This window comes from Pseudonocardia tropica, assembly GCF_040105315.1.
Lineage (GTDB): Bacteria > Actinomycetota > Actinomycetes > Mycobacteriales > Pseudonocardiaceae > Pseudonocardia > Pseudonocardia alni.
In genome coordinates this window covers 225,879-341,221 of record NZ_JBEDNP010000005.1, presented here as the reverse complement: position 1 = coordinate 341,221, position 115,343 = coordinate 225,879, and the positions used below count along the sequence as shown (strand labels likewise).

102 protein-coding genes, 1 tRNA gene and 1 riboswitch (2 of these 104 cut by a window edge) are annotated in these 115,343 nt (G+C 74.8%); of the genes, 51 read left to right on the top strand and 52 right to left on the bottom strand.

Features of this window, described 5'->3' with window-relative positions; translation table 11 throughout:
• A protein-coding gene (locus WHI96_RS11455; RefSeq protein WP_345647539.1) for a penicillin-binding transpeptidase domain-containing protein crosses the window boundary here: on the bottom strand, positions 1–864 show its beginning. It extends 2,607 nt beyond the left edge of the window; 864 of the gene's 3,471 nt are visible here — the first part of the coding sequence; the start codon lies at positions 862–864; its stop codon lies beyond the left edge, outside the window.
• A 319-nt stretch (positions 865–1,183) separates the two neighbouring features.
• On the opposite strand from WHI96_RS11455, the gene WHI96_RS11450 reads away from it, so the two are divergent.
• On the top strand, positions 1,184–1,801 hold the full coding sequence (locus tag WHI96_RS11450; protein ID WP_345647536.1) for a class I SAM-dependent methyltransferase: 618 nt from the start codon (positions 1,184–1,186) through the stop codon (positions 1,799–1,801).
• Positions 1,802–1,816: 15 nt separating this feature from the next.
• Here WHI96_RS11450 and WHI96_RS11445 read toward each other — a convergent pair whose 3' ends face one another.
• Entirely contained in the window at positions 1,817–2,503 is a 687-nt protein-coding gene (locus WHI96_RS11445; RefSeq protein WP_345647533.1) for a response regulator transcription factor, read from the bottom strand.
• Positions 2,500–4,461 carry a sensor histidine kinase gene (locus WHI96_RS11440; RefSeq protein ID WP_349302376.1) on the bottom strand — a complete coding sequence of 654 codons (1,962 nt, stop codon included), beginning with the start codon at positions 4,459–4,461 and terminating at the stop codon, positions 2,500–2,502. Before WHI96_RS11440 ends, WHI96_RS11445 begins: the two co-directional genes overlap by 4 nt.
• Positions 4,462–4,683: 222 nt before the next feature.
• Here WHI96_RS11440 and WHI96_RS11435 point away from each other — a divergent pair, with 222 nt between their 5' ends.
• Both WHI96_RS11435 and WHI96_RS11430 read left to right on the top strand, forming a co-directional pair.
• Positions 4,684–5,142, top strand: a complete 459-nt coding sequence (locus WHI96_RS11435; RefSeq protein WP_345647527.1) for a hypothetical protein — start codon at positions 4,684–4,686, stop codon at positions 5,140–5,142.
• Positions 5,143–5,171: 29 nt separating this feature from the next.
• Positions 5,172–5,951: a sporulation protein gene (locus WHI96_RS11430; RefSeq protein ID WP_345647524.1), complete on the top strand. Its 780-nt coding sequence runs from the start codon at positions 5,172–5,174 to the stop codon at positions 5,949–5,951.
• Positions 5,952–5,954: 3 nt separating this feature from the next.
• Here the strand turns inward: WHI96_RS11430 and WHI96_RS11425 are convergent, their stop codons facing one another.
• The gene (locus WHI96_RS11425; RefSeq protein WP_345647521.1) at positions 5,955–6,239 is read right to left on the bottom strand and encodes a hypothetical protein; all 285 of its coding nucleotides are present in this window, start codon (positions 6,237–6,239) and stop codon (positions 5,955–5,957) included.
• Between the two features lie 238 nt (positions 6,240–6,477).
• Here WHI96_RS11425 and WHI96_RS11420 point away from each other — a divergent pair, with 238 nt between their 5' ends.
• The 12 genes from WHI96_RS11420 (at position 6,478) to pqqE (ending at position 17,536) form a co-directional block, all read left to right on the top strand.
• Positions 6,478–7,692: a hypothetical protein gene (locus WHI96_RS11420; protein WP_349302375.1), complete on the top strand. Its 1,215-nt coding sequence runs from the start codon at positions 6,478–6,480 to the stop codon at positions 7,690–7,692.
• A 44-nt stretch (positions 7,693–7,736) separates the two neighbouring features.
• Positions 7,737–8,213 (top strand): ribonuclease HI, encoded by a 477-nt coding sequence (rnhA, locus tag WHI96_RS11415; protein WP_345654553.1) that lies wholly within the window; start codon positions 7,737–7,739, stop codon positions 8,211–8,213.
• Positions 8,214–8,237: 24 nt separating this feature from the next.
• Positions 8,238–10,334 (top strand): prolyl oligopeptidase family serine peptidase, encoded by a 2,097-nt coding sequence (locus WHI96_RS11410; protein ID WP_345654550.1) that lies wholly within the window; start codon positions 8,238–8,240, stop codon positions 10,332–10,334.
• 258 nt (positions 10,335–10,592) lie between these two features.
• The gene (locus WHI96_RS11405) at positions 10,593–10,799 is read left to right on the top strand and encodes a rubredoxin (RefSeq protein WP_345654541.1); all 207 of its coding nucleotides are present in this window, start codon (positions 10,593–10,595) and stop codon (positions 10,797–10,799) included.
• Between the two features lie 13 nt (positions 10,800–10,812).
• Positions 10,813–11,580 carry a ribonucleotide-diphosphate reductase subunit beta gene (locus WHI96_RS11400; RefSeq protein ID WP_349302374.1) on the top strand — a complete coding sequence of 256 codons (768 nt, stop codon included), beginning with the start codon at positions 10,813–10,815 and terminating at the stop codon, positions 11,578–11,580.
• A 552-nt stretch (positions 11,581–12,132) separates the two neighbouring features.
• On the top strand, positions 12,133–12,597 hold the full coding sequence (locus WHI96_RS11395) for an MSMEG_3727 family PQQ-associated protein (RefSeq protein ID WP_226356493.1): 465 nt from the start codon (positions 12,133–12,135) through the stop codon (positions 12,595–12,597).
• A 13-nt stretch (positions 12,598–12,610) separates the two neighbouring features.
• Positions 12,611–14,299, top strand: coding sequence for a PQQ-dependent dehydrogenase, methanol/ethanol family (locus tag WHI96_RS11390; RefSeq protein WP_345654533.1), 1,689 nt, complete (start codon positions 12,611–12,613; stop codon positions 14,297–14,299).
• 49 nt (positions 14,300–14,348) lie between these two features.
• Positions 14,349–14,441 (top strand): pyrroloquinoline quinone precursor peptide PqqA, encoded by a 93-nt coding sequence (gene pqqA, locus WHI96_RS11385; protein WP_060712366.1) that lies wholly within the window; start codon positions 14,349–14,351, stop codon positions 14,439–14,441.
• A 67-nt stretch (positions 14,442–14,508) separates the two neighbouring features.
• A complete protein-coding gene (gene pqqB, locus WHI96_RS11380; RefSeq protein ID WP_345654530.1) occupies positions 14,509–15,402 on the top strand; it encodes a pyrroloquinoline quinone biosynthesis protein PqqB in 894 nt (297 codons plus the stop codon).
• A gap of 1 nt (position 15,403) precedes the next feature.
• Positions 15,404–16,111, top strand: coding sequence for a pyrroloquinoline-quinone synthase PqqC (gene pqqC, locus WHI96_RS11375; protein ID WP_345654527.1), 708 nt, complete (start codon positions 15,404–15,406; stop codon positions 16,109–16,111).
• Positions 16,098–16,457, top strand: coding sequence for a pyrroloquinoline quinone biosynthesis peptide chaperone PqqD (gene pqqD, locus WHI96_RS11370; protein ID WP_345654524.1), 360 nt, complete (start codon positions 16,098–16,100; stop codon positions 16,455–16,457). The genes pqqC and pqqD overlap by 14 nt, the downstream gene beginning before the upstream one ends.
• A complete protein-coding gene (pqqE, locus tag WHI96_RS11365) occupies positions 16,454–17,536 on the top strand; it encodes a pyrroloquinoline quinone biosynthesis protein PqqE (protein WP_345654522.1) in 1,083 nt (360 codons plus the stop codon). The genes pqqD and pqqE overlap by 4 nt, the downstream gene beginning before the upstream one ends.
• 28 nt (positions 17,537–17,564) lie before the next feature.
• Here the strand turns inward: pqqE and WHI96_RS11360 are convergent, their stop codons facing one another.
• The gene (locus WHI96_RS11360) at positions 17,565–18,221 is read right to left on the bottom strand and encodes an SMI1/KNR4 family protein (protein WP_345654519.1); all 657 of its coding nucleotides are present in this window, start codon (positions 18,219–18,221) and stop codon (positions 17,565–17,567) included.
• A gap of 118 nt (positions 18,222–18,339) precedes the next feature.
• On the opposite strand from WHI96_RS11360, the gene WHI96_RS11355 reads away from it, so the two are divergent.
• Both WHI96_RS11355 and WHI96_RS11350 read left to right on the top strand, forming a co-directional pair.
• Entirely contained in the window at positions 18,340–18,717 is a 378-nt protein-coding gene (locus WHI96_RS11355) for an FKBP-type peptidyl-prolyl cis-trans isomerase (RefSeq protein ID WP_345654516.1), read from the top strand.
• Entirely contained in the window at positions 18,714–19,217 is a 504-nt protein-coding gene (locus WHI96_RS11350; RefSeq protein WP_345654556.1) for a metallophosphoesterase family protein, read from the top strand. Before WHI96_RS11355 ends, WHI96_RS11350 begins: the two co-directional genes overlap by 4 nt.
• A gap of 6 nt (positions 19,218–19,223) precedes the next feature.
• Here the strand turns inward: WHI96_RS11350 and WHI96_RS11345 are convergent, their stop codons facing one another.
• From WHI96_RS11345 to WHI96_RS11325, 5 genes are all read right to left on the bottom strand, one after another.
• Complete coding sequence (locus WHI96_RS11345) at positions 19,224–19,457, bottom strand: hypothetical protein (protein WP_345654513.1); 234 nt, start codon at positions 19,455–19,457, stop codon at positions 19,224–19,226.
• A 19-nt stretch (positions 19,458–19,476) separates the two neighbouring features.
• On the bottom strand, positions 19,477–20,022 hold the full coding sequence (locus WHI96_RS11340) for a sodium:calcium antiporter (protein ID WP_345654510.1): 546 nt from the start codon (positions 20,020–20,022) through the stop codon (positions 19,477–19,479).
• Positions 19,908–20,573, bottom strand: a complete 666-nt coding sequence (locus WHI96_RS11335; RefSeq protein ID WP_345654507.1) for a calcium:cation antiporter family protein — start codon at positions 20,571–20,573, stop codon at positions 19,908–19,910. The genes WHI96_RS11340 and WHI96_RS11335 overlap by 115 nt, the downstream gene beginning before the upstream one ends.
• A gap of 180 nt (positions 20,574–20,753) precedes the next feature.
• Positions 20,754–21,848: a TerC family protein gene (locus WHI96_RS11330; RefSeq protein WP_345654504.1), complete on the bottom strand. Its 1,095-nt coding sequence runs from the start codon at positions 21,846–21,848 to the stop codon at positions 20,754–20,756.
• A gap of 260 nt (positions 21,849–22,108) precedes the next feature.
• The gene (locus WHI96_RS11325; protein WP_345654501.1) at positions 22,109–23,803 is read right to left on the bottom strand and encodes a metallophosphoesterase; all 1,695 of its coding nucleotides are present in this window, start codon (positions 23,801–23,803) and stop codon (positions 22,109–22,111) included.
• A gap of 276 nt (positions 23,804–24,079) precedes the next feature.
• Between WHI96_RS11325 and WHI96_RS11320 the strand changes: the two genes are divergently transcribed.
• Together WHI96_RS11320 and WHI96_RS11315 are read left to right on the top strand one after the other, a co-directional pair.
• The gene (locus WHI96_RS11320; protein WP_349302373.1) at positions 24,080–27,298 is read left to right on the top strand and encodes an alpha/beta fold hydrolase; all 3,219 of its coding nucleotides are present in this window, start codon (positions 24,080–24,082) and stop codon (positions 27,296–27,298) included.
• A complete protein-coding gene (locus tag WHI96_RS11315) occupies positions 27,295–28,191 on the top strand; it encodes an ABC transporter permease (RefSeq protein ID WP_226365503.1) in 897 nt (298 codons plus the stop codon). Before WHI96_RS11320 ends, WHI96_RS11315 begins: the two co-directional genes overlap by 4 nt.
• 44 nt (positions 28,192–28,235) lie before the next feature.
• Here the strand turns inward: WHI96_RS11315 and WHI96_RS11310 are convergent, their stop codons facing one another.
• From WHI96_RS11310 to uvrB, 4 genes are all read right to left on the bottom strand, one after another.
• Positions 28,236–29,003 carry an acetoin reductase gene (locus WHI96_RS11310; RefSeq protein WP_345652930.1) on the bottom strand — a complete coding sequence of 256 codons (768 nt, stop codon included), beginning with the start codon at positions 29,001–29,003 and terminating at the stop codon, positions 28,236–28,238.
• Positions 29,004–29,202: 199 nt separating this feature from the next.
• Positions 29,203–30,408: a GAF domain-containing protein gene (locus tag WHI96_RS11305; protein ID WP_349302372.1), complete on the bottom strand. Its 1,206-nt coding sequence runs from the start codon at positions 30,406–30,408 to the stop codon at positions 29,203–29,205.
• A 171-nt stretch (positions 30,409–30,579) separates the two neighbouring features.
• Positions 30,580–31,869 carry a glycosyltransferase 87 family protein gene (locus WHI96_RS11300; RefSeq protein ID WP_345652934.1) on the bottom strand — a complete coding sequence of 430 codons (1,290 nt, stop codon included), beginning with the start codon at positions 31,867–31,869 and terminating at the stop codon, positions 30,580–30,582.
• Positions 31,870–31,998: 129 nt separating this feature from the next.
• Positions 31,999–34,239 carry an excinuclease ABC subunit UvrB gene (gene uvrB / locus WHI96_RS11295; protein WP_345652937.1) on the bottom strand — a complete coding sequence of 747 codons (2,241 nt, stop codon included), beginning with the start codon at positions 34,237–34,239 and terminating at the stop codon, positions 31,999–32,001.
• An 81-nt stretch (positions 34,240–34,320) separates the two neighbouring features.
• Between uvrB and WHI96_RS11290 the strand changes: the two genes are divergently transcribed.
• The gene (locus WHI96_RS11290; protein ID WP_345652940.1) at positions 34,321–34,845 is read left to right on the top strand and encodes a ribonuclease FAU-1 family protein; all 525 of its coding nucleotides are present in this window, start codon (positions 34,321–34,323) and stop codon (positions 34,843–34,845) included.
• 85 nt (positions 34,846–34,930) lie between these two features.
• Here WHI96_RS11290 and WHI96_RS11285 read toward each other — a convergent pair whose 3' ends face one another.
• The 5 genes from WHI96_RS11285 to rpsA all read right to left on the bottom strand — a co-directional run bounded on the left by WHI96_RS11285 (position 34,931) and on the right by rpsA (position 40,491).
• Positions 34,931–35,734 (bottom strand): hypothetical protein, encoded by an 804-nt coding sequence (locus WHI96_RS11285; RefSeq protein WP_345652943.1) that lies wholly within the window; start codon positions 35,732–35,734, stop codon positions 34,931–34,933.
• Positions 35,731–36,516, bottom strand: a complete 786-nt coding sequence (locus tag WHI96_RS11280; protein ID WP_345653008.1) for an RNA polymerase sigma factor — start codon at positions 36,514–36,516, stop codon at positions 35,731–35,733. Before WHI96_RS11280 ends, WHI96_RS11285 begins: the two co-directional genes overlap by 4 nt.
• 223 nt (positions 36,517–36,739) lie before the next feature.
• Complete coding sequence (gene coaE, locus WHI96_RS11275; protein ID WP_345652946.1) at positions 36,740–37,915, bottom strand: dephospho-CoA kinase; 1,176 nt, start codon at positions 37,913–37,915, stop codon at positions 36,740–36,742.
• 42 nt (positions 37,916–37,957) lie between these two features.
• Positions 37,958–38,761 (bottom strand): hypothetical protein, encoded by an 804-nt coding sequence (locus WHI96_RS11270; protein ID WP_345652949.1) that lies wholly within the window; start codon positions 38,759–38,761, stop codon positions 37,958–37,960.
• 239 nt (positions 38,762–39,000) lie between these two features.
• Positions 39,001–40,491 (bottom strand): 30S ribosomal protein S1, encoded by a 1,491-nt coding sequence (gene rpsA, locus WHI96_RS11265; protein ID WP_345652952.1) that lies wholly within the window; start codon positions 40,489–40,491, stop codon positions 39,001–39,003.
• Between the two features lie 300 nt (positions 40,492–40,791).
• Here rpsA and WHI96_RS11260 point away from each other — a divergent pair, with 300 nt between their 5' ends.
• On the top strand, positions 40,792–41,640 hold the full coding sequence (locus WHI96_RS11260; RefSeq protein WP_345652955.1) for a class I SAM-dependent methyltransferase: 849 nt from the start codon (positions 40,792–40,794) through the stop codon (positions 41,638–41,640).
• Positions 41,641–41,644: 4 nt separating this feature from the next.
• Here the strand turns inward: WHI96_RS11260 and WHI96_RS11255 are convergent, their stop codons facing one another.
• Positions 41,645–42,238, bottom strand: coding sequence for a carbonic anhydrase (locus WHI96_RS11255; RefSeq protein WP_345652957.1), 594 nt, complete (start codon positions 42,236–42,238; stop codon positions 41,645–41,647).
• A 261-nt stretch (positions 42,239–42,499) separates the two neighbouring features.
• Here WHI96_RS11255 and WHI96_RS11250 point away from each other — a divergent pair, with 261 nt between their 5' ends.
• From WHI96_RS11250 to WHI96_RS11230, 5 genes are all read left to right on the top strand, one after another.
• Positions 42,500–42,928: a PaaI family thioesterase gene (locus WHI96_RS11250; RefSeq protein ID WP_345652960.1), complete on the top strand. Its 429-nt coding sequence runs from the start codon at positions 42,500–42,502 to the stop codon at positions 42,926–42,928.
• 250 nt (positions 42,929–43,178) lie between these two features.
• Positions 43,179–44,483, top strand: a complete 1,305-nt coding sequence (locus WHI96_RS11245; RefSeq protein WP_345652963.1) for a branched-chain amino acid ABC transporter permease — start codon at positions 43,179–43,181, stop codon at positions 44,481–44,483.
• Between the two features lie 10 nt (positions 44,484–44,493).
• Complete coding sequence (locus WHI96_RS11240) at positions 44,494–45,489, top strand: branched-chain amino acid ABC transporter permease (protein ID WP_345652966.1); 996 nt, start codon at positions 44,494–44,496, stop codon at positions 45,487–45,489.
• Positions 45,479–46,474, top strand: a complete 996-nt coding sequence (locus WHI96_RS11235; protein WP_345652969.1) for an ABC transporter ATP-binding protein — start codon at positions 45,479–45,481, stop codon at positions 46,472–46,474. Before WHI96_RS11240 ends, WHI96_RS11235 begins: the two co-directional genes overlap by 11 nt.
• Positions 46,471–47,286: an ABC transporter ATP-binding protein gene (locus WHI96_RS11230; protein WP_345652971.1), complete on the top strand. Its 816-nt coding sequence runs from the start codon at positions 46,471–46,473 to the stop codon at positions 47,284–47,286. The genes WHI96_RS11235 and WHI96_RS11230 overlap by 4 nt, the downstream gene beginning before the upstream one ends.
• 144 nt (positions 47,287–47,430) lie before the next feature.
• Here the strand turns inward: WHI96_RS11230 and WHI96_RS11225 are convergent, their stop codons facing one another.
• From WHI96_RS11225 to WHI96_RS11215, 3 genes are all read right to left on the bottom strand, one after another.
• Positions 47,431–48,759, bottom strand: coding sequence for an ABC transporter substrate-binding protein (locus tag WHI96_RS11225; RefSeq protein ID WP_345652974.1), 1,329 nt, complete (start codon positions 48,757–48,759; stop codon positions 47,431–47,433).
• Between the two features lie 353 nt (positions 48,760–49,112).
• The gene (locus WHI96_RS11220) at positions 49,113–49,745 is read right to left on the bottom strand and encodes an ANTAR domain-containing response regulator (protein ID WP_345652977.1); all 633 of its coding nucleotides are present in this window, start codon (positions 49,743–49,745) and stop codon (positions 49,113–49,115) included.
• Between the two features lie 149 nt (positions 49,746–49,894).
• Complete coding sequence (locus WHI96_RS11215) at positions 49,895–50,635, bottom strand: AfsR/SARP family transcriptional regulator (protein WP_345652980.1); 741 nt, start codon at positions 50,633–50,635, stop codon at positions 49,895–49,897.
• 97 nt (positions 50,636–50,732) lie between these two features.
• On the opposite strand from WHI96_RS11215, the gene WHI96_RS11210 reads away from it, so the two are divergent.
• From WHI96_RS11210 to WHI96_RS11200, 3 genes are all read left to right on the top strand, one after another.
• On the top strand, positions 50,733–50,894 hold the full coding sequence (locus tag WHI96_RS11210) for a hypothetical protein (RefSeq protein WP_345652983.1): 162 nt from the start codon (positions 50,733–50,735) through the stop codon (positions 50,892–50,894).
• 128 nt (positions 50,895–51,022) lie between these two features.
• Positions 51,023–52,924: a thiol-activated cytolysin family protein gene (locus WHI96_RS11205; protein WP_345652986.1), complete on the top strand. Its 1,902-nt coding sequence runs from the start codon at positions 51,023–51,025 to the stop codon at positions 52,922–52,924.
• 122 nt (positions 52,925–53,046) lie between these two features.
• On the top strand, positions 53,047–53,856 hold the full coding sequence (locus WHI96_RS11200) for a S1 family peptidase (RefSeq protein WP_345652989.1): 810 nt from the start codon (positions 53,047–53,049) through the stop codon (positions 53,854–53,856).
• A gap of 259 nt (positions 53,857–54,115) precedes the next feature.
• Here the strand turns inward: WHI96_RS11200 and WHI96_RS11195 are convergent.
• The 4 genes from WHI96_RS11195 to WHI96_RS11180 form a co-directional block, all read right to left on the bottom strand.
• Positions 54,116–54,190 (bottom strand) — tRNA-Leu (locus WHI96_RS11195).
• A gap of 73 nt (positions 54,191–54,263) precedes the next feature.
• Positions 54,264–54,974: a metallophosphoesterase gene (locus tag WHI96_RS11190; protein WP_345652992.1), complete on the bottom strand. Its 711-nt coding sequence runs from the start codon at positions 54,972–54,974 to the stop codon at positions 54,264–54,266.
• Positions 54,971–56,131 (bottom strand): class I SAM-dependent RNA methyltransferase, encoded by a 1,161-nt coding sequence (locus tag WHI96_RS11185; RefSeq protein ID WP_345653010.1) that lies wholly within the window; start codon positions 56,129–56,131, stop codon positions 54,971–54,973. The genes WHI96_RS11190 and WHI96_RS11185 overlap by 4 nt, the downstream gene beginning before the upstream one ends.
• Positions 56,132–56,163: 32 nt before the next feature.
• The gene (locus tag WHI96_RS11180; protein WP_345652995.1) at positions 56,164–58,245 is read right to left on the bottom strand and encodes an APC family permease; all 2,082 of its coding nucleotides are present in this window, start codon (positions 58,243–58,245) and stop codon (positions 56,164–56,166) included.
• A gap of 140 nt (positions 58,246–58,385) precedes the next feature.
• Between WHI96_RS11180 and WHI96_RS11175 the strand changes: the two genes are divergently transcribed.
• The gene (locus tag WHI96_RS11175) at positions 58,386–59,048 is read left to right on the top strand and encodes a potassium channel family protein (protein WP_226356462.1); all 663 of its coding nucleotides are present in this window, start codon (positions 58,386–58,388) and stop codon (positions 59,046–59,048) included.
• The gene (locus WHI96_RS11170) at positions 59,048–59,701 is read left to right on the top strand and encodes a potassium channel family protein (protein ID WP_345653001.1); all 654 of its coding nucleotides are present in this window, start codon (positions 59,048–59,050) and stop codon (positions 59,699–59,701) included. Before WHI96_RS11175 ends, WHI96_RS11170 begins: the two co-directional genes overlap by 1 nt.
• 46 nt (positions 59,702–59,747) lie before the next feature.
• Here the strand turns inward: WHI96_RS11170 and WHI96_RS11165 are convergent, their stop codons facing one another.
• From WHI96_RS11165 to dut, 4 genes are all read right to left on the bottom strand, one after another.
• Positions 59,748–60,527 (bottom strand): DUF3159 domain-containing protein, encoded by a 780-nt coding sequence (locus tag WHI96_RS11165; protein WP_345653004.1) that lies wholly within the window; start codon positions 60,525–60,527, stop codon positions 59,748–59,750.
• A 48-nt stretch (positions 60,528–60,575) separates the two neighbouring features.
• Complete coding sequence (locus tag WHI96_RS11160) at positions 60,576–60,953, bottom strand: OB-fold nucleic acid binding domain-containing protein (RefSeq protein WP_345653007.1); 378 nt, start codon at positions 60,951–60,953, stop codon at positions 60,576–60,578.
• 242 nt (positions 60,954–61,195) lie between these two features.
• Positions 61,196–64,819 (bottom strand): DUF3710 domain-containing protein, encoded by a 3,624-nt coding sequence (locus WHI96_RS11155; RefSeq protein ID WP_349302371.1) that lies wholly within the window; start codon positions 64,817–64,819, stop codon positions 61,196–61,198.
• 24 nt (positions 64,820–64,843) lie between these two features.
• Positions 64,844–65,359 carry a dUTP diphosphatase gene (dut, locus tag WHI96_RS11150; protein WP_345654721.1) on the bottom strand — a complete coding sequence of 172 codons (516 nt, stop codon included), beginning with the start codon at positions 65,357–65,359 and terminating at the stop codon, positions 64,844–64,846.
• A gap of 25 nt (positions 65,360–65,384) precedes the next feature.
• Here dut and WHI96_RS11145 point away from each other — a divergent pair, with 25 nt between their 5' ends.
• Positions 65,385–65,882: a DUF3093 domain-containing protein gene (locus tag WHI96_RS11145; RefSeq protein WP_345654717.1), complete on the top strand. Its 498-nt coding sequence runs from the start codon at positions 65,385–65,387 to the stop codon at positions 65,880–65,882.
• Between the two features lie 71 nt (positions 65,883–65,953).
• Here the strand turns inward: WHI96_RS11145 and WHI96_RS11140 are convergent, their stop codons facing one another.
• Entirely contained in the window at positions 65,954–66,256 is a 303-nt protein-coding gene (locus WHI96_RS11140; protein ID WP_010223990.1) for a DUF4193 domain-containing protein, read from the bottom strand.
• Positions 66,257–66,569: 313 nt separating this feature from the next.
• Here WHI96_RS11140 and WHI96_RS11135 point away from each other — a divergent pair, with 313 nt between their 5' ends.
• Together WHI96_RS11135 and cei are read left to right on the top strand one after the other, a co-directional pair.
• The gene (locus WHI96_RS11135; RefSeq protein WP_345654714.1) at positions 66,570–67,658 is read left to right on the top strand and encodes a phosphotransferase family protein; all 1,089 of its coding nucleotides are present in this window, start codon (positions 66,570–66,572) and stop codon (positions 67,656–67,658) included.
• Entirely contained in the window at positions 67,658–68,287 is a 630-nt protein-coding gene (gene cei, locus WHI96_RS11130) for an envelope integrity protein Cei (RefSeq protein ID WP_345654711.1), read from the top strand. Before WHI96_RS11135 ends, cei begins: the two co-directional genes overlap by 1 nt.
• 18 nt (positions 68,288–68,305) lie before the next feature.
• Here cei and WHI96_RS11125 read toward each other — a convergent pair whose 3' ends face one another.
• Entirely contained in the window at positions 68,306–69,136 is an 831-nt protein-coding gene (locus WHI96_RS11125; protein WP_345654708.1) for an inositol monophosphatase family protein, read from the bottom strand.
• Positions 69,137–69,383: 247 nt separating this feature from the next.
• On the opposite strand from WHI96_RS11125, the gene WHI96_RS11120 reads away from it, so the two are divergent.
• A complete protein-coding gene (locus WHI96_RS11120; RefSeq protein WP_425571738.1) occupies positions 69,384–70,823 on the top strand; it encodes an RNA polymerase sigma factor in 1,440 nt (479 codons plus the stop codon).
• A 56-nt stretch (positions 70,824–70,879) separates the two neighbouring features.
• Here WHI96_RS11120 and WHI96_RS11115 read toward each other — a convergent pair whose 3' ends face one another.
• Entirely contained in the window at positions 70,880–71,272 is a 393-nt protein-coding gene (locus tag WHI96_RS11115) for a DUF7715 family protein (protein WP_345654706.1), read from the bottom strand.
• A 293-nt stretch (positions 71,273–71,565) separates the two neighbouring features.
• On the opposite strand from WHI96_RS11115, the gene WHI96_RS11110 reads away from it, so the two are divergent.
• Positions 71,566–75,054 (top strand): ATP-binding cassette domain-containing protein, encoded by a 3,489-nt coding sequence (locus tag WHI96_RS11110; protein WP_345654703.1) that lies wholly within the window; start codon positions 71,566–71,568, stop codon positions 75,052–75,054.
• Between the two features lie 39 nt (positions 75,055–75,093).
• On the opposite strand, the gene WHI96_RS11105 is transcribed toward WHI96_RS11110, so the two are convergent.
• Positions 75,094–76,023, bottom strand: coding sequence for a cation diffusion facilitator family transporter (locus tag WHI96_RS11105; protein ID WP_345654701.1), 930 nt, complete (start codon positions 76,021–76,023; stop codon positions 75,094–75,096).
• A 55-nt stretch (positions 76,024–76,078) separates the two neighbouring features.
• Positions 76,079–76,996 (bottom strand): hypothetical protein, encoded by a 918-nt coding sequence (locus tag WHI96_RS11100; RefSeq protein WP_349302370.1) that lies wholly within the window; start codon positions 76,994–76,996, stop codon positions 76,079–76,081.
• 262 nt (positions 76,997–77,258) lie between these two features.
• Here WHI96_RS11100 and WHI96_RS11095 point away from each other — a divergent pair, with 262 nt between their 5' ends.
• Positions 77,259–78,752: an APC family permease gene (locus WHI96_RS11095; RefSeq protein ID WP_425571737.1), complete on the top strand. Its 1,494-nt coding sequence runs from the start codon at positions 77,259–77,261 to the stop codon at positions 78,750–78,752.
• 22 nt (positions 78,753–78,774) lie between these two features.
• Here WHI96_RS11095 and WHI96_RS11090 read toward each other — a convergent pair whose 3' ends face one another.
• A complete protein-coding gene (locus WHI96_RS11090) occupies positions 78,775–80,028 on the bottom strand; it encodes an FAD-dependent monooxygenase (RefSeq protein WP_345654692.1) in 1,254 nt (417 codons plus the stop codon).
• 133 nt (positions 80,029–80,161) lie between these two features.
• A complete protein-coding gene (locus WHI96_RS11085; RefSeq protein ID WP_345654689.1) occupies positions 80,162–81,397 on the bottom strand; it encodes an FAD-dependent monooxygenase in 1,236 nt (411 codons plus the stop codon).
• A gap of 218 nt (positions 81,398–81,615) precedes the next feature.
• On the opposite strand from WHI96_RS11085, the gene WHI96_RS11080 reads away from it, so the two are divergent.
• Positions 81,616–83,046: a lipopolysaccharide biosynthesis protein gene (locus WHI96_RS11080; protein WP_345654686.1), complete on the top strand. Its 1,431-nt coding sequence runs from the start codon at positions 81,616–81,618 to the stop codon at positions 83,044–83,046.
• A 1,144-nt stretch (positions 83,047–84,190) separates the two neighbouring features.
• Here the strand turns inward: WHI96_RS11080 and WHI96_RS11075 are convergent.
• The gene (locus WHI96_RS11075) at positions 84,191–85,081 is read right to left on the bottom strand and encodes an ATP-grasp fold amidoligase family protein (protein WP_345654683.1); all 891 of its coding nucleotides are present in this window, start codon (positions 85,079–85,081) and stop codon (positions 84,191–84,193) included.
• A 257-nt stretch (positions 85,082–85,338) separates the two neighbouring features.
• Between WHI96_RS11075 and WHI96_RS11070 the strand changes: the two genes are divergently transcribed.
• From WHI96_RS11070 to WHI96_RS11055, 4 genes are all read left to right on the top strand, one after another.
• Positions 85,339–86,340, top strand: a complete 1,002-nt coding sequence (locus WHI96_RS11070; RefSeq protein ID WP_345654680.1) for a glycosyltransferase family 2 protein — start codon at positions 85,339–85,341, stop codon at positions 86,338–86,340.
• Positions 86,341–86,367: 27 nt separating this feature from the next.
• Positions 86,368–86,721 (top strand): hypothetical protein, encoded by a 354-nt coding sequence (locus WHI96_RS11065; protein ID WP_345654677.1) that lies wholly within the window; start codon positions 86,368–86,370, stop codon positions 86,719–86,721.
• Positions 86,722–86,757: 36 nt separating this feature from the next.
• Entirely contained in the window at positions 86,758–87,969 is a 1,212-nt protein-coding gene (locus tag WHI96_RS11060; RefSeq protein WP_425571739.1) for an MFS transporter, read from the top strand.
• Positions 87,970–88,035: 66 nt separating this feature from the next.
• Positions 88,036–89,439: an MFS transporter gene (locus tag WHI96_RS11055; protein ID WP_345654672.1), complete on the top strand. Its 1,404-nt coding sequence runs from the start codon at positions 88,036–88,038 to the stop codon at positions 89,437–89,439.
• Here the strand turns inward: WHI96_RS11055 and WHI96_RS11050 are convergent.
• The gene (locus WHI96_RS11050; protein WP_345654669.1) at positions 89,369–90,844 is read right to left on the bottom strand and encodes an MFS transporter; all 1,476 of its coding nucleotides are present in this window, start codon (positions 90,842–90,844) and stop codon (positions 89,369–89,371) included. The genes WHI96_RS11055 and WHI96_RS11050 overlap by 71 nt on opposite strands.
• 118 nt (positions 90,845–90,962) lie before the next feature.
• Between WHI96_RS11050 and WHI96_RS11045 the strand changes: the two genes are divergently transcribed.
• On the top strand, positions 90,963–92,519 hold the full coding sequence (locus tag WHI96_RS11045; RefSeq protein ID WP_345654667.1) for an acetolactate synthase large subunit: 1,557 nt from the start codon (positions 90,963–90,965) through the stop codon (positions 92,517–92,519).
• 205 nt (positions 92,520–92,724) lie between these two features.
• Here WHI96_RS11045 and WHI96_RS11040 read toward each other — a convergent pair whose 3' ends face one another.
• Both WHI96_RS11040 and WHI96_RS11035 read right to left on the bottom strand, forming a co-directional pair.
• A complete protein-coding gene (locus WHI96_RS11040) occupies positions 92,725–93,987 on the bottom strand; it encodes a hypothetical protein (RefSeq protein ID WP_349302369.1) in 1,263 nt (420 codons plus the stop codon).
• Positions 93,984–94,616, bottom strand: a complete 633-nt coding sequence (locus WHI96_RS11035; protein WP_345649722.1) for a hypothetical protein — start codon at positions 94,614–94,616, stop codon at positions 93,984–93,986. Before WHI96_RS11035 ends, WHI96_RS11040 begins: the two co-directional genes overlap by 4 nt.
• 114 nt (positions 94,617–94,730) lie before the next feature.
• Here WHI96_RS11035 and WHI96_RS11030 point away from each other — a divergent pair, with 114 nt between their 5' ends.
• A complete protein-coding gene (locus WHI96_RS11030) occupies positions 94,731–96,086 on the top strand; it encodes an MFS transporter (protein WP_345649719.1) in 1,356 nt (451 codons plus the stop codon).
• Positions 96,087–96,216: 130 nt separating this feature from the next.
• Here the strand turns inward: WHI96_RS11030 and cobN are convergent, their stop codons facing one another.
• The 3 genes from cobN to WHI96_RS11015 all read right to left on the bottom strand — a co-directional run bounded on the left by cobN (position 96,217) and on the right by WHI96_RS11015 (position 101,040).
• The gene (gene cobN, locus WHI96_RS11025) at positions 96,217–99,846 is read right to left on the bottom strand and encodes a cobaltochelatase subunit CobN (RefSeq protein WP_345649716.1); all 3,630 of its coding nucleotides are present in this window, start codon (positions 99,844–99,846) and stop codon (positions 96,217–96,219) included.
• Between the two features lie 55 nt (positions 99,847–99,901).
• Positions 99,902–100,007: riboswitch (cobalamin riboswitch) on the bottom strand.
• Positions 100,008–100,030: 23 nt separating this feature from the next.
• Positions 100,031–100,642, bottom strand: a complete 612-nt coding sequence (locus WHI96_RS11020; RefSeq protein WP_345649713.1) for a hypothetical protein — start codon at positions 100,640–100,642, stop codon at positions 100,031–100,033.
• A complete protein-coding gene (locus WHI96_RS11015; protein ID WP_349302368.1) occupies positions 100,639–101,040 on the bottom strand; it encodes an ABC transporter permease family protein in 402 nt (133 codons plus the stop codon). The genes WHI96_RS11020 and WHI96_RS11015 overlap by 4 nt, the downstream gene beginning before the upstream one ends.
• A gap of 106 nt (positions 101,041–101,146) precedes the next feature.
• Between WHI96_RS11015 and WHI96_RS11010 the strand changes: the two genes are divergently transcribed.
• The 6 genes from WHI96_RS11010 to WHI96_RS10985 all read left to right on the top strand — a co-directional run bounded on the left by WHI96_RS11010 (position 101,147) and on the right by WHI96_RS10985 (position 107,332).
• Positions 101,147–102,142: a C40 family peptidase gene (locus WHI96_RS11010; protein WP_345649707.1), complete on the top strand. Its 996-nt coding sequence runs from the start codon at positions 101,147–101,149 to the stop codon at positions 102,140–102,142.
• A 76-nt stretch (positions 102,143–102,218) separates the two neighbouring features.
• Entirely contained in the window at positions 102,219–103,442 is a 1,224-nt protein-coding gene (locus WHI96_RS11005; RefSeq protein ID WP_345649705.1) for a ferredoxin-like domain-containing protein, read from the top strand.
• Positions 103,439–104,080, top strand: coding sequence for a precorrin-8X methylmutase (locus WHI96_RS11000; RefSeq protein ID WP_349302377.1), 642 nt, complete (start codon positions 103,439–103,441; stop codon positions 104,078–104,080). The genes WHI96_RS11005 and WHI96_RS11000 overlap by 4 nt, the downstream gene beginning before the upstream one ends.
• Positions 104,077–105,633, top strand: a complete 1,557-nt coding sequence (locus WHI96_RS10995) for a precorrin-2 C(20)-methyltransferase (protein ID WP_345649699.1) — start codon at positions 104,077–104,079, stop codon at positions 105,631–105,633. The genes WHI96_RS11000 and WHI96_RS10995 overlap by 4 nt, the downstream gene beginning before the upstream one ends.
• A 58-nt stretch (positions 105,634–105,691) precedes the next feature.
• Positions 105,692–106,147: a GNAT family N-acetyltransferase gene (locus WHI96_RS10990; protein WP_345649695.1), complete on the top strand. Its 456-nt coding sequence runs from the start codon at positions 105,692–105,694 to the stop codon at positions 106,145–106,147.
• A 168-nt stretch (positions 106,148–106,315) separates the two neighbouring features.
• A complete protein-coding gene (locus WHI96_RS10985) occupies positions 106,316–107,332 on the top strand; it encodes an alcohol dehydrogenase catalytic domain-containing protein (protein WP_345649693.1) in 1,017 nt (338 codons plus the stop codon).
• 217 nt (positions 107,333–107,549) lie between these two features.
• Here WHI96_RS10985 and WHI96_RS10980 read toward each other — a convergent pair whose 3' ends face one another.
• Positions 107,550–108,305, bottom strand: a complete 756-nt coding sequence (locus WHI96_RS10980; protein ID WP_345649691.1) for a cobalt-precorrin-6A reductase — start codon at positions 108,303–108,305, stop codon at positions 107,550–107,552.
• An 18-nt stretch (positions 108,306–108,323) separates the two neighbouring features.
• Between WHI96_RS10980 and WHI96_RS10975 the strand changes: the two genes are divergently transcribed.
• A complete protein-coding gene (locus WHI96_RS10975; protein ID WP_345649688.1) occupies positions 108,324–108,986 on the top strand; it encodes a haloacid dehalogenase type II in 663 nt (220 codons plus the stop codon).
• 42 nt (positions 108,987–109,028) lie between these two features.
• Here WHI96_RS10975 and WHI96_RS10970 read toward each other — a convergent pair whose 3' ends face one another.
• The 6 genes from WHI96_RS10970 to WHI96_RS10945 all read right to left on the bottom strand — a co-directional run.
• The gene (locus WHI96_RS10970) at positions 109,029–110,201 is read right to left on the bottom strand and encodes an ROK family protein (RefSeq protein WP_345649685.1); all 1,173 of its coding nucleotides are present in this window, start codon (positions 110,199–110,201) and stop codon (positions 109,029–109,031) included.
• A gap of 1 nt (position 110,202) precedes the next feature.
• On the bottom strand, positions 110,203–111,699 hold the full coding sequence (locus WHI96_RS10965) for a sugar ABC transporter permease (protein WP_425571658.1): 1,497 nt from the start codon (positions 111,697–111,699) through the stop codon (positions 110,203–110,205).
• Entirely contained in the window at positions 111,699–112,472 is a 774-nt protein-coding gene (locus tag WHI96_RS10960) for an ATP-binding cassette domain-containing protein (RefSeq protein WP_345649682.1), read from the bottom strand. Before WHI96_RS10960 ends, WHI96_RS10965 begins: the two co-directional genes overlap by 1 nt.
• A gap of 71 nt (positions 112,473–112,543) precedes the next feature.
• Positions 112,544–113,689 carry a sugar ABC transporter substrate-binding protein gene (locus tag WHI96_RS10955; protein ID WP_345649679.1) on the bottom strand — a complete coding sequence of 382 codons (1,146 nt, stop codon included), beginning with the start codon at positions 113,687–113,689 and terminating at the stop codon, positions 112,544–112,546.
• A 260-nt stretch (positions 113,690–113,949) separates the two neighbouring features.
• Entirely contained in the window at positions 113,950–114,678 is a 729-nt protein-coding gene (locus WHI96_RS10950; RefSeq protein WP_345649676.1) for an ABC transporter ATP-binding protein, read from the bottom strand.
• Positions 114,675–115,343: the 3' portion of an ABC transporter permease gene (locus tag WHI96_RS10945; protein WP_345649673.1), read on the bottom strand. Its footprint extends 99 nt past the window's final position; the window shows 669 of its 768 coding nt (coding positions 100–768); the start codon falls outside the window, past its right edge — the gene reads right to left on this strand; the stop codon is at positions 114,675–114,677. Before WHI96_RS10945 ends, WHI96_RS10950 begins: the two co-directional genes overlap by 4 nt.

The following is a 115,343-nucleotide window of genomic DNA, read 5'->3' as shown; positions in this document are numbered from 1 at the left end:
CGGCACGATCGGCCGCCAGGTCGACCGTTCGCGGGCCCGCCAGCCCTGCGGCGGGTGGAACAGCACCGCCAGGTTCGCCAGCAGCACCGCCAGCACGAGCAGGTAGAGCGGCTTGGCGTATTCCGGGGTCGCGATCCGGGCGACCGTCAGGTTCGGCGATCCCTCGACCAGCGGTGCCAGCACCGCCACCAGCAGCAGCCCCTCCAGCAGCAGGGTGGACTCCCAGCGCCGCCCGGTGGAGGCCCGGCGGCGCCGGGTCACCCGGTCCAGCAGGGCCGCCGCCCCGCGGCGGACGACCCGCAGCCGTCCGGCGCGCACCAGCAGCAGCACCGCGCACACCGCGGCGACCACGGCGAACGGCAGGACCAGGGTCTCCACCGCGGTCCGCACCGTGGGTCCCTCGACGATCGCGGACGTCGCGGCGTCCGGGTCGGGCACCACGACCAGCCGCACCACCAGCAGCACGCCGGTGACGGCCAGCGCGGAGGTCGCCCCGAGGACGGCGAGCGCGGCCGGCGCGACCCGGTCCTCGCCGCGGTCCCGGTGCGCCACCCGCAGCAGCCACGACGCCAGGCCGGCGCACAGCGCGACGAGCAGCACCCCGATCAGCGACCAGGCCACGTCCGAGGCGCCGGAGGCCAGGAACCCGGCCGTCACCAGCGCGGGCCCGGCGACGAGCTGGGCGGCCCCGCCCCGCCCACCGGGACCGCGCGGGAGGACCGCACCGGCCGCGGCGACCGCGGGCGCCGACCCGGGCCGCAGCAGCAGCCGGGCCGTGACCCCGGCCGAGACGACCAGCCCGGCCAGCACGACCAGGTTCGCCGCGGCGCGGAGCAGCAGCTGATCCACGAGCCAGGTCAGCACGTGCCGCGGACCCCCGCCCCCGGACGGTCTGCCGGTCCTGCGTCGGAACTGTCGATCACGTTCGATACGTCGGTCCGCGCGACGATCCGTTACCGGCGTCCCGGCCGCCGCCCCAATACTGGGGACGAGCCGCCGTGCCGGCGGCTGCGCCGCGGCCCCCGGACCGGTCCGAGCCGCACGCCGGGCGGCCCCGGGGATCCGGGACCGTCGGCCCGTGCGGCCGGGACACCGCGAACGGCATCCTGGGTGCCCGACCCGCCCTGCCGGAGGACTCCATGAGGCTGCCGCCCGAACCGCCCCACCGGGGCCGGTGGTCCCGGTGACGAACTACGCACGGCTGTACCGCATGGGGCTGACCCCGTGGGAGCGCTACGGGCGGCTCACCGCGGAGGGCACCGGCGCCCGGCTGGACCGGGAGGAGGCGGAGCGGGGCCGCCCGCCCGGGCGAGCGCTCGACCTCGGGTGCGGCCGGGGCCGGGACACCGCCGAGCTGGCCCGGCGGGGCTGGGACGCCGTCGGGATCGACGCCGTGCCGGCCGCGATCGACGCCGCCCGGCGGGACACCGGCGCGACCTACGTCGTGGGCAGCGTGACCGACCTGCCCGGGGCCGGTCTCGGCACGTTCGACCTGTTCCTCGACGTCGGCTGCTTCCAGGGGTTCGGCCCCGACGACCGGCGTGCGACCGGCCGCGGGGTGACCGCGCTGGCCAACCCGGGATCGACGGTACTGATGCTCGCGTTCGGCCCCGGCCGGTTCCGGTCGGTGGTCGGCGGTGTGTCCCGGGCGGAGGTCGAGGAGGCCTTCGACGGCTGGGACGTCGTCGCGGCCGAGCCGGCCGGCACCGCGGGCCTGGGCTGGCCGATGAGCCGCACGGCACCGCACTGGTACCGGCTGCGGCTGCGCGACCGGGAGGGTCGACCGGCCTCGGCGCACTGAACCCGTGCGCGCCGATCAGCGGGCCGCGCCGAGCCCGGCGTCCCGGGCGGTCGCCACGGCGGCCGACCTGCTGCGCACACCGAGCTTCGCGAAGACCACGGAAACGTTGTTCCGTACGGTCTTCTCCGACAGGTGCAGCCTGCGGGCGATCGCGGCGTTGGTCAGGCCCTCGGCGACGAGCCCGAGAACCTCGCGCTCCCGGTCGGTCAGGTCGGGGAACGCCATCCGGGCCGGGTCGGGCGGAGGCTCGGCCCATCGTCGGCGCACTCCGCCCGCGACGCCCCGGCCGACGACCACACCACCCTGCGCGACGTGCCTGATCGCCCGGTCGATCTCGGCGCGGTCGGCGTCCTTCAGCAGGTAGCCGGACGCCCCGGCGCGCAGCGCGGCACCGACGGTCTCGTCCTCATCCAGCATGGTGAGCGCCAGCACCGCCGGTCCCGGTCGTGCGGCGCACAGCGTTCGTGTGGCGTCGATCCCGTCCACACCCGGCATCTGCAGGTCCATCAGCACGACGTCCGGCGCGAGCTCCCGGGCGAGCCGAACGGCCTCGGCTCCGTCGGCGGCCTCTCCCACCGGCTCGATTCCGGCCATCGTGCGCAGCGCGCCGCGCAGGCCCTCGCGGTAGAGCGGGTGGTCGTCGACTATCAGCACACGGACGGGTGTCGGCAGCCCGGACGGCCCAGCGGGCTGCCCGCTCATCGGAGCGGCACCGGTAACGCCGCCTCGACGATGGTCCCCGGACCCTCCCACACCTCCAGGGTGCCGCCGAGCCCGTCGACCCGCCGGCGCAACGAGTGCAGCCCCAGGCCCGGCGAGGCGCCCGCGGCCGCCCGGGTGCCCCGACCGTTGTCGGACACCCGAACCAGCAGGAAGCCCTCGCGCCGGTGCGCGTAGACCCGCACCCGAGTGGCGTCGGCATGCCGGCATGCGTTCGTGACGAGCTCGGCCACCAGCAGGTGGGCCGCGAGCTCGACCTCCGCCGGCAGCGGACCGAGCTCCCCCAACTCGACCTCGACTGCGCACGCGGGTGTGCTGGACCGGGCACCCAGCTCGCGCAGCGCACCCTCCGGCCCCAGCTCGTCGAGCAGCGCGGGCCTCAGGTCCCGGGTGATCGCCCGGACGTCGCGGACCGCGTCCCGCAGCTGCGCACCCAGCCGGTGCAGGACCGCGCGTCCCTCGTCCGGGGACTCGTCGATCAGGTCCCGGACGCTGTCCGCCTGGAGGCTCGCTGCGGCGAGGGCGGTGCCCACCCCGTCGTGCAGCCGGCGGCGCAGCCGGTCCCGCTCCTCCTCCCGGGCCGCGGCCGCCCGTTCGCGCTCCCGGCGGAGCTCGTCGGACAGCGCGAGGGCGTGCACCGCGACCGCGGCCTGGGCCGCGACGTCGGTCAGCGCACGCCGTTCGGACCGGGTCAGCCCGCCTCGCACCGGTACGGCGCGCAACACGCCCACCCGCCGTCCGGCGTGTCGCAGCGCCAGCTCCTGCACCGGACCGTCGGGGGGCGAGCCGTCGGGGAAGATCCGGCCGTCCGCCGTCTCCAGCGACAGGTGCCGCAGGCCCAGCGTCCTGGAGACCTCGGTGAGGATGTCCGGCAGGACCGACGACGCGACCTGGTCGGCGGGCACGGCCGCGCCGAGCCGCATCGCCAGCCGGGTGATCACCCGATGGGGGTCCTCCGGCGAGCCGTGCACCAGCCGGTTCACCACCCGGCGCAGGACGTGGTGCAGCGGCAGCACCAGCATCGCCACGACCGCGGTCCCCACGATCGGGGCGCCGGTGCCCACCCCGATCGCCCCGCCGAGCAGGCCGACGACGCCGGCGTAGGCGACCGCGACCGCCACCGAGAGCCCGCCGTAGACCAGCGACCTCCCGACCACCAGCTGCAGGTCCCACAACCGATGCCTGCTCACGGCGATCATGCAGCAGACGGGCAGCGCACCGACCGCGAGGGCCGCGGCGAGGACACTCGCGGTGGCCATCGCGACAACCTCGCACGCGACCGTCACCGCGACGCCGTACAGCATCCAGGACAGCGCCCGGCGCCCGTCCGGCCCGGCCCGCCGCCACCGCGCCACCAGCCCGGCGGCCGCCAGCACGACCCCCAGCGCCACCAGCGGGGCGGCGACCCCGCCGACCAGGGCGGAGGGACCCGGGGAAAGCGCCAGCGGGTTCGGCCCGATCGCCGCGTCCGTGGCGGGGCCGTCCAGCAGCTCATAGGGGGTGGTCGCCCACCGGGTCGTCGCGACCGCGATCGCGCACACGCCGAACAGGACGACCGGGCGCCACCGCTGCGAGGGCAGGGTCCCGTCGGGCAACAGCAGCGGCACGACGACCAGCAGCGCGAGCAGGCCCGGCACCCACGACCAGGTGTGCGACCAGAACAGCCACCGGTCGGCCGGCAGGCCGTCGACGACCTGCAGGCCGTACACGCCGTACTCGCGGCCGAACAGTGACGCGGCCTGGCTCAGCGCCACGACGAGGAAGACCGGGCCGAGCACACCCGCGGTGCGGCGGGCCACCAGCAGCCCGCCGACGACGCCGTAGGTCACCAAGCCCACGACCTGCATGGGCCAGAACCCGCCCCGGCCACTGCTCGACGGGGCACCCGCCGCGACGTTGACGGCCAGCAGTACGCATCCCGCCCCGCCGACCGCCAGCACGACCGCCGCAACGGTGCAGGCAGCGACCACACGGCCGTCCGGCGCAGGCGCGGTACGGAGCCCGTGCGACGCGAGAGTGGCCATCGAACCAGGCTCGCCCACGGGTGTCCCGTCGTTACGGGACCGGAGGTCCTGGACGGGACGGGACGGACGGATCGGGTGTACGGGGCGGCCCCGAGGTCAGGATCGGGCCGTCCGCCCAGCAGCTCCGGAGGTAACGCCGTGACCGTCCCCGTACCGCCCGCCACCGTCGCGTCCCGCCGCCCGCCCGTGCCCGTCGTCGTCGCGAGTGTCGTCGTCGCGGTGCGGATGGGGTTCGGCGCGTTCGGCCTCGTCTACTTCGGGGTGCTCGCGCCGCCGGAGGTCAACCCGGACGCCGGGAGCCCCGCCGCCACCGCCTTCGCCGCCGTCGGGCTGACCACCGTGATCACCGCCTGGGCGTGCCTGCCCGGTGTGTGGGCCGGCCGGCGCGCGCCGTGGCACCTGCTCACCTGCGTCCTCGCGGCATGGGTCTACTTCAGCTGCTACAAGATCCTCGCCGAGGGCGAGACCGAGTCGATCGCGTTCCTGGTGGTCGACGTGCTGGTGGCCGGGCTGCTCTGCCTGCCCACGTCCCGGCGGCACGTCGCCGCCGGGGACCGGTCCGCCGGATCCGCCCCGTCCCCGGCCGGCACCCGCTAGCTTGCCCCTGACGACGACCAGGGGCGGCGATGGTGTTCAAGAAGCTCAAGGCACGGTTCGGTGGGGGCACGACGGTCGACACGGTGGTGCACACCCCGGTCGCGCAGCCCGGTGGCGTGTTGGACGGCGTGGTCGAGGTCGTCGGCGGCGAGTTCCTGCAGCGGATCAACTTCCTCGCACTGCGCCTGGAGACCGTGGTCGAGGTGGAGTCCGGCGACAACGAGTACCGCTCCACGACGTCGTTCGCCGAGCAGCGGGTGACCGGGGCGTTCGAGCTGCATCCGGGCGAGCGGCGGTCGGTCCCGTTCCGGTTCGGGGTGCCGTGGCAGTCGCCGTTCACCACGGTGCACGGGCGGGACCTGCCCGGGGTCCGGGTGGGCCTGCGCACCGAGCTGGACATCGCCGGTTCGTTGGACAAGGGCGACCTGGACCCGGTGCGGATCGAGCCGACCCGTCCGCAGCAGACCATCCTGGCCGGGTTCGAACGGGCCGGCTGCCGGTTCCTGCGCTCCGACGTGGAGAAGGGCCGGGTCCCCGGTGCCGAGTTCGGCTTCTACCAGGAGATCGAGTTCGCACCGCCGCCCGACCTGGCGCGCGGCCTGAAGGAGGTCGAGGTGTCCTTCCTCGCCGGGCCGCACGCGATGGACCTGCTCCTGGAGGGCGACCGGCGGGGCGGCTTCCTGGACGCCGGCGGCGACCGGATCGTCCGGTTCACCATCCCCTACGACGTGCTGGACGCCCACGACTGGGCGGCCGAGATGCGCGGGCACATGGCGGAGCTGGCCCGGCGGCGCGGCCTGTTCGGCTGACCCTCAGCGTCCGGGCGACGGGACGGGCAGCCCGGCCGCCGCGAACAGCTCCGCCCACCGCGCACGCGGCAGCCGGTCGACGGGGTCGCGGGCACCGGCCCAGGCCTCCGGGACCGCCGACGCCAGCAGCGCGGGCGGGAGCAGGCCCGCGTCGTCGAGCTCGGCCAGCAGCAGCGGCGCCCGGTCCCGGCCGACCCGGGCGGCCGCCGCGTCCCAGCCGGCGGCGGTGAGCGGGCGGTCCCGGTCCAGCAACGCGTTCACGGTGACCTCGTACAGCGCCTGGCTCACTGCCCCAGCGTGGCACGCCGGGCTCCCCCGCCCGGGGCACCGCCCCGCCGGACGGCGCCCGGCACTCGGTGGCCGGTGCGGGACGCGCGACGTGCGGCACCCGAGCGGGCGGGGCCGCCGGACCGCGCGGCACCCGCGCGCCGACCACGCACGGTCAGCGTGACGGAGCGACCGGCCGCCGTGACTGCGCCAAACGGCCGCTGTGCGGGCCGCAACCCTCACCTAGCGTCCGATCGCGATGAGCGCTCCCCACGCCGACGACCGTCCCCCGCACCGTCCCGATCGGCCCGACCGGCCCGGCTCCGGCCCGCCCCCGCCGGACGGACGGCCCCGCAACGGGTACCGGCCCGCGGACCTGCTGGACCGGGCCGCCGTCCCGCCGCCGCGCCGTCCCGGCGACGGCGGTGCCGCCCCGGGGGCGGCCGTCCCCGGCCCCGGCGCGGCGGGTGCCGGACCCGCTCCGGGGCCCGCGGCCGGACCGCACGGCACGGTCCCGGCACCGCGACCGCCCTGGCTGCCGGGCGCCGCCGCCCCGGCCGCCCCGCTCGCTGCCGGGGCCGTCCCGGCCGGGGAGCCGGGCGACGGACCGCCGGCATGGGGCGGGCCGCCACCCGGCGTCGCACGCCCCGCGGCGCCCGGCGCGCCGTGGGCCGGACCGGCGCCGACACCCGGTCCGTGGTCCACCGCGTCGTGGGGCCCAGCCGCACCCGTGCCCCGGGGCGCCGCGACCGCGCCGCCGGCCGGGGGCGGGCACCCGGCGTCGTGGGGTGCGCCCGGGCACACCGCGCCGCAGGCCCGGCCACCGTCCGGTCCGGGTGCCGGGGCGTGGGCGGCGGTCGCCGTTCGGGCCGGCGGCGCCGGGGACCGGATCTCGCGGGCGGTGACCGGGCTGGACGGCGCCCTCGGCCGGGCCCTGCCCGGCGGCGCCGGGCACCGCGGGGCGGCCCTCGCCGTCGGCGCGACACTGCTGCTCGCGGTCGCGGCCGCCGCGGGCGCCGAGTCCCCGGGTGCCGACAACGGCCCGGCGCCGGGCACCGCCGCCCCGGCCGCACAGGAGCCGGTGCCGGCACCCGCCGACCTCGTCGCGGGGACCGCCCCGGCCGACCCGGCGGCGTTCGCCGGGTCCGGATTCCGCTCCCCCAGCGGCAACATCACGTGCCGGATCGACGGCGCCGAGACCCGCTGCGACACCCGTACCCGAGCCTGGTCCCCGCCGGACGACCCGGCGTGCACGTTCCGCTCCGGGACCGGGCTGGTGCTGCGCGCCGCCGGGGCCGGGCCGAGCTGCGGCGGCGAGCGGGTCCGCGCCCGCGGCACCGCCGAGCTCGGCTACGGCACCCACCTGACCCGCGGCGACGTCACCTGCGTGAGCCGCCGGACCGGCGTCGAGTGCCGGGACGCGCGCACCGGGCACGGCTTCGCGACCTCCCGCGAGGCGTACCGGATCTACTGACCCGCGCCGCCGCGGCCGGTCCGCCACAGATAGCGTCACCGGCCGTGACGGCGGTCGTGGAGATCTTCACCGACGGCGCCTGCGTGCCGAACCCCGGCCCGGGCGGCTGGGGCGCGGTGCTGCGCTACGGCGAGCACGAGCGCGAGCTGCACGGCGGGGAACCGTCGACGACCACGAACAACCGGATGGAGCTCACCGCCACCATCCGCGCCCTGGACTGTCTGACCCGGCGTTCGGTGGTGCACCTGCACACCGACAGCACCTACGTGCGCAACGGCATCACCCGGTGGCTGCCGCGCTGGCAGGCCCGCGGCTGGCGGACCGCCGCCGGGGAACCGGTCAAGAACGACGACCTGTGGCGCGAGCTCGACGCCGCCGTCCGCCGGCACGACGTCACCTGGTTCTGGGTGAAGGGGCACGCCGGGCACCCGGAGAACGAGCGGGCCGACCGGCTCGCCGCCCGCGGCTGCGAGGAGGCGGGCGGACGCGCGTCCGGGAAGCGGCCGTCCCGCACGCGGTGACGCCGGAGAGATAGCGTCGGCCGCGTGGCCGACTCGTTCCCCCGCCTGCACGCCCGCACCCGTCGCTTCACCCTCGGGGTCCCCCGGGGGTTCACCGTCGCCCCGGACGGGTCGCGGGCGGTGTTCCTGCGCAGCCGGTCCGGCACCGACCCGGTCACCTGCCTGTGGTCGGTCGACGCCGCGACCGGTGCCGAGCGGCTGCTCGTGGACCCGGCGTCGGTCCCCGGGCTGCCCGGCGAGGAGGACCTGCCCGCCGCGGAGCGGGCCCGGCGCGAGCGGGTCCGGGAGCAGGCGGGCGGCGTCGTCGGGTACACGACCGACGCCGCGGTCACCCGCGCCGTGTTCGCGCTGTCCGGGCGGCCGTTCACCGTCGCGCTGACCGGGGAGCCGGACGTGCGCCCGCTCGACGTCGGCGGGATCGAGGCCGTGGTGGACCCGCGGATCGACCCGAACGGGGCCCGGGTGGCCTTCGTCGCCGAGGGCGCGCTGCACCTGCACGACCTCACGACCGGCACGACGACGGCCGTGCTCACCCCCGACGGCGACGACGTCTCCTGGGGCCTGCCCGACTTCGCCGCGGCCGAGGAGATGGACCGCCACCGCGGGTTCTGGTGGTCCCCCGACGGCGGCGCGCTGCTCGTCGCCCGGGTCGACGAGTCCCCGGTCGCGCGCTGGCACATCGCCGACCCGGCGCACCCCGACCGCGTCCCGGCCACGGTCCGCTACCCCGCCGCCGGCACCCCGAACGCCCGGGTGGGGCTGGTCGTCGTCGCGCTCGACGGCAGCCGCACCCCCGTGACCTGGGACGACGAGACCTACGAGTACCTCGCCACCGCGGGCTGGGACGCGCACGGCCCGCTGCTGTCGGTCCAGCCGCGCGACCAGCGCGAGGTCCGCACCCTGGCCGTCGACCCCGCGACCGGGCGGACCACCACGCTGCACTCCCAGACCGACCCGGTGTGGGTGGAGAACGTGCCGGGCGTCCCGGCGCGCACCGCGTCCGGGGCCCTGGTGCGGGCCGAGGACTCCGGCGGGGCGCGCCGGCTCGTCGTCGGCGACACCTACCTGACCGGCCCGGAGCTGCAGGTGCGCGGGGTCGTCGGCATCGACGGCGAGACCGTCCTGTTCCGCGCCTCGACCGAGCCGACCTCGGTGGCCGTCTGGTCGGTGACCCCCGGGTCCGAGCCGGTCGCGGTGACACCGACGACCGGGGTGCACGCCGTCGCCGCGGCGGGGGGCACCACCGTGCGCGTGTCCCAGGACCTCGCGACGGCGCCGCACGCCGTGCTCGTCACCGCCGCCGGGGCCGAGCACCCGGTCGCCGGGCACGCCGTCGACCCCGGGTTCGACCCGGCCCCGGTGCTGCACTCCTTCGGTGCGCGGGAGCTGCGCACCGCGGTGTTCCTGCCGTCCGGCCACGTGCCCGGCACCCCGCTGCCGGTGCTGCTCGACCCCTACGGCGGCCCGCACTCCCAGCGGGTGCTGCAGGCCCGCAACGCGCACCTGACCAGCCGCTGGTTCGCCGAGCAGGGTTTCGCCGTGCTGGTCACCGACGGTCGTGGCTCCCCCGGCCGCGGCCCGGAGTTCGACCGCGCGATCCACGGCGACCTGGCGGGCCCGGTGCTGGAGGACCAGGTCGCGGCCCTGCACGCGGCCGCGGAGACCTACCCCGACCTGGACCTGGGGCGGGTCGGGATCCGCGGCTGGTCGTTCGGCGGGTACCTGTCCGCGCTGGCGGTGCTGCGCCGGCCCGACGTCTTCCACGCGGGCATCGCCGGCGCGCCGGTCACCGACTGGACGCTCTACGACACCCACTACACCGAGCGCTACCTCGGGATGCCGGGGGGCGAGCCCTACACCCGCTCGTCGATCATCGACGACGCCGCGACCCCGCCGACCGCGGACCGGCCGCACCGCCCGCTGATGGTCGTGCACGGTCTCGCCGACGACAACGTCGTCGCCGCGCACACCCTGCGGCTGTCCTCGGCGCTGCTCGCGGCCGGCCGCGCGCACCAGGTGCTGCCGCTGTCCGGCGTCACCCACATGACACCGCAGGAGGTCGTCGCCGAGAACCTGCTGCTCCTGCAGGTCGGGTTCCTCCGGGACGCGCTCGGCGCCTGAGCGCGAACACGTGTTTCACCGATTCCGACGATCACCGGCACCGACCGGACCTGATCTCCGGGCACCGCGTCGTCGCAGCTGAGGGCGCCGCGCGTCCGGCCGTGACCGGACGCCCTGCCGTCGCCGGTGCCCGCGGCAGGGCCCCGGGCCCGCTTGCGACCCCGCTCACACTGTGGCTCCCTGGGCCGGAGGGACACCTCCGCCGGACCCGGTCACGGGCCGCCGGCGGGCGTGGGCGACGACGCCGTGGGGAGCAGCATGACGATGCCCGACCAGGCCACGCGGTCCCTGTGGATCTGCGAGCCGTGCGGCTTCGTCTACGACCCGGAGGAGGGCGACCCGGACGGCGGCATCGAGCCGGGCACCCCCTTCGAGGAGATCCCCGACGACTGGATGTGCCCGATGTGCGGCGCCGCCAAGTCGGACTTCCGCCCGTTGGAGCCGGGAGAACAGTTCCCGGGGTGAGGACACCGAGACCATGGTCATGATCGCCGGATACGACCACTTCGTCCAGCTGGCCGAGTCGCTGCAGTGGGACGAGACCGACCTCGACCTGGGCCCGGACCGCGACGCGTGGACCCGGCTCGCGCCGGACGAGGCGGCGACCGTGCGCGGGCTGGTCGCCGGGTTCTGCATCGCCGAGGCCTCGGTCGCCGGGCAGCTCGGCTCGTACCAGGCGGCGGCGCTCGACGACACCATGCAGGCCGCGTTCCGCGCCCAGGCCCGCGACGAGGCGCGGCACGCCCGGTTCTTCGACCTGGTCGCCGCGCAGGTGCTGGATGTACCCGGCGACACCCCGGCCGACCGGCTGGACGTGCTGCGGCGCGAGGTGAGCTCGGAGCTCGTCGACCTGTTCGAGCACCGGCTGCCGGCGACCGCCCGCGGGCTCGCCGAGGACCACACCGGACTGACCGGGGCGGTCGGGCTCTACCACATGGTCATCGAGGGTGTGGTGCTGCTGGCCGGGCAGCACGCGATGCTCCAGGCCCTGGACCGGCTGTCCGTCGCGCTGCCGGGCGTGCACCGCGGGACCGAGCTCGTCCTGCGCGACGAGCGCTGGCACATCGGCTTCGGCTCGCGGGTCGTGCAGAGCGCCGAGCTGGGTGGCGAGGAGGCCGACGCGCTTCTCGAGCAGGGCGAGACCGCGGCGAAGGTCTGGGGCGGGCTCATCACCCCCGAGGCCATCGCGCTCGCGGTGAAGCAGCACCGCCGTCGGCTGAAGGCGGCGGGCATCAAGTTCTGGTGACACCCCCACGCCGGTCGTCACCGTTTCGGGAAACATGTGTTTCATTCCTCCGGGCCGGCCGCGTGACCTGCACGGAATGGGGACGGACGGTTCTGCGGGCGAGGACCGCGGGTGTCCACACCGGAGCCCCCGGTGCCGTCCGGGGTGCGGTGCCGCACGTCACGGCGGGGACGGCCGCCCCGGCCCCGGCGACGGTGCTTGTCGCCGCACCGACGTCACCGATGTCCGGTGGCCACGATTTTCCGGGCACCCGCCCGCACTTTCCCACCATTTTCCGGACGCCCCACGGAGCGGCCCGCAGAATTGTTCCGATCATTCCCGGACAATCGTTTCCGGACCGTGGCCCCGACAGCGCTGCGTCGGTCCTGACCTGCGGGAAGATCGTTCGAGCCGAGCCCGGGACCCTCATGGGAGATCATTCCGCATTCGCACTCGCGCGTTCATTATCATCGGCGCAGAATCGGATGGACGCACGGGGTTGACGCTTACCACCGTGCGGTGTGAAGGTGATCACGTACCCACCGACGAATTGCGCTCGGGAGGAAAGTGTCAATGACGACCACCGACAACGAACGCGCCGAACAGCTGGAAGCCGCAGGTCTCGGCGGGCAGAACCGGCTCGCACTCGGCCGGCTGCTCGGCAGCGGGACCATCGGCTACGCCGAGGAGGGACCCGACGGCGTACTCCGCGCGACGATCCGGATCCCCGAGGACGAGATCTGCTACGAGCCCGGGGTCCTCATCCTCCCGCACGGCGGCGACATCGAGCTGACGCTCATCAACGACGACAAGAACACCCACTGCGCGGTGCTGCCCAGCAACGGCGACCCGAAGTTCATCTGGCTGGTGAACCACTCCAAGGGCACCGCCAAGATCAACCTCGACGGGCCGGGAACGTACTACTACGGCTCCGCGAGCGGCAACGACGAGGGCCGCGGTCTCACCGGGTCGATCGTCATCGGGGGCGAGGTACCCGACCACGCCAAGCTCGACCGTCCCCCGCAGCCGCGACCGTAGGAAGGATCCCGAGATGACCGACTACGTCGACGCGGGTGAAGCGATCCCGCACGTGCAGCTCACCAACGTCCGGGGCGAGGCCCCGGCCACGTCCACCGTGGACTACGACCGCATCCGCGGCGCACGCTCCGAGCCGCAGAACTGGCTGACCTACTACGGCACGTACGACGGGCAGCGCTACAGCGAGCTCGACCAGATCAACAAGGACTCGATCCGCCGGTTGTCCCCCGCCTGGGTCTTCCAGGCCGGGGCCGTCGGCATGCAGTCCGGTGCGTCCACCTACTCGTTCGAGGCGTCACCGATCGTCATCGAGGGCGTCATGTACGTCTCCGGTCCCGACGGCCGCGCCTGGGCGATCGACGCGAAGACCGGCGAGGAGCTGTGGCGGTACAAGCACGCCTCGCCCTACGACGTGTCGCTGTGCTGCGGCAACGTCAACCGCGGCCTCGCCGTCGGGCACGGCAAGGTGTACATGTACACCCTCAACGCGCACATCGTCGCGCTCGACGCGACGACCGGGAAGATGGTGTGGGACACCGTCAACGGCGACGTCCGCGCCGGGGAGAGCGGCTCGGTCGCGCCGCTGGTCGTCAAGGACCTGGTGATCGTCGGCAGCGCCGGCGGGGAGTTCGGCGTCCGCGGCCACCTCGACGCGTTCGACGCGGAGACCGGTGAGCGGCGCTGGCGCTGCTACACCGTCCCGAAGCCGGGCGAGCCCGGCTCGGAGACCTGGCCCGACGACGGCGAGGCCTGGCAGCGCGGCGGCGCGAACTGCTGGGTGACGCCCACCTACGACCCGGAGCTGGAGCTGCTGTTCCAGGGCACCGGCAACCCGGCGCCGGACTTCGACGGCGACATCCGCCCCGGCGACAACCTCTACACCGACTCGACGATCGCGGTGGACGTCAACACCGGCGAGATCAGGTGGCACTACCAGTTCACCCCGCACGACCTGTGGGACTACGACTCCACGATGGAGAACGTCCTGTTCGACGCGCCGGACGGGCGCAAGCTGCTCGCCCACGCGGACAAGAACGGCTACTTCTTCGTGCTCGACCGGACCAACGGCGAGCTCGTGCGGGTCTTCCCGTTCGTCGACCGGATCACCTGGGGCGAGATCACGCCCGAGGGCAAGGTGACGCCGAAGATCTACCCCGACGAGGAGGGCGTCCCGGTGCACTTCTGGCCGGGCCCGGCGGGTGGCAAGGAATGGACGCACATGTCCTACAACCCGCAGACCGGGTTGATGTACGTGCCCGTCCAGGAGGTCGGGGCGACCGCCACCCGGCGTCGCCGTGAGTTCAAGGAGTCCATCCCCTACTGGGGCGCCGGCGTCGCCGTCGACATCGAGGACTTCTACGGGTTCGTCGCCGCGATCGACCCGCTCACCGGCGAGGAGAAGTGGCGCTGGAACAACGAGTACCCGATGTGCGCCTCGACGCTGACCACCGCGGGCGGCCTGGTCTTCCAGGGCACCCCGACCGGTGAGTTCGTCGCGCTCGACGCCTCGACCGGGGAGAAGCTCTGGTCGTTCCAGTGCGGTAGCGGGCACCACTCCAGCCCGACCACCTTCGAGGTCGACGGCAGGCAGTTCATCGCCGTGCCGACCGGGTGGGGCGGCTGGGTCGAGGGGTTCCTGCCGGGCCTGCTCGGTGCGGCCGCGGGCGACGCGTTGTTCTGCTTCGCGTTGCCCGAGCAGTAGATCCGGCCGACCCCGGGGACCCGAACGCTGTGAGAAGGGAGGTGATCGCATGGAGTCGACCACCGAGTGGGAGGCGCCGGAGTTCGAGGAGATCGGCTGCGCGCCCGAGGTGACGATGTACATCGCCCGGACCGAGGCGTGAGGTGACCGACGGCCGGGGGCGCGCGAGCAGTGCGCCCCCGGCCGTCGCCGTGGAACAGGGGGGTGCCATGAGGATCCGGATCCTCGGATCGGCGGCGGGCGGCGGCTTCCCGCAGTGGAACTGCGGCTGTCCGGGCTGCCGGGCGGTGCGCGACGGGTCGCGGCCGGCGACGCCGCGCACCCAGTCCTCGATCGCCGTCTCCCCCGACGGACGGCGGTGGTGGCTGGTCAACGCCTCCCCCGACGTCCGCACCCAGCTCGCCGACGCCCCCGCGCTGCACCCGACCGGTGACCGGTCGACCCCGCTGCAGGGTGTGCTGCTCACCGACGCCGAGATCGACCACACCCTGGGGCTGGTGCTGCTGCGCGAGGGCCGCGGGGTGTCGCTGCACGCGACCGCCGCGACCGAGCGGACCCTGCGCGAGGGATCCGGGCTGCTCCCCACCCTGGAGCGGTTCTGCCCGGTGACCTGGACCGAGGTCGTCCCCGGCACCGCCCACGACCTCGGCGGGCTCACCTACCGCGCGTTCGACGCGCCCACCGGCAAGCACGACCGGTTCGGTACCACCGAGGGACTGCCCGGTCGCGTCGTCGGGTACCGGTTCACCGACACCGCGTCCGGCCGGTACGCGGTGTACCTGCCCGGCGTACAGGAGCTGACCCCCGCCGTGCAGGACGAGATCGACGGCGCCGACCTGCTGCTCGTCGACGGCACGACCTGGCACGACGACGAGCTGGTGCGGCTCGGGCTGGCGCGGAAGACCGCGCACGACATGGGGCACCTGCACGTCGGCGGCCGCGGTGGCAGCCTGGAGGTGCTCACCGCCCTCGGTGTGCCCCGGATCGTCTACGTGCACGTCAACAACACCAACCCCGTCCTGCTGGAGGACTCCGCCGAACGCGCCGCGGTCGAGGCCGCCGGGGTCGTCGTCGGGTTCGACGGACTGGAACTGGAGGTCTGACATGACCGCTCCGGACACCGCGCTGGTGCGACGGCTGCGGACGCACGCCGCGCAGTACCACTCGGCGCACCCGTTCCACGTCCGCATGAACGACGGCACCCTCACCCCGGACCAGATCCGCGGCTGGGTCGCGAACCGGTTCGCCTACCAGGAGGCCATCCCGGTCAAGGACGCGGCCATCCTGTCGAACTGCCCCGACGTCGGGGTCCGCCGGCGGTGGATCCGCCGGATCCTTGATCACGACGGGGTCCACGCCGGACCGGAACCGGGCAGCGGGAACTCCGGACAGGGGGGCATCGAGGCGTGGCTGCGGCTCGGCGAGGCGTGCGGGCTGAGCCGGTCGGAGATCACCGACCACCGGCACGTCCGGCCCGGGGTGCGGTTCGCCGTCGACGCCTACGTCGGCTTCGCCCGCACGAGGCCGTGGGTCGAGGCGGTCGCGTCGTCGCTGACCGAGCTGTTCGCCCCGGACCTGATGGCCGAGCGGCTGGCGGCGTTCGAGAAGTACTACACCTGGATCGACCCGGACGGGCTCCAGTACTTCCGCAACCGGCTGTTCCAGGCCCCGCGGGACTCCGAGCACGCGCTGGAGGTCGTCGTCGCGCACTGCCGCACCCCCGCCGAGCAGGACGCCGCCGAGGCCGCGCTGTCGTTCAAGTGCGACGTGCTCTGGGCGATCATGGATGCGATCGACCATGCCTACGCGTGACGGGTCGACCGCCGCCGGCGCCGCGCGGGTGCCGGCGCCGCGGCGCGGCGAACGGGCCCGTACACCCGCGGTCACCGGGGACTCCCGGCCGCGGCTGGGCCGGCACGTGCGGATGCGCCCGGACCGCCCGACCGGCGGCTGGGTGCTGCTCGGGCCGGAGACCGTCGTCGTGCTGAACCGGACCGGGCACGCGGTGCTGCGCCTGTGCGACGGCGAGCGCAGCGTCGACGACATCGTCGCCGCGCTGGTCGCGGACTTCGACGAGGCCGACGCCCTGGTCGTCGGCGACCAGGTGCGCGAGTACCTGGCCCGGCTCGTCGCCCGGAACCTGGTGGCGCTCGGATGAGCGCCCCGCGCCCGTTCGGGCTGCTCGCCGAGCTCACCTACCGCTGCCCGCTGGCGTGCGCCTACTGCTCGAACCCGATCGAGCTGGACCGCTACGACGACGAGCTGTCCACCGCCGACTGGCAGCGCGTGTTCGGCGAGGCCGCCGCCATGGGCGTGCTGCAGTGCCACCTGTCCGGTGGGGAGCCGCTGCTGCGCCGGGACCTGCCCGAGCTGGTCCGCACCGCCTGCGACCTGGGCATGTACACCAACCTCGTGACCAGCGCGATCGGGCTGTCCCGGCCGCGGGCCGAGGGGCCGCGCGCGGCCGGGCTGGACCACGTGCAGGTCAGCGTGCAGGCCGACGAGCCCGCCACCTCCGACCGGATCGCCGGGATCCGCTCGTTCGACAAGAAGCTGGAGGCGTGCCGGCTCGTCCGGGAGCTGGGCTGGCCGCTGACGGTCAACGTGGTGCTGCACCGGCAGAACATCGAGCGGATCGGCGCGATCGTCGACCTCGTGGAGCGCCTCGGCGCCGACCGGGTGGAGCTCGCCAACACCCAGTACTACGGCTGGGCCTGGCGCAACCGGTCGTCGCTGCTCCCGACCCGCGAGCAGCTCGACCGGGCCGAGGAGGTCGTCACCGCCGCCCGGGCGCGGCTGGCCGGGTCGATGGAGGTCGTGCACGTGCTGCCCGACTACTACTCCCGCTACCCCAAGCCGTGCATGGGCGGCTGGGCGCAGCGCCAGCTCACCGTCGCCCCGAACGGCGACGCGCTGCCCTGCCCCGCCGCCCAGACGCTGCCGCTGCCGCGGGCCTCGGTCCGCGACACCGGCCTGGACGAGATCTGGACCTCGGCGCCGCTGTTCACCGCCTACCGCGGCGAGGACTGGATGCAGGAGCCGTGCCGGACCTGCGACCGTCGCGAGATCGACCTGGGCGGGTGCCGCTGCCAGGCGTTCCAGCTCACCGGCGACGCCGCGGCCACCGACCCGGTGTGCCACCTGTCGCCCGAGCACGGGCTCGTCGAGGACGTGGTGTCCGAGGCGAACCGCCCGGGGCGGGTGGACCTGGAGCTTGCGCCCCGGCCGCACCGCTGAGGCCGGAGCGGCAGCGAGCCGCGCCGGGTCAGCGCAGGTGCGTGGCGTCCCAGAAGCGGTAGGGCCGGTCCGAGGGGTCGACGACCGCGTCGTCGACCTCCGGTCCGGCGGCGATCAGCCGGCGCAGGTAGTCCCCCACACCGGTTCCCACCACGCGGCGCTCGTCCTCGTCCGGCCCGGCGACGACGATCTGCCCGACGGCGCCGCCGGGCTCCGGGACGGTGTCGACGACCAGGGCGTTCCCGCCGCCGTCGACGGCCAGCGGCCACCAGCCCGCGTCCCAGTAGTGGGCCAGCACCGGATCGCCGGCGCGCACGGTCACGTGGTCGTGCCCCATGTCGGCGACGACGTCGAGCCAGCCGCGGTACTCCCGCGTCGCCTCGGCCACGGGCACGAAGCGGTAGGTCGCCGGGAACAGGCTCGTCCCGACCTCCGGGTGCGGACCGGGGGCGCGCGGGTGGTCGGCCAGCTGGCCGTCGGCGAGCGCGTACAGGGCCCGCAGCGCGGGCGGGAACCCCCGGCCGAACACCGCCTCGGCCTCGGCGACCGCGCCGGGCTCCGCAGGCGCGCGGAGGTTGGACGAGGCCGGGATCCCGGCCCGTTCCAGCACGTCGAGCCAGCGGGGCCAGTCGGTCGCGACGCCGTCGTCGGGAGCGCCGCCGGAGAGGTCACGGTCACCGGTCACGGTGTGCAGCCTGCCACGACGGGCGGGCCCGGGACGCACCCGCCGGTGGGGTCTGGCAGGGTCGTCGCGCACCCCGGCCCGCCCCCGCGGGCCGTCCCCGTCCGTGAGGAGCACGTCCGTGTCCGCACCGCAGAAGCCCGCCGTCGCGATCGTCGACGGCCCGCTGCCCACCGACCTCGTGACCGAGGACCTGACCGTCGGCGACGGGCCGGAGGCCAAGCCCGGTGACACCGTCGCCGTGCACTACGTCGGGGTCTCGCAGTCCACCGGTCGCGAGTTCGACAACTCCTACGACCGCGGCCAGCCGCTGCAGTTCGGACTCGGCGCCGGCCAGGTCATCTCCGGCTGGGACAACGGCGTCGCCGGGATGAAGGTCGGCGGCCGCCGACGGCTCGTGATCCCGCCGCACCTCGGCTACGGCGCCCGCGGCGCGGGTGGCGTCATCGCCCCGAACGAGACCCTGATCTTCGTCTGCGACCTGGTGGGCGTGCGCTGACCGCGCTCCTGCTGATCTCCGACACCCACCACCCGAGCCGCGGGGCCGCCCACTCCGGTGGGCTCCCCGGGCCGGTGTGGGAGGCCGTCGACGCCGCCGACGTCGTCGTGCACGCCGGTGACTGGTGCTCGGTGGAGCTGCTCGACCGGGTCGGGGGTCGCGCGACCCGGCTGCTCGCGTGCTGGGGCGACAACGACGGCGACGAGCTGCGCGCCCGGCTGCCGGAGACGGCCCTCGCGACGATCGACGGGGTCCGGGTCGCGGTGACCCACGAGACCGGCCCGAAGCAGGGCCGCGAACGCCGGGCGCTCGCCGCGCACGCCGGCACCGACCTGCTGGTGTTCGGGCACTCGCACATCCCGTGGGACTCCGCGGCGGACGGGCTGCGCCTGCTCAACCCGGGGTCGCCGACCGACCGGCGCCGGATGCCGACCCACACCTGGATGACGCTGACCCTGCGCGACGGCCGGATCGACGACGTCGTGCTGCACCACCTCTGACGCCGGTCAGTCGTCGTCATCGTCGTCGGGCTGCTGTTGCTGCCGGCCCGGCGCCTGCTCCTGCGGGGCGGGCGCGCCCGGGGCCTGCCGGTCGTCGTCCACCCGGGTGGCCGACGGCGGGCCGCCCGACGGGGCGTCGTCGTCGTCGCGGGCGCCCCCGCCCGTGCCGAACACGAGCACCAGGCCGACCAGCGCGGCCACGACGACGAGCGCCGCGGCCATCCGGTCCTTCGTGAGCATCGGGTCTCCCTGCGGGTGCTCAGTCGTCGACGGGGACGCCGCCGAAGACGGTGAGGCTGATGACGAAGTAGGCGACGTAGAGCACGAGCAGCACCACGCCGTGCCAGCGGCGGATCCGCCCGGTGCCGAGGAACACCGCCGAGAGCAGGGTGAGCCCCAGCAGCACGGGCAGGTGCCAGACCAGGGCCGTCGGGTCGACCACGATCGCGCCGCCGACCAGCAGGATCACGCCGAGCTTGCCGGTCACCGAGAACACGACGCTGCCGAGCACGTTCGCGACGGCGATCTCGGGCGCGCCGCGCCGGGCCGGCTCGACGGTGATCAGGAGGTCCTCGAGCGACAGCGCGAGCGTCGCGATGGTGACCCCGAAGACCGTCCCGCTGATCGCCCAGGTCTCGAGGATGCCCTCGGTGCCCTGCCCGGCGATGAGCGCGCCGACGACGAGCCCGATCAGCGCGATGACGGCGAACAGGACGGTCCGCCCGGGCGGCTGGGCGCGCGCGGCGAGGAAGCCGTCGTCGACGCGCAGGTCCTCGGGCAGCCGGAACCCGGGGCTGCCGGCCACCGCGTCGGCCCGGGGCGCGCCGCTCGGCGCGACCGTCGCCGTCGTGCTCCCGCCCGCGCCGACCCCGGCCTTCTCCAGCTGCTCGTAGACCTCGGCGTGGCGCCAGACGGGCCGCCGGGCGGAGTACTCGCGGTAGGCGATCCAGCCGACGAAGGCGACGAACAGCAGATCAGCACGACGCCGGTCCCGGCGGTGAGCAGGCCGCCGAGCGCGAGCAGGAACATCACCACCGGGGCGGCGACGTAGAGCGCGAGGTAGTCGCGCGGGACCTCGACCCGGGTCGGCGCGATGATCGCGGCGAGGGCCAGCACGATGCCGGTCAGCGCGATCGTGGTGCCGATGACGGTGCCGAGCGCGACGTCGCTGAGGTCCTCCATGTTCAGCACGACCCCGAACGCGAGGTCGTCGAACTCGATCCCGGTGAAGACGACGGCGATCAGGAACAGCGAGACCGCCCAGCGGCTCGCCACCCCGACCAGGTAGCCGATGAGCTTCTCCGCGCTGTAGACCAGCACGGCGACGCCCAGGACGAACTCGATCACCGGGATCATGCGTCAGCCCCTCGCTACGACGCCAGGATCACCCGATAGTGAACTGGACCACGTGACGAAGCAACACTTGACAGCCTCCGGCTCGGTCGTTTCGCCTGGTCACAGGCACGGCGCGCCGGGCGGGGCCGGGCCGACACGGCCCCGCCCCGATGTCCGATGCGGATCCGAACGGCCGGGGCCTCAGTCGCGCGGGGGGGCGCTCACGCGATGGTCGGCCTGCTCGTCCCGGGCCTCGATCTGCGCGGCCTCCTCCTTGGTGCGGGCCAGTGGCGGCGCGGTGATCCCGCTGCCCTGCTCGGCCAGCTCGGGCTTCATCCGGACCGCGACGAGGCTGACGATCGTGGTGATCGCGAGGACGCCGACGATGACGCCGAGCGAGAGTCCGATCCCGACCTCGGGGACCGGGACCGGCTGCCCGCCGTTGATGAAGGGCAGCTCGTTCTCGTGCAGGGCGTGCAGGGCGAGCTTGACGCCGATGAAGGCGAGCAGCACCGCGAGGCCGTAGGACAGGAAGACCAGCTTGTTGAGCAGCCCGCCGAGCAGGAAGTAGAGCTGGCGCAGACCCATCAGCGCGAACGCGTTCGCGGTGAAGACGAGGTAGGGCTCCTGGGTGAGGCCGAAGATCGCCGGGATCGAGTCCAGCGCGAACATGATGTCGGTGACGCCGATGGCGATCATCACGATCAGCATCGGGGTCAGCCAGCGCTTCCCGTCGATCTTCACGGTGGTCTTGGCCCCGTGGTAGTCGTCGGTGACCGGGAAGGCCTTGCGGACCCACTGCAGGACCCGGCCCTCCTTCCACTCCTCGTCGTCGCCGCCGGCGGCCTGCTTGACCAGCGAGACGGCGGTGTAGACGAGGAACGCGGCGAAGAGGAAGAACACCCAGCTGAAGCGGTCGATGACCGCCGCGCCCGCGGCGATGAAGATGCTCCGCATGATCAGCGCGATCACGATGCCGACCAGCAGCACCCGGTGCTGGTGGAGGACCGGCACCTTGAACGCGGACATGATGATGAGGAAGACGAACAGGTTGTCGACCGACAACGAGTACTCGGTCAGGTAGCCGGCGAAGAACTCACCGGCGTAGGTGCCCCCGGAGAAGAACCAGACCCCGCAGCCGAACGCCACGGCCAGCGCCACGTAGAAGGTGACCCAGCGGGTGACCTCGCCCAGGGTCACGGCGTGCGGCTTGTGGTCGTTGAGCCACAGGTCCGCGCCGATCACCAGCACGAACCCGGCGATGGTGACCAACCAGACCCACAGGGGCACGTTCACGGAGTTCCTCCAGACCAGGGCAGCATCAGACAGCCCGAGGTCTCTCCCGCCACGGCAGCCCGTTCCTGCGGCTGCCGAGCGTGGCCGGTGGTGCCGGGTCCGCTCGCGAACCACGCTCGCGACGACACCGTGCTGACGACACCACCGCGGTAGGGATACTCCCCTGCGGTAGGTGAAGTCTCCCCCCTGGTCCGTTGCATGGCGAGCCGGGGTGACCCAGGGCACCCGGCCGGGGCCGGAAGTCGTCCGTCGTGTCCGGTTCAGCGGCGCGCGCGACGGCTGAGCCGGACCATGTCGATCTCCTCGCCGAGGTCGGTGATGGCGTGTACGACGAGACGCGAGTCGGTGCCGCCGGAACCGGGGACCACGGAGCAGCGCAGGTAGGCGTAGCCGAGGTAGCGGGTCCGCGACCAGGTGACGGTCTCGGCCTGCTTCTGGTCGTCGGGGCCGGCCAGGAAGCTCGTGACCGGCGCCTGCCCGGTCTCGCGGCCCCGGACGCTGTCGGTCTCGCCGGGCTGCCAGCGGTAGCGGGGCCGTCCGCCGGAGCCGACGCAGACGTAGGTGGTGCCGTCGGTCTCCGGGTGGACGGTGGAGCGGTCCGGCGCCGGGCGGGTGGGGCGGCCGTCGCGGATGGGGTCGGTGCGCTCGTACTGGTGGTTGTGGCCCTGCACGCACAGGTCGACCCGGTAGCGGTCGCACAGCGGCGCCAGCGCCCGCCGCACCCCGGCGTCGGAGGCGTGCGAGCCCGAGGTGGCGAACGCGCAGTGGTGGAAGAACAGCACGATCCACTCGATGTCCGGGTCGGCGCGCCAGCCGGCCAGGGTCCGCTCCAGCCAGGTCAGCTGGGTCCCGCCGGAGTAGCCGGCGTTGGTCGGGATCTCGGTGGAGAGGTCGTTGGCGTCCACGCTGACGACCCCGACGGTGCCGTGGGTGAACGCGTACACCGAGGGGCAGCCGCGGGGGCCGGTACCGGGCAGTGCGAGCCGGGCGGCGTGACCGGCGTAGCCGTGCGCGGGCCCGTCGGCCCGGTTCAGGTCGTAGAGCGCCTCCATGTCGTGGTTGCCGGTGGCGAACATCCACGGGGTCGACGCGGCCGAGCGTTCGATCGCGGCGAAGTAGGTGCTCCAGACGGTGGGGTCGAAGCTGTCGTGGGCCTCGTCGTCCTGCGGGGCGCCGTGGCGGACGGGCCTGCCGGCGCCGGAGGGGTCGGCGTAGCAGATGTCGCCGGCGAGCAGGTGGAACGCGGGCGCCTCCGCGGCGACGAGCGCGGTCAGCGCCTCCGCGGGCGCCGGGCTGCGGTGGGTGTCGTCGGGCTTGTAGTGGTTCGGCTCCCCACCGGTGCTCACGCCCTGGTCGGCGAAGGCGGTGAAGGTGAACCGGTGCCGGGTGCCGCGGGGCGCGGCCGTGCGGAAGGTGCTGGTGGCGGTGGTCGTCGTGGTGCCGCCGGGGCCCTCGATGCGGAACCGGTAGACGTAGCGGCTGCCGGGGGTGAGGCCGTCGGCGCGGGCGTGGGCGAACCACTGGCGGGTGCCGCGGATGCTGCCGTCGACCTGCGGGACGAGGCTCTCCAGCGGCCGGACCTGCACCGGGAGGGTGAGCCCGAACCCGGAGTCGGTGCCGACGTCGACGACCAGCCGGCCGGGCGGCGGGGCCGCGGTCAGCTCCCCGGAGAACGACATCGAGCGGGCCGGGTCGGGCCCGTAGGCCAGGTGCCGTCCGACGACGGTGACCGGCGCGGGTGCGGCGGCCGCGGCCACCCCGCGCGCCCAGGGCGACCCGGACGCCGCGAGCGTCGCCAGGACGCCGGCGCCGCCGCGCAGCGCGGTGCGCCGGCTGACGGGGTGGCGTCGCAGGAACGCGGCGAGCCAGTCCTGCTGGTCGGCGATCGTCATGTCGACGGCGAGTGCCCGCGGGACACCGACGCCGGGGGTCTCTCCGGTGGGGTTGACGCTCACACCCGGTGACGGTGCCGGGCCGCGGCTTCCGGTCGGCGTTGCACGGCGGAACGGAGGGTGAACGCCCGGCGTCACCCGGGGGTCGCGCGCCGTTGGTGCGGGGTTCATCCCGCGGTGCCCGGTTCGCCGGTGCCGGTGCCGGTGCCGGTGCCGGTGCCGGTGCCGGTGCCGCAACGGTGCCGGTGCCGGTGCCGCAACGGTGCCGGACGGCGGGCGTGGCGGGGCGCACCCGCCGCCCGGCGACGCGGCCGCGGCGATCTGCGTAGTTTCGATGACGTGCACGTGCTCCCCCGGACCCGGTGGGTCCGTACCCCGATCGTGGCGGCGACGGTCGCCGCCCTGGTGCTGGCGTTCGCCCCGGCCGCGACGGCCGCACCCGGCGTCCCGGTCGCCGCGCCGGCGCCCGCCGCGCCGGCGCCCGCCGCGGCGGCGGCCGACGACGGCGGCGCGGTCGCCGTGACCGAGGAGAAGGTCGCCGTCCCGGCCGGGCCCGGGCAGCCGGGCACGATCGACCTGGACACCTCGCTCCACGTCCCCGCCTCGGCGACCGCGGCCTCCCCCGCGCCCGCGGTACTGGTGGCGCACGGCTTCGGCGGCAGCAAGGCCTCGGTCGACTCCGACGCCCGCGAGCTCGCCGCCCGCGGCTACGTGGTGCAGACCTGGACCGCGCGCGGTTTCGGCGCCTCCGGTGGCTCGATCGGGCTGGACGACCCCGACCGCGAGGTCGCCGACGCGTCGCGGCTGGTGGACCGCCTCGCCGCGCGCGCCGACGTGCAGCGCGACGCCGACGGCGACCCCCGCGTCGGGGTGACCGGTGGGTCCTACGGCGGCGGCCTCGCCCTGCTGCTGGCCGGGTACGACCGGCGGATCGACGCGATCGTGCCGGTGATCACCTGGAACGACCTGGGCCAGGCGCTGTTCCCGAACAACGCCGTCCCGGCCGGTGCGACGCCGCCGGGCACGCCCGCGGCCGGTGCGGGCGCCGGCGACGGGGTGTTCAAGAGCGGCTGGGCCGGGGTGTTCTTCGGCTCCGGTGGCCGGGTGCCCGCGGGCGGGGACTCCCCGGCCGGGGCCGCCGCCGGCTCCTCCGGGGGGCTCGGCGGCTCCGGCGGCGGGGGCGGGTTCGGCTCGTCCACCGGCGGTTCGTCGTCCTCCGACGGCGCGTCCGGCGCGGGCGGCGCGTCCTCCTCCGAGGGTGCCGGCCCGGGGTCGGCCACCGACTCCACCGGAGCCGGGTCCGGCGGCACCGCGGGCGCCTCCGGGCCGGACGGCGCCGGGGGCACCGCGGGACCGGGCACCTCCGCCGGCACCGCCGGTGGCACCGCGACCGGACCGGGGGGCGCCCCGGCGCCGGGCGCGGCCCCCGGCCGGACGCAGGACGCGTCGCGGCCGGCGTCGGACCCGGTCTGCGGACGCTTCGCCCGCGACGTTTGCGCCGCCTACGGCGAGGCCGCCCGCACCGGCCGCGTCTCCCCCGAGCTGACCGAGCTGCTGCGCCGCTCCTCCCCCGCGACCGTCACCGACCGGATCACCGCGCCGACGCTGCTGGTCCAGGGCGAGCAGGACACCCTGTTCGGCCTCGACCAGGCCGACGCGAACGCCCGCCAGATCGCCGCGAACGGCACCCCGGTGTCGGTGCTGTGGTTCGCCGGCGGCCACGACGGCGGCGGCCCCGACTCCGAGGTCCGCGCCCGCATCGCCGACTGGTTCGACCAGCACCTGCGCGGTCTGCCCGCCGCCGACGGGACCACCGGCGGGCTCGCCGAGGCCCCCTTCGCCTACCAGGTCCGCAGCACCGTCCGCACCCGTGGCGACACCCCCACCGGCCGGACCGTGCTGGCCGGGGCCTACCCCGGCCTGACCGCGGGCTCCGGCCCCGCCCCGACGACCGCGCTGCCCCTGGAGGGCGGCGAGCAGACCGTCGTCCACCCGCCGGGCGGGAATCCCTCGGCGCTCACGTCGCTGCCCGGGCTCGGCTCCGCGCTCGGGTCGCTGGGCTCGCTCGGCGGCCTGTCCGGCCTGACGACGCCGGGCCAGTCCGCCCGGTTCCTCACCGCACCCGTCGCCGATGCGATGCAGCCCTCCGGGGCGCCGCGGGTGACGGTGCGCGTCGCGCGGGTCGCCGGACAGCCCGCCCCGGACACCGCGGTGCTGTTCGCCTCGGTCACCACGCTCACCCCGGACGGGCGCAGCACGCTGCTGGGCAACGCCGTCGCACCGCTGCGGATCGCCGTCCCCGCCGACGGCTCCCCGGCCGAGGCGACGGTGACGCTGCCCGGCGTCGTCGCACCGGTGCAGGCCGGCAGCCGCCTGCTGGTGCAGCTGTCGACGACCGACCAGGGCTACGACTCCGGCGCCGACCCGGCCGTGTGGCGGGTCGGGCTCGCCGGGGACACCGCGCTGTCGGTGCCCCAGGTGCCCGGCCGCACCGAGTCGGCGGGGACCGTCCCGCTGTGGCCGGTGCTCGGGATCGCCGCGGTGCTGGCCGCGGCGATCCTGGTGTGGCTGGTGGCGCGGCTGCGGTCGCGCCGGACCGAGCCCTCCGACGACGACGTGCCCGACGACGCTCCGCCGCTGGTCGTCGGTGGGCTGGCGAAGACCTACCGCAACGGGTTCGCCGCGGTGTCCGACGTGTCGTTCACCGTGCCGCGGGGCGCGGTGCTCGGCCTGCTCGGCCCGAACGGCGCGGGCAAGACGACCGTCCTGCGCATGCTCATGGGCCTGATCGCGCCCACCGCCGGGACGATGACGGCGTTCGGCCGGCCCATCCGCCCGGGGGCGACGGTGCTGTCCCGGATCGGCGCGTTCGTCGAGGGCCCCGGGTTCCTGCCGCACCTGTCGGGCGCGGAGAACCTGCGGCTCTACTGGGAGGCCACCGGGCGCCCGCCGGAGCAGGCGCGGATGGAGGAGACGCTGGAGATCGCCGGGCTCGGCGACTCGGTGCACCGCCGCGTCGGCACCTACTCCCAGGGCATGCGGCAGCGCCTCGCGATCGCGCAGGCGATGCTGGGCCTGCCCGAGCTGCTCATCCTCGACGAGCCCACCAACGGGCTCGACCCGCCCCAGATCCACGCGATGCGCGAGCTGCTGCGCCGCTACGCCGCGGGCGGCCGGACCGTGCTCGTGTCCAGCCACCTGCTGTCGGAGGTGGAGCAGACCTGCTCGGAGGTCGTGGTCATGCACCGCGGCACGGTCGTCGCCGCGGGGACGGTCGCCGAGCTGATGGCGGCCGGGGGCGGCTCGTCGTTCACCGTGGACGACACCGGCCGGGCCCGGGCCGTGCTGGCCGCCCTCGACGGCGTCACCGACGTCGTCACCGGAGACCAGCCGGGCGTCGTGCACGCCGATCTCGACGGCACCGCCCGCGCCGACGCCGTCGCCGCGCTGGTGTCCGGCGGGGTCGCGGTCAGCGCGGCCGGGCCGCGCGGGCGGCTGGAGGACGCGTTCCTGGAACTGGTGGGCCCCGAGGGGCGCGACGTCGGAGGTACCTCGTGAGTGACGACCGTCAGCTCTCGACCCGCCGCGGGCACGTCGGCGACCTCGTGACCGGCCGGGCCGCGCCGCCCGCCGTCCCGGGCCGGACCATGCCGCTGCGCACCGAGCTGGTCCGCCAGCTCCAGCGCCGTCGCACCCAGGTCGCGTTCGCGCTGGTGGTGGCGATGCCGATCATCCTGTGGGCGGCGTTCTCCCTCGGCGACGACGAGCCCGGAGCCCGTGGCCCGAGCCTGGTCGACCTGGCGTCGGGCAGCGCCGCGAACTTCGCGGTGTTCACGCTGTTCGCCTCGGCGAGCTTCCTGCTGGTGGTGCTGGTCGCGCTGTTCTTCGGCGACACGGTGGCCTCGGAGGCGTCGTGGTCGTCGCTGCGCTACCTGCTGGCCGTCCCGGTACCGCGGGCGCGGCTGCTGCGGCAGAAGGCCGTCGTCGCGGGGGTGCTGTCGGTGGCGGCGCTGCTGCTGCTCCCGGTCGCGTCGCTGGTGGTGGGGGCGATCGCCTACGGCACCGGGGACCTGGTCTCGCCGATCGGGGAGTCGCTGCCGTTCTGGAGCGCGGCCGGGCGGGTGATGCTCGGCGCGCTGTACGTGACCGTGCAGCTGAGCTGGGTGGCCGGGCTGGCGCTGCTGCTGTCGGTGAGCACCGACGCCCCGCTGGGCGCGGTCGGCGGCGCGGTGATGGCCTCGATCGTCTCCCAGATCATCGACCAGATCGAGGACCTGGGGATCATCCGGGACTTCCTCCCCACCCACTACGGCGACGCCTGGTCGGCGCTGCTCGCGACCGACGTCGACTGGTCGGACATGACCTACGGGACGTTCTCCGCGGTCTGCTACGCCACCGCATTCCTGGGGCTCGCGGCGTGGCGGTTCCGCACCAAGGACATCACCAGCTGACCGTGGTGCCGGGCCGGCCGCGCGGCCCGGCACCCGGTGGGCCCTCAGACCATGACCACCCCGCCGTCGATCATGACGGCCTGGCCGGTCATGTAGTCGGAGTCCGGGCCGGCGAGGTAGGAGACGAAGGCGGCGACGTCGTCGGCGGTCTGCACCCGGCCCAGCGGGATGGCGGCCGCGTACTGCGTGAGCGTCTCGCCCTTCCCCGCGCCGCTGCGGGCGCCCATCTGCTCGTCGATCAGGTCCCACATGTCGGTGCCGACGATCCCCGGGCAGTACGCGTTCACGGTGATCCGGTGCGGCGCCAGCTCCTTGGCCGCGGCCTGGGTGAGGGCACGGACGGCGAACTTGGTCGCCGAGTAGTGCCCGAGGAGGTCGAAGCCCTGGTGCCCGGCGATCGACGCGGCGCTGACGATCTTGCCGCCGGTCCCCCGGTCGATCATCACGCGGGCGGCGGCCTGCAGGCAGTAGACGACGCCGAACACGTTGACGTCGAAGATGGTGCGCAGGTCGTCGGGTGTCACCTCGAGCAGGGGCTTGACCTGGGCGATACCGGCGTTCGCGACCATCACGTCCAGACCGCCGAGCTCCTCGGCGACCTGGCCGACCATCGCGGTGACCGCGTCGGGGTCGGTGACGTCGGCCGGGTAGGCCACCGCGGTCCCGCCCGCCGAGCGGATCTCCTCGGCGACGGCGGTGGCGCCGTGGGCGTCCCGGTCGTTGACGGCGACGGCGTGCCCGTCGCGAGCCAGGCGCAGGGCGATGCCCCGCCCGATCCCGCGTCCGGCTCCGGTGACCACGGCGACACCCATGTGGGCCTCCCAGTTCGCTCGCGCGGGCCGCCGGGGGCGGCGTCCCTGCCGCGGCGGGACGTTCCCGCGACCCCAGTCCAGCCGGTGACGCGGGTCACGGACAGCGTTGCAGGCGGGTTGCAGCGGCGGAGGCGTGGCGGCGTCCCGTCGAGATGCGGCAGCCCGGTCGCGGTGCGGTGCTCGGCGGTGACCGGGCCGCTCAGTCGCGGCGCAGGGCGGCCACGCCCGGCGCGGTCGACTCGCGCACGACCCGGCTGCCCGCCAGCCCGGCCAGGTCCAGCTCGACCTCGGGGGCGATCCGGTAGGGGCGGGCCAGCAGGATCCCGCCCAGATTCCGGCGCAGCCGCGACATCTCGGCGCGGACGGTGACCAGGTGCGCCCGGTCGCCGTAGAGCCCCTGGGACAACGTGGCCGCGTCCAGCCCGCTCGCCCCGGCCCGGGCGAGCAGCACCAGGACCTCGGCGTGCCGGGTCGACAGCGCGTGCACCCAGCGGGTCGTGCCCTCGATCACGGCCTGCGGCGGACGGCCGTCCAGGTCCAGGCGCAGCCGCATCCGCCTGCTCCCGCCGGCCGCCGGGCGCAGCAGCCAGCCGCCGGGCACCGGCTCGGGCAGGCACGGCCCCAGCCCGTGCACGGCGATCAGACGCTCCGGCACCGGCGCGGCGACCCGCTCGACACCGGGCAGCCCGGACGCGGCGGCGACCCAGCCGTGGTCGTCGACGACCAGGCCCGGCCCGGTGTCGCCGGCGAGCATCGGGGCGCCGATGGTGCGCAGCGCGTCGAGCCGGGCCTCGTGTCGCTGCCACAGCCCGGCCTCGGCGAGCCGCACCGCGGTGTCGACGAGCGCGACGGTCGTCGGGTGGATCGTCTCGGCGGGCCCGGACAGGTCGACCACGCCGAGCAGCTCACCGCTGCGCGGGTCGTGCACGGGGGCCGCGGTGCAGGTCCAGCCGTGGTGGCTGCGCACGAAGTGCTCGGCGGAGAAGATCTGCACCGGCCCGCCCTCGGCGAGCGCGGTCCCGATCGCGTTGGTGCCGACCGACTGCTCGGACCACTCCGCGCCCTCGGTGAACCCGAGCGCGTCGGCGCGGCGGCGGACGGCGGTCGAGCCCTCCCGCCACAGCAGGACCCCGTCGGCGTCGCAGACGACCATCACGTGCCGCGCGTCCTCGGCGACCGAGGTCAGCGCGGCACGCAGCGCGGGCAGCACCGGGACCAGCGGCGACGTCGCGCGTCGCTGCTCGACGACGGCGGCGTCCAGCGGGCCGGGCGGCTCGCCGGCGTCGGGGTTCACGCCCTGGGCCCGTACCCGGTCCCAGGAGCGGGTGACCAGCCGGCGTCCGCGGGCCGTGTCGTCGGGGCGGGCGTCGCCGGACAGCACCGCGTCGTGCAGCCGGGACAGCATCCGGGCATGCCGACCGAGGTCGGTCCCCGGGCGGACGGCGCACACGCCTGCCCGGCTCCGGTCGTCGTCGACTGGCTCCACCGGCACCTCCGGCTCACACAGTAGGCGGATGTCCGTGACCCGCGCCATAGTCGAGGGCCGGTCGTGCCCGGGGCCGGCCCCGTCGGAGGGTCAGGAGCCGACGTGCAGCCGTCCGGGTCGCGGGGCCTGCGGACCGCCGGGACGGCCCGGGCCCCGGGTGACGTACCAGCAGCCCAGTCCGAGGGTCAGCGCCGCGGGGATGACGTAACTGGCCCCGAGCAACTGCTCCCAGAGGCTCCACTTCATCTCGACGCCCCACACGTTGGGCATCCAGCGGAACGGCGCGATGTAGAAGATCGCGGCGATCACCGCGCCGACCGCGGCCCACCCGGCGCCGCGGTACCGCAGGGCGTGCGCACCGATCCCGATCAGCGCGGGCACGACCCACACCCAGTGGTGCGACCAGGCGGTCGGGGTCGCCATCAGCACGACGGCGGCCGTCGCCGACATCGCGATCACCGGCTCGGTGCGCCGGATGATCGGCACGGCCAGCGCCAGCAGGACGCCGACGATGCCCAGCCACAGGATGTGGAACCAGGGGTCGGGGACCTCCTGGCGGGCGAGCACGGCCTGCACGGTCTCGTTGGAGAAGAACGTCGAGCCGCTCACCCCGGCGGCCGGGCCGCCGACGAACCAGTACCGCACCGAGGAGTCGAGGTCGACGACGAACCCGAGGCCGGTGGCGAGGATGCCGGTGACGACGGCGACGCCCGCCGCCTTCCAGTCCCGCCGCACCAGGAAGTACAGGACGAACCCGCCCGGGGTCAGCTTGATCGCCGCGGCCAGGCCGAGCAGGAGCCCGCGCGGCCACCAGGTCCGCGGGGCGAGCAGGTCGACCAGCACGAGCAGCATCAGCACGAGGTTGATCTGGCCGAAGGCGAAGGTCTGCGCGACCGGCTCCATGAGCAGCACCGCGGCCAGGACCGGCACGCCCAGCACGAGCGGGGCCCGCCGCCCGCCCGCGGGCCACGCGACGCGGATCGTGAGCGCGATGCAGACCGCCAGCGACAGCACCGAGGCGACGAACTGCGCGGTGAACGCCACGACGTAGGGCACGACGGCCAGCGGGACCATCGTGATCGCCGCGAACGTGGGGTAGATGAACGGCAGCACCGGCCCGTGCAGCGGCGGCGGGAGCGTGCCGTACATGTCGCCGCCGGCCAGCCAGACCTGCACGCCGATCCGGTACACGTCGAGGTCGAGTGCGTAGTCGCGCAGCCGGAACCAGGACCAGTACAGCGCCGCGGCCAGCAGCGGCACCGTGACCACCAGCGTCCACGGGGTGAGCGCCGCCGTCCGCATCCGTCCGACGAGGACCGCGGCGCCCCCGCCGGGTGCGGCGGGCACGTCCGGATCGGGCGGGGTGCGGGTGACGGTCACGCGGGCTCCTCCGTGTGCGGCCGGGCCGGACGGGTACGGGCCGCGCGACGGGCGGCGCCCGGCGGCCGCTTGGGGACGACGGTGGACCACGGTAGCGGGGACGACCCCGCGCCCCGCCGCGGGACCCGCCTACGACACCCCGGCCGCGTCCATCCCCCGCAGCTCCTTCTTGAGGTCGGCGATCTCGTCGCGGAGCCGGGCCGCCAGCTCGAACTGGAGATCCCGTGCGGCGGTGAGCATCTGGTCGTTCATCTGCTGGATGAGGTCGGCCAGCTCGGCACGCGGCATCCCCGCCGTGTCCTTCGACGCCACCCCGGAGCTGCCGCCCGGGGCCGGGGCGCGCCCCTTCTCCCCCGCGGCCCGTTTGCCGCGCGAGGCGTTGCGGCCCGACCCGCCGACCGGGACGGCCTCGGTGTCCTCGGCCTCGCGGTAGACCTGGTCGAGGATGTCGGCGATCTTCTTGCGCAGGGGCTGCGGGTCGATGCCGCGCTCGGTGTTGTAGGCGACCTGCTTGGCGCGGCGCCGGTCGGTCTCGTCGATCGCGTACCGCATCGAGTCGGTGATCCGGTCGGCGTACATGTGCACCTGGCCGGAGACGTTGCGCGCCGCGCGGCCGATGGTCTGGATCAGCGAGGTGCCGGACCGGAGGAAGCCCTCCTTGTCCGCGTCGAGGATCGCCACCAGCGACACCTCGGGCAGGTCGAGGCCCTCGCGGAGCAGGTTGATGCCGACCAGCACGTCGTACTCGCCGGACCGCAGCTGGCGCAGCAGCTCCACCCGGCGCAGGGTGTCGACCTCGGAGTGCAGGTACCGGACCTTGATCCCGAGCTCGAGCAGGTAGTCGGTGAGGTCCTCGGCCATCTTCTTGGTCAGCGTGGTGACCAGGACCCGCTCGTCCTTGCCGGTCCGGTCCCGGATCTCGGCGACCAGGTCGTCGATCTGGCCCTTGGTCGGCTTCACGACGACCTCGGGGTCGACCAGGCCGGTGGGGCGGATGACCTGCTCGACGAACTCGCCGCCGGTGCGGTTGAGCTCGTAGGGGCCCGGGGTCGCGGACAGGTAGACGGTCTGGCCGATCCGGTCGGCGAACTCCTCCCAGGTGAGCGGCCGGTTGTCGACCGCGGAGGGGAGGCGGAAACCGTACTCGACGAGGTTGCGCTTGCGGGACATGTCGCCCTCGTACATGCCGCCGATCTGCGGGACCGTGTTGTGCGACTCGTCGATCACCAGCAGGAAGTCGTCCGGGAAGTAGTCGATCAGGGTGGCCGGCGCGGTGCCGGCGCCGCGGCCGTCGATGTGGCGCGAGTAGTTCTCGATGCCCGAGCAGAACCCGACCTGGCGGATCATCTCGATGTCGTACTGGGTCCGCATCCGCAGCCGCTGGGCCTCCAGCAGCTTGCCCTGGTTCTCCAGCTGCGCGAGGCGCTCCTCCAGCTCCGCCTCGATGGCGCGCACGGCGCGCTCCATCGCCTCCGGGCCCGCGACGTAGTGCGTCGCCGGGAAGACCTTGATCTCGTCGACCTGCTCGACCTCCTCCCCCGTCAGCGGGTTGAGGTAGTAGAGCGCCTCGATCTCGTCGCCGAAGAACTCGATCCGCAGCGCCAGCTCCTGGTACGCGGGGATGATCTCGACGGTGTCACCGCGGACCCGGAACGTGCCCCGGGTGAAGGACATGTCGTTGCGGGTGTACTGCACGTCGACCAGCAGCCGCAGCAGCCGGTCGCGCTCGACCTCCTCGCCGACCCGCAGCGAGACGGACCGGTCGAGGTAGGACTGCGGGGTGCCGAGGCCGTAGATGCACGACACCGAGGCGACCACGACGACGTCCCGCCGGGACAACAGGTTCATCGTCGCCGAGTGCCGCAGCCGCTCGACGTCGTCGTTGATCGAGCTGTCCTTCTCGATGTAGGTGTCGGTCTGCGCGATGTAGGCCTCGGGCTGGTAGTAGTCGTAGTACGAGACGAAGTACTCGACCGCGTTGTTCGGGAGCATCTCCCGCAGCTCGTTCGCCAGCTGCGCGGCCAGGGTCTTGTTCGGTGCCATCACCAGCGTCGGGCGCTGCTGCTGCTCGATCAGCCACGCGGTGGTGGCCGACTTGCCGGTACCGGTGGCGCCCAGCAGGACGACGTCCTCCTCGCCGGCGCGCAGCCGCCGGTCCAGCTCGGCGATCGCGGTCGGCTGGTCACCGGCGGGGACGTGCTCGCTGACCACGCGGAACGGGGCCGTGCTGCGCTCGACCGCGCCCACGGGGCGGTGCTCGGAGTGCGCGCGCGGGGTGTCCGTCGGGGTGGTGCCCGCGTCCGGGTGCGCAGCGTCCTCCCGGGCACGGGAGTCCGCCGCGCTGCCCGGGACCTCGGTCGCGAATGCCATGACACCAGGGTACGAGCGACCCCCGACACTTTCCCGCCGTGCGTCCCCGCCGGGACCGCCGGACCGGCAGGATGGGCGACCGTGCACCCGCCCAAGACGCAGACCTTCGACCCCGAGCGGGGCGTCCAGGTCGACACCAAGGGGACCCACCGCGAGATCGCCACGCTGCGCGAGGAGACCTGGGGGCTGTACCTGTCCCGGCCCGTCGTGGCCCGGCCGAACGCCTGGTGGATCGAGACCTGGGTACTCCCGGAGCTGGGCGTGTGCCTGTCGGACTGGCGGTGGCGGCCGGGGCACGAACGCGACCAGGACGTGTACGTCGACGTCGCCGCGATCACCCGCGAGGGCAGGCGGCTGCACATGACCGACCTCTACCTGGACCTCGTGGTGCGCCGCGGCCGCGGGACCGACGTCATCGACGTCGACGAGTTCGTCGCCGCCGTGGCGCAGGGGCTGGTCGGCACCGACCTGGCCGAGTACGCCCTGGAGCGGTCGCACGCGGTGCTCGACGGGCTGGTCCGCCACGACCACGACCACGTGGCCTGGCTGGCGTCCCTGGGGATCGACCTGGGGCCGCGGGACCGGCCGGAGGACGCCTCGCACTGACCCTCGGCACCGACCGGCGTCGGCGGCCGGGCCGCGCGACGCGGCGGGACGACCGACCGGCCCCGGCGGGGCCGGTCCGGGTGGGTCAGAGCGCGGAGGACTGCGCCGGGCCGAGGCCGACGGCGCTGGTCGAGGTCTCCGGCGTCGTGGTCCCGGTGGTGGTCGTCGGGTCGGGCGACGTGGTGGTCGGCGCGGCCGAGTTGGTCGTCGTCGGGGCCGGGTCGGTGGTCGTCGGGGCCGGGGCGGTGGTCGTCGGCTCCGGGGTGCCCTCGTCGGTCGGCTTCGGCGTCGAGGTCGGCGGCGTCGTCGTCGGCGTCGGCCTCGGCGTCGTGGGCCTGGGCGTCGTCGGCCGCGGCGTCGTGGGCTCGGGCGAGCCCTCGTCGGTCGGTCGCGGCGGGGTCGTGTGCGGCGGCGGGGCCGGCGGACCGTCACCGGTGGGCGGCGGCGGGACCACGGGTGCCGCGGGGGTTCCGGGCGCGGGGGCCGGACCGGGCGCGGGGGCGGCGGGCGAGCCGCCACCACCGGACAGCGCGCCGCCCCGGGTCGCCGCGACGGTCGGGTCGAACGCGGGCGGGAGGCTGCCCTCACCGGTGGCCGCACCACCCGCGTCACCGGCCTCGACCGGCTCCGGGGTCGGGCCGCTCGCCTGCGGTGCGGCGATGGCGAAGGGCGGCCCGACGAAACTCCCGTCGGGCGCGGCCGCGGTCGCGACGGCGGTGATCCCGCCCAGCGACCCGACGGTGAGCACCGCCGCGGCCGCGGCCGAGGTGGCCCGGCGCGCGCCGGCGGCGCGGGAGATCACGTCGTCGACGGCCGGCAGCGGCACCGCCGCGGCCAGGACGTCGTCGAGCCGGTGGAACTCCCGGTCGATGTCGGCGAACCCGTTCATACCCGTCCCCCCTCGATGACGGGTGGGTACCCGCCACGCAGGTCGTGCTGCGGCGCCCCGTCACCCGTCGGCGGTCCCCCGACCGCGCCGGCCGCCGGTCCGATGATCTCCTCCAGCACCTCGGCCATGCCCTCGGTCACGACCTCGCGACCGCGGACCAGCCGGCGCCGCACCTCGTGCTCGGTGACCCGCTCCAGCTCGGCGACCGCGCCGGTCGACAGGCCGGCCATGTGGTGCAGCACCACGGCCCGGCGGTCGACGGGTGCGAGCCGCCCGAGCGCCTCCAGGAGCGCCCCGGTGCGCGGGTCGGTCTCCTCCGGCGACGGCCTGCGACGGCGGCGCAGGATCCGCCCCCGCATCGACGCGCGGATCGCGACCCGCCGGACCCAGCCGACGGCCGCGTCCTCGTGGTCCGGGCCCGCCGGCTCGGCGCGCAGCGCGGCCCAGCGTCGCCAGGCCCGCGAGTAGGCGTCCTGCACCGCGTCGTGCGCGTCGTGCGGGTTGAGCGTGATCGCGTAGAGCTGCGCGACCAGACGCGGGTAGTGCGTCTCGAGGTGTGCCCCGAAGTCCGCACGGAGCTCACCGTGCGGGAGCGTACGGTGCTGCTGGACGACGGCGCCGCTGATCGGCGGGGCCTCGTACTCGGCGTCGGTCCACGCGTCGTGGTCGATCGCGCCCGGCTCGCCCCGCCCCGCCCCGCCGCCGGACTCCTCCGTGTGGGGGAACGCGGGCGCGCGCTCGGGCTCGGCGAACTCGCCGTCCGCCCCGAAACGCTGGGCCACTGTGCTCAACCCCGTGTCCTCTCGTCGCCGTCACCGGACTCTCCGGGCCGGTGCCGATCACCCCGGTGACCGGCCCGGTCGACGGGTACCCGCAGGTACCGCGGCCGATCCGGGCAGGAGCACCCTCTGCCCCGCCTGATCGACCAACGAGCGTGTGGCGTTACAGAAACGGGTCCGGCGCGACCCGATCGTCACGTTCCGCGTGACCTGCGTCCCGACATGCTCAGCCGTTCGGGTCGGATCGCCACTCCGCCGTGCACGCACGGTAGTGACGCGGGTCCGCGTCGTCGGCGTACCGTTCCGCCGCCGCACGCTTGTGCGCGGCGTAGCCCGCACGGGCGGTCGCGTCGGCGCGCAGCCGGTCCCGCAGCTCGACCGCGTGCCGCCAGGCGGGCGATCCGTGCACCCGCACGGCCACCACCGCGGCCCGCCCCGGGTCGGCCGAGCGGTGCACCCGCACCGTGCCCGTGCTCCCCTCCGGCGCGGTGCCCTCGCTCCCCTCCGGCGCGGTGCCCTCGCTCGCCTCCGGTGCGGCGGCGTCGACCGGGAACCCGGCCGCGACCAGGGCGTCGGTGACCGCGCCGGCGTCGGCGGGCGACTCCACCGCGAGCTGCAGGTCGAGCACGTCGCGGGCCGGGAGCCCCGGGACGGCGGTCGACCCGATGTGGTCCACCCCGCGGCCGTGGCCGCCCGCGGCGACCGCGACCCGCTCGGCGAGCCGGCGGGCCTGGACCGCCCAGTCCGGGTCGTGCTCGACGAGCCGGGGCGGCCCGTCCGGGGCCGGGCGGCCCGTACGCAGGTTCTCCTCGAACCCGGCGAGCCGTCCGTCCCACAGCGCGTCCACCCGGCGACGGGTGTCGTCCGGGTCCCCCGAGTTGTCCAGCCAGACGTCGGCGACGGCGCGGCGCTGCTCGTCGGTGGCCTGGGCGGCGATCCGGGCCCGGGCGTCCTGCTCGCTCATCCCGCGCGCGGACACCAGCCTCCGTGCCCGCTCCTCGGCGTCCACCCCGACCACGACGACCAGCGGGAACGCCGGGGCCATGCCGCCCTCGACGAGCAGCGGGATGTCCTGCACGACGACCGCGTCCGCCGGGGCGGCGGCGACGAGCTCGTCGGACCGGGCCCGCACCAGCGGGTGCACGATGCCGTCCAGGGTGCGCCGGGCCCCGGCGTCGGAGAAGACGACGGCGGCGAGGGCGGGCCGGTCGAGGCGGCCGTCGGCATCGAGGACCTCCCGGCCGAACGCTCCGACGATCGCCGCCAGACCCTCGGTGCCCGGCTCGACGACCTCGCGGGCGATCACGTCGGAGTCGACCAGCACCGCCCCGCGTTCGACCAGCCGCGTCGCGACCGTCGACTTGCCCGCACCGATTCCGCCGGTCAGCCCTGTCCGCAGCACGTGATCACCGTAGCGGGCCGCGCCGGGTCGCCCCGGGCACGCTCAGGTGGTGCCGCGTGCGCTGCCCGCGGCGCCGGTGCCGGCCTGCGGGGCGGGCGCCGCCGGCGGGGCGGCGGGCGTCGGCCGCGCGGACGGCGGCTGGGTCGGCGTCAGCGCCGGGATGATGCGCTGCGCCAGGTCGGGCAGGGTCTCGGCCGCGGACCGGGTCTGCCCGGGGGCGGCCACCGGCAGGATGAACGTCAGCGTGTCGACGCCGTAGACCAGGGCGAGGGTGGCCTCGTCCGGCCGCTCGACGAGGACTCCGGGGACCGAGCCAACGGTGATGTCGCGCGATGCGGTGGCCGAGCCGCGCTCGGCGTTGGTGTTGAGCTGCCACTGCCGGGTCGCGGAGGCGGTGTCGCCGTAGCGGCCGATGTTGAGCTGGAACAGCACCGGGCCGGAGTTGCGCACCCCGCCGAAGGCCTGGGCCTGGCCGCCCGCGCGGTAGGTGCAGGCGGTGCGCTCGGTGCGGTTGACCGACGCCTCGGGGACGCCGCGGACCGACTGGACCGACACCGACCCCAGGACCTGCCCGAACAGCGCTCCGGCCTGCTCGGGATCCATCAGCTGCACGCAGTCGGTGGGCAGCGCGATCGGGATCGGTTCCCGCCCGGCCTGGGCGGCGCCGGACTGCTCGGCCGGGAACGTCGGGACCGCGATCCCGGTGTCCCCGGACGCCGTGCCGCATCCGGCGAGGACCGCGGTGAGCAGGACGCCCGCGAGCGCGGACCGCCCGCGACGCCAGGACGTGCGGTCGTGGGACAGGGACTCGCCGGAACGCGTCCGGCGGACGGTACGGCCGGCCATGCACCCCAATCTAGGCCGACCCGGAGATCGAGTCCGGACCGGTGCGCGCGCCGTGACCAACCGCAGCCGAACCGTGATCTGCACCTGGCGTGTCCGCTCTGACACGCCGAGCGACGTGAACGGGCGGCCACCGGGCCCCGTAGGGCGCCCGGGGAACGGGCCGGGCCCCGGTGACCGTGGCGGTCACCGGGGCCCGGTGTGGTGCTGTCGCCGGTCCACGGGGGACCGGCAGGGGGCTGTCAGGCCCCGCCGGAGAGCTTCTCGCGCAGTGCGGCGAGCTGCTCGTCGCTGGCGAGCGAGCCACCCGACTCGGCCTGGCCACCGCCACCGCCGGTCGAACGGTCGTCGTCACCGCCGGAGGAGTAGTTCGCCGGGGCGATGTCGTTGCCGCCCTCCGCCTCGGCCTCGGCGGCCTTGCGGATCTGCGCCATGTGCTGGTCGTAGCGGGCCTGCGCCTCGGCGTACTGCTTCTCCCAGGCCGCGCGGGCCTCGTCGAAGCCTTCCTTCCAGTCGCCGGAGTCGACGTCGAAGCCCTCGGGGTAGATGTAGTTCCCCTGGTCGTCGTACTCGGCGGCCATGCCGTAGCGGGTCGGGTCGAACTCGGTGTCGACCGTCATGCCCTCGTTGGCCTGCTTCAGCGACAGCGAGATGCGCCGGCGGTCGAGGTCGATGTCGATGACCTTGACCATCGCGTCGTCGCCGACCTGGACGACCTGCTCCGGGATCTCGACGTGGCGCTCGGCCAGCTCGGAGATGTGCACCAGGCCCTCGATGCCCTCCTCGACGCGGACGAACGCGCCGAACGGGACGAGCTTGGTGACCTTGCCCGGCACGATCTGGCCGATCGCGTGGGTCCGGGCGTACAGGCGCCACGGGTCCTCCTGGGTCGCCTTCAGCGACAGGGAGACGCGCTCGCGGTCCAGGTCGACGTCGAGGACCTCGACGGTGACCTCCTGGCCGACCTCGACGACCTCGCTCGGGTGGTCGATGTGCTTCCAGGACAGCTCGGAGACGTGCACCAGGCCGTCGACACCACCGAGGTCGACGAACGCACCGAAGTTGACCACCGAGGACACGACGCCCTTGCGGACCTGGCCGCGCTGCAGCTGGTTGAGGAACTCGCTGCGCACCTCGGACTGGGTCTGCTCGAGCCAGGCGCGGCGGGACAGGACCACGTTGTTGCGGTTCTTGTCCAGCTCGATGATCTTGGCCTCGATCTTGCGGCCGACGTAGGGCTGCAGGTCGCGCACGCGGCGCATCTCGACCAGCGAGGCCGGGAGGAAGCCGCGGAGCCCGATGTCCAGGATCAGGCCGCCCTTGACGACCTCGATGACGGTGCCCTCGACCGGCTCGTCGGCCTCCTTGAGGGCCTCGATCGTGCCCCAGGCGCGCTCGTACTGCGCGCGCTTCTTGGACAGGATCAGCCGGCCCTCCTTGTCCTCCTTCTGGAGGACGAGGGCCTCGACGAACTCGCCGACCTCGACGACCTCGGCGGGGTCGACGTCGTGCTTGATCGACAGCTCGCGCGAGGGGATGACGCCCTCGGTCTTGTAGCCGATGTCGAGCAGAACCTCGTCACGGTCGACCTTGACGATGGTGCCCTCGACGATGTCGCCATCGTTGAAGTACTTGATCGTCTGGTCGATGGCGGCGAGGAAGTCCTCCTCCGACCCGATGTCGTTGATAGCGACCTGCGGCGTGGTCGGGGCGGCGGTGGTGTCGGTGGACATGTAGTGAGGTGCTCCGATGGATTTCTCTGGCATGGTCGGCCCGGTCGGCTCTGCTGCAGCAGTGCGCCCCGGTTCTGGTACGTGTAGCTGTGACGTTGTAACAGTCACCCTCTGGCGTCGATTCCCGTGGTCGGGAACATCGGTGCACGGACGTCCGCGAGACCGGCGCTGGAGTGGCGCCGCGCGGTCGGCCGACACGTTGACCACGGTGCGGGAAGAATGCTACGCGGCCCGCGAACCCCCCGGCAATGCGGGTCCGCCATCCGCGGGAACGCACGCGCTTGCGACGATCGGGTGGTCATGAGCAGCCGCGACGAGTACTTCTCCGCCGAGTACGCCGTGGGCACCACGGGTGTCGCCCGGCGCCGCGTCGGCAGCGCCGAGTCCGAGGCGGCCGGGCGCCGCTGGTGGGACGCCGACGCCGACGACTACCTGGCCGAGCACGGCGCCGACATCGGCGACGAGGCGTTCGTCTGGTGCCCGGAGAACCTGCACGAGGACGAGGCGGGGCTGCTCGGCCCACCCGCCGACCTCGTCGGGAAGCGGGTGCTGGAGGTGGGCGCCGGCTCCGCCCCGTGCAGCCGGTGGCTGGCCCGCCGCGGGGCGCACCCGGTCGCGCTCGACGTCTCCGGCGGGATGCTGCGCCACGCGGCCCGGCTGAACACCGCTCTCGGGCTGCCGGTGCCGCTCGTGCAGGCCGGCGCCGAGCACCTGCCGTTCGCCGACGCCACGTTCGACCACGCCTGCTCGGCGTTCGGGGCGATCCCCTTCGTCGCCGACCCGGGGCGGGTCATGCGGGAGGTGCACCGGGTGCTGCGCCCCGGCGGGCGCTGGGTGTTCGCGGTGAACCACCCGATGCGCTGGGTGTTCCCCGACGACCCCGGCGAGCAGGGGCTCACCGTCGTCCAGTCCTACTTCGACCGGACCCCGTACCTGGAGGTCGACGGCGACGGCCGGGCCACCTACGTCGAGCACCACCGCACGCTCGGCGACCGGGTGCGCGACGTCGTCGCCGCCGGACTGGTGCTCGACGACCTGGTCGAGCCGGAGTGGCCGGAGGGCCACGAGCGGGTGTGGGGACAGTGGTCGCCGCTGCGCGGCGCGCTGTTCCCCGGAACCGCCATCCTCGTGACCCACCGGCCCGGCTGAGCCGTCAGACCTCGAGGACCGCGCCGGTCTCGAGGTCGTAGCGGGCGCCGATGATCGTGAGGTGGTCGTTGCAGACCGCCCCCGACAGCGACGGGTCGGACGTCAGCTGCGCGACCACCCGGCGGACGTTGGCGTCGACCGCGCCGGCCACGGCGCCCTCGCCCTCCCCCTCGCACACCGGGACGATGTCGCCGACCAGCGCACCCAGCGTCGACGGCGCCGGCGCGGGCTGTCCGGCGGCGACCGACACGGCCGCCTTCACCGCGCCGCACTGGGAGTGGCCGAGCACCACCAGCAGCGGGATGCCCAGCGCCCCGGCGCCGAAGGCCAGCGTGCCGAGCACGGCGTCGTCGACGACCTGGCCCGCGGTCCGGACGACGAACAGGTCCCCCAGGCCCAGGTCGAACACCAGCTCGGCGGGCACCCGGGAGTCCGAGCAGGACAGGATCATCGCGGCCGGGGTCTGCCCCGCCACGGCGGCGGCACGCTCCTCGGCGGACCGGCGCGGGTCCTCGCGCTCGTCGCGCTGCCAGCGGCCGTTGCCCTCCAGCATCATCTGCCACGCCTGGGCGGCGGTCGGCCTGCTGTCGTTCGCCATAGGGTCTCCCTCGGTCGGCTTCTCACCGACCAAGATCGGCGAACGGGTCCGCACGGGCAAGCATGCACGCCGCCGCACCCCTCCCGTGTGACGAGACCCGCACGGCCGACGCTCCGGAGCGTCCCAGGCCGCTCCGGCCGGCCGGTGTCCAGGTCACGGCGGGCCCGTGTCGGCGGCCGGCGCGGCCCGCGGCGGACACGAACGGTGTGCACCACGCGGCACGACGTCGTCCCGGGCCGCGGCGCGTCGTAGGGTCGGCGGGTGCCGATCACCCCCGACCAGCTGCCGGAGCCGAACTCCGAGCACGCCGACGAGCAGCTCACCGACCGGATGGGCATCGAGATCCTCAAGGCCGACCTCGACGAGGTCGTCGGCCGGATGCCGGTCGCGGGCAACCGCCAGCCCTACGGGCTGCTGCACGGCGGCGCCAGCGGTGTCCTCGCCGAGACCCTGGGGTCCGTCCTGTCCGCGATGCACGCGCTGCCCGAGCGGCTCCCGGTCGGGCTGGAGCTGGCCTGCACCCACCACCGGTCCGCCACGTCGGGCTGGGTCACGGGGACCGCGCGGCCGATCCACGTCGGGCGGTCGACCTCGACCTCCGAGATCGTCCTCGTCGACGACGACGGCCGCCGCGTCTGCACCGCGAAGCTGACCTGCCTGCACCGCGACACACAACCGCCGGTGACCTGACACTCGCCCTGCGGCACCGTCGCGTTACGTCTCGGCTACGTCCTTGTCCGAGACGTCCGTACCAGTTCCCCCCTCGGCTACGTTCGCCCCACCACCCATCCGGGTGTCGCACAGAGTCGTGTCGGACGACCCACGAGGACGAACGTTGTCACCACCCCCGATCCCGCGCCGACCGCGCCCCGGCCGGGCGGTCACCCCGCCCCCCGGCGCCCCCCGGCCCTCCCCCATCACCGCCACCGCCCGGTGGCTGGTGGGTCTGCTCATCGCCCTGCTGGGCGCGCTCGCCCTGTCCGGGACGGCCGCCGCCGCGACCGCCCCAACCGGAGCCGCAGCCATCCCGGCCGCCACCGTCGTCCCGTCCCAGCAGCAGGACGGGATCGACGTCGGCGGCACGCTGCGGGACCAGGACGGCGGGCCGCTGCCGAACGTGCGCATCACCGCCGAGCGCGACGGCGCGCCGGTCGGTGAGGCCCGTTCCGGGGCGAACGGCCGCTGGACCCTCTCGGTCCCCGGTCCCGGCTCCTACCTGTTCCGGCTCGACGAGGCCTCGCTGCCGCCCGGCACCCAGGTCCTCCAGGGCGAGACCACCCGCGAGGTGACCGCCGGGTCGCTCAACACCGTGGTGTTCCGCTTCGGCGAGGAGGTCTCCGGCGCCGCCACCGGCGGGTTCGCCACGTTCCTGCGCCTGCTCGTCGACGGCATCCGGTTCGGCCTGGTCATCGGCATCTCGGCGGTCGGCCTGTCGCTGATCTTCGGCACCACCGGCCTGACGAACTTCGCGCACGGCGAGATGGTCACCATCGGCGCCGTCATCGCCTGGTTCATCAACGTCGGCGGCGGCGTCCAGCTGATCCCCGCGACGATCGTCGCGATGCTCATCGGCGCCCTGCTGGGCGCCGCGAACGAGCTCGGCGTCTGGCGGCGGCTGCGCCGGCGGGGCGCCGGGCTGATCGCCCAGCTCGTCGTCTCGATCGGCCTGTCGATCGCGCTGCGCTACCTCGTGCTGATCATATTCGGTGGCCGGTCGGAGTCCTTCGCCGACTACACCGGGCAGACCGTCCGGAACTACGGCCCGGTCGCGCTGACCGACAAGGACCTGTCGGCCATCGTGATCGCGGTCGTCGTCCTCGTCGCGGTCGCACTGCTGCTCCAGAAGACCCGGATCGGCAAGGCCATGCGCGCGGTGTCCGACAACCGGGACCTCGCCGCGTCGTCGGGCATCGACGTCGACCGCGTGGTGCTGTTCGTCTGGATGCTGGGCGGCGCGCTGGCCACCCTCGGCGGCGTGCTGTTCGCGCTGTCGGAGCTGTCCTCGACCGTCCAGTACGAGATGGGCTTCCGCCTGCTGCTGCTGATGTTCGCCGGCGTCATCCTCGGCGGCCTCGGCACCGCCTACGGCGCACTGCTCGGCTGCCTGATCGTCGGCATCCTCGTGCAGCTGTCGACGCTGGTGCTGCCGCTGGACCTCAAGTACCTGGGCGGGCTGGCCGTGCTGATCGTGATCCTCGTGTTCCGGCCGCAGGGCCTGCTCGGGTCCCGGGCACGGATCGGCTGAGGGGGCGGACATGATCGACTTCGGACAGCTCCTCACGGTCGGGCTCTCGCAGCTGATCGGCCCCTCCGCCATCTTCTTCGCGCTGCTGGCGCTCGGCCTCAACATCCACTTCGGCTACACCGGGCTGCTCAACTTCGGCCAGATCGGCTTCGCGCTGGTCGGCGCCTACGGGATGGGCATCTCGGTCGCGAACTACGGCGCCCCGCTCTGGCTCGGCGTGATCATCGGTATGGCCTGCGGCGTCGCGCTCGCCCTGGTGCTCGGCATCCCGACACTGCGGCTGCGCGCGGACTACCTGGCGATCGTCACGATCGCGGCGTCGGAGATCCTGCGCCTGGTCACCCGGTCGACCTCGCAGACCGGGTTCACCGGCGGCACCCAGGGCCTCACCGGGTTCGCCGACTCCTTCGCCCGCGCCAACCCGTTCGGCACCGGCACCTACGACTTCGGGGTGCTGTCGCTGCGCGGGCCGGACCTCTGGTCGATCCTCGTCGGCTGGACGGTCGTCGGGCTGTGCGTGCTGCTCACCTGGCTGCTCGTGCGCAGCCCGTGGGGCCGCGTGCTCAAGGCGATCCGGGAGGACGAGGACGCAGCCCGCGCGCTGGGCAAGAACGTCTTCGCCTACAAGATGCAGGCGCTCGCCCTCGGCGGGGTGTTCGGTGCGCTGGGCGGCATCGTGTTCGCCCTGGCGACCCAGTCGCTGACGCCGGACTTCTACTCGCCGCCGCAGACCTTCTTCGCCTACGCCGCGCTCATCCTGGGCGGCGCGGGACGGGTCTTCGGCCCGGTGGTCGGCGCGATGGCGTTCTGGTTCCTCCTCTCGGTCGCCGACGCGTTCCTGCGCCAGGCGACGGCCGGGGAGTCGCCGCTGCTGCCGTTCATCTCCTCCCAGGACGTCGGCGCGATCCGCTTCGTGCTCGTCGGCCTGTTCCTGGGGCTCATGATGGTGTTCCGACCACAGGGCATCTTCGGACGCCGCAGGGAGGTGCTGGGCGATGGCCGCTGAGGACACGACCCCCGACCCGACCGTGACCGACCCGGCCCGCACGCTGACCGGCGTCGCCCCGGAGCCGGGCGTCGCCAAGCCGGACCCGGTGCTCACCGTGGACGGCGTGACCCGCACGTTCGGCGGCCTGAAGGCCGTGGACGTCGCCCACCTGGAGTTCCAGCGCGGCGCCATCACCGGCCTCATCGGCCCCAACGGCGCCGGGAAGACGACCCTGTTCAACCTGCTGACCGGGTTCGACCGGGCCGACACGGGCTCCTGGATCTACGAGGGCAGCCCGCTGCAGAAGCTGCCGCCGCACCGGGTGGCCCGCAAGGGCGTCGTCCGCACGTTCCAGCTCACCAAGGCCCTCGCGGGCATGACGGTGCTGGAGAACATGAAGCTCGGCGCGGTCGGGCAGCGCGGCGAGAGCTTCCTCGGCGCGCTGTTCACCGGCTGGGGCGCGCAGGAACGGCGGATCACCGAGCAGGCCCGCGAGCTGCTGGCCCGCTTCAAGCTCGACACCAAGGCCGAGGACCTGGCCGGGTCGCTGTCCGGCGGGCAGCGCAAGCTGCTCGAGATGGCGCGGGCCCTGATGATGGACCCGAAGGTCGTCATGCTCGACGAGCCGATGGCCGGGGTGAACCCGGCGCTCACCCAGAGCCTGCTGGGGCACGTGAAGTCGCTGCGCGACGAGGGCATGAGCGTCGTGTTCGTCGAGCACGACATGGACGTCATCCGGGACATCTCCGACTGGGTCGTCGTCATGGCCCAGGGGCAGGTGATCGCGGAGGGGCCGCCCTCGGCGCTGTCGTCGAACCAGGCCGTCGTCGACGCCTACCTCGGTTCGCACCACGACCAGGTCCTCGAGTTCGACGAGCACGGCAACCCGGCCGGGCAGACCGCGGAGATCGTTGCCGAGATGGAGGCCGCCGAGAGCGAGGGCGCCCTCGCCGACGACGGCACCGGTCCGGCCCGCCCGGACCAGGAGGGGAAGCGCACATGAGCGAGCAGGCACCCGGCGCCGACCGGGTCATGACACCGGAGCAGGCCGCCACCCCGGAGGTCCACCGCGAGCTCGCCGAGGGCGCCGTGCTGCGGGTCGACACCCTCGTCGCCGGGTACGTGCCGGGCGTCGACATCCTGACCGGCAGCGACTTCTTCCTCCGCGACGGCGAGATCGTCGGCATCATCGGGCCCAACGGCGCCGGCAAGTCGACGCTGCTCAAGGCCATGTTCGGGCTGATCCCCGTGCGCAGCGGCACGGTCCGGCTGCGCGACGCCGAGATCACCGGGGCCAAGGCGCACGCCCTGGTCACCAAGGGGCTCGGCTACGTCCCGCAGCGGGACAACGTGTTCCCCTCGCTCTCGATCGAGGAGAACATGCAGATGGGCGTGTTCCTCCGGCCGAAGACGTTCGCGGCCCGCTTCGACGTCGTCGCGGACCTGTTCCCGATGCTGGGGCAGCGCCGGAAGATCAAGGCGGGGTCGCTGTCCGGCGGCGAGCGCCAGATGGTCGCGATGGGGCGGGCCCTGATGATGGAACCGTCGGTACTGCTGCTCGACGAACCGTCGGCGGGCCTGTCCCCGATGCTCCAGGACGAGGTGTTCGTCCGCTGCAAGCGCATCAACGCGGCCGGGGTCTCGGTCATCATGGTGGAGCAGAACGCGCGTCGCTGCCTGCAGATCTGCGACCGCGGCTACGTGCTCGACCAGGGCCGCGCGGCCTACACGGCGGGCGGCCGCGACCTGCTGACCGACCCGAAGGTCATCGAGCTGTACCTGGGGACGCTGGCCGGGAGCAGCGAGAAGAAGTGACCTGACGCGCCGGTCCCGCGACGGCCCCCGCCCCACCCACGGGGCGGGGGCCGTCGTGTTCCTGCCGCCGATCCTCCGGGACCACGACGAGGGGGCGGGCCGTGGCGGCCCGCCCCCTCGTCGTGGTGCGTGTGGTGCGGTGTGTCAGCCCTGGGCGCCGACCCGGACGTAGGTGGTCGCCGCCTCGTCGATCTGGTTCTGGCCGTTGAAGGTCTGGACCCCGTACGACCCGGAGCCCGGCTCACCGGCGTCGGTGAAGTCGAGCGTGCCGGTGGCGCCGTCGTAGTCGACGTCACCGCCCCGGTCGAGGATCGCCTTGCAGCCGGCGAAGTCGGTGCACTTCTCGCCGTCCTTGGTGATCCCGTTGATCTGGGTCGCGATGTCCGCACCGTTGGTCGACTTCGCGGCCTCGGCGGCCAGCGCCGAGATCACGACGGCGTCGTAGGACTCCGCCGCGTAGTTGAAGTCGGTCAGGCTCGGGTCCTGCGCGGTGAGCCGCTGCCGGAAGTCACCCGACAGCTCGGTGAGCGGCAGGGTGCCCTTCATCCCGTTCAGCAGGCCCGCGGGCAGTCCCTCGCCCAGAGCGTTGCCCATGTTGCCGTCGGTGCCGTACACGGCCTTCTGGGCCGGTCCGATCTGCACCTCGCTCATGCGCGACAGGATCCGCTTGGACTCGTCGAAGCCGATGACCGCGACGGAGTCCGGGTTGAACTGGGCGACCTGGTCGATCTCCGGGTTGAAGGACGCCGCGTTCGGGTCGTAGATGATCTTGGTGATCTGGTCCTGCGGGATGCCGGCGGAGACCAGGTTGCGCTCGGCGCTGTCCGCCAGGCCCGAGCCGTACGGGTCGTTGCGGGCGAGCAGCGCCACCCGCTGGCCGCCGTCGGAGGTGATCAGCTGCGCGAGCGCCTGACCCTGCAGGACATCCGGCGGCGCGGTCCGGAAGTACAGGCCGCGGTCCTGCCAGCAGGTGAACTCGTCGGAGGTGTTGGCCGGCGAGAACTGGACGACACCCGCGCCGGTGATCTTGTCGATCACCAGCTTGGAGACGCCCGACGCGGCCGCACCGACGATGACCTGGGTGGCGGCGCTGAGCTGCCGGTCGACGGTCTGGTTCGCGATGTCGGTGGTGTCGTCGCCCGAGTCACCGCGCAGGTGCTGGACCGGGTTGCCGAGGACTCCCCCGGCGCCGTTGATCTCCTCGACCGCGACGTCGACACCCGCGAACTCGGGCGGGCCGAGGAACGCCAGGCTGCCGGTCTCCGGCAGCAGGGAGCCGATCTTCAGGGGCGCGGTGCTGGGGTTGCCGCTGGCCTGTGCCTGCGGCGGGGTGCATGCCTGCCCCGCGGCGGCGGGCTCCTCCGAGCCACCGGTGGCCCCGCCGGAGCCGGTGTCCCCGCCACCGCCACATCCGGCCAGTACCAGCGACGCCGCCCCGGCGAGGGCGGCGAGTCGCCACGTCGTTCGCGTCATTCGAGTCCCCTTCGGTTCTCCGCCCACCCGAAGCAGCGCGGGAGGATGGCGGAAAAGTAGTACGCCCGAACCAGGAAATGGGACCTCATCACCACTCGTGACAGGAATGTGATCCGGCGACACCACCGTGACACAAGTGAAGCTTCCTCGGTGCCCGGACGGCCACATTCGGTCACCTGAACCGTGTCACGACGCATCGGAACGGGATTCGCGACCCGCCCGGCACACCACGGGCCGGTGGACCGCCTGCGACGATGCGCCGCGATCCGGCACACACGACGACGACCCCGCCGCGCGGTGCGCGACGGGGCCGATACGACGGTGTCGGGCGGCGGCCGACCGCCGCCGCCGCCTCAGGAGGACTTGGCCGGAGCCAGCCCCTCGACGACCGCCTCGGCGACGGCCTTCATCGTCGTCCGGCGGTCCATCGCGGTCCGCTGGATCCAGCGGAACGCCTCCGGCTCGGACATCTTCTGCGCGGTCATGAGCAGGCCCTTGGCCCGGTCCACGACCTTGCGGGTCTCGAACCGCTCGTTGAGCGTGGCGACCTCGTCCTCGAGCGCCTTCTTCTCGGCGAACCGGGAGACGGCGAGCTCGATGGCCGGGACCAGCTCGTGCCGGGCGAACGGCTTGACCAGGTAGGCCATGGCGCCGGCGTCGCGGGCGCGCTCGATCAGCTCGCGCTGGCTGAACGCGGTCAGCATGACGACCGGCGCGATCTTCTCCTCGACGATGGTCGACGCCGCCTCGATGCCGTCCTTCCTGGGCATCTTGACGTCCATGATCACCAGGTCGGGCCTCAGCGCGCGGGCCTGGGTGATGGCGGCCTCGCCGTCGCCGGCCTCACCGGCGATGCGGTAGCCCTCCTCGGAGAGCATCTCGGCCAGGTCCATGCGGATCAGCGCCTCGTCCTCGACGACCAGCACCCGCCACCCGGGCTGCGGGCCGTCCTCGGCCGGCGTCTCTGCGGGAACGTTGTCGGTCACCGGAGAACTCCTTCATCGGTCAGTGGGGTGTCCGGAGGTTTCAGGCTACCGGCGGTGCGGGTGCACAGCCGAACCACTTCGGACTTTCGTGTGCGGAAACACGCTCCGTCGACCGCATTACCCGTCCGATCGGAGGGGCGACGACCGGATCAGATCCCGTCGTCGAGCAGGCGGCGGTACAAGTCGGTCGACTGCCGGCCCGGACCGACGCCCAGTTCCTCGCGCAGCAGGCACCGGAGGCGGCCGAAAGCCGCGAGCGCCGCAGCTCGATCCCCACGCCGTGTCATCGCCTGCATGAGGAGGCGATGCCCACGCTCTCCGACCGGGTCCGCGTCGACGAGCGAGCGGGCGGTCCGTTCGGCCGCGGGCAGCTCAGACCCGCCCAGTTCGAGGCAGGCTTCGGCATAGCAGGCCATCGCCGCGATGTGGGCCGCCCGAGCCTCGTCACGGCGCCGGGCGACCCACTCGGTATCGACTCCGGGCAGGAACTCACGTTGTGTCACGAACATCGCGCTCAACGCCTGCGCCCACGCGCGTCTCCAGTCACCGGCACCGGCCGCGGCCTCCGCATCGTGCAATGCCGTCCTCGCCCGGACCGAGTCGACCAGCGCACCGTCGGGCAGTACCAGCTGCAGCACCTCGCGACCGCGGATCTGGGCCGGGCCGAGCACCGTCCGTACCCGGGACAACAGCGGGTTGAAGACCCGAGTGGCGGTCTCACCGGGGCGCTCGGGTTGCCACACGGTCTCCATCAGTCTCTCCCTACCGACCGGTTGTGACTCGGCGGCCAGGAACGCAACCAGCATCCGGCCCCTGCGGCCGGGGAGCAGACGCTCGACCGCACTGCCGTCGACCACAACGGTGAACTGTTCGTGCAGCTGGATACGCACTCCGTCATCGTGACAAGGATTCGACAACCTCGCGACAATCCGACGCCGTCATACTCCGATCTCCACAATTCAGATCATCTGAGACCAGGAGGCCGCCGTGCAGCACCAGGTCAGTTGCGAGTGCGGATACCAGGTCCGGGACACCGACGAGGACGCCCTGATCCGCACCGTCGATCAGCACGTGCACGACAACCATCCCGAACTGGTCGGACAGATCTCCCACGACATGATCCGGGGCTGGATCGAACTGGTCCCCTGAAGGACCCGGACAGCGCCGACATCCCCTGTCCCGGGCACGCCTCCGACGAGCCGGGACGACTCCGGTGCACATCGCGGACACAGCGGCGAGCACCGGTCACCCGCATGCGACGAAGGAGATCGACGGTCATGTCGAATCTGTTGAAGGCAGGCGAGACCCTCCCGGTCGGTGGGACGCTCGTGTCTGCCAACGGGGCCTCCACGCTCCTGCTCCGCGACGACGGCGACCTCGTCCTGCACCGCGGACCCGTCCGCGCGACGACGATCTACTGGCGGTCCGGGACCTCGGGTCTCCCGACCTCCGGGCCGCTACGGGCGCGCCTGTCCGATGACGGGAGTCTGACACTCGTCGACTCCTCCGGTCTGCGCCGGTGGCGGAGCGGGACATGGGGCACCGGAATCGTCGATCCGACGCTGTTCCTCGCAGACGACGGGAACCTGGTCGTCCGACACAACGACGACGACGTGCTGTGGGCGTCCGGTGCACCCGGCGGCGCAGGCCGGATCGAGCTCGGATTCGTCGACCTCGCCGCTCGAGCCTCCACCCGCAGCGACTCCCTGTCCCAGGCCGGGCGTATGCCGCCCGTGGTCAGCAGCGAGGTGAGCCTCGGGACAGCGCCCCCGAAGACCGAGACCTCGAACGGGGTCGCCTACCTCATCACCGAGGAACGACGCCGCGCGGTCAACGCTGTGGTCGAGCAGGCGTACCTGCAGGACATCGGCCGCCTCGGCGTGTACCCGGGGCAGCCCGTCCAGGGCCAGGCCCTGCTCAGCGGTGACCTCGCCGAGATCGGACCACTGCCCCGTGTCGGTGGCCGGATCAGCATCGTCACTGACATGATCCACACCGAGGACGTCGGTGTGGGCACCCCGCTCGGGCAGAGCCGGACCCTGGACACGATCGACGCGACCGGAGTCAATCAGGCCCGGCGCGACATCATCGCCGAGGCCGACCCGGCCGACTCCGTGTCCCAGCTCAAGACGACCTTCGAACGTGCGTCGACGCTGCGCGAGATCGGGGTGAAGGCCGGCCTCGACATCACGGGCTCCAACTTCAGCGTCGACGCCAACGCCTCCCTCAACCAGAGCTACCGCCAGAACACCGTCGTCGGGGTCATCCGGCAGGTGTTCTACTCGGCCCGGTTCGAGGCCCTCGACAGCCGGTCGGAGGGCTTCTGGCCGGACGGCGTGCAGCTCGCCGACCTGCAGCCGTTCTTCGGGCCGGGGAACCCGCCGCTGTACGTCGACAGCGTCCAGTACGGCCGGCTGATCGTCGTCACCGCACAGGGGGCGTTCTCCACTTCGCAGCTCAGGGCGGCGATGTCCGCGAGCTACACCCAAGGCGTGCAGGCGAGCGGGTCGATCGCCCTCGAGCACAGGGAGGTGCTCGAGTCGGCCGTCGTCAAGGTCTACACGGTCGGTGTGCCCGGAGTGCTGAACTTCCGGTCGATCGCTGATCCGGTCACCGAGCTCCCGGCCGTCTACGCCGGTGGGCTGGTGTTCAACTCGCGGAACCTCGGAGCCCCGGTCTCCTTCGTCGCGCGGCACATCGCTGACAACCGGCTCGCGATGGTGGCTCTGACCGCCGAGTACGTCACGCCGCTCACCGCAGTCGGGGTCGACGTCCCCGAGACGCCGTTCGAGGTGTGGGACGGACCCGGTGGTGGACTGCGTGACACCCGGATCCAGGTCAACCCCGGCGACACGGTCACCATCAGCACGGGCGGCGCGATCTGGTCGGGGGTGTTCGGTGCCGGCACGCACGGACCCGAGGGCTGGCCCGGACACGACGCCGATCGCGGCGCCCCGCTGCCGTCCGGGACTGCGTACTGCCTGATCGCCTCTTTCGACGGGCACACCTGGTTCGAGGCGGGCGGGTTCTGGCAGGGGAAGGTCCCCGCCGGGAGCGGTGGGCGCATCCTGCTCGCCGTCAACGACAACAACCCGTACAACGGCAACCCGGACGAGAAGTGGACCTCCCTGGTGTCCGTGGTCCGTGCAGATGCCGCCGCAGCCGGCATCCGCGTCTGATCATGTGTGGACCGTCCGGCCCGAGGCGCGGCCCGTGTCCCGGGTGCGACGACGACCTCCGCGAGACCGTCGAGAACCTGACCAGGCGGTACAACGACCTGGCGCAGATCCTCAGCGCCCACATGCGTGACCCCGGCGACGACCGGGCGCGGGCAGGCGGTGACGGGATCGCCCTCGCGGACGAGCTCGTCCGGATCATCGGCGGGGTCGACGTGACGCCGGGCGAGTTCCCCGAGTGCGCGCTGATCGGTCGACGCTCACCGAACGGTGCGGAGTCGTGGTCCTGCAGCGGGGTGCTCGTTCATCCACGAGTGGTGCTGACCGCCGCCCACTGCTCCGCGACCCGGTCTCCGAACATCGTCGCACTCGCGGCCGAGTCGGTGTCCGACCTCGGTGCGGCTGAGCTGGTCGAGGTCCGCACCGTCGTCCCACACCCTCGCTACTCGGCGGGTTCCGTCGGATACGACCTCCTCGTCCTGGTTCTGCGCACGGAGGCGGCGACGACACCGGTCCGGATCGCCTCGGCCGCCGAGCTGTCTGCGGCCACCTCGACGACGCTGGTGGGATTCGGCAACGACGATTTCCGCGCCACGAAGGGCTTCGGGGTCAAGCGACAGGTCACCGTCGGGATCACCGCGCTGCGCCGAACCCCCACCGACGACCTCGGCGTGGCCGAGCAACGATGGGGATTCGAGTCGGACCGCGAGTTCGTGGCCGGCGGAGGCGGCTACGACTCGTGCAACGGCGACAGCGGTGGGCCGGCCTACGTGATGGTGGGTGACGAGATCGCGCTGGCAGGTCTCACCTCCCGGGCCACCGAGGGTGTCCGACGCCGCTGTGGCGACGGTGGGATCTACACGCGGGTGGACGTCCATCGGGACTTCATCGGCAGCGCGCTGGCCGACGCCGGCATCCCCGTTCCCCCGACGTGACTCGTCGCCACCGGTGGACCCGGTCACGTCTCCGGCCCGCCCGCGGTGTCCGGCGCGGCGACGGCGTACCCGCGCACGGAACCGTCGGACGGCGGGCCCGGACACGGTTCGTGGTGCGACAGCCGTCGGAACGGAACGGGCCGCGCAGGAAGCGGTCGGGGTGGCGTCCCGGACCGGTACAGCGACCGGGCCCTGTCCACGACCTGCGGCGGGTGCATTCCGGAACCGTGGCACGTGGCACCGACAATTCCGGAGAAGGTGCCCCCGGTGGGATTCGAACCCACACTGTATGCATTTTGAGTGCATTGCCTGCTGCCGATTGGGCTACGGGGGCCTGATGCTTTCGGCGTATTCAGTTCTCCACTGAGCTTAGCGGGTTCCGGGCTGCTCCCGGCAGCCGACCCGCCTCACGCCGGCCAGCTCAGGAACCGGCTGCGCGGCGGCCCGTCGCCGAGCACGTGCAGCACCCCGCCCGGCGCCGGGACGGGGTCGCTGCCCCCGGCCCCGGGCACGTCCGGCCAGCGCAGGGCGGGCGCCACCGACGGGGCGACGACGAGCGGGTGCCCGGCGAACGTCGTCGCCAGCGGGGTGTGGACGTGCCCGCACACCACCAGCGTCGGGTCGCTGCGCGCGGCGAGCAGGGCCTCGAACACGCCGGCGTCGAGGAGCCGTATCCCGTCGAGGACCGGGTGCCCGACCGCGACCGGCGGGTGGTGCAGGGCGACCAGCAGCGGCGCGGGGTCCCGGACGGCGTCGGCGAGCAGGGCGACCGCGGCGTCGGACAGCTCCCCGTGCGGCGCCCCGGGGACCAGGGTGTCGAGCAGTGCGACCGTGATCCCGCCGGTGCGGTGCAGCCGGTCGCCCACCGGGCCGACGGCGTCGGCCATCGCGGCGCGGTCGTCGTGGTTGCCGGGCACGTGCAGCGCGCCGAGGCCGTCGAGCAGCCGTGCGGCGGACGTGTAGGCCCCGGGGGCGCCGTCGTCGGCGAGGTCGCCGGTGACGAGCACGACCTCCGGCGCCGGGTCCAGCGCCCGGACCCCCGCGACGGCGCGGGCGGCCCGGCCGTCGGTGCCCGGGCGGCCGAGGTGCAGATCCGAGAGCTGGACGACGGTGGTCACCGTGGGATCCGCTCCAGCAGGGCGGCCACCTCCATGTGGTGGGTCATCGGGAACGCGTCGAACGCCCGCAGTGCGGCGGCGCGGTACCCGGCGGCGGCGAACAGCGACAGGTCCCGGGCCAGCGCGGCCGGGTCGCAGGCGATGTGCACGATCCGCCGCGGGGCGCGGGCGGCGAGGTCGCGCACCGCGGCCTTCCCGAGCCCGGCGCGCGGCGGGTCGGTGACCACGACGTCGGGGTCGGGGCCGAGCCGGCTGATCTCGCGCTCGGCGCGGCCGCGCACGAACTGGACCTGCGGCAGGTCGGCGAGCGCGGAGGCGCCGTCGGCGACCGCGGTCGCGGCGGACTCCACGACCAGTACGGTCCCCGACTCCCCCACCTGGTCGGCGAGCACCGAGCCGAGCAGCCCGACGCCGCCGTAGAGGTCCCAGGCGACGCCACCGGTGGGGGCGTCGGCCCAGTCGCGCACGACGGAGGCGAGGGTGTCCGGCAGCGCCGGGTGGACCTGCCAGAACGTGCCGGCCGACAGCTCCCAGGTGCGGTCCGCGGCGTGCACCGTCGCGCCGGAGCCGACCCGGGCGGCGCCGTCGCCGACGACGGTGACGTCGAGCTCGGAGTCGGGCCGGAAGCGGCGCTCCAGCACCGGGGGCAGCGCGCCGGCCGGGACGAGCGGGCAGTCGCCGATCTCGCACACGTCGTGGCTGCGGTGGGCGCGCAGGCCGGGGACGCCGTCGTCGTCGACGGCCAGCCGCACCCGGGTGCGCCAGCCGAGCGGACCACCGGCGAGCTCCTCGACCTCGACGGCGGCGAGGTCGGCGGTGGCGACGACCGCGGCGCCGGCGCCGAGACGCTCCAGCTGCTCGCGCAGGACGGTCGTCTTCAGGGCGCGCTGGGTGGCGTGGTCGGTGTGCTGGAAGTCGCAGCCGCCGCAGCCACCGGGCCCGGCCCACGAGCAGGCGGGCTCGACCCGGTCCGGGGACGCCTCCAGCACGGCGACGGCGTCGGCGCGGCAGAACGCCCCGCCCGGGTCGTCGGTGACCACCGCGCGGACCAGCTCACCGGGCAGTGCGTGCCGGACGAACACGACCCGGCCGCCGTCCCCGTCGCGGGCCACGCAGTGTCCCCCGTGCGCGACGGGGCCGACCCGCAGCTCCAGCATGCGGTCCGTCCAGTCGGTCGCCGTGTCGGCGTTCACCGGTCCTCCTTCTTCGTCACCCGGGGTGCGGACGGGGCGCCGCCACCCGTCCCGACGCCCGCACCGTCGCGGCGTTCGCCGGGCAGCTGCTCCATGCCCGGGTAGCCGCGCCGGGACGCCCCCGGGGCCTGCAACGGTGACAGCGCCCGCGAGCGCGACGACGACGGCAGCTGCCACGGCACGCTGGTCACCATCACCCCCGGCTGGAACAGCAGCCTCGTCTTGAGCCGCAGCGCGCTCTGGTTGTGCAGCACCTGCTCCCACCAGTGCCCGACGACGTACTCCGGGATGTAGACGGTCACGACGTTGCGCGGGGAGTCGCTGCGGATGCGCTTGACGTAGTCCAGCACGGGCCGGGTGATCTCCCGGTAGGGCGACTCGACGACCTTCAGCGGGACCGGCAGGTTCCGCTTGTGCCACTGCTCGACGAGCTTCTTGGTCTCGGAGTCGTCGACGTTGACCGTGACCGCCTCGAGGATGTCCGGGCGGGTCGCACGGGCGTAGGCCAGCGCCCGCAGGGTCGGCTTGTGCAGTGTCGAGACCAGGACGACGGCGTGGTTGCGCGAGGGCAGCACGTCGTCGGTCTCGTCGGCGACGAGTGCGGCCGCGACCCGGTCGTAGTGCAGCTGGATCAGCCGCATGAGCACGAAGAACCCGGCCATCGCGACGATCGCGATCCAGGCGCCGAGGGTGAACTTGGTGATCAGCACCGTGACCAGCACGACGCCGGTCATGCAGGCACCGAACCCGTTGATCGACTGCGCGCGGCGCATCCGGCGGCGCTCGGACACCGACGGGTCCAGCGTGAGCTCCCGGTTCCAGTGCCGGACCATCCCGGCCTGGGACAGCGTGAAGGACACGAACACGCCGACGGTGTAGAGCGGGATGAGCCGGGTGACCTCGGCCTGGAAGCCGACCACCAGCAGGATCGCGAACAGCGCGAGCGCGACGATGCCGTTGGAGAACGCGAGCCGGTCGCCGCGGGTGTGCAGCTGGCGGGGCAGGTAGTTGTCCTGGGACAGGATCGAGCCGAGCACCGGGAAGCCGTTGAACGCGGTGTTCGCGGCGAGGACCAGGATCAGCGCCGTCATGACGATGACGAAGAGGTAGCCCGGCGGGAAGTTGTCGAACACGGCGTCGGCGAGCTGGGCGATCATGGTGTGCTGCTCGTAGCCGGGCGGGGCGTCGGGGAACTGGCGCGCCGGGTCCTCGGCGATCTGGACCCCCGTGAGCTGGGCCAGGGCGATCAGCCCCATGAACAGCGACACCGACATCGCGCCGAGCAGCAGCAGCGTGGTGGCCGCGTTCTTCGACTTCGGCTTGCGGAAGGCGGGTACGCCGTTGGAGATGGCCTCGACGCCGGTCAGCGCGGCCGCGCCCTGGGTGAAGCTGCGCAGCACCAGCAGCACGAGCGCCAGGCCGGTGAACGCGTCGCCCTCGGCGACCAGGTGCAGGTCCGCGCTCTCCGCCCGGACCGGGTCGCCGAGGATCAGCACCCGGGTCAGACCCCAGATGATCATCGTCGCGACGCCGACGACGAAGGCGTACACCGGGATCGCGAAGGCGGTGCCGGACTCGCGGATGCCGCGCAGGTTGATCGCGGTGAGCACGGCGATCGCGGACACCGCGAACAGCACCTTGTGCTCGGCGACGAACGGCACCAGCGCGCCGATGTTGGCCGCGGCCGCGGAGATCGAGACGGCGACGGTGAGGGTGTAGTCGACGAGCAGGGCGCTGGCGACGGTCAGTCCGGCGTTCTTGCCGAGGTTCACCGTCGCGACCTCGTAGTCGCCCCCACCGGAGGGATAGGCGTGGACGTTCTGCCGGTAGCTGGCGACGACCGTGAGGAGCACGACGACGACGGCGAGGCCGATCCACGGCGACATCGCGTAGGAGGCGACACCGGCGACCGACAGCGTTAGGAAGATCTCCTCGGGGGCGTAGGCGACCGACGACATGGCGTCGGAGGCGAACACGGGGAGGGCGATCCGCTTCGGGAGCAGGGTGCTGGTCAGGCGGTCGCTGCGCTGCGGTCGTCCGACCACGAGCCGCTTGAGAGCGACGGCGAGCTTGGACACGGGGCGCAGCCTATGCCCCCGCTCCGTTGCGCTTCGCGATAGCGTTCACTCCGCGTCGTCGGCGCCCCCGTCGCCGTCCGCACAGAAGGAACGAACCGTACATCCCGGGCTCCCCACCCGGCGGAAGGACCCCTGACGCCATGCACGTCGTGATCATGGGATGTGGCCGGGTCGGCGCGTCCCTGGCCTCGGGCCTGGAGCGGCTCGGCCACGAGGTCGCGGTGATCGACCGCGACCCGCAGGCCTTCCGCAGGCTCGGCCCGGACTTCCGTGGGCGCCAGGTCGTCGGTTTCGGCTTCCACCGCAGCGTCCTCGACGAGGCCGGGCTGGAGTCCGCCGACGCGTTCGCCGCCGTCTCCTCCGGGGACAACTCCAACATCATCGCCGCCCGGGTGGCGCGCGAGAGCTACGGCGTCGGCAAGGTCGTCGCCCGGATCTACGACGCCAAGCGCGCCGCGGTGTACGAGCGGCTGGGCATCCCGACGGTCGCGACCGTCCCGTGGACGACCGACCGGCTGCTGCGCATGCTGCTGCCGGACGGCGTCGCCACCGCCTGGCGCGAGCCCACCGGCACCGTGGCCGTCCTGCCGCTGCCGCTGCACGAGGACTGGGTGGGGCGCCCGATCCGCGACCTGGAGCGGGCGACGAGCTCGCGGGTCGCGTTCATCGTGCGGTTCGGCACCGGGGTGCTGCCGACCAAGGACACCACCGTGCAGCACGAGGACACCGTCTACGTGGCGGCGGTCTCGGGCACGGTCAGCGACGTGACGGCGGCCGCCGCGGCGCCGCCCGAGGAGGACTGATGCGGGTCGCGATCGCGGGGGCGGGCGCCGTCGGGCGGTCCATCGCGCTGGAGCTGGTCGAGTCCGACCACCGGGTCATGCTGATCGAGCGCGAGCTGAACCACATCGACCCCAACTCCGTCCCCGAGGCCGAGTGGGTGCACGCCGACGCCTGCGAGCTGTCCTCGTTGGAGGACGCCGGCATCGAGGGCTGCGACGTCGTGATCGCCGCGACCGGCGACGACAAGGTCAACCTGGTGGTCTCGCTGCTGGCGAAGACCGAGTTCGGGGTCCGCCGGGTGGTGGCCCGGGTGAACGACCCGCGCAACGAGTGGCTGTTCGGCGAGAACTGGGGCGTCGACGTCGCGGTGTCGACGCCGCGGCTGCTGGCGGCGCTGGTCGAGGAGGCCGTCGCCGTGGGTGACCTGGTGCGGCTGCTGACGCTGCGCCAGGGGCAGGCGAACCTCGTCGAGGTGACGCTGCCCGAGGACACCCCGCTGTCCGGGCGGCCGGTGCGGGTGCTGGAGCTGCCGACGGACTCGGCGCTGGTGACGATCCTGCGCGGCGGCCGGGTGATCGTGCCCCAGCCCGACGACTCCCTGGAGGGCGGCGACGAGCTGCTGTTCGTGGCGACGACGGCGGTCGAGGAGGACATCCGCGCCGCCCTCATGTGACCGCGCCCGGGACCGGTGCGCGCGCCTCCCGCGTGCCGGTGCGGGGTCAGGCGGTCGCGGTGCGGGCGCGCTCGGCGCGGCGCACGATGAGGATCGTGGCCAGGATCGCGACCCCGGTGAGCGGGTAGCCCATCGCGAGCCGCGCGACGCCCAGCCAGGTCTCGGAGTCTGCCAGGTACAGCCCGCCCTGCACGACGACCTTCGCGAGGAAGGTCGTCGCCCACACCGCGGTGGCCCAGCCGTAGGCACGGACCAGGTGCGGATCCCGGCGCCACTCGGTGCCGTGTCCGTTGATGCCGTGCCAGATCACCCCGGCCAGCGGCCAGCGGGCGATGATCGAGACCAGCGCGACGATGCCGAGGGCGCCGCTGTAGAGCAGACCGGGCAGGTAGAAGCCGCGGGCCTCGCCGGTCCGGCTCGCGACGAGCGCGCACACCCCGACCCCGAGCAGCCCGGAGATCGCCGGCATCACCGGGTCGCGCCGGACGAGACGCCAGACCAGCACCAGCACCCCGGCCCCGATCGCGGCGTACAGCGCGGTCCGCAGGTCACCGAGGATGTTGGCGACCACGAACACCACGACCGGGATGGTCGAGGCGACGATCCCGGTGACCCCGCCCATCTGCTCGAGCAGGGTGGGGGTCGGCGCCTCGCCGCCCGCGTCCGTGGCCGGCGGCGCCGCGGGCCCGGCCCGGTCCGGTGCGTGCCCGGCGGCGTGCGCCGGTGCCGTCACCGGCCGGCCGAGGGGCGCGGTCCGGTCCTGCGGGTCCACGTCGGGGACACGCGGGATCCGGGTGGTCGGGGCGTCGTGGTGGTGGTCGTTCAAGCCGGTCCGATCCGTCGGCTCAGGGGCAGACCGCGAGGGTCCCGCGGGTCACTGCGCCTGGCAGATCTCGTAGTACGGGTTGTAGAGCACCTTGCGACCGTCGCGGACCGAGATCCGGCCACGGACCCGCATGGTGCGCCCGGCCTCGATACCGGGGATGCTGCGCCGGCCCATCCAGACCAGGGTGACGCCGTCGGTGCCGTCGAACAGCTCGGCCTTCAGCGTGGCGTCGGCGCTCTGCGGACAGAGGTCGACGCTGCGGATCCGGCCGAGCATCGTGACCTCCTCGCCGCAGGCGCAGTCGCGGGCCGGGCGTGCCCCGGTCTCCTCGACGTCGTCGGCGAGATCGCGCGCGTCGAGTTCGTCGACGTCGCTGGTGAGTTTGCGGAGCATCCGGCGGAACGCTCCGCCGTCCGTGCTGCCCATGTCTCTCCTCGGCCCGCATCCGGTACCGGCCCGGGGGCACCGGACCCTCCGGTGACCCACACTCGCGTGGCGACCCGACAGGGTGTCGTGGTGGCGCCGAGAGCGTAACGCGCGGACGGGCCCGATGTATGCCCGTGGCGGCCCTGACCTCCCGGTCGGCGCCCCGCCGACCGGTTCCCGGGCCGCGCCCGGTGGTCGGCGGGCGGACGCGGGCCGGGCGTACCGGACACCCGCGCTCCCGCTCAGTCCCGGCGGTGCCGTCCGAGGTCGCGCGGACCGGTGCCGCCCGCGCGCCGACCGGACGACCACCGGCCGGTGAGCCCGGACCCGCCCGCGGCACGGCCGGTGTCGAGCGCGTCGGTGCTGCCGTCGGTGCTGCCGTCGGTGCTGTCGTCCGCGCTGCCGGTGCGGGCCGGGTCCGCGTCCGCGGGGTCCGCGGCGGCACGGGCCGCGGCCCGCCCGGCGGCGGCCCGGCTGGCGCGGTAGTCGGCCAGCCCGGTGACGCCGCCGTGCCCGTCGGTGCGGTCGGCACCCGGCCCGTCGGCGTCGGGAGCGCGGTCGGCCGACGCGCTGCGGAGCAGGTCCTGCAGGGCGCTGCGTGCCTCGTCGGCCGAGGTGGGGCCGCCGCCGGGCCAGGGGCGGCCCGCGTCGCCCGCGGCCCGGAACAGGTCGTCCCCGCCCGGGCCCGGCGCGGCCCGGCCGTTCGTGCCCGGTTCCGCCCGGCCCGGTTCCGCCCGGCCCGGTTCGGCCCGGCCCGGTTCGGCCCGGCCCGGTTCCGCCCGGTCGTCCGTTCCCCGGCCGGACGGGCCCGGCACGGCGGGGTTCGGCACGGCGGGGCCCGGCGCTGCGGGGCCCGGCGCTGCGGGGCCCGGCGCTGCGGGGTTCGGCACTGCGGGGTTCGGCGACGCGGGACCGGGCGCTGCGGGGACCGGGTCGGCTCGGTGTCCCCGACCGGTCCCCCGGCCCTGGTCGGCGTCCGCGCCGAGCGGCGCGGAACCGGCGAGCGCGGAACCGGCGAGCGCGGGACCCGCGGTGCTGGTCCCGGCGGCGGGGGCGGCGTCGGGTTCGCGGCGGCGTCCGCCCGCGGGGGCGTCGAGGGCGACGGCGGCGAGCAGGTCCGCCACCGAGGTGCCCGCCCCGGCGCCGTGCCGGCCGGGGCGGCGGCTGGCGGCGATCTCGGCGGACAGCCAGCCGTCGTCGTCCGGGGTGGGGTCGGCGGGTGCCGCATGGCCGGGCGCGTCCGCGGTGGGGCGGGCGCCCCGCCGACGACGGGTGGGCGCGGGTGCGGCGGGCTCCGGCGGGGCCGGGAGCCGGTCGAGCGTGGCCTCCATCAGCGGCACGTCCGACAGCGGGATGTCCTCGATGGCCCCGGTGGGCTGCGCCGCCGGTGCCGGCGGCGCGGCCGGGGTGTCGCGGGTGCGCCCGGCGAGCAGGTCCGCGGCGTCGACGCGGGTGGCGTCGGCGGCGCGGTCGCGCCGGGAGCGGCGGCCCGCCCCACCGGAGCCGGGCGCGGTCCTGCCCGCGGCACCGCCGGCGGTGGTCGCGCTGCCGAGCGTCTCGCGGCCGTCCGGGGTGTCACCGGTCCCGGTGCCGGTGCCGCCGCCGAGGGCCGGGCCGCCACCGGGAGCGGTGCCGGGGTCGAGAGCCGTGCTGCCGGACAGGGCGGTGCCGGACAGGGCGGTGCCGGACAGGGCGGTGCCGGACAGGGCGGTGCCGGACAGGGCGGTGCCGGTGTCGAGGGCGGAGGCCGGGACGGGGGTGCCGGTGTCCAGGATGTCGCCGCCCGACGCGCCCCGGCCGAAACCGGTGAGCGGGGTCGCGGACCGGTCGTCCTCGGCGCCCGCGAGCAGGTCGGCGACCGACAGCGCGGTCACCGCCGGGTCCCGGCGGGCCGGGGGCTCCACCGGCTCCGGGTCCGGGGCCCGGACCGGGGCGGCCGCGGACGGCGCCGGCGCGTACAGCGGCGCCGGGGCGTGGATCGACTCGCGCCCGGGCAGCGGGCGCGCGCCGGTGTCGGCCCCGGGCCGGACCGGGCCGGCCGCGGGTGCGACGCCGCCCGCCGTCGGGATCGCGCCGGTCGGGGTCGCGCTGCCCGGGACGCCCCCGGCCGGGGCGCCGCCGAGCCGGTTCGCGCCGGTCCGGTCGGGCCGGGCAGGACGCCCACGGCGGCGGCCGGGCCGCGCCTCGGACCCGGGGGTGACCAGCGGGCCGCCGGTCAGCGCGGTGCGCTCGGCGGGCGACTCGTCGGCGCGGACGGCCGGGGTGAGCTCCGTGCGCTCCGCGGGCAGCTCTGCCGGGGTCGCCGCGGCGGGGCGGCGGACCTGCGGCAGGGCGCGGGTGCGCGGATCGGCGTCCTCGGGCGACGGGTGGGGACCCACCGGCCCCACCGGGGCCTGCGGTGCCGGGGCCGCGGCGGGCGCGGCGCGGCGCGGACGTGCCGGCCGGGCGGGCTCGACCGGCGTCGCCGGTTCCGCGGAGGCGGCGGCCGGCACCGGGCGGGCGCCGGTCGCAGGGCCGGACGGCACCGGGGTCGCGCCGGTGCTGCCCGACGGCACCGGGGTCGCGCCCGTCGCGCCGGTGGGGGCCGGGACGGAGACGGTGATGCTGGGCTTCTGGGGCGCGACCTCGGGCTGCTGCTCGCGCAGGTGCTCGGGCAGCTCCAGCGGCAGGACCGTCCGCGGCGGGTACGGCGACTTCCCGCGGACGACGATGATCCCTCGCAGCACGCGGCGGAGCTCGACGTCGAGGGCCTCGACGGTCTCCAGCGACGCCGTCGCCACGCCGTAGACCATCCAGCGCGGGCCGTCGCAGCCGACGAACACCGAGGCGGCGTTCTCGGTACGGGCGTGGAGCTCGCGGCCCCAGTCGCCGCGGGCGTTGCGCACCCGGGCGCCGCCCTTGCGCAGGGACTGCTCGATCTCCGCGGACAGGTCCGCCCACAGACCGGACGACCGCGGCGCGGCGAGCGCGCTCACCGCGATCCGGCCCTCGGCGAGCAGCAGGTGCACGGCCTGGGGGCGCTCGGCACCCGTGGGCTCCAGCTTCAGCTCGGCGCCGTAGGGCACCGGGACCTGCAGGGCACCGAGGTCGACGCGGGCGAGCGCGTCGGTCATCGACGGGTCGAGCTCCTCGACGTCGGCCGGGCCGAGCGGGCGGCCGCCGCGGCCGGGCGGCGGGACCGAGAGCGGGGCGTCACCGACGCCGTACTCGTCCTCGTCGTACTCGTCCTCGTCGTCGTACTCGTCGTCGAGGTCGTCGAGGTCGTCGAGGCCGTCACCGTCGGACGGCGCGGACGGGCGCCGGCCCCAGGACGGGTCGTCGGGGTCGCCGCCGTCGAAGCCCTGCGGGGTGCGGTCGCGTGCGTAGGCGAGTTCGTCGTCCTCGACGCGGTGCGACAGCAGCGGCGGCTCCTCCTCGTCCCAGCGGCCGTCGGGTGCGACCCGGTCGTCGTGCGCGACGGGTGCGGGGGCGGGCGTGCGCCCGGAGGCGCCGGGGGCCGGGGCACGGCCGGTGGTGTCACGGCCGACCGCGCGCACCGCCGTCGTCACCGCGGCGGGGCCGTCGGGGGCGGTGCCGGTCCGCGGGCCGGCCGGGCGGCCGTTCGCCGGCACCGGGCGGGGGCCGGCGGCGGGCGCGGAGCCGTTGCGCCCCGGCGCGGGCGGCCTGCCGTTCGGCGCACCGGCTCCGGAGCCGTTGCGCGGGGCCGCGCCGTTCACCGGCGGCGCCCCGCGACGGGCGTCCTGCTCCGCGTAGTGGTCGGCGTAGTCGTCGAAGTCGTCGATGTCGGAGTCGCCGTAGCCGGGATAGCCCGGATAGGCACCCGTCCCGGTGTCCTCGACCCCGTCCTCGGGACGGATGTCGAACATCCGACCGCGTGCGCGTCCCGGCATCTACTGGTCCCCTCCCCCGGCGACGAGCGCGGCGTTGCCGCCGGTCGAGCCGTGACCGGCGGCGCCGCGTACCGACGCGGGCAGCGCGGTGACCTCCACGAACCGGGCCGTCTCGACCCGCTGCACCACCAGCTGCGCGATGCGGTCCCCCCGGCGCAGCTCCACCGGTGTGTCCGGGTCGGTGTTGACCAGGCACACCGTGATCTCGCCGCGGTACCCGGCGTCCACGGTGCCGGGTGCGTTGACGATCGACAGCCCGCAGCGGGCCGCGAGCCCGGACCGCGGGTGCACGAACCCCGCGTAGCCCTCGGGCAGCGCGATCGCCACCCCGGTCCCGACGAGCGCCCGGCACCCGGGCTGGAGGACCACGTCGGTGGTCGTCACGAGGTCGGCCCCGGCGTCCCCGGGCCGCGCGTACACGGGAGGGGGGACGTCGGGGTCGAGCCGCGTCAGCAGGACGTCGACGGACGCTGCTGCCGGCGGCTGGTCCGGGGGAGCGGGCACGGAACCGGGCACGGCGGGCGACGCTACCCTGGGCCCCGTGAGCGAACGGGTTCCGGAGACCGACTCTGCGACGGCTGGCCCTGCTGCGTTCGACGAGCGGTTGTCCGTCCCGGTGTGGTGGTACCTGCTCGCCGTCGGGCTCGGTGTCCTGATGGGCGCGCAGATCCACATGGGCTACCCCGGCCTGCGGGCGTGGCTGGGTTATCTGGTCATGGTGCCGCTGTGCGTCGGCGTCCTGTGGTGGATGGGCCGCAGCCGCACCACCGTCCGCGACGGCGTGCTGATCTCGAACGGCCGGGAACTGCCGCTGTCCGCGGCCGGGGTCACCGACACCGTCGCGCGCGCCGACAAGCAGCAGGCGATGGGCCCCGACCTCGACCCGCAGGCCTACGTCCTGCACCGGGCGTGGGTGGGGCCGCTGGTGCGGGTCCAGGTGACCGGCCGCGACGAGCCCTACTGGGTGCTCAGCACGCGCCGGCCCGACGCGCTGCGGGCGGCGATCGCCGCGCAGGCACCGCACCCCCAGCAGAGCTGACCCCGCGGACGCACGACGGGCCCCGGCGAGATCGCCGGGGCCCGTCGTGGTCGTCCGTCGTGCGGGCCCGGTCAGGCCGCACAGTCGCGGCAGAGGAACTGTCCGCCCGAGGTGCTGGCGAGCCGGCTCCGGTGGTGTACCAGGAAGCAGCTCGCACAGGTGAACTCGTCCGCCTGCTTCGGCAGGACGTTCACCGTCAGTTCCTCGCCCGACAGGTCCGCGCCCGGGAGTTCGTAGCTCTCCGCGGTGTCGGTCTCCTCGACGTCGACGACCGCGGACTGCGCCTCGTTGCGGCGCTGCTTGAGCTCGTCGAGCGAGTCCTCGGCCATCTCGTCGGCCTCGTTGCGACGCGGGGCGTCGTAGTCGGTCGCCATCAGGTCTCACCCTTGCCTTACGTCCGAGCTGCTCGATTCCGGCCCACGAGCAGCGGTACTTCGCATCGGTTGGTCGTCGCGTGCCGCTGAGGAACGTCGCGGGGACCGGGTTTGTGCCCGGCTCCGGGAGTGACGCCGGTCTCACCTGGCCCGGTGACCGGGTGGCTCGTCCGTCGTGCGTCCTGTCGCGGCCGGTCCGTCACCGGCGGCGGGGAGGGTAGCCCAGCGTCCGCCGGGCGTCGCAGCGAGTCCCCCGATCATGCCGGGTGTCGCCCCGGCGCGAGCGCCGCCGGGCGCACTAGTGTCGCCCGGTGTGACGACGAGCGCCCGCACGCCCACGCCCGGTGCCGACCCCGCCACCGTCGGCGCGTGGCTGTCCACGGCCCTCGGCGACGAACGGTGGGGCGAGGCGCAGCTCACCTCGATCGGCGCCGGGCGGTCCAACCTGACCTACCGGGTCTCCTCCCCCGCCGGCGCGGTCGTGCTGCGTCGTCCGCCGGTCGGCGAGGTCGCCGCGACCGCCCACGACATGGGCCGCGAGCAGCGCGTGATCTCCGCGCTCGGGCCGAGCGCCGTGCCCGTCCCCGCGGTGCTGGCCGCCGACGACGGCGCCGTGCTCGGCGCCCCCTGCTTCGTGATGGAGCTCGTCGACGGCGTCGTGCCGCTCGACGACCTGCCCGAGGGCTGGGCGTCCACCGGGGCGCAGCGCCGCGCCGCGGGCGACGCGCTGGTGGACGTGCTGGCCGCGCTGCACGCCGTCGACCCGGCCGCGGCGGGCCTGGGTGACTTCGGTCGCCCGGAGGGCTTCATGGAGCGCCAGATCCGGCGCTGGGGCAAGCAGTGGGCCGCCGCCCGTGACGGCGCCGACGGCGCGGCCCCGGTCGACGCACAGGTCGAGTCCGAGCTCACCCGGCTGTCCGAGCGGCTGGCCGCCGACGTCCCCGCCGCGCAGCGGCACACCGTCGTGCACGGTGACTACCGGCTCGACAACTGCGTGTTCGACGCCGAGGACCCCGGCCGCATCCGGGCGGTGCTGGACTGGGAGATGTCCACACTCGGCGACCCGCTGGCCGACCTCGGGCTGCTGCTCGTCTACTGGAGGCAGGACGGCGACGACGCCGTCTGGTCCGCGGCCCAGCCGCTGGCGAGCCCGACCGGCCTGCCCGGTTTCCCGACGCGGCGCGAGCTCGTCGAGGGCTACACCGCGCGCACCGGCCTCGACACCGGTCCGCTGCCCTGGTACATCGGGTTCGGCGCGTTCAAGCTGGCCGTCGTGCTCGCCGGGATCCTGGCCCGCGTCCGGGCCGGGTCGGTGCCCGAGGAGATGGCCGAGGGCCTCGACGGGTCGGTCGGCCCGCTCGTCGCGCTGGGGCACCACGTCCTGGACGGAGGGTCGTTCTGATGCTTCCCACCCGAACCCGGGGCGACCGCCCCTACGAACGGCGCCGGACCCGCCCCATCCTGGTCACCACCGCGCTGCTGGCCGTGCTGGCCGTGGCCACGTGGGCGGTCGTGCTGGGCACCGCCTCGGACGGCTCGGCCTCGACGAACTGCCCGGCGCCGTCGGCGGGGACCCTGGCCGGCTCCGAGATCGACCGGGCCGAGCTGGACTCCGCCGCCCCGGACGCCCCGGACGCCGTCCGCTTCCAGGTCCTCAACGCCGGCGGACAGCGCGGGCAGGCCAACCTGGTGTCGGCCGAGCTCAAGGACCTGCAGTTCGGCGAGGCCGGGACGCCGGGCAACGACCCCGCGTTCCCGCAGGGGGACCTGGACTGCATCGGGCAGATGCGGTTCGGCCCGGACGGTGCGGCGGCCGCGTCGGCGCTGGCGCTCGCGCTGCCGTGCGTCGAGCTGATCCGCGACGCGCGGCAGGGTGCGGTGGTCGACGTCGTCGTCGGGTCGGCGTTCACCGACGTCGCACCGGGCCGTGCGGCCCGCGACGTGCTGGACCAGCTGTCCGCGCCGGGCACCGAGGGCGGTCCGCAGGCGGACCCGGGCCTGCTGGCCCAGGCCCGCGCGGCGTCCTGCTGAGCGGATCCGCCGGGCGGCTCAGACGGTGCCGGCGCCGCTGCGGCGGGCCAGGGCGGCCAGCTCGGCGGCGACCCCGGGCGCGGCGGCGAGGGTGACGTCGGCGCCGAGGGCGTCGCCGTCGACGGGACCGCGGACACCCGGGCTGCCCGCGACGTGCACGACGGCACCGGCCTCGGTCGCGATCAGCGCACCGGCCGCCCAGTCCCACCAGTTGCAGCCGTGCTCGAGGTAGCCGTCGAGCCAGCCTGCCGCGACCGCGCACAGGTCCAGCGACGCCGCACCGGCCCGGCGCACGTCGCGGACCTCGGGGAGCATCGCCGCGACCATCCGCGCCTGCCGGGCGCGCCGCTCGGCGCGGTAGGCGAACCCGGTGCCGACCAGGGCCTGGCCCAGCTCGGTGGTCGCCGCGGCGCGCAGCGGGCGCCCGTCGAGGGTCGCGCCGAGACCGCGTCCGGCCGACCAGAGCCGCCCGGAGGCGGGCTCGGACACCGCACCGGCGACGCCCTCGCCGTCGACGACGGCGGCGATCGAGATCCCGTACCAGGGCAGCCCGTAGAGGTAGTTCACGGTGCCGTCGATCGGGTCGACCACCCAGCGCGCCGCGGCGGCGTCGCCCGCGCCCTCCTCCCCGTACACCGGCTCGCCGGGGCGCAGCTGCACGAGCCGGTCCCGGACGAAGCGCTCCACCGAGGCGTCGGAGGCGGTGACGACGTCGGTCGGCGAGGACTTGGTCGTGACGCCGTCGTCGTGCGGTGCGGGCAGACCGCGCAGGTGCTCCGCGGCCTCGGCCGCGACCTGCTCGGCGACGGCGCGCAGGGTGGCGGGATCGCTGCTCTCGTGCGGGCTCACCACCCCATCCGACCACGTGCGGAGCCACCGGGACGCGCGGGGCGGCGTGAGGTGCGTCCCCCGGCCGGTACGCAGTTACAATGGAACGCGTATCCCGTCTCCGGGACGCGCGGCGACCACCATCGACGTCGGCGACCGAGGCGGTGACAGGACAGGACATCCCGGCCGTCGTGGCCTCGTCTCCCCCGACGAGCGCGCCGCGACCGGGCCGCGTAACGACTCCAGCGCACGTAGCGAGAGGGCCCAGGTGGCAGCCGCAGACTCCGCAGCACGCAGCGACTCGACCGTCGAACCGACGTCGGGTACCGCATCCCGCAGCCGCCGTACTTCCGGCACCACGAGCACCGCGTCGGCGACGACCGGCACCGCCAAGAAGCCGGCCGCACGCACCCGCAAGCCCGCCGCGGCGGGTGGCACGGTGACCAAGGCCGCGCCGAAGACCGGCCCGCGCAAGGCCGCCACGAAGAAGGCCTCCACCAAGAAGGCCGACGGCGACGAGCCGGACGCCGACGGCGACGAGGTCGTCCTCGAGGACGGCGAGGTCGACGCCTCGGACATCGAGGCCGATCTGGCCGAGGCCGCGAAGGAGGAGAACGCCGACGGGTCGTCCGACGACGATGACGACGACTCCGACGACGAGACCAACACCGGCAAGAACCGGGTGGCACCGACCACCCGGGCGTCGCAGCAGAAGTCGGCGGACTTCGTCTGGGACGAGGAGGAGTCCGAGGCCCTGCGCCAGGCGCGCAAGGACGCCGAGCTCACCGCCTCGGCCGACTCGGTCCGCGCGTACCTGAAGCAGATCGGCAAGGTCGCGCTCCTCAACGCCGAGGAGGAGGTCGAGCTCGCGAAGCGCATCGAGGCCGGCCTCTACGGCGCCGAGCGCATCCGCAAGGTGTTCGAGTCCAACGAGAAGCTGTCCCCGCAGCTGCGGCGCGACCTGCGCTGGATCGTGCGGGACGGCGAGCGCGCCAAGAACCACCTGCTCGAGGCGAACCTCCGGCTCGTGGTCTCGCTGGCCAAGCGCTACACCGGCCGCGGCATGGCGTTCCTGGACCTGATCCAGGAGGGCAACCTCGGCCTCATCCGTGCGGTCGAGAAGTTCGACTACACCAAGGGCTACAAGTTCTCGACCTACGCCACGTGGTGGATCCGGCAGGCCATCACCCGCGCGATGGCCGACCAGGCCCGCACCATCCGCATCCCGGTGCACATGGTGGAGGTCATCAACAAGCTCGGCCGCATACAGCGTGAGCTGCTCCAGGATCTCGGGCGCGAGCCCACTCCCGAGGAGCTCGCCAAGGAGATGGACATCACCCCGGAGAAGGTGCTGGAGATCCAGCAGTACGCCCGGGAACCCATCTCTCTGGACCAGACCATCGGCGACGAGGGCGACTCGCAGCTCGGTGACTTCATCGAGGACTCCGAGGCCGTCGTCGCGGTCGACGCGGTGAGCTTCACCCTGCTGCAGGACCAGCTGCAGTCGGTGCTGGCGACGCTGTCCGAGCGTGAGGCGGGCGTCGTCCGGCTGCGCTTCGGTCTCACCGACGGCCAGCCGCGCACCCTCGACGAGATCGGCCAGGTCTACGGCGTGACCCGCGAGCGGATCCGCCAGATCGAGTCGAAGACGATGTCGAAGCTGCGACACCCGTCGCGGTCCCAGGTGCTGCGCGACTACCTGGACTGACACCGGGCACGCGGCAGGACGCCCCGACCGATTCCCGGTCGGGGCGTCCTGCCGTCTCATCGCGGGGCCTGCTGCGACCGGGGCACCAGCTGATCGAGTCGCCGGCCGAGGACGACACCGACCTGCAGTTCCGCCGCGCAGGCGAGCAGGTCGTCCGCCTCGGGTGTGACGTCACCCCACTCCGACACCCAACCCTGCTGTTCGAGGCTGGACCGCAGCGCCTCGACGTAGTCGGCGTGGGACAGCTCCAGGTCCGCGACCCTCGCCGTCGTGGTGGCACGACGGGAGTTCAGGCCCCCGAAGCCGCGCCCGCACCCACATCCTCCGTCCGGATCGGCTTCGTCGCGTGAGCACGCCGGTGGCAACCACACCAGCTCACCCTCCACGCACCAGTGGTAGTCACCCGACCGTTCGCCCTGGGTGAGTGCCGTGGCCACCAGAACCTTCATCCGTCTCCCTCCGTCGAGCGGAGGGTGGCAGAACACACCGACGGTTCCGGCCGGACCGGGTGGACCGGGGGCGCGCTCCGCGCGGTGGTGCCACCGGCACCGCCCGGGGGCCCGGACGCGCACCCTCGGGGCGTTATCGACCGCTCCGGGTGGGCACGGCCCGATCCGGAGCGACCGGGCGATCGGGGGGGCGGGGCCGGGAAAACCGGGCGATTCTGTCGGGGGTCGCGGTTAACGTCGATCACCGACGGCGCCGGAGATCCCGTAGCGCGGTCTCGTCGGGGGTGTCGAGGGTGCGCGCGCTGTCATGGCGTCGGCTGGGTGGACCGGTGTCGGTCGTGGCGGTGGGCGCCGCGGTGGTGGCCGCGGTGGCGGAGGCGACGGCGGCGACCGTGGTGGGGGCGGTGGTGAGCGGGCCGACGGCCACCCTGGTCGTCGTGCTGGCCGCGCTGCTGCTGGGCGCCGCGCTGCTGGACACCCTGGGCCGGGTCCTGTTCTCCGGGGTGGTCGGGCGCGCGGAGGGCGGGCTCCGATCGGACCTCGTGGGGTCCGCGCTGGCCCAGCCGCTGCCCGCGCTGGAGGACCAGGCGGTCGGTGAGCTCCTCGACCGGGTCGACGACGACTGCCGCCAGCTCGCCCAGCTCATCCGGCGGATCGGCTGGGAGACCGGCCGCGCGCTGCTGCGCTCGGTCGTCGCGTGGATCGTCGCCGGGCTGGTGTTCTGGCCGGCGTTCGTCGTGTTCCCGCTGGTCGCCGCCGTGATCGTGCTGGTGGCGCGGCCGTTGACCCCGCAGATCGCGCGGGCCAAGGTCGCCGAGGAGACGGCCTGGTCGGACCACGCGGCGCAGCTGGAGGAGGCGGTCGCCGGGCAGGACGACGTGCGCACCTCGCTGGGCCAGCCGCACGTCGTCGCCGGGTTCGCCCGCCGGGCGGCGACGGTCGTCGCGCGCACCCACGAGGTGTGCCGGATCGCGACCCGGCTCGGGCTGCGGACGGGCACCGTCGCGCACGCGCTGCTCGGGGCGCTCGCGCTCGGCGGGGTGTGGCTGGTCGCCGGCGACCCGGGCGGGATCGCCGCACTGGTCACGCTGTGGCTGCTGGCCACCGCGTTCGTCGGGCAGATCGACGCGGTCGTCGACCGGATGCCCGACATCCAGGCCGGTCTGGGCGCGCTCACCCGGGTGTCGTCGCTGCTGGAGACCGAGCGGGAGCCCGAGGGCGGCCGTCCGCTGCCGCCGGGGCCCGCGTCGGTGGAGCTGCGCGGGCTGACCGCCGGATACGCCGACGGGTTCCGCCTGGGCGGGATCGACCTGACCGTCCCGGCCGGGACGACATGCGCACTGCTCGGCCGCACCGGCTCGGGGAAGTCGACGGTCACCAAGGTGCTCTCGCGCGCCGTGGAGCCGCCGCGCGGGCAGGTGTTCCTGGCCGGGGTCGACGTGCGCGACCTGGACCTGGAGGGGCTGCGCCGCGGGGTCGGCGTGGTCACCCAGCGCACCGAGATCCTGGCCGCGACGCTCGCGGAGAACGTCACGCTGTTCGACCCGGCGGTGCCGCGCAGCGCGGTCGAGGCCGCGACGGCCGCGCTGGGGCTCGACGAGTGGGTCGAGGCCCTGCCCGACGGACTGGACACCCGACTCGGCACCGGCGGGATCACGCTGTCCTCCGGCGAGGAGCAGCTCGTGGCGTTCGCCCGGCTGCTGGTGCGCGACGTCGCCGTCGTCGTGCTGGACGAGGCCACCGCGCGAATGGACCCGCGCACCGAGGAGCGGGTGACCCGCGCCTCGCGGGCGCTGCTCGCGGGCCGCACCGGGATCGTCGTGGCGCACCGGCTGTCGACGATCCGCCGCGCCGACGCCGTCGCGGCGCTGTCCGACGGCCGCCTGGTCCAGCACGGTGCACGGGAGCAGCTGGCCGCCGAGCCGGGCCGCTACGCCGACCTGCTCGCCGCGGACCGGTCCCTGCCCGGGTCCACGGGAGCCACCGGGTCGGTCCGGACGGGGCCCACGGCGGCGCAGCCCGAGGGAGCCGTCGTCGACCCGGGGTCGCCGCTGCTGCACCGGGCGGTCCGGCGCGCGGTGCCGCCCGTGGACCCGGTGCCCGCTCCCCCGTTGTGGCGGGTCGTGCTGCGGCTGGCGCTGGCCCACCCGCGCTGGGGGCTGGCCGGCGGGTCGATGTTCACCCTCGCCACCCTGGGCTCGGCCACCGGTGTGCTCACCGGCTGGCTGTGGGGGCTCGTCGTCGCGGGGCTGGAGGGCGGCGGCACGCCGTGGGGGCCCGCCGTCGCGCTGACGGTGGTGCTGATGCTGTTCCCGGTGTGGATCGCCGTCGCCTTCCGCACCTACCCGCGCTGGTGGTCCGCGACGACGCTGCGGCTGCGGCTCGGGGTGCTCCGCGGGCAGACCATGCAGCGGCGTGGTCCGCGCTCCCCCGCGGGCGAGGTCGTGGCGCGGGCGCTGGACTCGGACCGGATGATCCTCTACGTGGACCGCTGGGTCGACGTCACCAACTCGGTGATCGTCGTCGTGGTGGCCGGGCTGGTGGCGGCCGACGTGCGCGCGGCCGCCGTCATCGGCGGGTTCCTGCTGGTCTGCGCGGGCGTCGCGGCGATCGGGGCGCCGTTCGCGGGGCGCTCCGGGCGGGTCGCGGCCGACGCGCGGGCCCGGTTCGGCACGGCGCTGGGGTCGGTCCTGGAGTCGGTGCGCACGGTCAAGCTCGCCGCCGCGACCGGAGCGCTGCGGGCCCACCTCGCCGCCGTCGACGGCGACCGGGTCCGGGCCACGGTCCGCGAGTACCGGGTGCGCACCCTGCTCGACGGTGTCCCCGGTGTGCTGCTGCAGGGCACGGTGGTGCTCACCTGGTCGCTGTACCTGGCCGGGACCTGGCCGCTGGCGACGGCGCTGCTGGTGTCGACCACGCTGAACGGGGCCGGGTTCCTCGGACAGGTGTGCGCGGCCGCGGTCACCGAGGCCCCGATCGCGCGGCGCTGGCTGCGTGCCGTCGCCCCGTTCGCGGGTCCGGCGGACCTGACCCGGCTGCCGCCGGGGGTCGACCTGGCCTCCGGGGCCGCGCCGGCCCCGGAGCCGGTCGAGCGCGAGCCGCTGCGGCGGCTGAGCCTGGAGAAGGTCGCCGCCGTGCACGACGACGGCACCGTCGGCGTCGAGGGTGTGGACCTCGACATCGACGCGGGCTCGCTGGTGCTGGTCACCGGCCAGGTCGGGTCGGGCAAGTCCAGCCTGCTCGCGGGCCTGGCCGGGCTGGTCGGGCACGAGGGTGTCATCCGGTGGAACGGGCGCGCGGTCGACGATCCGCAGATGTTCCTGCGTCCCGGGCAGGTCGCCTACGTCGGGCAGGTCCCCCGGGTGCTGTCGGGCACGTTCGGCGACAACATCGCCCTGGGGCACGACCGGCCGGTGCAGGACGCGGTCGGCGACGCCCGCCTCGACCGGGACGTGGCCGCGGCGGGCGGGCCGGACGCCGTCGTCGGGCACCGGGGCATCCGGCTGTCCGGTGGGCAGGTGCAGCGGGTCGCGATGGCCCGGGCGCTGGCGACCGGCGCCGAGCTCATCGTCGCCGACGACGTGTCGTCCGCCCTGGACGTCCGCACCGAGATCGAGCTGTGGGCGGCGCTGCGCCGCCGCGGCAGCACCGTGGTCGGCGCGAGCACGAAGCGGGCGGCGCTGGCCCGGGCGGACCGGGTGGTCGTGCTGGACCGCGGGCGGGTCGCCGACGAGGGCACCTGGGACGAGCTGTCGGCGCGCTGGTCGCACCTGGCGGGCTGAGCCGGGCCCCGGTCGCCGTGGGGCGGCCGGGGCGGCGGTTCAGCCGCAGTGGTTCTCGTGCCCGGTGTGTGCGGCGTGCTCGACCTGCAGGGTGGAGTGGTCGAGCCCGAACCGCTCGCGCAGCACGTGCCCGGCACGGTCGAGCACCGAGGAGTCCCCGCAGTGCGCCGAGACCTCCTCGTCGACGACGACGTGCGCCGACATCGCAGGGGTGCGGTCGTTGATCGCCCACACGTGCAGGTCGTGGACGTCGGCGACGCCCTCGACGGCCAGCAGCGCCGCCTTGACCTCCTGGGCGTCGATGCCCTTGGGCGCGCCCTCCAGCAGGACGTGCGCGGCCTCGCGCAGCAGCGACACCGCGCGCGGGAGGATCAGCGCGACGATGAACAACGAGGCGATGGTGTCGGCGTAGGGCCAGCCGGTCGTCATCAGCACGACGGCGGCGGCGAGCACACCGACCGAGCCGAGCGCGTCGCCGAGGACGTGCAGCATGGCCCCGCGCATGTTCATGTTGCCGCGGTCGCCGCCGGCCAGGACGGCGAGCGACACCAGGTTCCCGACCAGGCCGAGCACACCGATGACCAGCAGCGGCAGGCCCGGGATCTCGGCCGGCTCGAACAGCCGCTGCACCGCCTCCACCCCGACCCACACCACGACCGCGACGAGGGTGAGCGCGTTCAGGGCGGCGACGAGCACCTCGGCCCGGCCCATCCCGTAGGTCCGCGACGTCGTCGCCGGGCGGGCGGCGAGCACGCTGGCGATCAGGGCGGCGACCAGCGCACCCGCGTCGGTCAGCAGGTGCCCGAGGTCGGCGAGCAGCGCCAGCGAGCCGGTGTACACCGCACCCGCCGCACCGAGCACCGCGGTGACCAGCGTGACGCCCAGCGCCGTCGCCAGCCGGCGGCGGTCGGTGCCCGCCCCGGCGTGCCCGTGCCCCGAGCCGCCTCCGTGACCGTGTCCGTGACCCATGCCGGTCACCATACATGCACGTATTCGCATGCGATAACCCGCGACGGGTGGTGGGTCAGGAGACGGACAGCACGTCCCCGGCGACGTCGCGGCACACCGCCCAGCCGTACCCGACGCCCCGCTCGGCGGGGTAGGTGGTGAGCACCGCCAGCGCCCGGTCCTCCCAGGTCAGGACGCAGTGCACGTTCCACCCGTCGGCACCGTGCAGGGTCCAGCCGTTCTTCTCCGCGACGGCCCCGGGCAGCGCGGGGCGGACACCGGAGCGGCCGTCGGGGGTGACGGCGTCGAGGTCCGCGAGCAGGGCGTCCCCACCCGGCCACGCCGGCGAGCGGTCGCGCACGCAGGCCAGGATCCGGGCCGCGTCGAGCGCTGTGACCTGCGTGTAGGACCACCACCCCGGCCGCGACGTCGACACCTCCACCCCGCACTCCGGCCCCAGCCGCGCGGTGCTCGCGTCCCCGCCGAGTGCGCGGTAGAGCCGTTCGGCGGCGTCGTCGTCGGAGGCGCGCACGGCGGCGGAGATGTCGGCGCGCCGGTCGGCCGGCACCGGCCGGCCCGCCTCCGCGGCGGCACGCAGGGTGTCCGCCGCCAGCCACGCCTTGATCGTGGACTCGGCCTCGGAGCGGTGCGTCGCGGCGTCCGCCGAGCCGGTCCACCGGCCGTCGTCGGTGTCGAGCAGCGCCCAGGACAGGATGAGGCCGTCCTCGCCCTCCCGGTCGACGAGCAGCGAGCCCGGGGCGAGGTCGAGCGGGTCGGCGGTGGCGGAGCCGGTCATCGCCGCGAGCAGCTCGCGCAGGGTGCCCGGACCGGCGGCCCCGCCGCCACCGTCGTCGCCGCCCGCATCGCCGCCCCCGTCGGGGCCCGACGGGGCGCTCTGGTGCAGCGCGGGACGCACGACGGGGCCGGCCGGGGTGACACCGGCCCCCCACAGCGCGGGCACCGCGACCGCCGCGGCGACGGCCACGGCGGTCACCACGCGGGAGCGGGAGAACCGTCGACGGCGTGGTGCAGGTCCGGACACGGCCCCTCCGGTCGGGGACGGCCGGACGGCCGCCCCGCCATCGATGGCGCACCACCGGACTGCGATCCGGACAGGGAGGACGGAGGGTTCACACAGGATTTTCAGGATGTGGCGCGCGCCCCGCCCGGCACCGCACCCCGTCACCGTCATACCGTGCCGCAACGATCGATCGACCGACGACGAGTGGGGGTGGCTAGTGGGCTGGACGCGCACGATGCCGGTGGAACGGATCCTGGCCCGGAGCAGATCCGGTGACGGGTCCGAGGACGGCGGCGGCGACGGTCGGGGCACGCCGCTCAAGCGCACGCTCAAGGCCCGTGACCTGGTCGGTTTCGGTGTCGGCATCATCATCGGTACCGGGATCTTCACCCTGGCCGGGGTCGAGGCCCAGCAGCACGCGGGGCCCGCGGTCACGCTGTCGTTCCTGATCGGCGCGGTCGTCGCCGGGCTCGCCGCCGTCTGCTACGCCGAGCTGGCCTCCTCGGTCCCGACGGCGGGCTCGGCCTACACCTACGCCTTCGCCACCCTCGGCGAGGTCTTCGCCTGGATCATCGGCTGGGACCTGCTGCTGGAGTTCGGCCTCGGCCTCGCCGTCGTCTCGCGCAGCTGGTCGGGCTACCTGGCGTCGCTGTTCGGGCTGCCGACGGAGTGGTTCGGGGAGGACGCGACGGTCAACGTCGGCGCGGTGCTGATCATCGCGGTGCTGACCGTCGTCGCGGTCGCGGGCATCCAGCAGTCGGCGCGGCTGACGAACCTGCTGGTCCTGGTGAAGCTCGCGGTCTGCGTGCTGATCCTGGCCGTGGGCGTGTTCTACATCGACCCGGCCAACCTGCAGCCGTTCATCCCGCCGGCCCAGGCGCCCGAGGGCGGCGGCTCGGTGTTCACCCAGCCGATCATCTCCGGGGTGTTCGGGCTCGCGCCGACCGTGTTCGGCGTCGGCGGCATGCTCACCGCGGCCGCGGTGGTCTTCTTCGCCTACACCGGGTTCGAGGCGCTGGCCAACCTCGGTGAGGAGGCGAAGCGTCCCAACCGCGACCTGAAGATCGGTCTGCTCGGCGCGCTCGCCATCTGCGCGGTGCTCTACGTCGGCGTCTCGCTGGTGCTCACCGGGATGGTCCCCTACACCGAGATCGACACCGGCGCCCCGCTGGCGTCCGCGTTCGCCGGCGTCGGGCTGCCGTGGGTGGGCGCACTGATCGCGCTCGGCGCGGTCACCGGGCTGACCTCGGTGATGATGGTGGAGCTCGTGACGATCGGCCGGATCGGCTTCGCGATGGGTCGCGACGGTCTGCTGCCGAAGGCCATCGGCACCGCGCACCCGAGGTGGGGCACCCCGCACCGCATGACGATCATCGGTGGTGTCGTCTGCGCGGTGATCGCGGCGTTCACCCCGATCACCGCACTGGCCGACATGGTGTCGATCGGCGCGCTCTCGGCGATGATCATCGTGGCGATCGCGGTGCCGGTGCTGCGCCGGACCCGCCCCGACCTCGACCGGCCGTTCAGGGTGCCGTTCTCGCCGGTGGTGCCGGCGATCACCGCGATCGCGTGCCTCTACCTGATGCTGAACCTGAACCTGGACACGTGGATCCGGTTCGTCGGCTGGCTGCTGCTCGGCCTGGTGGTCTACGCCGTCTACGGGCGCAGGCACTCCTTCCTCGCGCGCGAGGAGCGGGAGGGCTCCGGGGCCGGGCGGGACCGGGACTGAGCCGGCCCCGCCGGGCCGCGGGTCAGCGCTGCAGGGCCTCGCGGGGGGTGATCTCCCCGCGGGCCAGCGCCCGGCGGACCCGGCGGGCCGCGGTCAGCCTGCGGCGGACCTGGCGGACCGGCTCGACCTGCGTCGCACGGTGCAGACGCTCGTTGAGCCGGCCCTGGTCCTGCCGACGGTCGAGCAGCGACCAGGAGAAGGCCAGCGCGTCGTCGGCCCCTTCGAGGCGCTCGGGAACGGTCTCGAACCACTCCATGCTCGCCCGGGCCATCCGCTGGATGGGCGCCATCGCGGCGCGACGACGCGCGTCGTACCCGGCGAGGGCGGCCTCGACGTCGTCGGTGCCGCGGGTGCCGCGCGGGTACAGCTCCTCGGCCAGCGCGATCGAGTCGGCGACGGCGAGCACGGTGCCCGAGCCGATGGCGAAGTGCGTGGTGTGGGCCGCATCGCCGGCGAGGACGACGGTGCCGTCGCACCAGGACATGTTCCGGACCTCGCGGAACTGCAGCCACGGCGAGGACCCCATGCCGGGCGGGGCGATCAGCGAGTGCCCGTCGAGCGAGCGGGCGAAGACGCCCTCGAGCATCCGCATGGCCTCGTCGGGCGTCGTCGTGTCCAGCCCCAGGCCCGTCCAGGTCTCCGGCGTGCACTCCACGATGCAGGTGCTCACGCAGTCCGCCGCGGGGTAGGCGTGGAACCAGATCCAGCCGGCGCGGGTCTTCTCGAACGCGAAGGTGAACGGCCGGAACGGCTTGCTCGTCCCGAACCACACGTAGCGGTTGGAGCCGTGGGCGACCCGCGTGCCGAAGGCGTCGGCCCGGGCGGCGCGGATCGCGGAGCCGACCCCGTCGGCGGCGACGACGACGTCCGCGTCCGCGGTCAGGGGGTCGTTCGCGGTGTCACCGTCCGCGGCGACGGCCGTGTCGAACATGAGCTTCACGCCGACCTGGCGGGCCCGCTCGGCCAGCACCTCCAGCAGCCGCGCGCGGCCGATGGAGTAGCCGTAGCGGCCGCCGAGGTGCACCGGGCGTCCGGAGACCTCCACGACCTGGGAGTCCCACACGTGCGACGCGGCCCGCACCTTCTCGGCGCCGAGGGGGTCGGTGCGGAAGAGCTCGTCGAGGATGTCTTCCCCGAGTGTGACCGCGAAGCCGGAGGCCGTGCCGGGCGCGTTGCGCTCCGCGAGGACGATCTCGTCCTGCCCGCCCGACCGGAGTCGGGCCAGGATCGAGAAGTAGAGACCGGCCGGTCCACCACCGACGACCACGATCTTCACACCGGACCTCCATCGGATGCCATCGATCTGCAACGCAACGACCCTACGAACGTGGCCGGCCTGTGTGGACACCGGGTCCGACCACGATCGGCGACGGTGCGCATGCCGTCGGCGAACGGTTTCGCGCCGGAACTCAGCTCTGCCGACCGCGCAGGGCCGACCGCCGGACGCGGCGGGCGGTGGTCAGACCGCGCCGCACCTGACGCAACGCGGGCACCTGGGTGGCGCGGTGCAGGGTGCGGTGGATGCGGCCCATGTCGCCCCGGCGGTCGGTGAGCGACCAGGCGAACTCGACCGGGTCGGTGACCTGCTCGAGCTGGCGTCCGGCCTGCTCGAACCACTGCATGTTGCGCCGGGCGGCGTCCTGGATCGGGCCGATCTCCGCGCGCCGGCGGGCGTCGTAGGCCGACAGTGCGCCGCCGCGGCCGTCCGGCCAGGTCAGGTCGGCCGCGGTCGTCTGGCCCGCGACGCCGTAGAGGGCGTCGACCAGACCCATCGAGTCCTGCATGGCCAGCACGGTGCCCGAGCCGATCCCGAAGTGCGTGGTGTGCGCGGCGTCGCCGGCCAGCACGAGGTCGCCGTCGCGCCAGGTCCGGTTGCGGACCTCGCGGAAGCGCAGCCAGGGCTTGTCCCCGAGCCCGCCGAGGGGCTCGATGAGCCGGCGCCCGGCCAGCGTGCGGTGGAAGACCGACTCGACGAGCCGGACGGCCTCGGCCCCGGACATGTGGTCCAGGCCCAGTGCCTCCCAGGTGTCGGGTTCGCACTCGACGATGCAGGTGCTGACCCCGTTCGACGACGGGTAGAGGTGGATCCACATCCAACCCGCGTCGGTCGGCTGGAAGTCCCAGACGAAGGTGTCGGAGTCGCTGTCGGCGCCGAGCCAGACGTAGGGGTTCGTGCCCTCGTCGACGGTGGTGCCGAAGTGCTCGGCGCGCGCGGTGCGGATCCGGCTGCCGACGCCGTCGGAGGCGACGACCAGGTCGGCGTCGAGGTCCGCGCGGTCGACCGGGGAGCCGTACTCGATCCTCACGCCCAGCTGCTCGGCCCGGCGCGCCAGCACGTCGAGCAGGTCGACGCGGGCGATCGCGTAGCCGTACTTGCCGCCGACGTGCACCGGGCGGTGGTCGGCGACCCGGATCTCCTGGGCGTTCCACAGCCGCGACGCGCGACGCAGGGCCTCACCGCCCTCGGGGTCGTTGCTGAACGCGTCGTCGAGCATGTCCTCGCCGTAGGTGACGGCGAACCCGTGGGTCCGCCCCGCCTCGTTGCGTTCGTGCACGACGACCTCGTCGCGTCCACCGGACCGGAGCCTGGCGAGGACCGCCAGGTACAGGCCGGCCGGCCCACCTCCTGCGCAGGCGATACGCACGCAGACCCCCTTCGGTTCGTCAGGTCACCGGAGAAAGGCACCGTAGCGCAGGGGTTGCGGGCCGCGACGGGGTGTGTATGTCCGCGGTGTCCGGACCGGCCGGTGACGGTCCGTCCGGTGCCCCTCCCCCGGGCACCCGGGTGGTCGACCCCTGGTTAGCGTGGTGGTGTGCACGCACTCAGCCGGACCTCCCGCGCCGCCGTCCGGCGGTGCGCGCGATGAGCGTCGGGGAGATGGTCGCCGGCCGGGTCCGCTCGGTCCGCCGCGAGATGGGCAACCCGCTCTACCGCAACGCGTACGCCCTGATGCTCAACACCGTCGTCAACTCCGGCTTCGGGTTGCTCTACTGGGTCTTCGCGGCGCGCGTGTTCAGCACCGAGGACGTCGGCCGCGGCAACGCCATGGTCAACCTGATGATGCTGATCTCGGTCCTGACCTCGCTGAACTTCGGCCAGGCCCTGATCCGCTTCCTCCCGACGGCCGGGCGCGACTCGCGGTCGCTGGTGCGGCTCGCGTACGGGGTCAGCGCCGCGATGGCCGTCGTCGGCTCGGCCGCGGTCATGACCTACTGCCACCTCGCCTACGCCCCCGGCGACCCGCTGCACGTCTCCCCCGGCTTCGCCGCGTGGTTCGTGGTCTCGACCGCCGCGTGGTCCCTCTTCAACCTGCAGGACCAGGTCCTCACCGGGCTGCGCTCGGCGATGTGGGTGGTCCTGGAGAACGGCGTCTACGGCGTCGTGAAGCTCGGGCTGCTCGTGGTCGTCGCGTTCACCTCGGTGTCCGACGGCGTGTTCACCTCCTGGAGCGCGCCGGTCATCGCGCTGCTGGTGCCGTTCACCCTGCTGATCTCGCGGCGGCTGCTCCCCCGGCACACCGCCGAGACCGCGGACCGCGACGACGCGGGCGCCCCGGACCGCGCCACGCTCGCCCGCTACATGGGCGGCGACTACCTGGGCCAGGTGTTCAACCAGGCCATGTCGTCGTTCCTGCCGGTGCTGGTGGTCATGACGATCAGCCAGGCGGCCAGTGCGTACCTGCTGCCGGCCCAGACGGTCTTCCTCGCGATGAGCATGCTGTCGATGGCGATCACCTCGGCACTGGTCGTGGAGGGCTCCCGGAACCCGGCGCACGCGCACGTGTTCGCCCGGGCGGTGCTGCGGCGGATCTGCCTGCTGGTGTGGCCCGCGTCGCTGGTCATCGCGCTGGCCGCGCCGCTGCTGCTGTGGTTCTACGGGCCGCAGTACGTCGAGAACTCCACGACGCTGCTGCAGCTGCTGATGGCCTCGATGTTCCCGCGCGTGATCGTGACGATGTGGATGACGAAGTCCCGTCTCGCGAACCGCACCTTCCCCCTGGCCGTGCAGCAGCTGGTGCACTGCGCGATCGTGCTCGGCGGGATCCCGCTGTTCGCCCCGATGCTCGGGGTCGACGCCGTCGGCTGGATGTGGTTCGCGGGCGAGCTGGTCCTGGCGATCGTCTTCCTGCCGTCGGTGGTGCGCTGGCTGCGCCGGCCGGTCCCGCCGCACCCGCCCGGCGACGGCGGCCCCGCCGGCCCGGACGGCCCGGATCCTCTCGACCGGGACGACGACACCCGGCCCATCGGTGGGCCGGAGGCACGGACCCACGAGTTCCCCCGCGTCCGCGACTGACCCGCGGTACCGCGGGCTCCGGCGCTCCCCGGCTCAGGGGGCTCGGGCTCGGAGCCGCGGGGCTCCGGACTTCCGGGGCCCGGATCCACCGAGCTCCGGGCTCCGGGGGCTCCGACCCACCGAGCTCCTGGCTCCCGGGGCTCCGACCAGTGAACTCCGGGCTTCCGGGCGGCAGACCAGCCCACGGTCGCCGGCCACCAGCTCGTCCACTCGCGGGCGACCACAGCCGCGAGGCCGCGTCGCGGCACAGCACGGCACGCCGGTCCCCGACCCGCACCTGTCCCCGGCCCGGCGGCCCTGTCGCACCGTCGCGAGGTCGTCACACCCGCCGCGTGGGGTGCGACGACCTCGTCAGCGGTGCGGCAGGTCGGGTGAGGGCGACCTCGTCGGCTGCAGCGATGCGGCCGTGCGGCCCACCGGCCTCCGGGGTCGTCCGCACCCCACGGAATCGCACGCCGCCCGACGGAGGGCGGTCCTCACCCACGCGCCGGGTAGCACCCACCGGGCGGCGTGCGCGACAGACCTGTCGATCAGTGCCTGAGCGCTGTCCGGCCAGGCGTCGGCAACGCTCAGGTACTGATCGATCGGCGGCGGGCGGCGTCGTCGCGCGCTCTCCACGGCTCGCATCCCGGCTCCGCCTCGACGCCGGCCACGACAGACCTCGGGGACCGGGGTAGGCGGCGCACCGTCCCGACGCCACACCCCTTCGCGGGCAGCCACACCTGTTGCAGGGGGTGTGGCTGCCCGCGAAGGGGTGTGGAGGTGCGGCGACCCGCGACGACGCACGGCGACCGTCGCGTGGGGTGCCGCGGCCGGCGGCGGGTCGCCACGGGGTCGTCGCGGCTCGGCGCGGCGGACGGGTGGGGCGGAGGGTTGCAGCGGCGAGGACGGCGCAGGACGAGGGGTTGCGCGAAGCCCGGTGAGTGTGCGAGCCCGGCGGGTGCACGAGCCCGGCACGCGAAGCCCGGTGAGTGTGCGAGCCCGGCGGATGCACGAGCCCGGGCGCACGCGGAGCCCGGTGGGTGAACGGGCCCTCCGGGTGCACGGGCCCTCCGGGTGCACCGACCCGGGGAAACGCGCGAGAGCCCCGCTGGATGCGAGATCCGGGGCCCGTACGCGAGCCCGGGTGGGCCCGCGGGTCCGGTCAGGAGCGCTGGATGAACTTCTCCGGGATCGGGGTCCCGTTGCGCCACAGGTTCCCCAGCGCCCGGTCGAAGGCGCGGGGCCGCAGCCGGACGAGCCCGCCACCGGGGTTGTGGGTGATCTCGCCGAAGTAGACGTGGCCGTCGACGTCGTAGAGGTCGACGCGGGCGAAGGTGAAGTCCTTGCCCAGCGCGCGGGCGATCTCCAGCATCCGCTCGTAGGACGCGGGCTTCTCCGGCAGCGCGTCGGCCTGGGAGAAGCGCCCGGAGATCCGGAACGGCACCCAGTCCGGGTGCAGCATCGTCGAGGTGTGGGCGACGAAGCGGTCCTGGTCGATGACGACCATCGCGGGCTCGCCGTGGAAGACGAAGAACTTGTAGTCGGCGGGCGGCTTCGTGCCGTCGCCGATCATCTCCTCGACGACGGCGCGCGGGGTGAGGCCCTCGTAGGGACGCTCGCGCCAGCCGTGGGTGAAGAAGTCGGTGCGCAGCCAGCGGGCGACCGTCGACCGGATCTTCGCGTGGTCGGCGGCGGCCGGGTGGCGCACCAGGATCGTCATGTCGCAGCCGTGGGTGCCCTTGACGACGTAGGGACCCGCGGGGGCCTCCAGGTCGAGGTCCTCGGGGCGCTCGACCACCTGGATGAGCGGGATGAGGTGCTCGGCCCCGATCCGCTCGGCGACGTGCTCCCGGACGGTGTACTTGTCCGCGGTGACGTGCACCAGCTCGGGCTGGTCGTCGAGGTTCTTCTTCGCGAGCAGCTGGGACCAGGTCCGCGGCCGCCGGAACGTCGTCAGCTCCCCCTGGAACAGGGCGTGGTGGGCCATCGCGAAGGCGCGGTGCGGCAGGAACCGGAGCCGTCGGGACAGCATCACCCGTGCGTCGAACGACATTCTCCGGACGATAGCGACCCTCTCCCACCACCCGGCGCACCGGCCCCGGACCGGGTGGCCCGACCGCACCGGGCAACCCCGGATGCCGCACGCACGTCACCGACGGTGCGCACGCTCGTTGCCATTCGCGAGGAATGCCCGCAGCAGGGCCTCGGTCGAGGGCGTGCCGAATGCACTGCGTCACCCCTTACGGTGAATACGGGGCCGACGGCGCCGAAGACGGGCGCACCCCGGAAGGAGCACCGACTGTGCCGATCGTGCGGAACCCCCACGTTCTCGTCACCGTGATCACGCCGGCCTACAACGTCGGTCCCTGGATCGGTGAGGCCATCGACTCGGTGCTCGCGCAGACCGAGTCCCGGTTCGAGTACCTCGTCGTCGACGACGGGTCGACCGACGACACCGCCGACGTCGTCCGCTCCCGCGCCGAGCGCGATCCCCGGGTGCGGCTGATCCAGGTGGAGAACGGCGGCTCGGGCGCGGCGCGCAACCGCGCGCTGGCCGACAGCGCCGCCCCGTTCGTCGCGTTCCTCGACGGCGACGACCGCTGGCACCCCGAGTTCCTCTCGCACATGCTCGAGACCATGCACACCGCCCCGCCCGGGGTCGGGATGGCGTACTGCCACACCCGCGTGATGCTGGAGTCCGGGCAGGTCGTGGCGCTGCGCTGGCAGCCGTCGGGCAAGGTCGACATCGACAAGCAGCTGGTGGAGAACAACCCGCCGCACAACGGCAGCTCGCTGATGATCCGCCGGGCCTGCTTCGACCAGGTCGGCGGCTTCGACTGCTCGCTGCCCTCCGCGGTGGACTTCGAGATGTGGCTGCGGATCGCCGCCGGCTCGAACTACCCGCTGATGTGGGGCACCCGCCGCTGGCTGCTCGACATGCGCCTGATGCGCACCGGGTCGATCAGCTCCAACCGGCAGCGCCGGTTCGAGTGCCTGGACAAGGTCATCGCCGACTACGCACCCCGGATGAGCCGCCAGCACCCGGGCATGGCCTACGTCCGGCCCGCGGTGTTCGCCTACCGCGACGGGCTGGACGACTTCGGCGACCGGTGGGCGCTGCTCGCCCGCGAGGCCGGCGCGAAGGAGCTCGCGAAGGACTCGTGGGGCCGGTCGCTGCTGGCGTGGAGCAGCGCGGGCCGCGAGCGTCGCGCGCAGCTGCGCAACGTCCGCGACACCGCCCGCAACGGTGCCTACAAGGGCATGTCCGGGGCGCTGCGCACCGCAGTGAAGATCAACTCGCTGCGGGGATGATCCGCGCGCGCGGCGGGCATCCCCGGCGTGCGACCGACCAGGGCGATCCCGGACCGCGGCGGCCTCACCCGCCGTCGTCGGGGACGGGGGTTCAGCTACCACGACGCGACCGGCGCCGCCGTCGCCGCGCCGGTACGGGCCCGGATCGAGGAGCCGGTGATCCCGCCCGCCGGGCGGGACGTGCGGACCTCCGAGCGGGAACGCGACCACGACCCCCGCCGTCGCCCGCAGCAGCCACGTCGACCCGCGCCTGGTACGGCCTTCGAGGAGGGCCACACGGTCGCGGCCGGGCTGCGCCGCATCCCGTGCGGCGCCGACGAGCACCGCAGCCGGGTCGCCGTCGAACGGGCGGTGCCGCGGCTGCTGGAACGCCACACCTGACCCCGTGGCCCGCCGACGCCCGTCCGGTCCCGCATGATGGGGGCCGTGGTGGCAGTCGAGGCGGGCCGGACGGAACGACGGGCCCGGGCGGCGGTGGCCCTGGTCTTCCTCACCAACGGCCTGGTCTACGCCAACCTGCTGCCCCGCTTCCCGCAGATCAAGGCCGACCTCGGCCTGTCCAACACCCAGCTCGGGCTGGCGGTGGCCGCGATGCCGTTCGCGGCGCTGCTGGCCGGGCTGACCGCGGGCCCGCTCATCGCCCGGTTCACCTCGGCGAAGGTGGCCTCGTTCGGGATGGCCGTGATCGCGCTCGGCGTCGTGCTGGTGGGGTTCGCGCCGTCGTGGGCGCTGTTCGCCACCGCGATGCTGCTGGTCGGGGCGTCCGACGCCGTCGTCGACGTCGCGCAGAACGCGCACGGGCTGCGGGTGCAGCGCCGCTACGGCCGGTCGATCCTCAACGGGTTCCACGCGCTCTGGTCGGTCGGGGCGGTCGCGGGCGGGCTGATGGGCTCGGCCGCCGCCGGGATCGGGCTGGCGCTGCCGGTGCACCTGGGGCTGTCGTCGCTGCTGTCGGTGGTGATCGCGGTCGCGGTGTACCCGTCGCTGCTGCGCGGCGCCGACGGCGACGACCGCCCGGTCCCCGACGCGGCCGACGCTGCACCGCCGCGGCGGCCCTGGACCGGGCTCGGCCCCCGCACCGTGGCGCTGCTCGCCGTGTTCGGGCTGGTCGCGATCTCCGGCACCCTGGTCGAGGACTCGGGCGCCACCTGGGCGGCGGTGTACCTACAGGGGCTCGAGGCCGGTGCGGCCGTCGCCGGGCTCGGATTCGTGGCGCTGCAGGGCTGCCAGTTCGTCGGCAGGCTGATCGGTGACCGGATGGTCGACCGGTTCGGCCAGCGCGCGGTGGCCCGCGCCGGCGGCGGGCTGGTCCTCGCCGGGACGGGGCTCGCGCTGGCGTTCCCGACGGTGCCCGGGACCGTCGCCGGCTTCGGTCTCGCCGGGTTCGGGGTGGCGACCCTCGTCCCGGCCGCGATGACCGCCGCCGACCACCTGCCGGGGCTGGCCCCGGGGACCGGGCTGACGATCGTCACCTGGCTGATGCGGGTGGGGTTCCTGGTGTCGCCGCCGGTGGTCGGGCTGGTCGCGGACGCGACGTCGCTGCGGGCCGGGCTGCTCGTCGTCCCGCTGGCCGGGCTGGTCGTCGTGGTCGTCGCCGGGGTGCTCTCCACCCGTCGCACCCGGGCCTGAGCACCGGCCGGCCGGACCACTGGTGCGTCTCGACACGAATCGGACGAAGCCCTAGCGTCAGGGCGCATGTCCTCCACCGTCCCGCCGGCGTCGCCGGGACCCGCACTCCGGTCCTCCCGGAAGGTCGCCACCGCCAGCCTGGTCGGCACCACCATCGAGTGGTACGACTTCTTCATCTTCGGCACGGCCGCGGCCCTGGTGTTCAACCAGGTGTTCTTCCCGTCGGTCGACCCCGTCACCGGCACCCTGTCCGCGTTCGGCGCGTTCGCCGTCGGGTTCATCGCCCGCCCGCTGGGCGGGGCGGTGTTCGCGCATTTCGGCGACAAGGTCGGCCGGAAACCGATGCTCGTCTACTCGCTGCTCCTGATGGGCGCGGCGACCGTCGGGATGGGCCTGCTGCCCGGCTACGACACGCTCGGCGTCTGGGCGCCGGTCCTGCTGGTGACGCTGCGGTTCCTGCAGGGGTTCGGCGTCGGCGGCGAGTGGGGCGGTGCGGCGCTGATGGCCGTCGAGCACGCCCCGTCGCACCGGCGCGGGTTCTACGGCAGCTGGCCGCAGGTCGGCGTCCCGCTCGGTCTGGTGCTGGGGACGGCGACGTTCGCGGTGCTGTCCGCGACGCTGACCGACGAGCAGTTCCTGGCGTGGGGCTGGCGGGTGCCGTTCCTGGCGAGCGTCGCGCTGATCGCGGTCGGCATGTGGATCCGGCTCGGCGTCCACGAGTCGCCGGTGTTCCGGAAGGCGATGGACGAGAAGGCCGCGAACCGGATGCCGGTGCTGGAGGCGCTGCGCACCTACCCGAAGGAGATCCTGCTCGCCGCCGGGTCGTTCCTGGCGACGAACTCGACGTTCTACGTCTCCTCGGTCTGGCTGGTCACCTACGCCACGCAGTCGCTGTCCTACGACCGCACCACGATCCTCGCGGCGAACTCGGTGCTGTCGCTGTCGGACATCCCGCTGATCATGGCGTTCGGGCTGCTGTCGGACCGGATCGGGCGGCGTCCGATGTTCGTCGGCGGGATGGCGCTGCTCGCGGTGTTCGCGGTGCCGTACTTCTGGCTCGTGTCGACCGGCAGCATCTGGCTGTTCCTGCTGGGCGGGCTGGTCGTGCAGGTGGCCCGCTCCGCGGTGTACGGGCCGCAGTCGGCGTTCTTCGCCGAGCAGTTCTCCACCAGCATGCGGTACTCGGGGGCGTCGCTGGCCTACCAGATCGCGTCGATCCTGGGCGGGCCTCGCGCCGCTGCTGTGCACCGCGCTCGTCGCGCTGACCGGGTCGCTCTACGCCGTCGCCGGCTACGTCGTCGGGATCGCGCTGGTGTCGCTGGCCTGCTCCTGGCTCATGACCGAGACGCTCCGGTCGGGGCTGCGCGACGACGCCGCCACCGTCGCCCGGACCTGACCCCTACCGTCCGCCGGTCGCGGTCACCGGCGTGCCCCGTCCGCGGGTGCGCCGGGCCGCGACCAGGTCGGTGACCCCGAGCACGAGGGCCAGCGCCACCAGCCCGACGGTGATCAGCAGGCCGTGCGAGATGGCGTCCGCCCAGTCCCCGCCGGACGCGGTGAGCCTGCCGAAGAACACCGCGCCGACCGCGGACAGCCCCACCGCCGTCCCGATCCGCTGCCCGGTCTGCAGCACCCCGCCCGCGGTACCGCCGGAGGTGTGCGGGACCTCCGACAGGGCGAGGGTCTGGTTCGGGGCGATCACCAGGCCGCCGCCCGCCCCGGCGAGCAGCAGCGGCCCGGCGATCGCGAGCCCGGTCCACGGGCTGTGCGCGGTCGCGGCCAGGACGAGGTCGGTCACGCCGAGCCCGACCATCACCGTCGCCAGCCCGGCGACGATCATCGGCTGCCCGAACCGCGCCACCAGGCGCCCGCTGAGCGCGGAGGTGACCGCGGACCCGAGCGCGAACGCCGTGAGCGTCATCCCGGTCTGCAGCGGGGTGTAGCCCAGACCGTTCTGCAGGTACAGGGTGAGCACGAAGAAGATCGAGGTGAACCCGGCGAAGTAGATCGAGCCGAGCGTGGTGCCGACCGCGTAGCTGCGGGTGCGCAGCAGTGCGAAGTCGACCAGCGGGTGGCCGTGGACGCGCTTGGCCCGCCGCTCCCACGCCACGAACGCCACCAGCGCCGCGACCGAGACCGCGACCAGCCACCAGGGCGCCGACACCGGGTCCCGCTCGGCGAGCACCAGCGGCAGCATCAGCGCGACGACGGCGACGCCGAGCAGCACCGAGCCCCCCAGGTCCAGCGGGCGCCGCTCCCCCGTGGTCGCGGTGTCGGCCGGCAGCAGCCGGAACGCCGCGACCAGCGCCGCGACGCCGATCGGGATGTTGACGAAGAAGACCCAGCGCCAACCGTCGGCGTCGCCGGCCCAGGCCAGCAGCAGCCCGCCGAGCAGCGGGCCGACCGCGGTGGAGATCCCGACGACGGCGCCGAACACGCCGAACGCGGAGCCCCGCTCCGGGCCGCGGAACAGGTCCTGGATGAACCCGACGACCTGCGGGGACAGCAGCCCGGCCGCGACGCCCTGCACCAGCCGGACCGCGACGAGCACCTCCGGGTTCGGCGCGAACCCGGCGACCGCACTGGTCAGGGTGAACAGGGCGAGGCCGGTGACGAACATGCGTCGGCGGCCGCGGTCGTCGCCGAGACGCCCGGACGCGACCAGGACCAGGCCGAACGTCAGCGCGTAGCCGGACACGATCCAGGACAGCTGCGCGGCCGAGGCCCGCAGGTCGGCCTGCATGGCCGGCAGCGCGACGTTGACGATGCTGACGTCGAGCAGGCTCATGAACCCGGCGACCAGGCAGACCGACAGCGCCCGCCAGCGTCGCGGGTCGGGGGTGTACGCCTCGGGCGCGGTGCGGTCGTCGCTCACAGTCCCTCATTCCGCGTCCTGGCGCTGCGGGCCGCAACTCGAAACCCGGGTCCTGCGAGCGCGCGTCACATCGTGTGGACTCACCGACCATGTGGACCGTACGGATCGGGAACCGGTCGTGAGGGGTGCCGAGGCGCTGGTCGGGTCGCTCACCGCGGCCGGTGTCGACGTGTGCTTCATGAACCCGGGGACCTCGGAGATGCACTTCGTGCAGGCGCTCGACGCGGTGCCGGAGATGCGCGGGGTGCTGGCCCTGTTCGAGGGCGTCGCGACCGGCGCCGCCGACGCCTACGCGCGGATCGCGGGGAAGCCCGCGGCGGTGCTGCTGCACCTCGGGCCAGGGCTGGGCAACGGGCTGGCGAACCTGCACAACGCGCGCCGGGCCGGGACGCCGCTGCTGTGCGTGGTCGGCGGGCACGCGACCGACCACGTCCGTTTCGACGCGCCGCTGGAGTCCGACATCACCGCGGTGGCGCGGACGGTGTCCGGGTGGGTGCACACCAGCGGCGACGTGCGCGACGTCGCCGCCGACGCGATGCGCGCGGTCGCCGCGACCGGCGAGCGCGGCGGGCAGGTCGCGACGCTGGTGCTGCCGGCCGACGTGTCCTGGTCGGAGGGGGCGTCGCCCGCCCCGCCGCTGCCGGTCGCCGGGCCGTTCCCGCCGGACCCCTCGCGGGTCGCCGCGGCCGCCGACGCCGTCCGCGCGCCCGGCGCGACGCTGCTGCTGGGCGGGCCCGCCCTGAGCGCGGCGGGCGTCGACGCCGCCGGACGGATCGCCGCGGCCACCGGGGCCCGGCTGCTGGTCGAGACCTTCCCCCGGTGCTGGGAGACCGGCGCCGGCCGGACCCGCATCGACAAGCTCGCCTACTTCGCCGAGCAGGCGATCGAGCAGCTGGACGGCACGTCGTCGCTGGTGCTGGCCGGGGCGCGGTCGCCGGTGTCGTTCTTCGGCTACCCGGGTGTGCCCGGGGACCTGGTGCCCGAGGGTGCCGCCGTGGTGGGGCTGGCCGACCCGGCGACCGACGCGACGGCCGCGCTGGAGGCCCTCGCCGACGTCGTCGCCGGCGACGCGGCCCCCGCGCTCGCCCCGCACGGGGCGCCGGAGCCCGCGCCGGGCGCGCTCGACGTGCGGGGGCTGTGCGCCGCCGTCGCCGCGACTCTGCCGCAGGACGCGATCGTGGTCGACGAGGCCCTGACGGCGGCGGCGTCGCTGGCGGTGTCGTTGCAGACCGCGCCGCGGCACACCCAGATCGCGCTGACCGGCGGCGCGATCGGGATGGGGCTGCCCGCCGCGGTGGGTGCCGCGGTCGCCGCGCCGGACCGTCCGGTGGTGGCGGTGCAGGCCGACGGCAGCGCGCTCTACACCGCCCAGGCGCTGTGGACGATGGCCCGCGAGCGGCTCGACGTCACCGTGGTGCTGATCAACAACGCGGCGTACTCGATCCTGCGGGTGGAGCTGGCCCGCACCGGGGCCGGGGAGGCGGCGCACTCCGGGCGGGCGGGCCGGATGCTGGACCTGTCCGACCCGACGCCGGACTTCACCGCACTGGCGACCGGGCTCGGGGTGCCCGCCGAGCGGGTCACCACCACAGAGGGCCTGCTCGACGCGCTGCGGCGGGCGCAGGCCGAGCCGGGCCCGCACCTGGTCGAGGCGATCGTCCCGGCCCTGGGCTGAGCCCCCTCGTCCGGCGGGCGCGGCCGGGCCGCACGGTCCGGCTCGCCCCGGCGTCCGGCCGGTGGGCGCCGGCCCGCGCAGCGGGACGCCGCACAGGTCCGCGGCGCGCCGCACAGGTTCCACCCCGTGCGGCGCAACCGGAACCTGTGCGGCGCAGCCGGGACCCGTGCGGCGCGCGTGCGACGCGGTGCCGGGCCCGGGGGCGCTAGAGGGACAGCAGGCGGTCGAAGAACTCGCGGTAGCGGGTGAGCGCCTGGCGCAGGTCCTCGGTCGAGGCGTCGTCGCGGGAGAACTGGGCCTCCAGGTCGTCGCGCTGACGACGGAACAGCGACTCCATCTCGTCGAGGATCTCCCCCACCAGCGCGTTCGCCCCGTGGACGGCGCGGCGGGGCTCGTCGACGAACTCGCCCTTCAGCGTCGACCAGCGGTCCTGGTACTCGCGGGCCCGGTCGGCCGGGAGCAGCGACGAGCCACCGGTGGCGGGGTCGGCCGCGGCCGGGTCGGCCCCGGCCCCCGGTGCGGTCGCGCCGCCACGCGGGTCACCGGGGTCGCGCAGGTCGTCGTGCCCGCGGCCCGGTGTCGCGTCGTGGTGACGGCCGCCGGTGTGGCCGGGCGCGCCGTCCTCCCGGACGGGTGCGTCACGGGTGGTCGCCGCGGCGGCCACGCCGGCCGCGGTCCCGCCCGCGGCCGCGGCGGTCCCGGCACCGCCCGCGGAGCCGGGCGCCGCGTCGCGGGGCGGTGCGCCCGCTCCCGGTGCGCCGGCCCCGACACCGCCGCCGGGTGGGACCCCGCCCGCGCCGGCCGGTCCCCGGCCGCCCGCCGCCGCGGGGTCGCCGAGGGTGTCGCGCGGCCCGGCCGGGCCGGCGTCTCGGGGGTCGGCGCCGGGTGCGCCCGGGCCGCCGCGGGGGTCGCCGCCGGGCAGGTGCCCGCCACGGGGGTCGGCACCGCGGGGATCGGCACCGCGGGGATCGGCACCGCGGGGATCACCACCTCGCGGGTCGCCGCCCGGCAGACCGCCCGCACGCGGGTCGCCGCCACGTGGGTCGCCGCCACGCGGGTCCCCGACCGGCACGTCGCCACCACGCGGGTCGCCGCCCCGCGGGTCCGCGCCGCGGGGGCCGCCGGCACGCGGGTCGGTGCCGAGCGGGTCGGCGCCGCGGGGGTCGCCGGCACGCAGGTCGCCGCCGGGGTCGCCGGCACGCGCGGCCCGCGGGTCACCGCCGGCCGTTCGGTCCTCGGCCAGCCGGCCGCCGGGGGCGTCCCCCGGCCCGGCTCCGGGGCCCGCCAGCGGCGGGGCGTCCGGGTCGCCGTGGCGCTGACCGGGAACGCCGGCGTCCTGCTCGGCGGTGCCCGCCGCCTCGCGGCGCTCCCAGCCGGCGTCGCGCTCGTCCTCGGTGCGGCCGGTGAAGGCGTCCTTGATCGAGTCGGCCAGTCGGGCCGCCTTGCTGCTGCCCTGGTGCTCGCTCATGCCGTGGTCTCCCGTCGGGTGTCCTGGTCCGGTCCGCCCTGGCGGTGGCGGCCGTCGTTCTCGGGACGGCCGCCGGAACCGGTGCCGTCGCCGTCGTCGAGCAGGGCGTCGATCAGTGCGCGGTAGCTCGTCACCGCGTGCCGGAGGTCCTCGGTCCCGGCTCGCCCGGCGGAGTGCTCACGGGAGATCGCCCGCGCCTCGCGGTAGCGCTGCGTGACGACCGGGTAGGCGACGGAGAGGTCCTCCTCGCGGCGGTCGACGTCCTCGGCGGGGTACCCACGGGCCGCCATGACGTCGGCGACGAGCGCGTCGGCGTCGTACACCGCCCGGGACGGGTCGTCGACGAAACCCTCCTGGACCTGCTGCCACCGGCGCCGGTAGCCGTCGCGTTCCTGCGGGTCGAGGGATCGCAGGGTCAGCGCCTCGTGGCGCTTGCGACGCTCGGCGAGCTGCTTCTCCGCGTCGCGGGGGTCGTCCGCGTTGCGCACGGTGCGCTCGTACTCGGGTCCGAACTGGTCACGGAGCTCGGCGGAGCGTCGACGGCGGAGCATCGTCGCGGCGGCCACGGCGAGTATGGCGACGACGATCACCACCACGGCGACGACGATGATCGTTGTGATGTCGGTCATAGCGCGGGATACCCGATTGCGCGGACCGGAAACACGGAGCGTGGTTGTCGATCACCGAAGTTGATCACTGAATCGACTTGACCTGCACCGGGGTTCACGGAGCAGGGTGGCGCCGTGGTCGAGACGCGGACGGGCGGTGCAGGGGTCTGGTCCCAGGGCCGCGCGCCGACGACCGTCGGGATCCTGCTGCTGATCAGCCTGAGCGCGTTCGAGGCGATGGGCGTGGGGACCGCGATGCCCGCCGTCGTCGCCGACCTGGGCGGGGTCGCCCGCTACGCCTGGCCGTTCGTGCTGTTCCTGGCCGCGGCGGTCGTCGGCACCGTCGCCGGCGGCCGCTGGTGCGACGTCCGGGGCCCGCGGGTGCCACTCGTCGCCGCGCCGGTCCTGTTCGGGGCGGGCCTGCTCGTCGCCGGGTTCGCGACGACCATGACCGGGCTCCTCGCCGGCCGGGTCCTGCAGGGACTGGGTGCGGGGGCCCAGGGCGTCGCGGTGTACGTGCTCGTCGCCGAGGTGTACCCCGCGCGGCAGCTCCCGGTGGTGTTCGGGCTGATCTCCTCGGCGTGGGTGCTGCCCGCGCTCGGCGGTCCCCCACTGGCCGGGCTGGTGACCGAGCGCCTCTCCTGGCACTGGGTCTTCCTGGGGCTGCTGCCGGTGGTGGGGCTGGCCCTGGTGCTGATCGCCCCGGTGGTGCGCGTCCTGCGACCGCCCGCCGGACCGGCGCCGGGCGGGCACGGGGCGGGCCTGGTGCCCGCGGCGCTCGGTGCCGCGGCCGGCGTCGCCGGGCTGAGCTGGGCGCTGGAGCACCTGGACCTCCGCGGTGCGGGGGCCGGCGTCGTCGCCGTCGCGGTGCTGGTGCCGTCGCTGCACCGGCTGCTGCCCCGCGGGACCGTCCTCGCGCGCCCGGGCATCGCCGCGGTCGTCGCGGCCCGTGGCCTGGTCGCCGCGGCGTTCTTCCCGGTCGTGTCGTTCCTGCCGCTGGTGCTCACCGCGACGCACGGCTGGTCGCTGACCGCCGCCGGGACGCCGCTGATCGTCGCGTCGCTGGGCTGGTCGGCGGCCGCCGCCTGGCAGGCCCGACGGCCCGACGCCGACCGCTCGGTGATGCTGCGCGCCGGGTTCGCGACGATCGCCGCGGGCCAGGTCGCGCTGGTCCCGGTCGCCGCCGGTCTGCTGCCGGGCTGGCTCGCCGTCGGGTTCTGGGGCGTGTCCGGGCTCGGGATGGGCGTGGCGTTCTCCGCGATCGCCTACCTGACCCTCGCCCACTCCGACGCCCACGACGTCGGCTCGCACTCCTCGGCGGCGCAGCTGCTCGACCAGCTCGCGACGGCGGCGTTCGTCGGCCTGGGCGGCGCGCTGCTCGTGGCGCTGGTGTCGCCGGCCGTCGCGCTGCCGGTGCTGCTGGTCGTGGTCGCGGCGCCCGCGGTCGCCGGTGCGTTGACCGCGTCGCGGACGCGGGTGCCGGAGCCCTGAGCCCCGGCCCCGGACCCCCGGGACGGGCGGGCGAGCAGCTCGGTGCCGGCCCGCATGTGCGACACCGCCCAGGCCTACCCCTCGGGCGGGAAGTACAGGTCCTTCTCCGCGGGCATGACGATCCCGCGGCTCAGCCGTCGCCCTCGATGTCGCCCTCGGACTCCAGGAAGGCCTGCCGCAACGCGTCCAGGGTGGACGGTTCCGGAGACTCCCACAGCCCGCGGTCGGCGGCTTCGAGGAGCCGCTCGGCCATGCCGTGCAGCGCCCACGGGTTGGACTCGGCGAGGAACTTCCGGTTGTCCGGGTCCAGCACGTACTCGGCGGTCAGCGTCTCGTACTGCCAGTCGGCGATGACGCCGGTGGTGGCGTCCCAGCCGAACAGGTAGTCGACGGTCGCGGCCATCTCGAACGCGCCCTTGTAACCGTGGCGGCGCATCGCGGCGATCCAGCGCGGGTTGACCACGCGGGCGCGGAACACCCGGGCGGTCTCCTCGTGCAGGCTGCGGGTGCGCACCGCCTCCGGACGGGTCGAGTCCCCGACGTAGGCGGCCGGCGCGGTGCCGGTGAGCGCGCGCACCGTGGCGACCATGCCGCCGTGGTACTGGTAGTAGTCGTCGGAGTCGGCGATGTCGTGCTCGCGGGTGTCGATGTTCTTCGCCGCCACCGCGATCCGCCGGTAGGCGTTCTCCATGTCGTCCCGCGCGGGGACGCCGTCGAGGCCGCGGCCGTAGGCGTAGCCGCCCCAGGTGGAGTAGACCTCGGCGAGGTCGGCGTCGCCGCGCCAGTCGCGGGAGTCGACGAGCTGGAGCAGGCCGGCGCCGTAGGTGCCCGGCTTGGAGCCGAAGATCCGGGTGCGGGCGCGGCGGTCGTCGCCGGTGCGCTCGCGGTCGGCGTCGACGTGGGCGCGGACGTAGTTCTGCTCCGGGGTCTCGTCGAGCTCGGAGACCAGCTTCACCGCGTCGTCGAGCAGCGCCAGGACGTGCGGGAACGCGTCGCGGAAGAACCCGGAGATCCGGACCGTGACGTCGACGCGGGGGCGGCCGAGCTCGGCGAGGTCGATGACCTCCAGGCTGCGCACGCGACGGCTCGCGTCGTCCCACACCGGGCGGACACCGAGCAGGGCGAACACCTCGGCGACGTCGTCGCCGGAGGTCCGCATCGCGCTGGTCCCCCACACCGACAGGCCGACGCTCCGCGGGTACTCGCCGTGGTCGGCCCGGTAGCGCTCGACGAGCGACTCGGCCATCGCCTGCCCGGTCTCCCAGGCCAGCTTCGACGGGACGGCCTTCGGGTCGACCGAGTAGAAGTTGCGCCCGGTCGGGAGCACGTTGACCAGCCCGCGCAGCGGCGAGCCGGACGGGCCGGCCGGGATGAACCCGCCGTCGAGGGCGTGCAGCACCCGGTCCAGCTCGTGCGCGGTGGCGTCGAGCCGGGGCACGACCTCGTCGGCGGCGAAGCGCAGCACGGCCTCGACGGCGGACAGGTCCGCGCCCGGCAGCGCCTCGGCCCCGGCGACGACCTCCGGTGCCGCCGAGGAGTCCCACCCGCGGGCCTCCATCCCGGCGACCAGCGCGCGGGCGACCCGCTCGACGGTGTCGGTGCGGGCGTTGGTCTCGGACCCGTCCTCGACCAGGCCGAGTGCCTGGCGCAGACCCGGCACGGACTGCTCACCGCCCCACATCTGCCGGGCGCGCAGCACCGCGAGCACCAGGTCGACGCGCTGCTCCCCGGCCGGTGCCTGGGCGAGCACGTGCAGGCCGTCGCGGATCTGGACGTCCTTGATCTCGCAGAGCCAGCCGTCGACGTGCATCAGCATGTCGTCGAAGACGTCCTCGTCGGGGCGCTGCTCCAGGCCGAGGTCCTGGTGCATCTGGGCCGCGGTCATCAGCGTCCAGATCTGCTGGCGGATCGCGGGCAGCTTCGCCGGGTCGAGCGCGGAGATGTTGGCGTGCTCGTCGAGCAGCTGCTCCAGGCGGGCGATGTCGCCGTAGGACTCGGCGCGCGCCATCGGCGGGATGAGGTGGTCGACCAGGGTGGCGTGCGCCCGGCGCTTGGCCTGGGTGCCCTCCCCCGGGTCGTTGACCAGGAACGGGTAGACCAGCGGCAGGTCGCCGAGGACGGCGTCGGTGCCGCAGGACGCCGACATGCCCAGCGTCTTGCCGGGCAGCCACTCCAGGTTGCCGTGCTTGCCGATGTGCACGATCGCGTGCGCACCGAACCCGCCCTCGGACTCGGGCGCGGCCAGCCAGCGGTAGGCGCCCAGGTAGTGGTGCGACGGCGGCAGGTCCGGGTCGTGGTAGATCGCGACCGGGTTCTCCCCGAACCCGCGGGGCGGCTGCACGATCAGCGTGACGTTGCCGCGGCGCAGCGCAGCGACGACGATGTCGCCGTCCGGGTTCTGCGAGCGGTCGACGTAGTGCTCGCCCGGCGCCGCACCCCAGTGCTCCTCGACACCGGACCGGAAGTCCTCGGGCAGCGTGTCGAACCAGCTGCGGTAGGTCGCGGCGGAGATCCGGACCGGGTTGCCGGCGAGCTTGTCCTCGGTCAGCCAGTCCGGGTCCTGCCCGCCGGCCTCGATCAGGGCGTGCATGAGCGCGTCGCCGTCGCCGGCCTCGACGCCCGGGAACGCGGCCTCGCCCTCGGTGGCGACCGCGAAGCCGGCCGCGGCCATCGTCCGCAGCAGCGCCACCGTCGACGCCGGGGTGTCCAGACCGACCGCGTTGCCGATCCGCGCGTGCTTGGTCGGGTACGCCGACAGCATCAGCACGATCTTCTTGTCCGCGTTCGGGACGCGGCGCAGCGTCGCGTGCTTCACCGCGATCCCGGCGACCCGGGCTGCGCGCTCGTGGTCGGGGACGTAGACCGACAGGCCGTCGGCGTCGGTCTCCTTGAACGAGAACGGGACGGTGATCAGCCGGCCGTCGAACTCCGGCACGGCGACCTGGGTGGCGACGTCGAGCGGGGACATCCCGTCGTCGTTGGCCTCCCAGGTGGCGCGGGAGCTGGTCAGGCACAGTCCCTGCAGGATCGGGACGTCGAGCGCGGCCAGCTCGGTGACGTCCCACTCCTCGTCCTCGCCGCCGGCCTGGGCGCTCGCGGGCTTGGTGCCGCCCGCGGCGAGCACGGTGACGATCATGGCGTCGGCCTCGCGCAACCGCTCCAGGAGCGCAGCCGGGGCCTGGCGCAGCGACGCGCACCAGATCGGCAGCGCGCGGGCGCCCTTCGCCGCGATCTGCGCGCAGAGCGCCTCGACGTAGTGGGTGTTCCCGGCCAGGAACTGGGCGCGGTAGAACAGCACGGCCACCGTCGGCCCGTCGACCTCCGTGTCGGGCAGGGACAGCTCACCCCACTCGGGCAGCTCCACCGGCGGCGCGAAGCCCTCGCCGGTGAGCAGCACCGTGTCGGACAGGAACGCGTGCAGCTGCGCCAGGTTCTCGGTGCCGCCCTGCGCCAGGTAGGTGTGCGCCTCGGCGGCGACGCCCGCGGGCACCGAGGACAGCTCCATCATCTCCGCGTCCGGGGCCATCTCCCCGCCCAGACAGACCAGCGGCGTCGCGCGGGCCCGCAGCAGGTCCAGCCCCTCCTCGAAGTAGCGGTACCCGCCGAGGACACGGACGACGACGACGTCGGCGGCGTCGGCCATCTCCGCGAGCTCGTCGTGGGTGACCCGGTTCGGGTTGGCGAGTGCGTAGTCCGCGCCGGAGGCGCGGGCGGAGAGCAGGTCCGTGTCCGATGTGGACAGGAGCAGGGCGCGCGTCATCGACGGACCTTCCTCGGGATCCTCGTCCCGGGTGGGGCGGCGCGGCGAACGGGCGCAGTGTCTGGCTTCCCCTCGCCGGAGCGAGGGGGTCACAGTGGCGGGACCGCGCCGGACTCGCACCGGCTTCCTGGTTCCCGCTCGCCGTCTTCGGTTGTCGTGAGCCACCTTCGGTGGCCGCCCCGGGTCACGTCAAGGAGCGCTCGACCAGGGTGGTGATCCGCACGTGCGACGGCGTGGCGGGCGCCGAGCCGAACCCGAACCGGACCGGCGGCGCGACCGGGGCGAGCGCGCCGCAGTCGCCGTCGTCCCAGCGGGCCGAGGCGGCGACGACCCGGTGCAGGTCACGGGCCCCGTAGTACTCGCGACGGCCGTTGCCCGCGGTGCCGACGGTCCGCACCCCGGGCAGCACCCGGCGGGCGAACGGGTCGATCGCCCGCAGCCACCACGGGTGCACCGCGAGCGCACCGGGGACCGCGCGCAGGAGCCGGCCGAGCGGCGGGCGCCCGCCGACCCGCCAGCTGACCTGCAGCGGACCGGCGACGACCCGGCGCCGGTCGCCGTGGGCGGTGTGGGTCACCGGCACGATCCGGACCTCGTCGAAGATGTAGGTGGCCGAGACGAACTCGGCGACCGCCTCGCTCGGGGCGAGCAGGGTGCGGTGCCCGTCGGCGGACTCGGTCATGACGTCGGTGAACGACCCCAGCGGTGTGTCCGGCCAGTGGCCCACGACGATCCGGCGGCCCGACGTCGTGCCCAGGCCGCAGATCCAGCCGTCGAAGCGGTCGGTGCGCCTCACCCCTTCACCGACCCCACGCCGAGCCCGGCGACCAGGTGGCGCTGGGCGACGAACGCGAACCCGATCACCGGCAGGGTCAGCAGGACCGCCGCCGCCCCGGCCTGCTGGAGCAGCGGCAGGTTCCGCCCGAGCTGCGTCGCGACGAACACCGGCACCGTGCGCGCCACGACGTCGGTCAGCACCGCCGCCGTCAGGTACTCCTGGAAGGCGAACAGGAACATGGAGATCCCCGCGGTCAGGATCCCCGGCCCCATCAGGGGGACCCTCTGCGCGGGCGGCGGGAACTCGCACGGCACGAGCGTCGCCGTCGCGGCCGGGGTGCGCGAGGCCGCACCGCAGCCGGCCAGGAGCAGCGCCAGCACCGTCACGACGGCCGCGGTGATCCGGTGGGGGCGCACCACACCATCAGAACCCACCCGTGTGGGCGGGGCCAGTCCAGCCGTCGTGGTGACCCGGCGGTGTGGCTGCTTGCCCCGGCGCACCCGGCTGTCGAGAGTCCCCGCCGTGCCCCGTGTCCTGTCCGTCCTGTTCGCCGCGGTGCTCGGCTGCGCCGTCCTGCCCGCGGTCGCCCTGCCCGCGGTCGCCCTGCCCGCGGTCGCCGACGGACCGGGGCGCACGTTCGTCGCCGTGTCGGTCGCGACCGTGTGGACCTCGCCGGACAGCCCGCGCCCGCGGGACCGGGCCGCCGTCGCCGCCCCGGCCGACCCGGCCGCGTGGATGGGGTCGATGAGCAGCGCGGACCGCCGCGAGCTCACCACCGCCTCGCGCACCCGGACCCAGGCGCTGCTCGGCGCCCCGGTGACCGTGACCGAGCGCCGCGACGGCTGGGCGCGGGTCGTCGTGCCCGGCCAGCCGTCGGGCACGGACGGCCGCGGGTACCCCGGTTGGGTCCCCGCGGCCCAGCTCGTCGACGACCCCGCGTTCGCCGCGCTCGCCGCGGGAGCGCCCACCGGCACCGTCGACGGCGTCGCGACGGCCTGGCTGTACCGCGACGCGGCCCGCACCGAGCGGCTGCGCGAGGTCAGCGTGGGCACCCGGCTGCCGGTCGTCGGCGAGGCGGGCGACGCGGTCCGGGTCGCGCTGCCCGGCGGCGACCAGGCGTGGCTGGCGGCGGGCGAGCTCCGCGGAGGGGCCCCTCCCTCCCCGACCGGAGTGGGACCGGTCGCGACCGCGCGACTGTTCCTGGACCGCCCCTACCTGTGGGGCGGGCGCTCCGGGTTCGGCCCGGACTGCTCGGGGCTGACCGGGCTGGCCCACGCCCTGCACGGGATCACCGTCGGGCGTGACGCCTCCGACCAGTCCCGCGGCGGACGGCCGGTCGACGACCCCGCCGATCTGCGGCCCGGTGACCTGCTGTTCTGGAACTCCCCCGCGACGCACGTCGCGATGTACGCCGGCGACGGCACGATGATCGAGGCCTTCGACGCGGCCACCCCGGTCCGGATGACCCCGGTGCGGTTCGACGCGACCTACTCCGGTGCCCGCCGGTACCTGCCGTGACCTGAACACCTGACGAGGTGTGACCGCCGCCCCGGCGGGGCCCCCCGCCGGGTCCCGGATGCCTACAGTGTCCGGCGTGCCGTCGCCGACCACCCGTACCCGCACCGACGCCTGCCCCGGCGTCGTCTCGCCGCACGCGGCCGCGGACGGGGCCCTGGCGCGGGTCCGGCTGCCCGGCGGGACGGTCACCGCGGCGGCGCTGCGTGCGGTCGCGGCGCTGGCCCGCGACGCCGGGGACGGCGCCGTCCACCTGACCTCGCGCGGGAATGTGCAGCTGCGCGGCCTCGACCCGGCCGACCCGCGCCCGGTGCAGCGGCTGACGGTGGCCGGGCTGCTGCCGTCGACGACCCACGAGCGGGTCCGCAACGTGCTGGCCTCCCCGCTGTCGGGGATCGACGGCGGTCTCGCCGACGTCCGTGGCCTGGCCACCGCGCTCGACCGCGGCCTGTGCGCGCGCTCCGCGCTGTCGGCGCTGCCCGGCCGGTTCCTGTTCGCCCTCGACGACGGCCGCGGCGACGTCGCCGCCGAGCGTCCCGACCTGTGCTGGCGGGCGCGGGGCTCGGACGGGGGCGAGCTGGTCGTGGCGGGCGCCCCGACCGGCCTGTCCTGCTCCCCCGCCGAGGCTCCGGCGCTGCTGCTCGACGCGGCGGAGGCGTTCCTCGACCTGCGGGCCGCCCACTCCGCCGACCCGGCCGCGCGGGCCTGGCGCGCCGCGGAGCTGCCCGGGGCCGCGACCGGGATCCCGGCCCGGCTGCGCGGGCACCGGGCGTCGCGTCCGGCCGGTCCCGGGCACCGCGAGACCACGCCGGAGGCGCCCGGCGACACCACGCCGGAGGCGCCCGGTGACACCGCGCCCGCGGCGCCCGGCCCGGTGCTCGTCGGGGCCCTGGGGAGCGGGGCGCTGGGGGTGGCGCCGGTGCTCGGGGAGCTGTCGGCCGGGCAGCTGGACCTGCTGGCCGAGGAGGCCCCGGAGCTGCTGGTCAGCCCGTGGCGCACCCTCGTCCTGCCCACCCCCGCTACCGGTGCCGCGGCCCGGCTGGCAGCGGCGGGGCTCGTCGTCGACCCGGGGCACCCGGCACTGCGGGTCAGCGCCTGCGCCGGGTCGCCGGGCTGCGCGAAGTCCCTCGCCGACGTCCGCGCCGACGCCCGGAGCCTGGTCCGGCGCGGCGGCCCGGACCTGCCGACGCACGTCGTGGGATGCACCCGCCGCTGCGGCGCCCCGCACACACCGCACATCGATGCCGTCGCCACCGGGGCGGACACCTACCGCATCGACGGAAGAACAGGAGTGCTCCGCTGAGCGGGTACGACTACATCACCGACGGCAACGAGATCTACCGCCGCTCGTTCGCGACGATCCGCGCGGAGACCGACCTCTCCGGGCTCCCGCCCGGCGTCGACGACATCGCCGTCCGCATGATCCACGCCTGCGGTCAGGTCGACCTCGTCGACGACATCGCCGCCTCCGACGGCGTCGTCGCCGCCGCCCGCTCCGCCCTGCGGGCCGGTGCCCCGATCCTGTGCGACGCGATGATGGTCGCCTCCGGGGTGACCGCCGCCCGGCTGCCCGCGGACAACGAGGTGCTCTGCCTGCTGCGCGACGCCCGGGTGCCCGACCATGCGCGCCGGATCGGCAACACCCGGTCCGCGGCCGCGCTGGAGCTGCTCGCCGACCGCTTCGAGGGCGCGGTGCTCGCGGTCGGGAACGCGCCGACCGCCCTGTTCCACGTGCTGGACCTCATCGACCGCGGCGACGCACCCCGCCCGGCCGCGGTCATCGGCATCCCGGTGGGGTTCATCGGCGCCGCCGAGTCCAAGGTCGCCCTCGCCGAGCGGACCGACCTGGAGCACCTCGTCGTCCACGGCCGTCGTGGCGGGTCGGCGATCACCGCGGCGGCGCTGAACGCGCTGGCCCACGAACAGGAGATCATCCCGTGACCGGCACCCTGTACGGCGTCGGGCTCGGCCCCGGCGACCCGGAGCTGACGACGATCAAGGCCGCCCGGCTCGTCCGCGACGCCGACGTCATCGCCTACCACTCCGCCCGGCACGGGCGCTCCATCGCGCGCCGGATCGCCGAGCCGCACCTGTCGGGCACCGCGATCGAGGAGGCGCTGGTCTACCCGGTCACCACCGAGGCCACCGACCACCCCGGCGGCTACCAGGGTGCGATCGACGCGTTCTACACCGAGGCCGCCGCCCGGCTCGCCGCGCACCTCGACGCGGGCCGCGACGTCGTGCTGCTCGCCGAGGGCGACCCGCTCTTCTACGGCTCCTACATGCACATGCACAAGCGGCTGGCCGGGCGCTACCCGACCGAGGTCGTCCCGGGCGTCACCTCGATCAGCGGCGCCGCCGCGGCGATCGGGCAGCCGCTGGTGGAGCGCGACGAGGTGCTCACCGTGCTGCCGGGCACGCTGCCCCGCGAGGAGCTGGCGCGGCGGCTCGCGGGCTCCGACTCGGCGGCGGTGATGAAGCTCGGGCGCACCTTCACCACGGTCCGCGGGGCGATGGCCGACGCCGGCGTGCTCGACCGGGCCCGCTACGTCGAGCGGGCCACGATGGAGGGCCAGCGGACCGGCGCGCTGTCCGACGTGGACCCCTCGAACGTGCCCTACTTCGCGATCGCCCTGGTTCCCGGCGAGGTCGCCGCCTCGGTGCCCGAGGAGGCCGTCGCGTCGGTCGCGGAGCCCGGAGGCGCCGCGGCCGAGGAGCGGTCGGTGCGCGGGCCGGGTGAGGTCGTCGTGGTCGGGACCGGTCCCGCCGGGCGGGACTGGCTGACCCCGCAGGTCGCCCGCGCCCTGTCGGAGGTGGACGACCTCGTCGGCTACGGCCCCTACCTGGACCGGGTGCCGCCCAACCCGCGGCAGACCCGGCACGCCTCGGACAACAAGGTCGAGTCCGAGCGGGCGGCGCACGCGCTGGACCTGGCCGCCTCGGGGCGGCGGGTCGCCGTCGTCTCCGCCGGGGACCCGGGGGTGTTCGCGATGGCGACCGCGGTGCTGGAGGTGGCTGCCGAGCCGAAGTACCACGACGTCCCGGTCCGGGTGCTGCCCGGCATGTCCGCGGCGCAGGCCGTGGCGGCCGCCGTCGGTGCCCCGCTGGGGCACGACCACGCCCTGATCTCGCTGTCGGACCGGCTCAAGCCGTGGGACGTGGTCGCGGACCGGCTGCGTGCCGTGGCCGCGGCGGACCTGGCGATCGCGATCTACAACCCGCGCTCGAGGGCCCGGCCGTGGCAGGTCGGCGCGGCCCGAGACGTGCTGCTGGAGCACCGTGCCCCGGAGACCCCGGTGGTGCTGGGCCGCGACGTCGGTGGTGCCGGGCAGCGGGTCGTCGTCACGACCCTGGGCGAGCTGGACCCGGAGCAGGTCGACATGCGGACGCTGGTGGTGGTCGGCTCGTCGACGACCCGTGCGGTCGAGCGCGGCGGCGCGACCGTCGTGTTCACCCCCCGGCACTACGGCCCCGGCGGCACGACGACCGACTGATCACATCCGCCGGTTGTCGACATCGTGACGGGTGCCGGTTCCGCGCTAGCGTCACGCCGTGCAACTGCAGGTGCGGCGCTTCGGGCCCGACGACTGGGAGCAGGCCCGCGCGGCCCGGCTCGCCTCGGTACGGGACGGCTTCGGTGAGGACAGCGACTTCTACCGCGAGCAGGCGGCCATGGAACCGGCCGCCTGGCGGGTGGTCCTCGCCGAGCACGTCCGCTTCGGCGCCTTCGACGGCGACCACCCGGTCGGGACCGCCTGCTGGCGGACCGGTGACGACGGCGACGGGCATCTCTACGGCATGTGGGTGCATCCCGACGCGCGCGGGACCGGGCTGGCCGACGCGCTCGTCGACGCCGTCGTCGCGGCCGCGCGGGAGCTGGGCTCGGCCACGTTGTCGCTGAAGGTGGAGCCGGGCAACGCCCGGGCGATCGCCTTCTACGTCCGGGCCGGGTTCGTCGCCGACGGCGACCCCGGCCCGGGGCTGGTCGTCATGACCCGCCCGGTCTGACCGCGTCGGCGAGCCCCGGCCGGGCCGTCAACCCGGGCGGGCCGGAGGGTCGCAGGTCCCCCTCGAGGCGCGGCGCGGTAGCCCTCCGGGTCCGGCTCGCCGGGCGTGCGCCCCGGCCGGCGCGTCGACGTCGTCGTACCGCCGTCCACACCGAGGGAGGATCACCCCATGCGAGCAGTACGGATCACCGCGTTCGGCGCACCGCCCGAGGTCGTGGACCTGCCGGACCCCACCCCACCCGTGGGCGGGGTGGTCGTGCGGGTGGAGGCGACCGGGCTGTGCGCCAGCGACCGGTTCGCCTGGGCCGGGCACGACCCTGACGTGACGCTCCCCCACGTGCCCGGTCACGAGCTGGTCGGGCACGTGGTCGCGACCGGCGCCGGGGTCACCCGGTTCCGGGCCGGTGACCGGGTCACGACGCCGTTCGTCTGCGGCTGCGGTGTCTGCCCGGACTGCCGGGCGGGCCGTGCGCAGGTCTGCCCGCACCAGCAGCAGCCCGGGTTCACCCACGACGGCTCCTTCGCCGAGCTCGTCGCGCTGCACCACGCCGACCACAACCTCGTGCCGGTCCCCGCCGACGCCGACGCCGCCGGGGCCGCACTGCTCGGCTGCCGGGTCGCCACCGCGCACCGTGCGCTGGTCGGGCGCGGCGGGCTGGAGGCCGGGGAGCGGGTCCTCGTGCTCGGGGCGGGCGGGGTCGGGCTGGCCGCGGTGCTGATCGCGGCGGCGCTGGGTGCCGAGGCGGTCGTCGCGGACCCCTCGCCCGCGGCGCGGGCCCGGGCGGTCGAGCTGGGCGCGGTCGCGGCGGTGGACACCGCGGACGGCCCGGACGCGGTGCGCGGCGCCGTCGGCGACGGCGGCGCCCGCCTCGCGGTGGAGGCCGCGGGCCGCGCGGACGCCCTGGACCTCGGCGTCCGGTCGCTGCGCAGGCAGGGGACCCTGGTGCAGGTCGGGCTGCTCACCCGGGAGCCGGTGGTGCCGGTGCCATTGATGATCGCGCACGAGCTGACCGTCACCGGCAGCCACGGCATGGCCGCCGCGGACTATCCGGAGCTGATGGCACTCGTCGCCGACGGCAGGCTCGACCCGGGCCGGCTGGTCACCCGGCGGACCGGGCTGGACGCGCTCGCCGGGGCGCTGGCCGCGGCCCCGGAGCCGGGCGGGATCCTCGTCGGCCTGCCCTGAGACCCGGCCTGCCGCGGGCCCGGCCTGCACCGGGTGCGGCGGGTGCGGCGGCCCGAGCTCCCGGCCGCCGCCGGGTTCCTGCCTCCCCCGACGGACGACGTGTGACCGGCGCGCAGGCCGCTGCACCCGGCCCGGGCCGGGCCCGCCGTCCGGGGACCGCCGCGGGGCGGCCTCCACGACGAGGGCCCGGCGTGCGGCCCGCTCGGCCGGGTCGTGATCAGGCCCCGAGCAGCCGGGCCAGCGCCGCGTCCACCGTGGACTCCACCGCGACCCCGCCGGGCAGCGGCGGCCGGTCGACGACGACGACGGGCACCCCGCGCTCCCGGGCCGCGGTGAGCTTCGGCGCGGTCGCCGCGCCGCCGGAGTCCTTGGTGACCAGCACGTGCGGGACCACGGCGTCGAACAGGGCGCGCTCGTCGTCGAGGGCGAACGGGCCCCGGTCGAGCAGCAGCTCGTGCCGGGCGGGCAGCGGGCCGTCGGGCGGGTCGACCGCGCGGATCCAGAACGCCGCGTCGACACCCGCGAAGTGCGCCAGTCCCCCGCGGCCGGTCGTGAGCAGGACCCGCCCGGCCGGGCCGGGGAGCAGGCCGGGCAGCGCGGCCGCGGCGGCGGCGACCGAGGCGACCCGGTGCCACCGGTCCCCCGGCCCGGGCGTCCAGCCGGGCCGGCGCAGCACGACCAGCGGCACCCCGGCCCCCGCGCAGGCGGCGGCCGCGTTCGCGGTCATCGTCGAGGCGAACGGATGGGTGGCGTCGAGCACGGCCGCGACCCGCCCGGTGCGCAGGTGCGCGGCCAGCCCGGCGGCACCGCCGAACCCGCCGATGCGGACCTCGCCGTCGGGCAGGGCCGGGCTGCGCACCGCCCCGGCCAGCGACGACACGACCCGGACGTCGCCCCGGCCGGCCAGCGCGGCGGCCGCGGCACGGCCCTCGGTCGTACCGCCGAGGACCAGCACCGTGCGGGGAGCGCTCACACCCGTCAGGGTAGGCGGATGGCGATCACGACCGTGGTGTTCGACGTCAACGAGACCCTGTCGGACCTGACCCCGATGGGGGCCAGGTTCGCCGCGCTGGGCGCCCCGGAGTGGCTCGGGCCGCTGTGGTTCGCCGCGACCCTGCGCGAGGGCATGGCCCAGGCCACCGGTGGGGAGCTGACGACCTTCGCCGAGCTGGCGACGGCGACCGCGGCCGGGCTGCTGCGCCGGCACGGCGTCGTCGACCCCGACGCGGGCGCACGGCACGTCGTCGAGGGGTTCCTGGAGCTGCCGGTGCACGACGACGTGCACGGCGGGGTCGCCGCGCTGCGGGCCGCGGGGCTGCGGCTGGTGACGCTGTCGAACGGGTCCGCGTCGGTCGCGGAGCGGCTGCTCGGAGGGCACGGCCTGCGCGGGCAGTTCGACGCCGTGCTGTCGGTGGAGGACGCCGGGATCTGGAAGCCGGCTCCCGCCTCCTACGCGTATGCGCTGCGGGCCTGCGGGGTCGACGCGGCCGAGTCGGTGATGGTCGCGGTGCACCCGTGGGACCTCCACGGCGCCGCCCGGGTCGGGATGGCGACGGCCTGGCTGGACCGCCACGGCGACCCCTGGCCGGGGTACCTGACCCCGCCGACCTTCACCGTCGGCGCGTTGCCCGAGCTGGCCGGCCACCTGGCCTGAGCCCGCGGGACGCCGGGAGCGGTGCCGTCCGGCCCGTTCCCGTCAGACCGCCGCCAGCACCGGCTCGAACGCGATCTCGGCCGCGCCGACCAGCGCGCCGTCGCGGCCGAGCGGAGAGACCGCGAGCCGGGTCCCGCCCGCGGCCCGGCTCACCAGGCTGCGCCGGCGCAGCTCGGACCCGATCCGCTCGACCACCGAGGGCGGCAGCGCGCCGAACAGGTCGCCCAGCACGACGAGCTCGGGGGCCAGCATGTTCACCACGGTGACCAGCCCGGCGGCCATCCACCCGGCGTAGCCCTCCAGCAGCCGGTCGGCCCGGCCGGGTACGACGGCCAGGTCGCGCAGCTCCGCGACGAGCACCCCGCGCGGGGTGTCCTCGGGCAACCCGAGCGCGCGGCACAGCGCGGGCTCGCCGACCTCGGTCTCCCAGCAGCCGTGCGAGCCGCAGAAGCACTCCCGCCCGTCCGGGCGGACCATGAGGTGGCCGAGCTCGCCGACGTAGCCGCCGGTGCCGCGCAGCGGCTGCCCGCCGGACACGACCCCGCCGCCCACGCCGACGTCGGCCGACAGGTAGACCATGTCGGCGACGTCGCGGCCGATCCCGCGCAGGTGCTCGGCGAGCGCGCCGGCCTCGGCGTCGTTCGCGACCTGCACCGGGCGGGCCAGGACGGCGGCGAGCCGGGTGCCCAGCTCGACGTCGCGCCAGCCGAGGTTGGGCGCCTCGTGCACGAAGCCGTCCGAGCGCCGGACGACGCCGGGCACCGACACCCCGACCGCCTGCTCGGCGACGCCCAGCTCGTCGCGCAGCAGGGCGGCGGACTCGGCGAGGTGGGTGATCACCTCGCCGGGCAGCCGCGTGGTGCGGTGCAGGTTCCAGCTGTGCCGCCCCAGGATCTGCCCACCGATGCCGACCATCGCCAGCGCCACCTGCTCGACCCGGATGTCGACGGCGAGCACCACCGCCGCCTGCGGGTCGGGCAGCACCAGCAGCGACGGCCGCCCGGCGCCGGAGCGCCGGGCCGGGACGGCCTCGGTGACGACGCCCGCCTCGGCGAGCCCGTCCACCACCGCCTTGATCGTGCTGCGGTTGAGGCCGAGCTCGCCGGCCAGCGTCGCGCGGGTGCAGGGACCCTCGACGTGCAGCCGGCGCAACAGGACGGCCCGGTTGTGCCGGCGCGCGTCGTCGGGTCGGGTCCCCGATCCGGGCTGGGTCATGTCACCGGCCGGTGGCCGCCGCCCGGCGCCGTGACGCCACGTCGACCCCGGCCGCGAGCAGCAGCACCAGGCCGGTCACCACGAACACGACGGCGGCGGGCTGCTTGAGCAGGCCCAGACCGTTCTGCACCGTGGCCAGCACCGTGCCGCCGATGACGGCGTTGCTGATCCGGCCGCGGCCGCCGAACAGCGACGTGCCGCCGATGACCGCGGCGCCGACGGCGAACAGCAGGGTGTTGCCGCCACCGGCCGCCGGGTTCACCGACCCGATCTTCGACGAGTAGACGATCGCGCCGATCGCGGCGAAGGCGGTGGAGAGGACGAACACCGACGCCCGGATGCGGGCGACGTCGATGCCGGCCCGGCGCGCGGCCTCCCGGTTGCCGCCGACGGCGTAGACGTGGCGGCCGAACCGGGTCCGGTCGAGCACCCAGGTGCCCGCGACGAGCAGCACCAGCACGACCGGGACGACGTAGGGGATGCCGGCGATCGCGATGACGCCGGGCGAGCGGTCCTGCACCAGCGCGAAGGTCACCAGCCCGCCGAGCACCACCACCGCTCCGATCTTGAGTGCGACCAGCCCCGTCGGCGGCGCGACCAGGCCGCCGCGGCGCCGGGTCCGCAGGCGGACCACCTGGACGGCCGCGTAGCCGCCGGCGACGACCACGAACAGCACCCAGGACGCCGTGACCGAGAGATTGCCGTTCGCGACGGCGTTGATCAAGGGGTCGCGCAGCGCGATGGTGCCGCCGTCGCCGATGAGCTGCAGGATCACGCCCTGCCACGTGATGAACAACGCCAGCGTCACGACGAACGACGGCATCCCGATCCGGGCCACGAGGAACCCGGTGAGGCAGCCGATCACCACCCCGACGCCCACGGCGAGCCCCATCACGGTGAACGCGTTCGCCGGGACCCCGATCACCAGCACGACCGCGGTGAGCAGGCTGATCACCGACCCGGCCCACACCCGGACCAGCGCGGCGAGCACGGCACCGGCCAGCATCACCGCCACGAGCAGCACGAACACGGTGGTGCCGGTGGCGCCGAGCACGTTGCCGTCGCTCGTCAGGTGCAGCGCCATCAGCGCCGCCGCCAGCCCGGACGCCGTTCCGGCGGCCAGGTCGATCTCCCCGGTGAGCAGCACGAACACCAGACCCATCGCGATGATGGTCGGGCCGGCGCCCTGCTGGAGCAGGTTCGCCAGGTTGAGCAGGCTCGGGAAGGTGCCACCGGAGTCGAGCACGGTGAACAGCACGAACAGCGCGGCCAGGCCGAGCAGCGCCGGCAGCGAGCCCAGGTCACCGCCGCGCAGGCCGCGCAGGTAGGCGGTGATCGCCTCGCGGGTGGTGCGGGCGGTGGTGTCGATGCCGAAGTCGGCGGCCCGGTTGCCCGGGTTCGCCCGGCGCGCGGCGCTCGGCTCCGGCTCGGGCGCGCGTCCGGTCACGGTGTCTCCTGCCGGACCGGCGGGGCCGGACGGGTCGGGGTGGGGAGCCATCAGGTCACCGCCTGTTCCGGGCGCGGGAGCCCGAGATCGCCGGAGCGGCCCGCGGTGATGAGCTGGACGACGTCGGAGTGGGTGACCTCGCGGGTCGGGACCTGCGCGACCATCCGACCGAGGTAGAGGCAGGCGATCCGGTCGGACACCTCGAACACGTCGGCCATGTTGTGGCTGATGAGCACGACGCCGAGGCCCTGCTCGGCCAGCCGTCGCACGAGGTCGAGCACCTGGCGGGTCTGGGCCACGCCGAGCGCCGCGGTCGGCTCGTCGAGCAGCACGACGCGCGAGTCCCAGAGCACCGCCTTGGCGATGGCGACGGTCTGGCGCTGCCCGCCGGACAGCGACGCGACCGGGGTCCGGACCGAGGTGACGGTGCGGACCGAGAGCGACGCGAGGATGTCGCGGGCGGCCTGCTCCATCGAGCCCTCGTCGAGCATCCAGGAGCGGCCGCGCTCGCGGCCGAGGAACATGTTCTGGACGATGTCGAGGTTGTCGGCCAGCGCGAGGTCCTGGTAGACGACCTCGATGCCGAGCCGGGCGGCGTCGGTGGGGGCGTTAACGGTGACCGGGGACCCGTCGAAGACGATCTCGCCGGAGTCGATCGGGTGGATGCCCGCGACGCACTTGACCAGGGTGGACTTACCCGCGCCGTTGTCGCCGACGAGGGCGGTGACCTCGCCGGCGCGCACGGTGAGGTCGACGTCGTGCAGGACCTGGACGGCGCCGAAGCTCTTCGACACGCCGCGCAGGGAGAGGATGGGATCGGCCACGTCGGGCCCCTTCCGCGTGAGCGCCGGCCGGGCCGCGGCGGGGTCACCGCCGCGGCCCGGGACGACGGGTCCTACCGGATGCCGAGCCGGCCGCACTCGGCCTGGGTCTCGGCGTTGCAGATCTCCGAGGCCTTGACGTAGCCGGCGTCGGTGACCTTCTTGACCGAGTCCTTGGTGATCAGCTGCGGCTCGAGCAGCACCGACTTGACGTCGCGGTCGCCCTTCGGGTCGTTCACCGTCTGGGTGGCGACGCCGTCGGCGGCCGCGGTGTCGCCCTTGGCCAGGGCACCGGCGAGCTTCGCGGCGGCCTCGGCCTCCTGCTCGATCGGCTTGAACACCGTCATGTACTGGTCCCCGCGCAGGACCGCGGCGAGCCCGTCGGCGGTGGCGTCCTGGCCGGTGACCACGACCTTGCCGTTCAGGCCGTACTTGGCCAGCACCGTCACGATGGCGCCGGCGAGGCCGTCGTTGGCGGCGACGACGCCGTCGACCTTGCCGCCGTTGCCGGTGAGGATCTGCTCGAAGGTGGTGCCGCCGACCTGGTTGTCCCACTTGTCGATCTTCTGGCTCTGCACGAGCTTCAGCGCGCCCGACTCGTACTTCGGCTTCAGCACGGTCTGCTGGCCGTTGTAGAACAGGGTCGCGTTGTTGTCGGTCGGCGCGCCCTCGATCTCGATGACCTGGGCGCCCGGCTTGTCGCCGATGCCCTGGACCAGGCCCTCGCCCTGCAGGGCGCCGACCTTCTCGTTGTCGAAGGAGACGTAGTAGTCGCTGACGCCGCCGAGGTTGAGCCGGTCGTAGTCGACGACCGGGATGCCCTGGGCCTTGGCCTTCTGGGCGACGGCGGTGCCGCCGTCGCTGCTGATCGAGGCGATGATCATGACCTTGACGCCGCTGGAGATCATGCCGTCGGCCAGGGTGGAGAACTTCTGCTCGTCGCCCTGGGCGTTCTGGATGTCGGGGTCCATGCCCTCGGCGCGCAGCGCCTTGTCCAGCATGGGCTTGTCGAAGCCCTCCCAGCGTGCCGAGGAGTCGGTCTCGGGGAGGATCACCCCGACCTTCACCCCGCCGGATTCGCCGGAGCCACCGGCCGGGGCCTCCGCGCCACCGCCCGCGCTGTTGTTCCCGCAGCCCGCGACGGCGAGCAGCAGGCCGAGCCCCGCCGCCGCGACCGCCCGGCGCAGCCGGGGACCGCGCCCCGTGTTCCGTGCCCCCATCGGGGTCTCCCTCCACCACGTTGTGGACCGCTCGCATGATCACGAACGGGTGAATGTTGCGAGCGCCAACGTATTGGGCGACGCACGTCACGCAACAGGGCTCTGAATCGAGAGAGTTCCCCGCGTATCGTCACGATCCGGTCACGAACATCGGTTTTGTTGCCCTGCGGCACGATCCGGGGCTGCCGCAACGGCACCAGAAGGTGCCGTCGCGGGCGGCGACGACCGGCTCCCACCACCCCCGCGGGGTCGAGCCTGCCTCAGCCGCGCAGGGTCTCCAGCAGGTCCGCCTCGACCGCGGCCAGGGCCGGATCGGTACGGCTGCGCGGCCGCCCGGCGTCGACGACGACCTCCCGCACCACGGTCGCCGGGCGCGGCGAGAACACCAGCACCCGGTCCGAGAGCAGGGCCGCCTCCCGCACGTCGTGGGTGATCAGGACCGTCGTCCAGCCGTAGCGGGCGCGCACCGACTCCAGCCAGTCCTGCATCGCCGTCCGGGTGAGCGCGTCCAGCGCACCGAACGGCTCGTCGAGCAGCAGCACCTCGCGCCCGCCGACGACGGTGCGCAGCAGCGCCGCGCGCTGGCGCATGCCGCCCGACAGCGCGCCCGGGCGGGCGTCCTCGAACCCGGCCAGCCCGAACGGCGCGAACAGCGCGCGGGCGCGCTCGCGGGCCTCGCGGCGCCCCACGCCGGCGACCTCCAGCCCGAGGGTGGTGTTGTCGAGCACGGTGCGCCACGGGAACAGCAGGTCCTGCTGGGGCATCAGGCCGAACGGGGCGCCGCGCACCGGGCCGCCGTCGACCTCGATCCCGCCGGTCACCGTCGCCCCGTCGAGGATGCCCGCCAGGGCCCCGAACAGCGTCGACTTGCCGCAGCCCGACGGCCCGACGAGCGACACGAACTCCCCCGGCGCGACGTCCAGGCTCACCCCGGACAGGACCGGCAGGTCGCCGTAGGAGACCGACAGGTCGTTCACCACGACCTTCACCGCGCACCGTGTCCGTCGTGGTCGGCCACGTACCAGGGCGTGACCAGGCGCTGCAGCAGGAAGGTCAGCGCGAACAGCGTCACCGACAGCACCGCGGTCACGCCGACGGCGGCGAGCACCAGGTCGGTGCGGAACTGGTTCTTCTGGAGCTGCATGAAGATCCCCAGGCCGGCCCGGGCGCCGACGTACTCGGCGAAGATCGCGCCGGTGACGGCGTAGGTGATCGCGATGCGCAGCGCCGTGAAGAACGACGGCAGCGCCCCGGGCAGCCGCACGTAGCGGAACCGCTGCCAGCGCGAGGCCCCCATCGAGCGCAGCAGCGCGGTCGCGGAACGGTCGGTCGCGGCGAAGCCCTCGATCAGCCCGACCGCCACCGGGAAGAACGTCACCAACGCGATGACCAGCACCTTCGGCAGCAGGCCGAACCCGAACCAGATGATGAGCAGCGGGGCGATCGCGACCACCGGCAGCGTCTGCGAGGCCACCAGCAGCGGGGTCAGCGCCCGGCGCAGCCACGGCGAGAAGTCCACCGCGACCGCGGCCGCCCAGGCCAGCGCCATCGAGACGGTGAACCCGATCAGCGTCACCTGGACCGTCGGCAGGGTGTTCGCCCACAGCTCGGCGCGGAACGCCCAGCCCTGCTCGAGGACCCGCAGTGGCGAGGG

Bases quoted from the DNA above. Each gene is read 5' to 3' on its own strand.
- WHI96_RS11445 (WP_345647533.1), bottom strand. From the start codon at position 2,503: ATGAGCGGGCAGCCCGCTGGGCCGTCCGGGCTGCCGACACCCGTCCGT.
- WHI96_RS11430 (WP_345647524.1), top strand. From the start codon at position 5,172: ATGGTGTTCAAGAAGCTCAAGGCACGGTTCGGTGGGGGCACGACGGTC.
- WHI96_RS11420 (WP_349302375.1), top strand. From the start codon at position 6,478: ATGAGCGCTCCCCACGCCGACGACCGTCCCCCGCACCGTCCCGATCGG.
- WHI96_RS11405 (WP_345654541.1), top strand. From the start codon at position 10,593: ATGACGATGCCCGACCAGGCCACGCGGTCCCTGTGGATCTGCGAGCCG.
- WHI96_RS11400 (WP_349302374.1), top strand. From the start codon at position 10,813: ATGGTCATGATCGCCGGATACGACCACTTCGTCCAGCTGGCCGAGTCG.
- WHI96_RS11395 (WP_226356493.1), top strand. From the start codon at position 12,133: ATGACGACCACCGACAACGAACGCGCCGAACAGCTGGAAGCCGCAGGT.
- WHI96_RS11390 (WP_345654533.1), top strand. From the start codon at position 12,611: ATGACCGACTACGTCGACGCGGGTGAAGCGATCCCGCACGTGCAGCTC.
- pqqA (WP_060712366.1), top strand. From the start codon at position 14,349: ATGGAGTCGACCACCGAGTGGGAGGCGCCGGAGTTCGAGGAGATCGGC.
- pqqB (WP_345654530.1), top strand. From the start codon at position 14,509: ATGAGGATCCGGATCCTCGGATCGGCGGCGGGCGGCGGCTTCCCGCAG.
- pqqC (WP_345654527.1), top strand. From the start codon at position 15,404: ATGACCGCTCCGGACACCGCGCTGGTGCGACGGCTGCGGACGCACGCC.
- pqqD (WP_345654524.1), top strand. From the start codon at position 16,098: ATGCCTACGCGTGACGGGTCGACCGCCGCCGGCGCCGCGCGGGTGCCG.
- pqqE (WP_345654522.1), top strand. From the start codon at position 16,454: ATGAGCGCCCCGCGCCCGTTCGGGCTGCTCGCCGAGCTCACCTACCGC.
- WHI96_RS11345 (WP_345654513.1), bottom strand. From the start codon at position 19,457: ATGCTCACGAAGGACCGGATGGCCGCGGCGCTCGTCGTCGTGGCCGCG.
- WHI96_RS11335 (WP_345654507.1), bottom strand. From the start codon at position 20,573: ATGATCCCGGTGATCGAGTTCGTCCTGGGCGTCGCCGTGCTGGTCTAC.
- WHI96_RS11310 (WP_345652930.1), bottom strand. From the start codon at position 29,003: ATGGGTGTCGCCGTGGTCACCGGAGCCGGACGCGGGATCGGGCGGGGC.
- WHI96_RS11305 (WP_349302372.1), bottom strand. From the start codon at position 30,408: ATGCTGTCCCGGCTGCACGACGCGGTGCTGTCCGGCGACGCCCGCCCC.
- uvrB (WP_345652937.1), bottom strand. From the start codon at position 34,239: ATGGCATTCGCGACCGAGGTCCCGGGCAGCGCGGCGGACTCCCGTGCC.
- WHI96_RS11285 (WP_345652943.1), bottom strand. From the start codon at position 35,734: ATGAACGGGTTCGCCGACATCGACCGGGAGTTCCACCGGCTCGACGAC.
- WHI96_RS11270 (WP_345652949.1), bottom strand. From the start codon at position 38,761: ATGGCCGGCCGTACCGTCCGCCGGACGCGTTCCGGCGAGTCCCTGTCC.
- rpsA (WP_345652952.1), bottom strand. From the start codon at position 40,491: ATGTCCACCGACACCACCGCCGCCCCGACCACGCCGCAGGTCGCTATC.
- WHI96_RS11260 (WP_345652955.1), top strand. From the start codon at position 40,792: ATGAGCAGCCGCGACGAGTACTTCTCCGCCGAGTACGCCGTGGGCACC.
- WHI96_RS11255 (WP_345652957.1), bottom strand. From the start codon at position 42,238: ATGGCGAACGACAGCAGGCCGACCGCCGCCCAGGCGTGGCAGATGATG.
- WHI96_RS11240 (WP_345652966.1), top strand. From the start codon at position 44,494: ATGATCGACTTCGGACAGCTCCTCACGGTCGGGCTCTCGCAGCTGATC.
- WHI96_RS11235 (WP_345652969.1), top strand. From the start codon at position 45,479: ATGGCCGCTGAGGACACGACCCCCGACCCGACCGTGACCGACCCGGCC.
- WHI96_RS11230 (WP_345652971.1), top strand. From the start codon at position 46,471: ATGAGCGAGCAGGCACCCGGCGCCGACCGGGTCATGACACCGGAGCAG.
- WHI96_RS11225 (WP_345652974.1), bottom strand. From the start codon at position 48,759: ATGACGCGAACGACGTGGCGACTCGCCGCCCTCGCCGGGGCGGCGTCG.
- WHI96_RS11205 (WP_345652986.1), top strand. From the start codon at position 51,023: ATGTCGAATCTGTTGAAGGCAGGCGAGACCCTCCCGGTCGGTGGGACG.
- WHI96_RS11200 (WP_345652989.1), top strand. From the start codon at position 53,047: ATGCGTGACCCCGGCGACGACCGGGCGCGGGCAGGCGGTGACGGGATC.
- WHI96_RS11185 (WP_345653010.1), bottom strand. From the start codon at position 56,131: ATGCTGGAGCTGCGGGTCGGCCCCGTCGCGCACGGGGGACACTGCGTG.
- WHI96_RS11175 (WP_226356462.1), top strand. From the start codon at position 58,386: ATGCACGTCGTGATCATGGGATGTGGCCGGGTCGGCGCGTCCCTGGCC.
- WHI96_RS11170 (WP_345653001.1), top strand. From the start codon at position 59,048: ATGCGGGTCGCGATCGCGGGGGCGGGCGCCGTCGGGCGGTCCATCGCG.
- WHI96_RS11160 (WP_345653007.1), bottom strand. From the start codon at position 60,953: ATGGGCAGCACGGACGGCGGAGCGTTCCGCCGGATGCTCCGCAAACTC.
- WHI96_RS11155 (WP_349302371.1), bottom strand. From the start codon at position 64,819: ATGTTCGACATCCGTCCCGAGGACGGGGTCGAGGACACCGGGACGGGT.
- WHI96_RS11140 (WP_010223990.1), bottom strand. From the start codon at position 66,256: ATGGCGACCGACTACGACGCCCCGCGTCGCAACGAGGCCGACGAGATG.
- cei (WP_345654711.1), top strand. From the start codon at position 67,658: ATGCTTCCCACCCGAACCCGGGGCGACCGCCCCTACGAACGGCGCCGG.
- WHI96_RS11115 (WP_345654706.1), bottom strand. From the start codon at position 71,272: ATGAAGGTTCTGGTGGCCACGGCACTCACCCAGGGCGAACGGTCGGGT.
- WHI96_RS11105 (WP_345654701.1), bottom strand. From the start codon at position 76,023: ATGGGTCACGGACACGGTCACGGAGGCGGCTCGGGGCACGGGCACGCC.
- WHI96_RS11095 (WP_425571737.1), top strand. From the start codon at position 77,259: ATGCCGGTGGAACGGATCCTGGCCCGGAGCAGATCCGGTGACGGGTCC.
- WHI96_RS11080 (WP_345654686.1), top strand. From the start codon at position 81,616: ATGAGCGTCGGGGAGATGGTCGCCGGCCGGGTCCGCTCGGTCCGCCGC.
- WHI96_RS11075 (WP_345654683.1), bottom strand. From the start codon at position 85,081: ATGTCGTTCGACGCACGGGTGATGCTGTCCCGACGGCTCCGGTTCCTG.
- WHI96_RS11060 (WP_425571739.1), top strand. From the start codon at position 86,758: ATGGGGGCCGTGGTGGCAGTCGAGGCGGGCCGGACGGAACGACGGGCC.
- WHI96_RS11055 (WP_345654672.1), top strand. From the start codon at position 88,036: ATGTCCTCCACCGTCCCGCCGGCGTCGCCGGGACCCGCACTCCGGTCC.
- WHI96_RS11040 (WP_349302369.1), bottom strand. From the start codon at position 93,987: ATGAGCGAGCACCAGGGCAGCAGCAAGGCGGCCCGACTGGCCGACTCG.
- WHI96_RS11035 (WP_345649722.1), bottom strand. From the start codon at position 94,616: ATGACCGACATCACAACGATCATCGTCGTCGCCGTGGTGGTGATCGTC.
- cobN (WP_345649716.1), bottom strand. From the start codon at position 99,846: ATGACGCGCGCCCTGCTCCTGTCCACATCGGACACGGACCTGCTCTCC.
- WHI96_RS10985 (WP_345649693.1), top strand. From the start codon at position 106,316: ATGCGAGCAGTACGGATCACCGCGTTCGGCGCACCGCCCGAGGTCGTG.
- WHI96_RS10975 (WP_345649688.1), top strand. From the start codon at position 108,324: ATGGCGATCACGACCGTGGTGTTCGACGTCAACGAGACCCTGTCGGAC.
- WHI96_RS10970 (WP_345649685.1), bottom strand. From the start codon at position 110,201: ATGACCCAGCCCGGATCGGGGACCCGACCCGACGACGCGCGCCGGCAC.
- WHI96_RS10965 (WP_425571658.1), bottom strand. From the start codon at position 111,699: ATGGCTCCCCACCCCGACCCGTCCGGCCCCGCCGGTCCGGCAGGAGAC.
- WHI96_RS10955 (WP_345649679.1), bottom strand. From the start codon at position 113,689: ATGGGGGCACGGAACACGGGGCGCGGTCCCCGGCTGCGCCGGGCGGTC.